The 111,477-nt window shown below is 61.5% G+C and carries 108 protein-coding genes, 1 tRNA gene and 1 pseudogene (2 of these 110 only partly in view); 59 read left to right on the top strand and 51 right to left on the bottom strand.

Annotation, left to right across the window (positions count from 1 at the left end):
• From leuD to Q7U49_RS12535, 18 genes and pseudogenes are all read left to right on the top strand, one after another.
• A protein-coding gene (gene leuD, locus Q7U49_RS12455) for a 3-isopropylmalate dehydratase small subunit (protein ID WP_304764584.1) crosses the window boundary here: on the top strand, positions 1–519 show its 3' portion. It extends 132 nt beyond the left edge of the window; only the last 519 of its 651 coding nucleotides appear in the window; its start codon lies off the left edge, out of view; its stop codon occupies positions 517–519.
• A 29-nt stretch (positions 520–548) separates the two neighbouring features.
• A complete protein-coding gene (leuB, locus tag Q7U49_RS12460; RefSeq protein WP_304764585.1) occupies positions 549–1,637 on the top strand; it encodes a 3-isopropylmalate dehydrogenase in 1,089 nt (362 codons plus the stop codon).
• Between the two features lie 29 nt (positions 1,638–1,666).
• On the top strand, positions 1,667–2,803 hold the full coding sequence (gene asd / locus Q7U49_RS12465) for an aspartate-semialdehyde dehydrogenase (protein WP_304764586.1): 1,137 nt from the start codon (positions 1,667–1,669) through the stop codon (positions 2,801–2,803).
• A 195-nt stretch (positions 2,804–2,998) separates the two neighbouring features.
• The gene (locus Q7U49_RS12470) at positions 2,999–5,362 is read left to right on the top strand and encodes a FimV family protein (protein ID WP_304764587.1); all 2,364 of its coding nucleotides are present in this window, start codon (positions 2,999–3,001) and stop codon (positions 5,360–5,362) included.
• Positions 5,363–5,374: 12 nt separating this feature from the next.
• Positions 5,375–6,181, top strand: coding sequence for a tRNA pseudouridine(38-40) synthase TruA (truA, locus tag Q7U49_RS12475; protein WP_304764588.1), 807 nt, complete (start codon positions 5,375–5,377; stop codon positions 6,179–6,181).
• Entirely contained in the window at positions 6,178–6,897 is a 720-nt protein-coding gene (locus tag Q7U49_RS12480) for a phosphoribosylanthranilate isomerase (protein ID WP_304764589.1), read from the top strand. Before truA ends, Q7U49_RS12480 begins: the two co-directional genes overlap by 4 nt.
• A 2-nt stretch (positions 6,898–6,899) precedes the next feature.
• Positions 6,900–8,195: a tryptophan synthase subunit beta gene (gene trpB / locus Q7U49_RS12485; RefSeq protein ID WP_304764590.1), complete on the top strand. Its 1,296-nt coding sequence runs from the start codon at positions 6,900–6,902 to the stop codon at positions 8,193–8,195.
• A complete protein-coding gene (trpA, locus tag Q7U49_RS12490; RefSeq protein ID WP_304764591.1) occupies positions 8,192–9,022 on the top strand; it encodes a tryptophan synthase subunit alpha in 831 nt (276 codons plus the stop codon). The genes trpB and trpA overlap by 4 nt, the downstream gene beginning before the upstream one ends.
• A 37-nt stretch (positions 9,023–9,059) precedes the next feature.
• The gene (gene accD, locus Q7U49_RS12495) at positions 9,060–9,932 is read left to right on the top strand and encodes an acetyl-CoA carboxylase, carboxyltransferase subunit beta (RefSeq protein ID WP_304764592.1); all 873 of its coding nucleotides are present in this window, start codon (positions 9,060–9,062) and stop codon (positions 9,930–9,932) included.
• Positions 9,933–10,065: 133 nt separating this feature from the next.
• The gene (locus Q7U49_RS12500) at positions 10,066–11,271 is read left to right on the top strand and encodes an integrase arm-type DNA-binding domain-containing protein (protein WP_304764593.1); all 1,206 of its coding nucleotides are present in this window, start codon (positions 10,066–10,068) and stop codon (positions 11,269–11,271) included.
• A gap of 578 nt (positions 11,272–11,849) precedes the next feature.
• A complete protein-coding gene (locus tag Q7U49_RS12505) occupies positions 11,850–12,089 on the top strand; it encodes a hypothetical protein (RefSeq protein WP_304764594.1) in 240 nt (79 codons plus the stop codon).
• A 309-nt stretch (positions 12,090–12,398) separates the two neighbouring features.
• Positions 12,399–12,761, top strand: a pseudogene (locus Q7U49_RS12510) (JAB domain-containing protein); the annotation flags it as partial.
• Positions 12,762–12,849: 88 nt separating this feature from the next.
• Positions 12,850–13,713: a hypothetical protein gene (locus tag Q7U49_RS12515; RefSeq protein ID WP_304764595.1), complete on the top strand. Its 864-nt coding sequence runs from the start codon at positions 12,850–12,852 to the stop codon at positions 13,711–13,713.
• A gap of 111 nt (positions 13,714–13,824) precedes the next feature.
• Entirely contained in the window at positions 13,825–14,058 is a 234-nt protein-coding gene (locus Q7U49_RS17455; RefSeq protein WP_370654005.1) for a helix-turn-helix transcriptional regulator, read from the top strand.
• 344 nt (positions 14,059–14,402) lie between these two features.
• Entirely contained in the window at positions 14,403–14,699 is a 297-nt protein-coding gene (locus tag Q7U49_RS12520) for a helix-turn-helix domain-containing protein (protein ID WP_304764596.1), read from the top strand.
• Positions 14,696–15,901, top strand: a complete 1,206-nt coding sequence (locus Q7U49_RS12525; protein ID WP_304764597.1) for a PriCT-2 domain-containing protein — start codon at positions 14,696–14,698, stop codon at positions 15,899–15,901. The genes Q7U49_RS12520 and Q7U49_RS12525 overlap by 4 nt, the downstream gene beginning before the upstream one ends.
• Positions 15,802–17,577, top strand: a complete 1,776-nt coding sequence (locus Q7U49_RS12530) for a DUF927 domain-containing protein (protein ID WP_304764598.1) — start codon at positions 15,802–15,804, stop codon at positions 17,575–17,577. The genes Q7U49_RS12525 and Q7U49_RS12530 overlap by 100 nt, the downstream gene beginning before the upstream one ends.
• Positions 17,578–18,087: 510 nt before the next feature.
• Positions 18,088–18,306, top strand: a complete 219-nt coding sequence (locus tag Q7U49_RS12535; protein WP_304764752.1) for an HNH endonuclease — start codon at positions 18,088–18,090, stop codon at positions 18,304–18,306.
• 106 nt (positions 18,307–18,412) lie between these two features.
• Here the strand turns inward: Q7U49_RS12535 and Q7U49_RS12540 are convergent, their stop codons facing one another.
• Positions 18,413–18,748, bottom strand: a complete 336-nt coding sequence (locus Q7U49_RS12540; protein ID WP_304764599.1) for a hypothetical protein — start codon at positions 18,746–18,748, stop codon at positions 18,413–18,415.
• A gap of 12 nt (positions 18,749–18,760) precedes the next feature.
• Here Q7U49_RS12540 and Q7U49_RS12545 point away from each other — a divergent pair, with 12 nt between their 5' ends.
• Positions 18,761–18,925, top strand: coding sequence for a hypothetical protein (locus Q7U49_RS12545; protein ID WP_304764600.1), 165 nt, complete (start codon positions 18,761–18,763; stop codon positions 18,923–18,925).
• 263 nt (positions 18,926–19,188) lie between these two features.
• On the opposite strand, the gene Q7U49_RS12550 is transcribed toward Q7U49_RS12545, so the two are convergent.
• From Q7U49_RS12550 to Q7U49_RS12590, 9 genes are all read right to left on the bottom strand, one after another.
• A tRNA-Arg gene (locus tag Q7U49_RS12550) sits at positions 19,189–19,263 on the bottom strand.
• 53 nt (positions 19,264–19,316) lie between these two features.
• Positions 19,317–19,754 (bottom strand): large conductance mechanosensitive channel protein MscL, encoded by a 438-nt coding sequence (gene mscL, locus Q7U49_RS12555; RefSeq protein WP_304764601.1) that lies wholly within the window; start codon positions 19,752–19,754, stop codon positions 19,317–19,319.
• A gap of 98 nt (positions 19,755–19,852) precedes the next feature.
• The gene (locus Q7U49_RS12560; RefSeq protein ID WP_304764602.1) at positions 19,853–23,713 is read right to left on the bottom strand and encodes a translocation/assembly module TamB domain-containing protein; all 3,861 of its coding nucleotides are present in this window, start codon (positions 23,711–23,713) and stop codon (positions 19,853–19,855) included.
• Positions 23,713–25,527, bottom strand: a complete 1,815-nt coding sequence (locus tag Q7U49_RS12565) for an autotransporter assembly complex family protein (RefSeq protein ID WP_304764603.1) — start codon at positions 25,525–25,527, stop codon at positions 23,713–23,715. The genes Q7U49_RS12560 and Q7U49_RS12565 overlap by 1 nt, the downstream gene beginning before the upstream one ends.
• Positions 25,524–26,738, bottom strand: coding sequence for a VWA domain-containing protein (locus Q7U49_RS12570; protein ID WP_304764604.1), 1,215 nt, complete (start codon positions 26,736–26,738; stop codon positions 25,524–25,526). The genes Q7U49_RS12565 and Q7U49_RS12570 overlap by 4 nt, the downstream gene beginning before the upstream one ends.
• Positions 26,739–26,756: 18 nt before the next feature.
• A complete protein-coding gene (locus Q7U49_RS12575) occupies positions 26,757–27,164 on the bottom strand; it encodes a type II toxin-antitoxin system VapC family toxin (RefSeq protein WP_304764605.1) in 408 nt (135 codons plus the stop codon).
• Positions 27,161–27,448 (bottom strand): antitoxin, encoded by a 288-nt coding sequence (locus tag Q7U49_RS12580; protein ID WP_304764606.1) that lies wholly within the window; start codon positions 27,446–27,448, stop codon positions 27,161–27,163. Before Q7U49_RS12580 ends, Q7U49_RS12575 begins: the two co-directional genes overlap by 4 nt.
• A gap of 73 nt (positions 27,449–27,521) precedes the next feature.
• Positions 27,522–28,115, bottom strand: coding sequence for a GNAT family N-acetyltransferase (locus Q7U49_RS12585; RefSeq protein ID WP_304764607.1), 594 nt, complete (start codon positions 28,113–28,115; stop codon positions 27,522–27,524).
• A gap of 183 nt (positions 28,116–28,298) precedes the next feature.
• Entirely contained in the window at positions 28,299–29,153 is an 855-nt protein-coding gene (locus tag Q7U49_RS12590; RefSeq protein WP_304764608.1) for a MoxR family ATPase, read from the bottom strand.
• A gap of 167 nt (positions 29,154–29,320) precedes the next feature.
• Between Q7U49_RS12590 and Q7U49_RS12595 the strand changes: the two genes are divergently transcribed.
• The gene (locus Q7U49_RS12595; protein ID WP_304764609.1) at positions 29,321–29,980 is read left to right on the top strand and encodes a cytochrome c; all 660 of its coding nucleotides are present in this window, start codon (positions 29,321–29,323) and stop codon (positions 29,978–29,980) included.
• A 22-nt stretch (positions 29,981–30,002) separates the two neighbouring features.
• Here the strand turns inward: Q7U49_RS12595 and Q7U49_RS12600 are convergent, their stop codons facing one another.
• The gene (locus Q7U49_RS12600; RefSeq protein ID WP_304764610.1) at positions 30,003–30,437 is read right to left on the bottom strand and encodes a DUF1841 family protein; all 435 of its coding nucleotides are present in this window, start codon (positions 30,435–30,437) and stop codon (positions 30,003–30,005) included.
• 188 nt (positions 30,438–30,625) lie between these two features.
• Here Q7U49_RS12600 and Q7U49_RS12605 point away from each other — a divergent pair, with 188 nt between their 5' ends.
• From Q7U49_RS12605 to Q7U49_RS12615, 3 genes are all read left to right on the top strand, one after another.
• Positions 30,626–30,925 carry a hypothetical protein gene (locus Q7U49_RS12605; protein ID WP_304764611.1) on the top strand — a complete coding sequence of 100 codons (300 nt, stop codon included), beginning with the start codon at positions 30,626–30,628 and terminating at the stop codon, positions 30,923–30,925.
• 117 nt (positions 30,926–31,042) lie between these two features.
• The gene (locus Q7U49_RS12610; RefSeq protein WP_304764612.1) at positions 31,043–31,705 is read left to right on the top strand and encodes a response regulator; all 663 of its coding nucleotides are present in this window, start codon (positions 31,043–31,045) and stop codon (positions 31,703–31,705) included.
• A gap of 2 nt (positions 31,706–31,707) precedes the next feature.
• A complete protein-coding gene (locus tag Q7U49_RS12615) occupies positions 31,708–33,051 on the top strand; it encodes a HAMP domain-containing sensor histidine kinase (RefSeq protein WP_304764613.1) in 1,344 nt (447 codons plus the stop codon).
• Between the two features lie 48 nt (positions 33,052–33,099).
• Here Q7U49_RS12615 and Q7U49_RS12620 read toward each other — a convergent pair whose 3' ends face one another.
• Positions 33,100–33,756: a trimeric intracellular cation channel family protein gene (locus tag Q7U49_RS12620; RefSeq protein ID WP_304764614.1), complete on the bottom strand. Its 657-nt coding sequence runs from the start codon at positions 33,754–33,756 to the stop codon at positions 33,100–33,102.
• Between the two features lie 17 nt (positions 33,757–33,773).
• Here Q7U49_RS12620 and Q7U49_RS12625 point away from each other — a divergent pair, with 17 nt between their 5' ends.
• Positions 33,774–34,541, top strand: a complete 768-nt coding sequence (locus Q7U49_RS12625) for a sulfite exporter TauE/SafE family protein (protein WP_304764615.1) — start codon at positions 33,774–33,776, stop codon at positions 34,539–34,541.
• A 23-nt stretch (positions 34,542–34,564) separates the two neighbouring features.
• Here the strand turns inward: Q7U49_RS12625 and panC are convergent, their stop codons facing one another.
• The 5 genes from panC to Q7U49_RS12650 form a co-directional block, all read right to left on the bottom strand.
• Entirely contained in the window at positions 34,565–35,413 is an 849-nt protein-coding gene (gene panC, locus Q7U49_RS12630; RefSeq protein WP_304764616.1) for a pantoate--beta-alanine ligase, read from the bottom strand.
• Positions 35,414–35,421: 8 nt separating this feature from the next.
• Positions 35,422–36,321, bottom strand: a complete 900-nt coding sequence (gene panB / locus Q7U49_RS12635; RefSeq protein ID WP_304764617.1) for a 3-methyl-2-oxobutanoate hydroxymethyltransferase — start codon at positions 36,319–36,321, stop codon at positions 35,422–35,424.
• Between the two features lie 57 nt (positions 36,322–36,378).
• A complete protein-coding gene (gene nadB, locus Q7U49_RS12640) occupies positions 36,379–37,980 on the bottom strand; it encodes an L-aspartate oxidase (protein WP_304764618.1) in 1,602 nt (533 codons plus the stop codon).
• 18 nt (positions 37,981–37,998) lie between these two features.
• Positions 37,999–38,847 carry a ScpA family protein gene (locus tag Q7U49_RS12645; RefSeq protein WP_304764619.1) on the bottom strand — a complete coding sequence of 283 codons (849 nt, stop codon included), beginning with the start codon at positions 38,845–38,847 and terminating at the stop codon, positions 37,999–38,001.
• A gap of 66 nt (positions 38,848–38,913) precedes the next feature.
• Positions 38,914–39,123, bottom strand: coding sequence for a DUF3460 family protein (locus tag Q7U49_RS12650; protein WP_304764620.1), 210 nt, complete (start codon positions 39,121–39,123; stop codon positions 38,914–38,916).
• Between the two features lie 113 nt (positions 39,124–39,236).
• Here Q7U49_RS12650 and hyfB point away from each other — a divergent pair, with 113 nt between their 5' ends.
• Genes hyfB through Q7U49_RS12680 form a run of 6 tightly spaced genes read left to right on the top strand, consistent with a single transcriptional unit; the run spans position 39,237 to position 46,406 of the window.
• Positions 39,237–41,261 carry a hydrogenase 4 subunit B gene (gene hyfB / locus Q7U49_RS12655; RefSeq protein WP_304764621.1) on the top strand — a complete coding sequence of 675 codons (2,025 nt, stop codon included), beginning with the start codon at positions 39,237–39,239 and terminating at the stop codon, positions 41,259–41,261.
• Positions 41,258–42,208 carry a respiratory chain complex I subunit 1 family protein gene (locus Q7U49_RS12660; protein WP_304764622.1) on the top strand — a complete coding sequence of 317 codons (951 nt, stop codon included), beginning with the start codon at positions 41,258–41,260 and terminating at the stop codon, positions 42,206–42,208. Before hyfB ends, Q7U49_RS12660 begins: the two co-directional genes overlap by 4 nt.
• Complete coding sequence (locus Q7U49_RS12665) at positions 42,205–42,864, top strand: formate hydrogenlyase (RefSeq protein WP_304764623.1); 660 nt, start codon at positions 42,205–42,207, stop codon at positions 42,862–42,864. Before Q7U49_RS12660 ends, Q7U49_RS12665 begins: the two co-directional genes overlap by 4 nt.
• Positions 42,865–42,866: 2 nt before the next feature.
• Positions 42,867–44,321: a hydrogenase 4 subunit F gene (locus tag Q7U49_RS12670; protein WP_304764624.1), complete on the top strand. Its 1,455-nt coding sequence runs from the start codon at positions 42,867–42,869 to the stop codon at positions 44,319–44,321.
• Positions 44,322–44,325: 4 nt separating this feature from the next.
• A complete protein-coding gene (locus tag Q7U49_RS12675) occupies positions 44,326–45,882 on the top strand; it encodes an NADH-quinone oxidoreductase subunit C (RefSeq protein ID WP_304764625.1) in 1,557 nt (518 codons plus the stop codon).
• Entirely contained in the window at positions 45,879–46,406 is a 528-nt protein-coding gene (locus tag Q7U49_RS12680; protein ID WP_370654003.1) for an NADH-quinone oxidoreductase subunit B family protein, read from the top strand. Before Q7U49_RS12675 ends, Q7U49_RS12680 begins: the two co-directional genes overlap by 4 nt.
• A 61-nt stretch (positions 46,407–46,467) precedes the next feature.
• On the opposite strand, the gene Q7U49_RS12685 is transcribed toward Q7U49_RS12680, so the two are convergent.
• Together Q7U49_RS12685 and Q7U49_RS12690 are read right to left on the bottom strand one after the other, a co-directional pair.
• Positions 46,468–47,139 (bottom strand): DUF599 domain-containing protein, encoded by a 672-nt coding sequence (locus Q7U49_RS12685; protein ID WP_304764626.1) that lies wholly within the window; start codon positions 47,137–47,139, stop codon positions 46,468–46,470.
• Positions 47,140–47,152: 13 nt separating this feature from the next.
• A complete protein-coding gene (locus Q7U49_RS12690) occupies positions 47,153–47,863 on the bottom strand; it encodes a phosphatase PAP2 family protein (protein ID WP_304764627.1) in 711 nt (236 codons plus the stop codon).
• A 180-nt stretch (positions 47,864–48,043) separates the two neighbouring features.
• Between Q7U49_RS12690 and Q7U49_RS12695 the strand changes: the two genes are divergently transcribed.
• Both Q7U49_RS12695 and Q7U49_RS12700 read left to right on the top strand, forming a co-directional pair.
• Positions 48,044–49,702 carry a phosphoethanolamine transferase gene (locus Q7U49_RS12695; RefSeq protein WP_304764628.1) on the top strand — a complete coding sequence of 553 codons (1,659 nt, stop codon included), beginning with the start codon at positions 48,044–48,046 and terminating at the stop codon, positions 49,700–49,702.
• Complete coding sequence (locus Q7U49_RS12700; protein ID WP_304764629.1) at positions 49,702–50,703, top strand: alpha/beta hydrolase; 1,002 nt, start codon at positions 49,702–49,704, stop codon at positions 50,701–50,703. Before Q7U49_RS12695 ends, Q7U49_RS12700 begins: the two co-directional genes overlap by 1 nt.
• 69 nt (positions 50,704–50,772) lie before the next feature.
• Here the strand turns inward: Q7U49_RS12700 and Q7U49_RS12705 are convergent, their stop codons facing one another.
• From Q7U49_RS12705 to Q7U49_RS12715, 3 genes are read right to left on the bottom strand one after another with little or no spacing between them, the layout of a single operon-like run.
• Positions 50,773–51,522 carry a YoaK family protein gene (locus Q7U49_RS12705; protein WP_304764630.1) on the bottom strand — a complete coding sequence of 250 codons (750 nt, stop codon included), beginning with the start codon at positions 51,520–51,522 and terminating at the stop codon, positions 50,773–50,775.
• A gap of 13 nt (positions 51,523–51,535) precedes the next feature.
• Positions 51,536–53,629 carry a methionine--tRNA ligase gene (gene metG / locus Q7U49_RS12710; protein ID WP_304764631.1) on the bottom strand — a complete coding sequence of 698 codons (2,094 nt, stop codon included), beginning with the start codon at positions 53,627–53,629 and terminating at the stop codon, positions 51,536–51,538.
• A gap of 34 nt (positions 53,630–53,663) precedes the next feature.
• A complete protein-coding gene (locus Q7U49_RS12715) occupies positions 53,664–54,971 on the bottom strand; it encodes a patatin-like phospholipase family protein (RefSeq protein ID WP_304764632.1) in 1,308 nt (435 codons plus the stop codon).
• A 141-nt stretch (positions 54,972–55,112) separates the two neighbouring features.
• Between Q7U49_RS12715 and apbC the strand changes: the two genes are divergently transcribed.
• Positions 55,113–56,204: an iron-sulfur cluster carrier protein ApbC gene (apbC, locus tag Q7U49_RS12720; RefSeq protein ID WP_304764633.1), complete on the top strand. Its 1,092-nt coding sequence runs from the start codon at positions 55,113–55,115 to the stop codon at positions 56,202–56,204.
• A 17-nt stretch (positions 56,205–56,221) separates the two neighbouring features.
• Here the strand turns inward: apbC and msrA are convergent, their stop codons facing one another.
• Positions 56,222–56,914, bottom strand: a complete 693-nt coding sequence (gene msrA, locus Q7U49_RS12725; RefSeq protein WP_304764634.1) for a peptide-methionine (S)-S-oxide reductase MsrA — start codon at positions 56,912–56,914, stop codon at positions 56,222–56,224.
• Positions 56,915–57,007: 93 nt separating this feature from the next.
• Between msrA and Q7U49_RS12730 the strand changes: the two genes are divergently transcribed.
• Positions 57,008–57,703, top strand: a complete 696-nt coding sequence (locus tag Q7U49_RS12730) for an SDR family NAD(P)-dependent oxidoreductase (RefSeq protein ID WP_304764635.1) — start codon at positions 57,008–57,010, stop codon at positions 57,701–57,703.
• A gap of 41 nt (positions 57,704–57,744) precedes the next feature.
• On the opposite strand, the gene Q7U49_RS12735 is transcribed toward Q7U49_RS12730, so the two are convergent.
• The 4 genes from Q7U49_RS12735 to pap form a co-directional block, all read right to left on the bottom strand.
• Positions 57,745–58,338, bottom strand: a complete 594-nt coding sequence (locus Q7U49_RS12735) for a hypothetical protein (protein ID WP_304764636.1) — start codon at positions 58,336–58,338, stop codon at positions 57,745–57,747.
• A 154-nt stretch (positions 58,339–58,492) separates the two neighbouring features.
• Positions 58,493–58,714 carry a 4Fe-4S binding protein gene (locus Q7U49_RS12740; RefSeq protein ID WP_304764637.1) on the bottom strand — a complete coding sequence of 74 codons (222 nt, stop codon included), beginning with the start codon at positions 58,712–58,714 and terminating at the stop codon, positions 58,493–58,495.
• Positions 58,715–58,767: 53 nt separating this feature from the next.
• Positions 58,768–59,049, bottom strand: coding sequence for a VF530 family protein (locus Q7U49_RS12745; RefSeq protein ID WP_304764638.1), 282 nt, complete (start codon positions 59,047–59,049; stop codon positions 58,768–58,770).
• Between the two features lie 23 nt (positions 59,050–59,072).
• A complete protein-coding gene (gene pap, locus Q7U49_RS12750; RefSeq protein ID WP_304764639.1) occupies positions 59,073–60,635 on the bottom strand; it encodes a polyphosphate:AMP phosphotransferase in 1,563 nt (520 codons plus the stop codon).
• Between the two features lie 201 nt (positions 60,636–60,836).
• Between pap and Q7U49_RS12755 the strand changes: the two genes are divergently transcribed.
• From Q7U49_RS12755 to Q7U49_RS12770, 4 genes are read left to right on the top strand one after another with little or no spacing between them, the layout of a single operon-like run.
• On the top strand, positions 60,837–61,406 hold the full coding sequence (locus Q7U49_RS12755) for a DUF3305 domain-containing protein (RefSeq protein WP_304764640.1): 570 nt from the start codon (positions 60,837–60,839) through the stop codon (positions 61,404–61,406).
• A complete protein-coding gene (locus tag Q7U49_RS12760; RefSeq protein ID WP_370654004.1) occupies positions 61,375–62,028 on the top strand; it encodes a DUF3306 domain-containing protein in 654 nt (217 codons plus the stop codon). The genes Q7U49_RS12755 and Q7U49_RS12760 overlap by 32 nt, the downstream gene beginning before the upstream one ends.
• Entirely contained in the window at positions 61,910–64,006 is a 2,097-nt protein-coding gene (locus Q7U49_RS12765; RefSeq protein WP_304764641.1) for a 4Fe-4S binding protein, read from the top strand. Before Q7U49_RS12760 ends, Q7U49_RS12765 begins: the two co-directional genes overlap by 119 nt.
• 2 nt (positions 64,007–64,008) lie before the next feature.
• Positions 64,009–64,632 (top strand): molecular chaperone, encoded by a 624-nt coding sequence (locus Q7U49_RS12770; protein WP_304764642.1) that lies wholly within the window; start codon positions 64,009–64,011, stop codon positions 64,630–64,632.
• 44 nt (positions 64,633–64,676) lie between these two features.
• On the opposite strand, the gene Q7U49_RS12775 is transcribed toward Q7U49_RS12770, so the two are convergent.
• Genes Q7U49_RS12775 through dctP form a run of 4 tightly spaced genes read right to left on the bottom strand, consistent with a single transcriptional unit; the run spans position 64,677 to position 68,047 of the window.
• Positions 64,677–65,141 (bottom strand): pyridoxamine 5'-phosphate oxidase family protein, encoded by a 465-nt coding sequence (locus Q7U49_RS12775; RefSeq protein WP_304764643.1) that lies wholly within the window; start codon positions 65,139–65,141, stop codon positions 64,677–64,679.
• A gap of 59 nt (positions 65,142–65,200) precedes the next feature.
• On the bottom strand, positions 65,201–66,502 hold the full coding sequence (locus Q7U49_RS12780) for a TRAP transporter large permease (RefSeq protein WP_304764644.1): 1,302 nt from the start codon (positions 66,500–66,502) through the stop codon (positions 65,201–65,203).
• Positions 66,502–67,008, bottom strand: coding sequence for a TRAP transporter small permease (locus tag Q7U49_RS12785; RefSeq protein WP_304764645.1), 507 nt, complete (start codon positions 67,006–67,008; stop codon positions 66,502–66,504). The genes Q7U49_RS12780 and Q7U49_RS12785 overlap by 1 nt, the downstream gene beginning before the upstream one ends.
• Before the next feature lie 49 nt (positions 67,009–67,057).
• On the bottom strand, positions 67,058–68,047 hold the full coding sequence (dctP, locus tag Q7U49_RS12790) for a TRAP transporter substrate-binding protein DctP (protein ID WP_304764646.1): 990 nt from the start codon (positions 68,045–68,047) through the stop codon (positions 67,058–67,060).
• A gap of 287 nt (positions 68,048–68,334) precedes the next feature.
• Between dctP and Q7U49_RS12795 the strand changes: the two genes are divergently transcribed.
• The 4 genes from Q7U49_RS12795 (at position 68,335) to aroD (ending at position 73,402) form a co-directional block, all read left to right on the top strand.
• Positions 68,335–70,125, top strand: coding sequence for a thiamine pyrophosphate-binding protein (locus Q7U49_RS12795; protein ID WP_304764647.1), 1,791 nt, complete (start codon positions 68,335–68,337; stop codon positions 70,123–70,125).
• Positions 70,122–70,925 (top strand): sugar phosphate isomerase/epimerase, encoded by an 804-nt coding sequence (locus Q7U49_RS12800; RefSeq protein ID WP_304764648.1) that lies wholly within the window; start codon positions 70,122–70,124, stop codon positions 70,923–70,925. The genes Q7U49_RS12795 and Q7U49_RS12800 overlap by 4 nt, the downstream gene beginning before the upstream one ends.
• Positions 70,926–70,950: 25 nt before the next feature.
• Positions 70,951–72,420 (top strand): aldehyde dehydrogenase family protein, encoded by a 1,470-nt coding sequence (locus Q7U49_RS12805; protein ID WP_304764649.1) that lies wholly within the window; start codon positions 70,951–70,953, stop codon positions 72,418–72,420.
• 199 nt (positions 72,421–72,619) lie between these two features.
• Positions 72,620–73,402 carry a type I 3-dehydroquinate dehydratase gene (gene aroD, locus Q7U49_RS12810; RefSeq protein ID WP_304764650.1) on the top strand — a complete coding sequence of 261 codons (783 nt, stop codon included), beginning with the start codon at positions 72,620–72,622 and terminating at the stop codon, positions 73,400–73,402.
• A gap of 28 nt (positions 73,403–73,430) precedes the next feature.
• On the opposite strand, the gene Q7U49_RS12815 is transcribed toward aroD, so the two are convergent.
• The 4 genes from Q7U49_RS12815 to Q7U49_RS12830 are packed head-to-tail and all read right to left on the bottom strand — an operon-like array spanning position 73,431 to position 77,066.
• On the bottom strand, positions 73,431–74,231 hold the full coding sequence (locus Q7U49_RS12815; protein WP_304764651.1) for an SDR family oxidoreductase: 801 nt from the start codon (positions 74,229–74,231) through the stop codon (positions 73,431–73,433).
• A gap of 16 nt (positions 74,232–74,247) precedes the next feature.
• Positions 74,248–76,461, bottom strand: a complete 2,214-nt coding sequence (locus tag Q7U49_RS12820) for an FUSC family membrane protein (protein ID WP_304764652.1) — start codon at positions 76,459–76,461, stop codon at positions 74,248–74,250.
• Positions 76,462–76,488: 27 nt separating this feature from the next.
• The gene (locus Q7U49_RS12825) at positions 76,489–76,818 is read right to left on the bottom strand and encodes a CcdB family protein (protein ID WP_304764653.1); all 330 of its coding nucleotides are present in this window, start codon (positions 76,816–76,818) and stop codon (positions 76,489–76,491) included.
• Positions 76,818–77,066: a type II toxin-antitoxin system CcdA family antitoxin gene (locus Q7U49_RS12830; protein WP_304764654.1), complete on the bottom strand. Its 249-nt coding sequence runs from the start codon at positions 77,064–77,066 to the stop codon at positions 76,818–76,820. The genes Q7U49_RS12825 and Q7U49_RS12830 overlap by 1 nt, the downstream gene beginning before the upstream one ends.
• Before the next feature lie 190 nt (positions 77,067–77,256).
• Between Q7U49_RS12830 and Q7U49_RS12835 the strand changes: the two genes are divergently transcribed.
• The gene (locus Q7U49_RS12835) at positions 77,257–78,180 is read left to right on the top strand and encodes a LysR substrate-binding domain-containing protein (protein ID WP_304764655.1); all 924 of its coding nucleotides are present in this window, start codon (positions 77,257–77,259) and stop codon (positions 78,178–78,180) included.
• 8 nt (positions 78,181–78,188) lie between these two features.
• Here the strand turns inward: Q7U49_RS12835 and aroE are convergent, their stop codons facing one another.
• The 5 genes from aroE to Q7U49_RS12860 form a co-directional block, all read right to left on the bottom strand.
• A complete protein-coding gene (aroE, locus tag Q7U49_RS12840) occupies positions 78,189–79,010 on the bottom strand; it encodes a shikimate dehydrogenase (protein WP_304764656.1) in 822 nt (273 codons plus the stop codon).
• Entirely contained in the window at positions 79,007–80,599 is a 1,593-nt protein-coding gene (locus Q7U49_RS12845) for an acyl CoA:acetate/3-ketoacid CoA transferase (protein WP_304764657.1), read from the bottom strand. Before Q7U49_RS12845 ends, aroE begins: the two co-directional genes overlap by 4 nt.
• An 18-nt stretch (positions 80,600–80,617) precedes the next feature.
• Positions 80,618–81,778: an acyl-CoA dehydrogenase family protein gene (locus Q7U49_RS12850; RefSeq protein WP_304764658.1), complete on the bottom strand. Its 1,161-nt coding sequence runs from the start codon at positions 81,776–81,778 to the stop codon at positions 80,618–80,620.
• A gap of 36 nt (positions 81,779–81,814) precedes the next feature.
• Positions 81,815–82,897, bottom strand: coding sequence for a Gfo/Idh/MocA family protein (locus tag Q7U49_RS12855; RefSeq protein ID WP_304764659.1), 1,083 nt, complete (start codon positions 82,895–82,897; stop codon positions 81,815–81,817).
• A gap of 163 nt (positions 82,898–83,060) precedes the next feature.
• Positions 83,061–83,858 (bottom strand): IclR family transcriptional regulator C-terminal domain-containing protein, encoded by a 798-nt coding sequence (locus tag Q7U49_RS12860; RefSeq protein WP_304764660.1) that lies wholly within the window; start codon positions 83,856–83,858, stop codon positions 83,061–83,063.
• A gap of 155 nt (positions 83,859–84,013) precedes the next feature.
• Between Q7U49_RS12860 and Q7U49_RS12865 the strand changes: the two genes are divergently transcribed.
• The 8 genes from Q7U49_RS12865 to Q7U49_RS12900 all read left to right on the top strand — a co-directional run bounded on the left by Q7U49_RS12865 (position 84,014) and on the right by Q7U49_RS12900 (position 92,039).
• Positions 84,014–84,973 (top strand): shikimate dehydrogenase, encoded by a 960-nt coding sequence (locus tag Q7U49_RS12865; RefSeq protein ID WP_304764661.1) that lies wholly within the window; start codon positions 84,014–84,016, stop codon positions 84,971–84,973.
• Positions 84,974–85,011: 38 nt separating this feature from the next.
• Positions 85,012–86,001 (top strand): tripartite tricarboxylate transporter substrate binding protein, encoded by a 990-nt coding sequence (locus tag Q7U49_RS12870; RefSeq protein WP_304764662.1) that lies wholly within the window; start codon positions 85,012–85,014, stop codon positions 85,999–86,001.
• 65 nt (positions 86,002–86,066) lie between these two features.
• Positions 86,067–86,567, top strand: coding sequence for a tripartite tricarboxylate transporter TctB family protein (locus tag Q7U49_RS12875; protein ID WP_304764663.1), 501 nt, complete (start codon positions 86,067–86,069; stop codon positions 86,565–86,567).
• On the top strand, positions 86,564–88,063 hold the full coding sequence (locus Q7U49_RS12880) for a tripartite tricarboxylate transporter permease (protein ID WP_304764664.1): 1,500 nt from the start codon (positions 86,564–86,566) through the stop codon (positions 88,061–88,063). Before Q7U49_RS12875 ends, Q7U49_RS12880 begins: the two co-directional genes overlap by 4 nt.
• Positions 88,064–88,093: 30 nt before the next feature.
• Positions 88,094–88,990, top strand: coding sequence for a 4-hydroxyphenylpyruvate dioxygenase (locus Q7U49_RS12885; protein ID WP_304764665.1), 897 nt, complete (start codon positions 88,094–88,096; stop codon positions 88,988–88,990).
• 20 nt (positions 88,991–89,010) lie between these two features.
• Positions 89,011–89,886 carry a sugar phosphate isomerase/epimerase gene (locus tag Q7U49_RS12890; RefSeq protein ID WP_304764666.1) on the top strand — a complete coding sequence of 292 codons (876 nt, stop codon included), beginning with the start codon at positions 89,011–89,013 and terminating at the stop codon, positions 89,884–89,886.
• A 15-nt stretch (positions 89,887–89,901) separates the two neighbouring features.
• Positions 89,902–91,101, top strand: coding sequence for a lyase family protein (locus tag Q7U49_RS12895; RefSeq protein ID WP_304764667.1), 1,200 nt, complete (start codon positions 89,902–89,904; stop codon positions 91,099–91,101).
• Complete coding sequence (locus Q7U49_RS12900) at positions 91,098–92,039, top strand: AEC family transporter (RefSeq protein WP_304764668.1); 942 nt, start codon at positions 91,098–91,100, stop codon at positions 92,037–92,039. The genes Q7U49_RS12895 and Q7U49_RS12900 overlap by 4 nt, the downstream gene beginning before the upstream one ends.
• Positions 92,040–92,123: 84 nt before the next feature.
• On the opposite strand, the gene Q7U49_RS12905 is transcribed toward Q7U49_RS12900, so the two are convergent.
• From Q7U49_RS12905 to Q7U49_RS12955, 11 genes are all read right to left on the bottom strand, one after another.
• Complete coding sequence (locus Q7U49_RS12905) at positions 92,124–92,933, bottom strand: amidohydrolase (protein ID WP_304764669.1); 810 nt, start codon at positions 92,931–92,933, stop codon at positions 92,124–92,126.
• Positions 92,930–93,412 (bottom strand): acyl-CoA thioesterase, encoded by a 483-nt coding sequence (locus tag Q7U49_RS12910; protein ID WP_304764670.1) that lies wholly within the window; start codon positions 93,410–93,412, stop codon positions 92,930–92,932. Before Q7U49_RS12910 ends, Q7U49_RS12905 begins: the two co-directional genes overlap by 4 nt.
• Positions 93,413–93,427: 15 nt before the next feature.
• Positions 93,428–94,300, bottom strand: a complete 873-nt coding sequence (locus Q7U49_RS12915) for an AEC family transporter (RefSeq protein WP_304764671.1) — start codon at positions 94,298–94,300, stop codon at positions 93,428–93,430.
• 131 nt (positions 94,301–94,431) lie between these two features.
• On the bottom strand, positions 94,432–95,349 hold the full coding sequence (locus Q7U49_RS12920) for a hydroxymethylglutaryl-CoA lyase (RefSeq protein WP_304764672.1): 918 nt from the start codon (positions 95,347–95,349) through the stop codon (positions 94,432–94,434).
• A 19-nt stretch (positions 95,350–95,368) separates the two neighbouring features.
• Positions 95,369–96,196 (bottom strand): shikimate dehydrogenase, encoded by an 828-nt coding sequence (locus tag Q7U49_RS12925; RefSeq protein ID WP_304764755.1) that lies wholly within the window; start codon positions 96,194–96,196, stop codon positions 95,369–95,371.
• Between the two features lie 90 nt (positions 96,197–96,286).
• On the bottom strand, positions 96,287–97,294 hold the full coding sequence (locus Q7U49_RS12930) for a TRAP transporter substrate-binding protein (RefSeq protein WP_304764673.1): 1,008 nt from the start codon (positions 97,292–97,294) through the stop codon (positions 96,287–96,289).
• Positions 97,295–97,378: 84 nt separating this feature from the next.
• A complete protein-coding gene (locus Q7U49_RS12935) occupies positions 97,379–98,659 on the bottom strand; it encodes a TRAP transporter large permease subunit (protein WP_304764674.1) in 1,281 nt (426 codons plus the stop codon).
• A gap of 13 nt (positions 98,660–98,672) precedes the next feature.
• On the bottom strand, positions 98,673–99,248 hold the full coding sequence (locus tag Q7U49_RS12940) for a TRAP transporter small permease (protein WP_304764675.1): 576 nt from the start codon (positions 99,246–99,248) through the stop codon (positions 98,673–98,675).
• A 115-nt stretch (positions 99,249–99,363) separates the two neighbouring features.
• Positions 99,364–100,062 carry a TetR/AcrR family transcriptional regulator gene (locus Q7U49_RS12945; protein WP_304764676.1) on the bottom strand — a complete coding sequence of 233 codons (699 nt, stop codon included), beginning with the start codon at positions 100,060–100,062 and terminating at the stop codon, positions 99,364–99,366.
• Between the two features lie 47 nt (positions 100,063–100,109).
• Positions 100,110–102,155 carry a cache domain-containing protein gene (locus Q7U49_RS12950; protein WP_304764677.1) on the bottom strand — a complete coding sequence of 682 codons (2,046 nt, stop codon included), beginning with the start codon at positions 102,153–102,155 and terminating at the stop codon, positions 100,110–100,112.
• The gene (locus Q7U49_RS12955) at positions 102,152–103,546 is read right to left on the bottom strand and encodes a sigma-54 dependent transcriptional regulator (RefSeq protein ID WP_304764678.1); all 1,395 of its coding nucleotides are present in this window, start codon (positions 103,544–103,546) and stop codon (positions 102,152–102,154) included. Before Q7U49_RS12955 ends, Q7U49_RS12950 begins: the two co-directional genes overlap by 4 nt.
• 442 nt (positions 103,547–103,988) lie before the next feature.
• On the opposite strand from Q7U49_RS12955, the gene Q7U49_RS12960 reads away from it, so the two are divergent.
• The 8 genes from Q7U49_RS12960 to Q7U49_RS12995 form a co-directional block, all read left to right on the top strand.
• Positions 103,989–104,198: a formate dehydrogenase gene (locus tag Q7U49_RS12960; RefSeq protein WP_304764679.1), complete on the top strand. Its 210-nt coding sequence runs from the start codon at positions 103,989–103,991 to the stop codon at positions 104,196–104,198.
• A 128-nt stretch (positions 104,199–104,326) separates the two neighbouring features.
• Positions 104,327–107,284 carry a formate dehydrogenase subunit alpha gene (locus tag Q7U49_RS12965; RefSeq protein WP_304764680.1) on the top strand — a complete coding sequence of 986 codons (2,958 nt, stop codon included), beginning with the start codon at positions 104,327–104,329 and terminating at the stop codon, positions 107,282–107,284.
• A 10-nt stretch (positions 107,285–107,294) separates the two neighbouring features.
• Positions 107,295–107,951, top strand: coding sequence for a formate dehydrogenase FDH3 subunit beta (gene fdh3B / locus Q7U49_RS12970; protein ID WP_304764681.1), 657 nt, complete (start codon positions 107,295–107,297; stop codon positions 107,949–107,951).
• Positions 107,948–108,169: a hypothetical protein gene (locus Q7U49_RS12975; protein ID WP_304764682.1), complete on the top strand. Its 222-nt coding sequence runs from the start codon at positions 107,948–107,950 to the stop codon at positions 108,167–108,169. The genes fdh3B and Q7U49_RS12975 overlap by 4 nt, the downstream gene beginning before the upstream one ends.
• Positions 108,170–108,182: 13 nt before the next feature.
• Positions 108,183–109,361 (top strand): formate dehydrogenase subunit gamma, encoded by a 1,179-nt coding sequence (locus Q7U49_RS12980; protein WP_304764683.1) that lies wholly within the window; start codon positions 108,183–108,185, stop codon positions 109,359–109,361.
• 20 nt (positions 109,362–109,381) lie between these two features.
• Positions 109,382–109,714: a hypothetical protein gene (locus tag Q7U49_RS12985; RefSeq protein WP_304764684.1), complete on the top strand. Its 333-nt coding sequence runs from the start codon at positions 109,382–109,384 to the stop codon at positions 109,712–109,714.
• A gap of 2 nt (positions 109,715–109,716) precedes the next feature.
• The gene (locus Q7U49_RS12990; protein ID WP_304764685.1) at positions 109,717–110,562 is read left to right on the top strand and encodes a formate dehydrogenase accessory sulfurtransferase FdhD; all 846 of its coding nucleotides are present in this window, start codon (positions 109,717–109,719) and stop codon (positions 110,560–110,562) included.
• An 80-nt stretch (positions 110,563–110,642) separates the two neighbouring features.
• Positions 110,643–111,477, top strand: the start of a protein-coding gene (locus Q7U49_RS12995) for an ABC transporter permease (protein WP_304764686.1). It continues 1,685 nt past the right edge of the window; the window shows 835 of its 2,520 coding nt (coding positions 1–835); its start codon is at positions 110,643–110,645; its stop codon lies off the right edge, out of view.

The raw sequence follows: 111,477 nt of genomic DNA on the forward strand, positions 1-111,477 counted from the left end.
GAATGGCGCTACCTGGACGCGGGCTACCCCGGTCAGGACCCGGCCAGTCGCAAGCCCAACCCCGACTTTGTGTTGAACCAGCCGCGTTATCAGGGCGCGTCCATCCTGCTGGCGCGCAAGAATTTCGGCTGCGGATCGTCGCGCGAACACGCGCCCTGGGCGCTGGACCAGTTCGGTTTTCGCGCCATCATCGCGCCCAGCTACGCCGACATCTTTTTCAACAACAGTTTCAAGAATGGCCTGTTGCCGATCGTGCTGACTGAAACCCAGGTGGCGCACTTGTTCGACGACGTGGCGGCCTTTCCAGGCTACGCCCTGACGATTGACCTGGAGCGTCAGTTGGTGATCAAGCCCGACGGTGAAGAGTTGCCGTTCGAGGTTCAGGCCTTTCGCAAATACTGTTTGCTCAATGGCCTTGATGACATCGGCCTGACCCTGCGCCATGCCGACAAGATCAAGGCCTTCGAGGCCGAACGCCTGGCGCAAAAGCCCTGGCTGGCTCACAGCATGCTGGCCTGAGTTAAATATCCAAACCATCCATCACATTTATGAAAATTGCAGTTTTACCCGGCGACGGCATTGGTACCGAAATTGTGGCCGAGGCAGTCAAGGTGCTTCAGGCCCTCGATTTACGCTTTGAAATGGAGACTGCCCTGGTCGGTGGTGCCGGTTATGAGGCCCACGGCCACCCGCTGCCTGAGTCCACCCTGAAGCTGGCCAAAGAAGCCGATGCCATTCTGTTCGGCGCCGTCGGTGACTGGAAGTACGACACGCTCGACCGACCCTTGCGCCCGGAGCAGGCCATTCTGGGTCTGCGCAAACACCTGGGGCTGTTTGCGAATTTCCGTCCGGCCATTTGTTACCAGGAGCTGGTGAATGCCTCCAGCCTGAAACCCGAGTTGATTTCGGGTCTCGACATCCTGATCATCCGTGAACTGACCGGTGACATCTACTTTGGCCAGCCGCGCGGTCGTCGTATCGCCACGGACGGGCATTTTCCCGGAGCTGAAGAGGCCTTCGATACCATGCGCTACAGCCGCCCCGAAGTGGAGCGCATTGCCCATGTGGCTTTCCAGGCGGCGCGCACGCGCAAGGCGGCGGGCTCCGAGGGCCGCGTCACCAGCGTCGACAAGGCCAATGTGCTGGAAACCTTCCAGTTCTGGAAAGACATCGTGACCGAGGTCGGCCTGCAGTACCCCGACATTGCGCTTGATCACATGTACGTCGACAACGCCGCCATGCAACTGGTGCGTGCACCCAAGAAGTTTGACGTGGTGGTCACCGGCAACATGTTTGGCGATATCCTGAGCGATGAAGCCTCCATGCTCACGGGTTCAATTGGCATGTTGCCCTCAGCCTCCATGAATGCCAACAAGCAGGGCCTGTTTGAGCCCAGCCACGGCAGCGCGCCCGACATTGCCGGCAAGGGCATTGCCAACCCGCTGGCGACCATTTTGAGTGCGGCCATGATGCTGCGTTTTAGCCTGAACCAGCCCGAGGCAGCTGCTCGCATTGAAGCGGCCGTCAAAGCGGTGCTGACCCAGGGTCTGCGCACGGCCGACATCTTCAGTGCGGGCGGCACGCGTGTCAGCACCCGCGAGATGGGCGATGCAGTGGTCAAGGCACTGCAGTCCTAAATACTTAATTGATCTGAAAAGGAAGTGTGATGAAAGTTGGTAACTTGGTGGGTTTGGTGGGGTGGCGTGGCATGGTGGGCTCGGTACTCATGGACCGGATGCAGGCAGAGGGCGACTTCGACCTGATCGAGCCCATGTTCTTCTCAACTTCCAACGCGGGTGGCAAGGCCCCAGCGCAGGCCAAAAACGAAACCACACTGCAGGATGCGTTCAATCTTGATGCGCTCAAGCGCTGCGACATCATCATCAGCGCGCAGGGCGGTGACTACACCACCCAGGTCTTCCCCAAGCTGCGCGCGGCCGGCTGGAATGGGCACTGGATCGATGCCGCGTCCACCCTGCGCATGGAAAAAGACGCCGTCATCATCCTGGATCCGGTCAACATGCCGGTGATCCAGAAGGCCCTGGCCGGCGGTGGCAAGAACTGGATCGGCGGCAATTGCACCGTGAGCTGCATGCTGATGGGCGTGGGCGCGCTGTACAAGGCCGGTCTGGTCGAGTGGATGAGTACCCAAACCTACCAGGCGGCTTCCGGTGGCGGTGCCCAGCACATGCGCGAACTGCTGACGCAGTACGGCACGCTGAATGCCGAGGTGAAGTCCATGCTGGACGATCCCAAGAGCGCGATTCTGGAAATCGACCGCAAGGTGATTGCCAAGCAGCGTTCCTTGAGCGCCGCCGAGACCGCCAACTTTGGCGTGCCCCTGGGCGGCTCGCTGATTCCCTGGATCGACAAGGATCTGGGCAATGGCATGTCCAAGGAAGAGTGGAAAGGCCAGGCCGAGACCAACAAGATACTGGGTCAGGGCGCGGACTTCGGTTCCATCGAAACACCGGTCGACGGCTTTTGTGTGCGCGTGGGTGCCATGCGTTGCCATAGCCAGGCACTGACCTTCAAGCTCAAAAAAGACGTGCCGGTGGCCGACATCGAAGCCATGATCGCGGCTGACAACCCGTGGGTCAAAGTGGTTCCCAACACGCGCGAAGCCACCATCCGGGACCTGACACCTGTGGCGGTCACCGGCACCATGACGATTCCCGTGGGCCGAATCCGGAAAATGGCCATGGGGCCGGAGTATGTGGGCGCGTTCACCATTGGCGACCAGCTGCTGTGGGGCGCTGCCGAGCCGCTGCGCCGCATGTTGCGCATCCTGCTGCAAGCCTGAACCTTTTGAGGCGCGCAAGCCTGCTGGGCAGCTGATCCATTTTGGGACACAGGGTGGGTTGCTTCACCCTATAGAATCGTTAGTTGATAGCGGCCTGGGTCCGCACCACCGATTGGCCATCGGAATTTGCCAGTTCAGAACATGGATGCTCGGGAAGTGGCCCTGCCTTTTGCTGGTTGAAAACTGGAGTAAAAATTGATTGCAAAGTCCTATCGATGGGAACTCAGTGCTGTGGCGCTGGCTGCGCTTTTGGCCTTAAGCGGATCCAACGCGATGGCCCTGTCGCTGGGGCGAATCACGGTTCAGTCGGCTCTTGGGGAGCCCTTGAGCGCAGAGATTGATATTGCGGACATCAATGTCGACGAGGCCGCTTCGCTGAAAGTTCAGCTCGCCTCGCCGGCCAATTTCAAGTCGGCGGGCCTTGACTACAGTCCGGTGCTCACCGGCCTCAGGATGGCGTTGCAAAAACGCGCCGATGGTCGCTCCTACTTGCGCCTCAGCAGTGACCGGCTGGTTCAGGAACCTTTTGTTGACCTGATCCTCGACGTGGGTTGGCAAAGCGGTCGCCTGGTGCGCAACTACACCCTGTTGTTTGATCCGCCAAACATGCGCCCCGCACCCGCACCTGCGGCGCGGCCACTCTCGGTTCCGTTGGCGGCGCCGCTGTCGTCGCCACCGCCTGCGGCAGAGCCACGCGTGGTCCAAGCGCCGCGTCCGGTCGCACCCACCAGCCCAACCGTTGCGCGTCAGCCTGCCGCGGCCGCTGAAGTCAAATCTGTGCCCCCGGCGCCTCCCGCGGCATCTTCGGTCCATGGCGAGCAGCGCCTGGTCCGGGTGCGACCCGGTGACAGCGCCAGCAAGATCGCCATGACGCACCGCTTGTCCAATGTGTCGCTGGACCAGATGCTGGTCGCCATGCAGCGCGGCAACCCCAATGCCTTTATCGAGGGCAATGTCAATCGCATCAAGGCCGGCGCCATCGTGGCCTTGCCCACTGAAAAACAGGCGATTGCCGTGTCGCCAGCGCAGGCAAATCAAATCATCACCGCGCAAAGCCAGGACTTCAATCGCTACCGTCAGGCGCTTGCCAGCGGCGCGGGTGTGACCCAGCAGGCACCTGCCGAACGCACGGTGAGCGGCGCTATTCAGGGCTCGGTCGAGGACAAAAAGCCTGCGTCACAAGCACCAGACAAGTTGACCCTGTCCAAGGGTTCGGTTCAGAGTGCCACCGATCTGGAGCAAATGGCTCTGGCCCGCAACGCCGAAGACAATGCCAAGCGGGCAGCCCAGATCAGTCAAAACACCAGTGAGCTCAATCAACTGGCACAAACGGCGGCGTCCATGGCCGCGGCGGCTGCGTCTGGCACTGCTGCAGGTGCTGCCGCTTCATCGGTTGCAGCGCCTGCTTTGGTGCCCGGTGTTCAACAGCCGGTGGCCCCGGCGCTGCCAGCGACTGCCCCGGTCACCGCACCCGCCTCAGGCTTTCTGGATGAGCTGCTTGACAACCCCTTGCTGCCGGCAAGTGCCGCCGCCCTGATCTTGTTATTGGCCGGTCTGGGCTTTTACAAGGTCCGCCAGCGCCAGAAAAAGGTGCCTGCTGACAGTTCCTTCATGGAAAGCAGTTTTCAGGCAGAGTCATTTTTTGGCGACAGTGGTGGCCAAAAAGTCGAGACGCAAGAGACCGCCGGAACCAGCTCGGCCATGATGTATTCGGCCAGCCAGCTGGATGGGGCGCAAGACTCTGACCCAGTCGCTGAGGCCGATGTCTACATGGCCTACGGTCGCGATGTTCAGGCGGAGGAAGTCCTGAAGGAGGCCTTGCTCAAGCAACCCGAGCGCGTCGCGATCCATCAGAAATTGCTGGCTATTTACGCCAAGCGCCAGGATGCACCAGCTTATGCGGCCATGGCGGCTTTGGCGCATCCGCTGCTCAAGAACAACGAGCCGCAATGGGCTGAGGTTTGCGCTGCAGGCATGGCCCTGGAGCCGGGTAACCCTCTGTACCTTGCAGGAGGTCAACCCGTTGCTGTCGTGCCCGCATCAGCTGCGCCAGACTCGCCATTGCCCTCTTTCCCAACGCTGCCCGTGTTGCCAACGGTGGCTGCTGCGGTGGCTGCAGTGGCTCCCATGGCGCCTGTGCAGCCAGCCGAGACCCGGGATGACAGTGCGCTGGATCTCGATTTCGATCTTGATTTTTCCCTGGACTCCGCACCTCCTGCAAAGGCGCCTGAGCCTGCCACGGTCGCGCCGCCGGCGGCGCCTGCCCCTGAGGCGCCCGCTGCTGCATCGCCGGCCGCCCCGGCGGCTGCCAGTGCGCCGCTGGACATGCTGGAGTTTGACTTTGACTCCCTGTCGCTCGATCTGGACGACAGTGACGTGGTTCCAACCAAGCAGCCGCCGCTGGCGGGCGCCGATGGCTTGGAATCAAAACTGGCACTGGCCGAGGAGTTCAGGGCCAATGGCGACGCTGACGGCGCCAAGGAACTGATTCAGCAGGTTCTGAATGAGGCGGACGGTGACCTCAAGGCCCGGGCGCAGCAGGCACTGAGCCAGCTTTGATGGTTTTCACGGATGGAAGGTGAGCCGTCCGCAGGGGTCCGTGTTGCCTTGGGCATCAGCTACCACGGCGGCCACTACCAGGGCTGGCAAAGTCAGCTGTCCGGGAAAACTGTGCAGGACCAGTTGGAGGCAGCCCTGTCCCGTTTTGCCAACCACCGGGTCTCCACCCTGTGTGCCGGCCGTACCGACGCCGGTGTCCATGGCCTGATGCAGGTGGTGCACTTTGACACCCCGCTGGATCGGCCCGAGGTCGCATGGGTGCGAGGCCCCAACGCCTTGTTGCCGCGCGACATCGCAGTGCAGTGGGCCCGGGTGGTGCCCAAAGCCTTCCATTGCCGGGCCAGTGCGGTGTCGCGGCGCTACGTTTATGTGGTGATGCAGTCGCCGGTGCGCCCCAGCCTGGATCGGGGCCGGGTGGGCTGGGTTTACCGCCCGCTGCAGCTTGAGGTGATGCAGCAAGCTGCGCAGCAACTCATCGGCGAGCATGATTTCACCTCGTTTCGCGCCAGTGCCTGTCAGGCCCTGTCGCCGGTCAAGCACATGCGGCGCATTGCCATTTCGCAGCGCGGTGCTTACTGGCGTTTCGAGTTTGAGGCCAATGCGTTTTTGCACCATATGATTCGCAACATCATGGGCTGCCTGCTTTATATTGGCGAGCAGCGCCAGCCGCCTGAATGGATCAACGCTGTGTTGGCTGCGCGCGACCGCGACGCCGCAGCACCCACCTTTTCGCCCGATGGCCTGTACTTTTTGGGGCCGCGTTATGACCCGCATTGGGGCTTGCCTGAAGACTCCCCCCTGCTGGATGGATTGCCATGAACCCACTGATTGAACCTGCCCTGCCTGGCCTGCACCGCACCCGCATCAAGGTCTGCGGCCTCACGCGCGAGGCTGATGTGGACGCGGCCGTGGTCGCCGGCGTCGATGCGCTGGGCTTTGTGCTGTATGCCAAAAGCCCGCGCGCGGTCTCGCCCCAGCGCGCGGCCGAACTGGCGCGCCGCTTGCCACCCTTTGTCACCCCGGTGCTGCTGTTTGTCAATGAAACCCTGGCCGACATCCGTGCTGCCTGCGCCCTGGTGCCCGGTGCCCTGTTGCAGTTCCATGGCGATGAAACACCGCAAGACTGCCGGGCTGCCAGCGCGGCATGCCAGCGCCCGTACCTGCGCGCCGCCCGTATTCCCCTCGGTGAAGCCGGCCGCAGCTTTGATCTCTTAAAATTCGCGCAAGATTATTCACAGGCCCAAGGCCTCCTGCTCGACGCGCAAGTGGACGGGTATGGCGGTGGCGGACACGCATTCAATTGGTCACTGCTTCCTCCAAACGTCAACGCTCACCTCGTCTTGAGTGGTGGGCTCAGCGCTGCCAACGTGACCGACGGCATCCTGCAACTGCGACCGCGCTGCAACACGCTGGCGGTTGACATCAGTTCCGGGGTCGAAGTGCCAGGTCAAAAAGGCATCAAGGACCCCATGCGAATCCGTGAATTTGTGGCCGCCGTGCGGCGTGCCGATCACCACATCAACCATTTGAGTTAACCATGTTCGATTACCAACAACCCGACTTGCGGGGTCACTTTGGCATCTACGGTGGCAGTTTTGCCTCCGAGACGCTGACCCACGCCCTCAACGAACTCAAGGCGGCCTACGCCAAGTACCAGTTCGATCCCGAGTTCGTGGCTGAATTCAACTACGAGCTGGCGCATTTTGTCGGCCGCCCAAGCCCCATTTACCACGCTGCGCGCATGAGCCGGGAGCAGGGTGGCGCGCAGATCTTTTTGAAGCGTGAAGACCTCAATCACACCGGTGCCCACAAGATCAACAACACCATCGGCCAGGCCATGTTGGCCAAGCGCATGGGCAAGCCGCGCATCATTGCCGAAACCGGTGCCGGCCAGCACGGTGTGGCCACCGCCACCATCTGTGCCCGTTATGGCCTGGAATGTGTGGTCTACATGGGCAGCGAAGACGTCAAGCGCCAGAGCCCCAACGTCTACCGCATGAAATTGCTCGGCGCCACCGTGGTGCCGGTCACCAGCGGCAGTTGTACCCTGAAAGACGCGCTCAATGAAGCCATGCGCGACTGGGTCGCCAACGTCGACAACACCTTCTACATCATCGGCACCGTGGCCGGCCCGCACCCCTACCCGATGATGGTGCGGGATTTCCAGAGTGTCATCGGCAAGGAATGCTTGGTGCAAATGCCCGAGATGCTCCAGGCCGCCGGTTGCGCCACTGGCCAGCCCGATGCGGTGTTGGCCTGCGTGGGTGGTGGCAGCAATGCCATGGGCATTTTTCACCCTTATATTGCGCATGAAGCCACCCAGCTGATCGGTGTGGAAGCGGCAGGCGAGGGCATGGACTCTGGCCGCCACTCGGCCTCCATCCAGCGCGGCAGCCCCGGCGTGTTGCACGGCAACCGCACCTATGTGCTGCAGGACGACAACGGCCAGGTGACCGAGACCCACAGCATCAGCGCCGGCCTGGATTACCCCGGTGTCGGCCCCGAGCACGCGTTCCTGAATGACATTGGCCGCGCGCAATACGTTGGCATCACCGACACCGAGGCGTTGGCCGCTTTCCATTACCTGTGCCGCACCGAGGGCATCATCCCGGCGCTCGAATCCAGCCACGCCGTGGCCTACGCCATGAAACTGGCGAAAACCATGCGCACCGACCAGTCGATCCTGGTCAACCTGTCGGGTCGGGGTGACAAGGACATCGGCACCGTGGCCGACCTCAGCCACGCCGATTTCTTTTGTCGACCGAGTTGTCAGGGCCAGTCGGTCAAGGGCGGCCTGGCCGCTGACGAAGCCATTGTGAAGGTTGTCAAATGAGCCGCATTGCCGCCACGTTCACCCAATTGCAAGCCCAGGGCCGCAAGGCGCTGATTCCGTTTGTCACCGCGGGTTTCCCGTACCCCGACGTCACTCCGGAGCTGATGCACGCCATGGTCGCGGGCGGTGCCGATGTGATTGAGCTCGGCGTACCGTTCTCCGACCCCAGCGCCGACGGCCCGGTCATTCAAAAAGCGGGTGACAAGGCGCTGGCCGCCGGCATCGGTCTGGTGCAGGTGCTGGTCATGGTGCGTGAATTCCGCCAGACCAACAACAGCACCCCGGTGGTGCTGATGGGCTACGCCAACCCGGTTGAGCGTTACAGCCAGAAACACCGGCGTGTCGATGCGAAAGCGGGAACCAGTGCCTTTGTGCAAGATGCCGCAGCGGCCGGGGTCGATGGTGTGCTCATTGTCGACTACCCGCCCGAAGAATGCGAAGAGTTTGCCGCTGAACTCAAGGCAAACCAGATGGACCTGATCTTTTTGCTGGCGCCCACGTCGACCGACGAACGCATGCAGCAGGTCGCGCGTATTGCCAGTGGTTACGTCTATTACGTGTCGCTCAAAGGTGTCACCGGTTCCGGGGCGCTCGACATCGATGCGGTCGAGGCCATGCTGCCGCGCATTCGCCAACACGTCAGTGTGCCCGTGGGTGTGGGCTTTGGCATTCGCGACGCCGCCACCGCCCGCGCCATCAGCCGGGTGGCTGACGCGGTGGTGATCGGCAGCCGTATCATTCAGTTGATTGACGCGCAGCCACGTGACCAGGTTGCCGCCACGGCCGAGGCGTTCTTGCGCGACATCCGCACCGCGCTCGATTCATAATTTGCCATCTTTCCAAGAAGACGAACAAGGACACATCATGAGTTGGCTCGAAAAATTGCTTCCCCCCAAAATCCAGCACACCAACCCCGAGGACCGGCGCAGCGTGCCCGAGGGCCTGTGGATCAAATGCCCCAGTTGCGACACGGTGCTCTACAAGACCGACCTGGAGCAAAACCAGAACGTCTGCCCAAGCTGCAGCCACCATCACCGCATCGGTGCGCGGGCCCGGCTGAACGCTTTTCTGGACAACGAAGGCCGCTATGAAATTGGCCAGGAAGTCCTGCCAGTGGATGCGCTCAAGTTCAAGGACAGCCGTAAGTACCCCGAGCGCCTGAAGGAAGCGCTGGAAAACACCGGTGAGACCGATGCCCTGGTGGTCATGGGTGGCTCGGTGCTGGGCATTGGCCTGGTGGCGGCCTGTTTTGAATTTGAATTCATGGGAGGCAGCATGGGCAGCGTGGTGGGCGAGCGCTTTGTGCGCGGCGTGCATACCGCCATCGAGCAAAAAGTGCCGTTTGTGTGCTTCACCGCCACCGGTGGTGCGCGCATGCAGGAAGGCTTGCTCTCGCTGATGCAGATGGCCAAGACCAACGCCTCACTGACCCATCTGGCCAAGAAAGGCCTGCCCTATATCAGCGTGCTGACCGACCCGACCATGGGCGGTGTCAGTGCCGGTTTTGCCTTTTTGGGGGATGTGGTGATTGCCGAGCCCAAGGCCCTGATCGGCTTTGCCGGCCCGCGCGTGATCGAATCCACCGTGCGCGTCACGCTGCCCGAAGGTTTTCAGCGCGCCGAGTTTTTGCAGACCAAGGGTGCGGTGGACCTGATTTGTGACCGCCGCGAGTTGCGCAAAACCATCGCCAACACGCTGGCCATGCTGACGCGCCAGAGTGCGGATGCGGTGGCTTAGGGCCGCTGTTTGAATGTGGTCGCCAACAGGAATCATAAACAAGGCTGTAGGCCGCATGAATCCTAGCTTTTCGTCGTGAGGTGGCAAAATGTACCCCTAAATGTACCCCCAACTCGCGAAGGATACCCCCATCATGGCCCTGACTGATGCCCAACTGCGCAACCTGACCGAACCCGGTAAACACTTCGACGGCGGGGGCCTTTATTTGGATTTGACCAAGGCGGGCGGCAAATACTGGCGTTTGAAGTACAGATTCGGCGGCCGTGAAAAACTATTAGCCTTTGGAACCTACCCGGCTGTTAGCCTGAAGGCCGCACGCGACAAAGCCAACCAAGCCCGAAAGACCTTGCAAGATGGCCGCGACCCCGGCGCCCAACGCAAGGCCGAAAAAGCCAAGATCGTTTACGAAACCGCAAACACCCTTGAGGCGGTTTCCCGTGCCTGGCTGTCACACCAGGCCGCCCGCTGGGCAACGATCACACACGACCGAATCGAGGCATCCCTCAAAGCGGACATTTTCCCGGCACTGGGTGCCCGACCTGTTGCCGGCATCAAGCCCGGCGAAATCATGGCGGCCGTCAAAAAGGTCGAAGCCCGTGGCGCTGCTGAACAGGCCGACCGGGTGCTGAAGCGGGTCAAAGCCATTTACCGCTGGGCAGTGACCCATGAACGCATCGAATCCAATCCGATGGTTGACCTGATGCCCGGCGAAATCTTGAAGCCCCGCAATGTCACGCACCGGGCCGCCCTGGCAGACAGCGACCTGCCCGCGTTCCTGGCCAAACTGGCAACCTACCAAGGCGACCCCAACACGGTGCACGCTTTGCGGCTGCTGATGCTGACAGCGACCCGCCCGGGCGAAACACGCGGCGCACGGTGGGCAGAATTCGACCTCGACGCGGCGCTGTGGATCATCCCGGCAGAGCGTATGAAAATGAAGATCGAACACCGGGTGCCACTGTCAACCCAAGCCGTTGCACTTCTGCGCACCATGCAAACCCTGAGCGGCGGCCGTGAGCTGGTATTCCCCAGCCCAACCTACCCCAGCAAGCCCCTGAGCGAAAACACCTTCAATTCAGCCCTGGCAAACATGGGTTTCAAAGGCACGGCAACCGCCCACGGTTTCCGGGCGCTGTTTTCCACGGTGGCCAATGAATGCAACTGGAACCCCGACGCGATAGAACGCCAGCTTGCCCACTTGGAAAAAAACGGCGTGCGGGCTGCCTACCATCGTTCGACCTACCTTGAAGACCGCGCCAAGCTGATGCAGTGGTGGGCGGACTACCTCGACGGCCGCAAGACAGGCAAGGTTTTGAAAATGAAAAAGCGGGCCGCCTGATGACCCCGCCCGGCATGTTTTGCCACGTTTCCAGGCTGCTAAAACCTGAAAACACTGGGACACTGAGGACAAAACGCCAGAACCTAGCAACCATGCGGGTTAGCGGCCAATTGGCGACTGAGGACAAAGTGGGGACAAAGTGCGGACAAAGTGAGGACACTTTTATATGATGAAAATGAATTCAATCATTCATACATACTCTTTGCCCCTTGCCCGGCCCCCATTCCGGGCCGCCCGGTGCTTTGCCGGGTTACTGCGAACGCTTGCAAATTTGAGCGCAAAGGGGCTTCCCCTTGGAACCAATCAACGGGCGGCCGTGTTGCTGACAGCGCCAGCAAATACCGTTTTTCTGTCAATCGGCCGCCTGTGGATAACTTTTGCAGCATCCGTTTTCTGCAAAGTGCCTAAAAAATGGGCACGGTGGATAACGTTTGCAAGTGCATGAATTCATTGAATATTCCCGATAATGTGCATAAAGTTATTCATTTTCTCTACTTCATACGACCGGTATTATGTTAACTAGTGTGCTGTTTTAAACGTATATTGCACACTTACGGGAATGTCGCTACACTCACAACATGCAAACTAAGGACAAACAAATGACTCTTGAAGAACTTGACGCTGCATTGCTGGCGCTGGGCTGGAAGGTAAGCGACTTTTGCCGGGCGACTGGCCTGCACCGCAACACCCCCAGCCGCTGGCGCAATGAGGGCGTGCCGATACCTGGCTGGGTGCCCAAACACTTGACCCTACTTCTTGAAATAAAGCGTCTGAGCGCTTCCTATTTGGTCCCACCAAAAGACAGCGCCAGCGAATGAAAAACGCGAAGCCCTGGCGCGTTTGACCAGGGCAAAAAGGCGGGGCCGGGCAGTGGTGACACACTACCCAGCCCCTGACCACCAACAATCGACAAAGGATTGAAAATGGCTGCTGTGGAATCTACACCAAAAACACCCCGCCGGGCACGGCGTGCAAGCCCCGAGGCCAGCGAATGCATTCCCGCCTATGGTGCTGGCGCTGGCGTGCTGTCATTCCGGCACGGGCTGCGAGTGCGTGAGCGCAACGCGATTGACAAGGCGATAGCCATTGTTGGGCGCTGCCTGGCCTTGGACCGGACAACATTCGCCACGCCTGACGCGGTGAAAACTTACCTTCAATTGCAGCTATCCGGGGAACAGGTAGAACGCTTTGCCGTGCTGTTTTTGGACGTGCAAAACCGCTTCATTGCATTTGAAGTGATGTTCACGGGCACACTGGCACAAACGAGTGTTTACCCCCGTGAAGTTGTTATGGCCGCCCTGGCGCATGGTGCGTCGGCCGTGATACTTTCCCACAATCACCCAAGTGGAAGCGTGCAACCCAGCCGGGCAGACGAGATGCTGACGCAAACCCTGAAACAAACGCTGGCGCTGATTGATGTGCGGGTGTTGGATCATGTGATCGTGGCACCCCGTGGCGCCCTGAGCATGGCAGAGCGGGGCCTGCTGTAACCCTGCAAAAGTTTTGCCACGTCTAGCCCACGGCTGATCCCCAAGGGCGAAAAGCGGGAAACCTTCACCCGCCTGGCGCTGGCACCCTATGAAGGCCGCACCTGAAGGGGTGGCGATGGCGAAACCAACGAAAAGCCCAAGCGAAAGGGCATCCGCCCGGCTTGTAGGGCTGATTCGCAAAACAGGCACCCAAGCTGGCGAGTCTGGCCAGTTTGACCCCTGGCAACATGCTGAAATTGAATTCAAATTTAGAGCATTGCAAAACACCCCTGCGCCAGCAAGTGAAGCCGACAAAGCTGTTGTACTTGAATATTCCCGCCGGGAAGATATTGAAAATGCCGCCGATAACGCATGGGCAGGGCCGCTACTGCACCGTCCAAAATTTCAGGTAATGGCGGCCAAAAAGTGTCTTGAAAAACAAAAAGACATTGAATCGGGCGATGGCTTTTCGGTCATGGAATCAGTAGCGCAATGTGCCGCCCACGGGCTTGTTTTGCCCGCTTGGCTAGCAGCCTCTTTTATCGAGCGTTATGAACGCGTGTTGTCTGGTGCATCAAAGGGCTGGGGTGAATCTGATGCATTCGGCTCTGTTGTGCCCAAAGGTCAAAATATTGCTAGGGTAGTTGCAAACGCTAAATTTAAACCTTGGGCGTATGAAGTTGCATTGGAGTTGCTTGCAGACCACCCGCAGCGACCAATCGACGCCGGTTTTTTTGAGGATGTCGGGGAGCAGATTGGACGCAAAAGCACAACGGTTCAAGCCCTCATAAAACACCACTGTAGCGACGGTCTTTTTGCACCATTGAAGTACGTCAAAGATGAACTTTTGACAGGCAAAACACTTGAAGAAGTCGTATCCAATTGGGGACATATCCAACACGAACTAAGCTTAAAAAAAATGGATTTTGAACACGACAGTTTAGGCAACCTAGTTGAAATCGATGTCAAATAATTTTGAACTTTTTGAGATTACAAAAACATAGCCATTAAATCTAATGGGCACCTTAACAACTTTCATAGGTGCCCCATGCGTTCAAACGAACATCCCCAGCCCGTGCAAACCATGCCCGGCGCAAACCCCAGCAACCAACGCGGCCGCGTGTCAGCAACACCCCCCCAGCCTGATCGACTGATCCGTCTGCATGAAGTTTGCGCCCTGACCTCAGTTGGAAAAACTTCCGTGTACTCTATCGAGGGTTTCCCGAAACGCGTGCAACTGTCCCGCCGGGCTGTTGGCTGGCGCTTGTCCGAAGTGCAGGCATGGATTGAAACCCGCGTTCAAGCTGGTGGCCAGTAAGGTGCACCCATGCCAGTGCAAACGCGTGAACAGGACGCAAGCCGAACCACGCTTGCAATCAGGCGTGAGTCCTTCGACTACGGCAACAAAAAGCCCAACCGCATTCCCCCGGCAGATTCACCAAACCGGCCGCAATTGGCCCGACTTTGGGTGGCTGCTTTTACGGCTGCCAACAAGCGCCGGCACCTGAAAACCTTCACTTATGGTGGGCGGCGGTATGGCGTGATTTATCTCGGGTTTTTGTTGTGTGTGGCGGACTGGCAAACCCGGCGCGTCTTAGTAAAACCGCCTGCATCCATGGCCGCCCTGGCTGCCATTGTGGGTTCTGAAAAGGTAGCGTACCAATGACACCAGGCACCATCACCAAGCCACACCACGACACCCGCCCGGCACAGATTGAACGGGTGGCTGATTTTCTTGAACAACACCCCCACAGCACGGCAAAAGAAATCGACGCGGCGTGTGATGTTGGCAGTGTGACCAAGGTCATTTCAGACATGCGCGGCCTGGGTTATGACATTGGCCGTGCCTGGCGCTGGCGCGATGTTTCATGCGCTGGCGATGGACGTTCGCGCATGGTGCGCACGTATGCACTGATCTACCGCCCCAACACCCAGCCCGACCTATTCACCCCCCTATGAAAACCATCATCACCCCCGACTTGATCCGGGCCGCCCTGCAACATGTCCCGGCAAATCTTGCCCGCGATGAATGGGCACGGGTGGGCATGGCGATTAAATCCGAATACCCCGATGACACGGGCCGCGAGCTGTTCACCGAATGGAGCGCCACGGCGGACGGTTTCGACCTTAAGGCCACGCGTTCTACCTGGCAGAGCATCAAGGCGGGCGGCGGTGTTGGCATTGGTACGCTGTTGCACCTGGCCAAATCAAACGGGTTCACTCTGCCCAAGCCTGATCAAGCGCCAGCAAAACCAGATCCCGCCACGGTGGCACGCCTGGCCAGTGAGCGGGCCGCCCGGCAACAAGCCGAACAAGCCAACGAACAAGCCCGCCACGACCACGCCAGCAACGAGGCCGCGCTACTGTGGCAGGCTGCCAGCGAATCAGGCGAAAGCCCCTACCTGACACGCAAGGGCGTTCAACCGTATGGCGTGCGGTTTGCGTCTGATGGCTGCGTGTTGGTGCCCATGGTTGACACGGTGGGCAAACTGTGGAACGTGCAACGCATATTTCCCCGCAAACCTGCGAATGTTGGCACCGACAAAATGGGTTTGAAGGGTGCCCGAAAATCAGGCTGTTTTCATTGGTGCGGTGATCCGGCGGGCGCTTCGGTGCTGCTGGTGGCTGAAGGTTACGCCACGGCTGCCAGCCTGCACCAGGCCACGGGCCGCCCGGTGGCGGTGGCGTTTGACGCTGGCAACCTGCCCCACGTGGCAAAGGCATTGCACCAGGCGCATCCGGCCGCGCTGATCGTGATTTGTGGCGATGATGACACCGACACCCACGCCAAAACAGGCAACAACCCCGGCCGCGACAAAGCCACGGCGGCCGCCCGTGCGGTGACTGGCCTGGCTGTTTTTCCTGAAGGATTGCCCGCTGGCGCCAGTGACTTCAACGACTGGCACGCGGCCGCCGGGCTTGACGCGGTGCGGGCATGTATCGAGGCCGCCATCGATGCGCACCAAGCAGCGAAAACGGCCGCACAGTCAACGCAAACCGCAAGGCAAGGCAACCCCCCAACGCGAAGCAAAACAAGGCCAGTGGGCCGAATGCTGGCCAGATGTTTGACCCGTTCACGGTTGACGATTCCGGCGTTTGGTTTTGCGGTGCTGACCAGGACGGCAAACGCAAGCCGCCCGAATGGATTTGCAGCCCCTTGACTGTGGAAGCCTTCACCCGTGACCAGGACGGCGGCGGCTGGGGTTACTACCTGGCCTTTGCTGATCCGCTGGGGATCCAAAAGAATTGGGCCATGCCCGCCCGCATGTTGTCCGCCGATGGCGGCGAATACCGCGCCACGCTGTTAAACATGGGCCTGCGCATTGCGACCACGCCCCGCGCCCGTAACCTGCTTACCCAATATTTGCAGAGCCGCACCCCTGAAGAATTTGCAAGCTGTACCGACCGCATAGGCTGGCACAACGGCCGCGCCTTTGTGCTGCCAAAAGAAACTATTGGTGACAGTGGTGAACGCATCGTTTTTCAGAGCGACAACGCGGTAGAAAACACATTCCGAAGCAAGGGCACCCCTGACCAATGGCGCGACCGTGTAGGCGTTATGTGTGTTGGCAATAGCCGCCTGGCCTTTGCGGTGGCGTGTGCGTTTGCCGGGCCGCTGCTGCGCCCTGCCAACATGGAAAGCGGCGGTTTTCATTACCGTGGCGACAGTTCCAGCGGCAAGACCACGGCGTTAAAGCTGGCTGCCAGTGTGTACGGTGGCACCAGTTATTTGCAGCGGTGGCGGGCAACAGATAACGCCCTCGAGGCCATAGCCGCCCAACATTCGGACTGTCTGCTGATCCTTGACGAGCTGGCACAGATTGACCCCAAGACGGCGGGCGAATGCGCCTACATGCTGGCCAACGAACAAGGCAAGGCACGCGCTACCCGCACGGGCACACCACGCACCCGGCAGGCATGGCGGCTGCTGTTTCTGAGTGCGGGTGAATTGGGCCTGGCTGATCACATGGCTGAAGGCATGAAGCGCACCCGCACCGGGCAGGAAGTGCGCATGGCAGACATTCCGGCCGATGCTGGAGCTGGCTTCGGTGCGTTCGAGGATCTGCACACGGCCGCGAATGGCGCTGTCTTTGCAAAGCACGTCACCACCCAAGCCCAAACGGTTTACGGTGCCACGGGCCGCGCCTGGCTGCAATGGTTGACAGAACACACAGACACCCTCAAGGCCAGCATTCGCACCAGGGCAGACACATTGGCCGCACGCCTGATCCCTGCCAACGCAAGCGGGCAGGTTGAACGCGTAGGGGCACGCTTTGCGCTGGTGGGTGCGGCGGGTGAGCTGGCCACGGCGGCGGGCCTGACAGGCTGGCCAGTGGGTGAAAGCGAACAGGCGGCCGCTGCCTGCTTTAATGCCTGGCTGTCTGCCCGTGGTGGCAGTGGCAATGGTGAGATCGTGGGCATGCTGCGACAGGTGCGGCGGTTTCTTGAATTGAACGCCGAAGGCCGCTTTGCCATGTGGCACCGGGGCAGTGATGACCACGCCCCCAAGACCCTGAACCGGGCAGGCGTGCGGCGCATGTTGGGCAGTGATGGCGCACCCATCAAATCCAATAGCCAATTCGGTGCAGAGTTTGGGGACAGGATCACCGCTACCCAAGGCGAAGAAGTGTCGTTCGAATATTTCATTCTTGCCGAAACGTTCCGGGTTGAAGTGTGTGCAGGGTTTGATTACCGGGCCGTGTGCCGTGTGTTGCTGGAACATGGCTGCCTTACCCCTGACAGCGGCCGCCCGTTCGACTGTAGGCAGCGCCTGCCCGGCATTGGCCCTGCAACCTGTTACCGGATACCGCCCGCTATCTTTGAGCTTGACCTATGAACGCCCGCCCGATGCTCGCAAGACCTGGCCAGCATGCAACCGAATGGAACGCGTGAGCATGTGCCGGGCCGCGTGTGGGCGGCGGTGCGGTAGAGACACACTCGCGCTAAAAAATGGCATGTGTGTGTGGCACCAGGCACCAAATCAAGCAACAACTGAACGCATGCGAACGGTAACAAAAATGAGTGTCGCAGTTGTCGCAGTCCTGAAGTCAATAGTGCGTACAAAAAAAACCAATGAAATCAACGGTGTCGCAGTTGTCGCAGTTGTCGCAGTCAAAAAACACACTACCCGAACCCAACACCCCGCCAGATACCCCGAAGAATCAACCATCATAAACCCACAAAAATGGCGCAAAACATGCCAAAAGCTGCCCCAAAACCATGCAATTACCCCGGCTGTGGGGTGCTGGTGCGTGACGGTTCTAGCCGATGCAGCAAACACCAACGCGAAGCCTGGGCAAAGCCCACGACAGCGACCAAGCGGGTCACGGGCAGGCGGCTGCAAACCATGCGGGCCGCCTTGTTTTCAAGCAATCCCCTTTGTGTCGAATGTGAACGACTGGGGCGGGTCACGCTGGCCACACAACGCGACCATATCAGACCACTGGCAGAGGGTGGCACCGATGACGATAGCAACGTGCAAGGGCTTTGCCATGCCTGCCATGAAGCAAAGAGCTTGGCTGAATCAAAGCGAGGCAGGCAGCGGGCGCAGTGGGGTGCACAGTGACCCCTAGCCCCCACTGGAAACCGACCGCTTCCTACAATTTTTACGCCCGCAAGTTTTAGATTTTTATTTTTTTGTAGGGGTGAGGGGGGGGTCAAAAGTCTGGCACTCACACACTGGAAACCGACCGCTTCCTACTTTTTTTGCGTGCGCAAGTTTTGGGGGGGTGGGGTACCCCGACCCGATCCGATGCGATGCCCGGCACCGTCACCACCTCGACCAAGTGCGAAGCCTCAAACCGTTGGAGCTGGTGAACCTGCCCGCCTGGCGTGCCGGTGGCCAGCGTCAGCACCACGACCGCCCGGCGTGAGCCGGTGCCAAGGCCCGGCACCTCGACCAAGTGCCAAGCCCTGAGCGTTGGAGCTGGTGCCTGGCTTGAGCCGGTGGCCAGCGTCAGCACCTCGACCACCTGGCGCGATCCAGTGCCAAGGCCCGGCACCATCATGACCTCGACCAGGTGCGAACCCTCAGACCGTTGGAGCTGGTGAACCTGCCCGCCTGGCGTGCCGGTGCCTGGCGTGAGCCGGTGGCCAGCGTCAGCACCATGACCACCCGGCGCGATCCGGTGACAGGCCCGGCACCGTCACCACGTCGACCAGGTGCGAAGCCTGGGCCGCCCTGATCTGGCCACTTGTACCCCCATTCACCCCGGTTCATACCCCCAAAAGTGGGGGTACATTGCCTGCTGATTTGAAGCCCTTGCCATTGGTGAAACGGGTATCTTAAAAAATATACCCCCAAATTCAAAAAATCTACCCCCAGATGTACCCCCCGATATTGCTGGCACGTGGCATACTTACGCGAACGCTACTGAACGACGAAACGCGGTTTCCCTAGGTAAAATGAAAAAAGCCGGACGGTAAAAAACCAATCCGGCTTCAAATGTGGTCTCGCCAACAGGAATCGAACCTGTATTTCACGCTTAGGAGGCATGCGCACTATCCGTTGTGCTATGGCGAGAAAGCGTGATTTTAGGTGCATCCCATCAAGCGATGGCGGCTGCGCTACTTTCGTTACTTTGACAGCGAATCGCGGATCTGCCGCAACAACACAATGTCCTCCGGCGTTGCGGCTGGTGGTGCGGGTGGCGCTGGAGGCTCTGCTTTCTTCATGCGGTTGATCTGGCGGATCATCATGAAAATGATGAATGCCAGGATCATGAAGTTCACCGCCACGGTGATGAAGTTGCCATACGCGAACAGCGGCACGCCGGCCTTCGTCAGCGCCTCATAAGTCATCGGCCCGGTGTAGGTGGCGGGCGGGGTGGACAGCAGCACAAAGTAGTTGGAGAAATCGAGACCGCCCACGGCTCTGCCGACCAGCGGCATGATGAGGTCCTTGACCATGGAGTCGACTATTTTGCCAAATGCGGCACCAATGATGACACCGACCGCAAGGTCAACTACATTGCCTTTCAAGGCAAACTCTTTGAACTCGGATGTGATGCTCATAGCAACCTTTCGCTAAGTGATGGGGCCACGAATTGCGGTATGACTTTTCTCAAATGAAAGCATACACCAGAACCCACGGGTGCAATCCTCGCTGCGACTCAGTCGTAACGCAGGGTCCAGATCAAATCGATGGCGCTTTGTTCACCGGTCCGGGCGCGCAGCGTCAACCGGCGTGACAGGTCGTAAAAAATGGTGAAGACCCCCATGGTGCCCGCCAGGCCGCTTTCATAGGCCACGTAAAAATCCTTGCTGAGGCGTTTGCCGATGGTGACCGTGGCCCCGCTGGCAGTGTTGCCGCCGTTGCTGCCGCTAAAGCTCAGTTCATCCAGTCCCAGCGCCTGCGTCAGGCTGGCGCTGGGCCCGCGGCCGCTGCCCCCCAGCAAAGCCAGCGCTGCTTGCTGCAGCAAGGCGGCTTCGCCTCCGCTGCCACTGGCCGAACGCCCCAGCACCAGCCAGGCCAGTTTTTCAGCCTCGGGCAAGTCGGGCTCGGCGTAGAGTCGCACGATGGGCGACAGCGCCGTGCCACTCACTTGCACGCCGACCCGCTGGCTGAGTTGGGGTCGAATCGCCAGAATATCGAGCATCGGGTTGTCGGCCGAACCGACAAAATGCACAAGGCCTTGTTCAATGTCCAGCCGCTGGCCGTAAGCCCGGTAGGTGCCACGCATGGTACGCACGGTGCCGGTCAGGTTGGGCCGCTCGCGGTCGACGGCGTGCAGCGACAACTTGCCCGCCAGGCGGGTGTCCAGGCCGCGGCCACGCACCTGAAAATCCCGTCCCAGGTCAATCTCGATCAACAGGTCCGTGACCAGCCGGGGCGCGCTTGCGTTGCGGGTGGCCAGGGTGTTTTTGGCCGGCGTGGTGGTTGCGCTTTGCGTAGCTGCAGGCCGACGTACCAGCACGTCATCGCCCAGTTGCGGCGCACTGTCGTCGGGCAGCGTGATCAGCGCCTGGTCGACGGCCAGATTGCCGCGCAGGCTCAGTCGGGCGTCCCTGAGTTGTGCGGCCACCTTGCCCGACACCACCACGCGCCGATCGGAGCGGTTGCTCAGTCGCAGGGCCTTGGCCTGGACGTCGAGCGACATCGACAAGCGCGATAAAAAATCGGTCTCGGAGCCTGCGGGCAGCCAGAATACCGACCCGGTCACAGCCACTTGGCCGCCGCTACCGGCGGACGTGGCGGCGCCTTGCAAGCTGAATTCCTTGATATCCATCTGCTGCCCATGCAGCCGGGCGTTGAGCCGGCCCTGGCTGAAGTCGATGCCGTCCACCACCGAGCGCACGGCCAGGTCACGCGCCTGAATCTGGCCGTCCCACAGCGGGGCTGCCAACGTGCCGGTCAGGGTGATGTCGGCATCCATGGTGCCACGCAGTCGCCAGCCCGGCGGCGCCAGCACCGACCACGCATCCACCGGCGGCAGCTGGATTTTCAGGCTGCCGCCAATCGGCACTTGCTGGTCCAGGTTCCAGCCATGACCCATTGGCTGAAGCTGGGTACTGAATGCCATCAGCGCCTTGCCAGCTCGCAAACTGTCCCAGCGCAGGCTGCTGGACAGGTAGCCGGCGTCCAGGTTGAGCTCGAGTCGGGCCTCGCGCATGTCGGCGGGCAAGGCTGTCTGGCGGCTGTCGTCGACGCGCAGGCGCAGGTCGCCGGAACTGCGCTCCAGCATGGCGCTCAGGTGCACGGCGTCGGTGTGTTTGGCGTCCCAACGGCCGGCCAGGATCAGGTCGCTGCTCAAGCCCAGGTCGGCCATGGTCTTGCCACTCAGGGCATCGAGCCAGGCCAGCGGCAACTGGCTTATCTGACCCTGACTGTGCCACTGGGCTTTCGGTTGGGTCTGCTTTGCGGTCCGGGCCAGCGCTTGCGACCAACGCGCCGCCTGCCAGTTCATGCGGGCCTCTCCGGCATAGGGGCCGGTAAGGCGGGCGCTGCCGGCGGACAGTGTCAGGGTGTTTTCCAGTCGGCTGGCCAGCCAATCAAGCACGACCGCCTGGCCCTTGTCGGTGTCGGCCTGCAGAGTCCAGGAGCCGGGTTGCTTGTTGTCTTGCGTCACGAGCTTGAGCTGACCCACGCTGCCTTGCCAGTGGCCGGCCGTCAGCCGGCCCGCCTTGGCCTGCGCTTGCCAGCTCAGCTGTTGCACGCCGATGTCGGCACGACCCTGGGTGCGCAAGTTCAGGGCGGGCAGGGTACCCGCCAGGTCAAGCTCCAACCCCTGCAGCTGCCCCGCGCCGGACGCAGCGCCCGGGGTGGAGGGGTTGCTGCGCCAAGACAATTGGGGTGCCCGCAGACGGGCATCGATTTGCAGGCCGCGGCCCTGCTGCTGCCAGCCACCCTGCCAGGAGCCGTCGAGCTGGGCCGCGCCGCGCAGGGTGAGGCCTTGCAACGCGTCGTCCACCACAGCCCAGCGCTTGAGCCATTGGCTGGTCAGGCTGACATCGGTGACCTTGACGGCCAAGGTGCCCTGGCCGGCCTGGCTCGCCAGATGGCCGTCCACGCTGCCCTGCAAGCCGGGCAGTTTGAAAGCCAGTTTGCCTTGCGCAGCCTGGGTGTTCAGGTGGTAGGCCAGATTGCCTTCCAGGTGCGCGTCCTGCGCGTCGATGCTCAGGGCGCCCAAGGTCAACTGCGGTGATGCCCAGAGGCCTTGAGCTTGCAGACCTTGCAGGCGCAGGGTGTCCAGGCTGGTCGGCGCTGGCCTGGCTTTGCCCTGCGCCGGCGCTGCCGCCAGCTGGGCCTCAAAGGCGATGCCTGCGGGGCTTTGCCTTGCTTGCAGCTTGCCGCTCAGGGCGCTGCTGGCCAGGCGGGTGTCGATGGCACCGGGGTTGATCTGGTGCAGGCGGGCGTCGCCCTGCCACAGCCCGTCTGTCAAGTCGCCTGAGCCGGTCACGTTGCCGCCAGCTGCTTTGGCTTGCAGTGATTGCAAGGTCCATTGCGCCTGGTCGTAGCGCAGATCGGCCTGCAAGCTGTTGAGCGGCAGGCGCTGCTGGTTCCACGGGCCGGGTCGGGCGTTGGCCAGCGTGAGCCGGCCCTGCCAGGCCTGGCCGTCCGGTGTCACGCTGGCGTCACCGCTGAGTTGGGTTCTCGGTGCTTGGGGCCACAGCGCGGCCAGATTCAGGCCTCGCCATTGGGCCTGGCCCCGGACGATGGGCTGGACATGCCAGGGGGCAAGCTGGGCCGACACCTCGGCTTGCATCACCTCGGACGGCTTGGGCTGCACTGTCGCGCCCGCCGTGGCGACCGGTTTCAGACTGGCGTGCAGGGCCAGCACGGCATCAGGTCCGACCAGTTGCCCCATGAGTTGGGCCGTGGCCGCCACCGTCAAGGGCTGTTGGCTGGAGGGCAGGGTGGTCTGCACCAGGCCCTGCGCTTGCAGTGCCAGCGCCATGGGCGCCATGGCCTGCAGCTGGCCGCTGAGCTGGTAAGACCCGGACGCGACCCGGCCGCGGCCCTGTTCCAGCGCGTGGGCCTGACCGTCATAGTGGTAGATGCCACTGAGCTCGGTGGCTTGCAGTGTGGTGGCGCCGGTCCAGCTGAGGCTGGCCACCTTGAACGGCACCTCCAGTGTGATCGGCAGGCGCAAGTCGGTCGGCGGCGTGAGCGGCGGGGTGTCGGCACGGTTGCGTTGGTCCACGATGCTGAGGGACGCCACGCTCAGCTCGCCCAATCGCACCTGTTTGTTGAACAGGGGGGCCAGCGTCCAGGCCACGCCAATGTCTTGCGCTTCCACCGTCAGGTCCCCCTGCTGCCAGCGCAACCAGCCAATGTGTCCGCCGGCACGCAGCGAGCCTCGCACGTCTTTGGCCTCCAGCGTTTGCCCGGCCGGTAAAAAACGCTGCAGCCGCGTCAGCAGGGTCGCCAGCGAGCTGTCACTGGCGCTCCACAGCCACAGCGCGGCGGTCAGCGCCAAGACACCGATCAGCGTGGCGGCCAGCAGTTTCAGGCCCAGGCGCATGGCACGCATCAGAAAGTAAAACCCAGGTTCATGTGCAAACGCAAGCGCCGCGCGTCAACACCGTAAGCCAGGTCAAGCTGCAGTGGTCCGACCGGGCTGTTCCAGCGCGCACCCACGCCCACGCCGACCTTGGCCTTGAGCTCGGAGGGCTTGTTGGCCACGGCGCCGGCATCGATGAACACCGTGCTTTCCCAGTCACTGGGTCGGCCATTGATGCGGACCGGGCGTTGCCACTCCACGCTGCCGGTGCTCAGGTAGCGTCCGGCCGTGGTGCTGCCGTCGGCCAGCGTGACGCCGATGTCGTTCAAGCCATAGCCGCGCACGCTGTTGTCGCCGCCGGCCAAAAACAACTGGGTGCTGGGCAGGCTGGCGCTGTCCTTGGCGATGACGGCGCCCGCCGAGGCGCGCATGGCCAGGCGGCTGGAGCCAGCCCGGCTGCCGTCACCCTGACCCAGCCCCAGAAAGCCCTGCCAGCGGGTCAGTAGCCGGGTGTAGGCCTGGCGCTCGGGGCCCAGTGTGGTGCCGCCACCCAGCTCGGCGCCCCAACCCCAGCCCGCAGAGGGGAAGGGCAGGCTGTCGTAATAGCGTACGGCAAAAGCGTAATTGGCGCTGATGGACTGGGCGATGACCGGCTGGGTGGTGTCGGTGTCGACCGATTCGGCACGGTCGTACTGCACATACAGGTTGCGGTCGATGCGCTCATGGCTTTGCTTGCGGCCAGCGCGCAATTGCTGGCTGCTGACATCCAGCGTGCCCAGTCGCTGGTTTTGCAGCAGCCCGGAGACTGCCCAGCGCCAGTTGGACGGATCAGGGGGCGAGGTCAGCTCGCTGCCAATGGCGTGGGTTTCACGGTCCAGCAGCAGCTTGCTCACGGCGCGCCAGCCGATGCCGGGCACCTTGTGATGGGTGTGCTCGGCCGACAAGCGCGGCCCGCTGTCGGTGCTGGCGCCAACGCCCAACACCAGTTTTTGCAGTCGGGCTTCGCGCAGTTTCAGTTGCACCGTGGCCGTCGTCGGGTCGGCCTGGGTGTCCAGCGTGATGAAGGCCGAGTCAAAGTAGCCGCTGTCGGTCAGGCGCTGCTGGGCCGCCACCAGGTCGGCCTGGCTGTAGGGGCTGCCCGGGTTCAGCCGCGCCAGGCGTTGCACCAGGGCCCGGTCGTAGCGCTGCAAGCCATCCACTTCCAGTTCGCCCAGGCGGTAGGCCGAGCCTGAGTCCAGGGTGAGCTGCAAGTGCGCCTCTGCGGTGTTCGGGTCAATGTCGGCCAGCGAAGCGCTGATGCGTCCGGTTGGAAAGCGCAGTGTGGTGAGCTGGCGCAGCGCCTGCTGTTTGGCGCCATCCCAGGCATTCTGGGTGAAGCGGTTGCCAGCGGGCAGCGACCAGCTGGCCTGAATCTGCGCGCGCTGGGCTGCAGCCAGCGCGTCGTCGGCGATGGCACCGGTGAATTGAATCGTCACCTGTTGGATGCGCGTCGCCTCGCCGGGTGTGACCGTGAGGGTCACCAGCGCCGGGCCGCCCAGCGCCGGCTGGTGCGCCAGGGTGATCACTGGCGAAAAATAGCCCAGCGTGCCCACCAGCTGGCGCGCGTCCTCCCCGGCCTGGCGCAGCAGTCGTTCCAGTTCGTCGTCGCTCAGGTCGGTGAGCTCACGGTAGCGCTGCAGTTCCAGGTGGCGTGTCAGCAGGTCCTTGACGTCATCGGGGGCCTGGATGTTGAGCTCAAAAGCGGCCCGCACCAACGGGCTGCCGGTGCCATGGGGTGTTGCCTCTTCAGCCGTCGCCCAAGGCAGGGCCAGAAGCAGCAGTACGGCCAGCAAAAAATGCTTCATTTGCTCAGCAGCCGCATGGTGTCTTCCAGGCCCTTGAGGGTGAGCGGGAACATGCGCTGGCTCATGAGTTGCTGCACCAGGCTGATGCTCTGGCGGTATTGCCAGACGCCTTGCGGTTCGGGGTTGATCCAGGCAAAGCGCGGGAAGGCACTGGTCAGGCGCCCCAGCCATTCGACGCCGGCTTCTTCGTTGTTGTATTCGACGCTGCCGCCGGGCTGCAAAATCTCGTAGGGGCTCATGGTGGCGTCGCCAATGAAGATCAGCTTGTAGTCCTTGTTGTACTTGCGGATGATGTCCCAGGTGGCAAATTTTTCGGCATAACGGCGCCGGTTGTTTTTCCACATGAAGTCGTAGACGCAATTGTGAAAATAATAAAACTCGAGGTGCTTGAACTCCGACTTGGCCGCGGAAAACATTTCTTCGACCCGGGCAATGTGCTCGTCCATGGTGCCGCCCACATCCATCAGCAGCAGCACCTTGACGTTGTTGTGGCGCTCGGGCACCATTTTGATGTCAAGGTAGCCGGCATTGGCCGCCGTGGCGCGGATGGTGTCGGGCAGGTCGAGCTCTTCGACATGGCCCTCGCGGGCAAACTTGCGCAGGCGGCGCAACGCCACCTTGATGTTGCGTGTACCCAGCTCTTGCGTATCGTCATAGTCCTTGTAGGCGCGCTGTTCCCACACCTTGACGGCACTTTTGTTTTTGCCAGGGCCGCCAATGCGGATGCCCTGTGGGTTGTAGCCACCATGGCCAAACGGGCTGGTGCCGCCGGTGCCGATCCATTTGGAGCCGCCCTCATGGCGCTCTTTTTGCTCTTCCAGGCGTTTCCTGAGTGTTTCCATGAGCTCGTCCCAGCCCATCTTTTCGATGGCCGCTTTTTCTTCGGGGCTCAGGTATTTTTCCAGGGTTTGGCGCAGCCAGTCCAGCGGAATATCCTGGGTGAAGTCGGTCACCACCTCGATCCCCTTGAAATAAGCGGCAAAGGCGCGATCGAACTTGTCGTAATGCTTTTCGTCCTTCACCAGCGTGGCGCGGCTCAGGTAATAGAAGTCGTCTAATTTGTAGCCATTGGACTCGCTGGATGCGTCGTCGGTTTGCGGGGTTTTGGGCCCGACCACGCCAAGTTTGAGCGCTTCGAGCAGGGTGAGGAACTCCTTGACCGAGACCGGCAGTTTGGCGGCGCGCAGTGTGTAAAAAAAGTCGATCAACATGACATCAGGGCATGGGGCTCAGAGCCAATTTTCGATCATCAGCTCCTGAACACGCTGAAATTCACCAACGTTGTTGGTGACCAGTGTCATGTTCTTGGCCAAGGCATGGGCGGCAATCCACAGGTCGTTGTTGCCAATGGGCGTCCCTGCGGCTTCCAGTTGCGCTCGGGTGCGGCCATAGTGCGGCGCGGCTTCGGCAGGCAGGGGCAAGACGGAGATGGCGGTGAACACGGCGCTGAGGCGCTGTGCCAATTCGGTGGCGCGTCGCGAAGGGGGGAGCTTGCTCAGGCCATAACGCAACTCACCCGCGCTGATGATGGAAATGGCCAAAGTGTCTGGGCTGCTGTCGAGTATGCGCTGGCTCAAGGTTGCGGACGCATCACGCAGAAAGTAACTGACGATGTTGGTGTCAAGCAGGTAGGTCATTTGGACGGAGCCGCGTCAGAGGCCAGAAGGGTAGTCCAGTCGCGCCCTTGCGGTGAGGCATCGGTTATTTGGGCTTCAACCCCGGCCCACGCTTGTGCCGCCTCAAGGCTCAAGGGTGGCAGGCCTCTCAGAATGTCCCGCACCGTGGCCTTTTTTTCCCGCAAGATGATTTCGTCGCCCCTGCGTTCAATGAAAACCCGTTTGGAATGCAATTGAAATTCCTTGGGCAAGCGCACGGCCTGGCTGTTGCCTGACATGAAGACGGCGGCTGTGGTGGTGGTCATGGTGCGCTCCTGGAATGGCAATATACAAATTGTATATTGTGATGAATTTTTGTGCACTATGCGATCGGCTTGTTCAACGGGGCATGTTCAGCCGGTACAGCAATTGCGCCCGGGCTTCGGGCCATTCACCGCTGCGCATGCTGTACATCACAGTGTCGCGAATGGTGCCGTCGCGTCGCAGCGCATGGCCGCGAATGACACCGTCCTTTTTGGCCCCCAAGCGCTCGATGGCAGTTTGCGACGCAAAGTTGAAGTTGTCGGTGCGCCAGCCCACCACATGGCAGCCCAGCACTTCAAACGCATGGGTCATCATGAGCAGTTTGCAGGTGCTGTTGACATGGCTGCGCTGCACGCTTTTGGCATACCAGGTGTAGCCAATTTCCACCCGCTTGACCGCCGGCAGGATGTCGTGAAAACTGCTGCTGCCCAGCACCTTGCCCGTCGAGGTGTCAAGCACGGCAAAGGCAAAACGGCTGCCGGCCTCACGCATGGCGAGTGCGTCTTCGATGTACTTGCGCGTGTTCTCGGGTTCCGGCACTGAAGTGACGCGAATGTTCCAGAGTTCACCATCGGCGGCGGCCTGGCGCAGGCCGTCTTCGTGCCCCAGCGTTAACGGGGTCAGCATGACGCCGTTTTTGTCAAGGGTGACTGGTTCGACAAAAGCCATCAGTTTCTCCAAAATTCACAAACCGAAAACCTGTACGCCGTGGTGAACAGAACCCGCGGGGCAGGCCCTCTGGGCAACTTCCTCATACTGGGGTACCAGAAATCGTCAGTCACCCAGAGGGCCCACCCCGCTGGACGTTTTGCCTGCGCCAATTTTGTGCCTCGAACGACATGGCCACAAGGATCAACGGTTTCGGCTCTGCATGAACACCAATTTTTCAAACAGGCTCACATCCTGCTCGTTCTTGAGCAGGGCACCGACCAGCGGTGGCACGGTCACCTTGTCATCCTGGGTTTGCAACGCCGACAGTGGAATGTCCTGCGCCAGCAGCAGCTTGAGCCAGTCGAGCAGTTCGCTGGTGGAAGGCTTCTTTTTGAGGCCCGGCAGGTTGCGCACGTCAAAAAACGTCTTCATGGCGGCACTCAGCAACTCGGCCTTGAGGCCGGGAAAGTGCACGTCCACGATCTGTTTCATGGTGGTGGCGTCGGGGAACTTGATGTAATGGAAAAAACAGCGCCGCAAAAACGCATCGGGCAGCTCTTTTTCGTTGTTGGAGGTGATGAAGACCAGCGGCCGGTGCTTGGCCCGGACCAGTTCCCGTGTTTCATAGCAATAGAACTCCATGCGGTCGATTTCGCGCAACAGGTCGTTGGGAAACTCGATGTCGGCCTTGTCGATCTCGTCGATCAGCAGCGCCACTGGTTGTTCGGCGGTAAAGGCTTGCCACAGCACGCCCTTGACGATGTAGTTGTGGATGTTCCTGACCCGCTCACCACCATCCACGTCGGCCAGTTGCGAGTCACGCAGGCGGCTCACCGCGTCGTACTCGTACAAGCCTTGCTGCGCCTTGGTGGTCGACTTGATGTGCCACTGCAGCAGCGGCAAATTGAGCGCCGTGGCCACCTCTTCGGCCAGCATGGTTTTGCCGGTGCCGGGCTCGCCCTTGACCAGCAGCGGGCGTTGCAGGGTGATGGCGGCGTTGACCGACAGCATCAGGTCCTCGGTGGCGATGTAGCTTTGGGTGCCTTGGAATTTCATGGTGTTTGGGCGGGAATGGGTGGCTGAACGGGCTTGGCAGGTGCCAAATGATGGTGTTTCAGGGAGAAATACCGGGTTTACGCCATATCTCGGTGCTTACCTGGCTTTCTATAATTCGTTTGATATTTATCAATTCAACAAATGCCTCTTACGGATTTTCTTAGCAAATGAAAAAATTTCTGTTGACAGCATCGGCCCTGGTTTTAAGCTGTGCCGGTACCTTGAGCGCGAACGCCCAGGACATCAAGGGCGACGCGACAGCGGGTGCTCAAAAAAACGCACTGTGTGTCGGCTGCCATGGCATTCAAGGCTACCACATCGGATTTCCCGAGGTGCACAAGGTCCCCAAAATTTCAGGTCAGGGCGCAGGCTACATTCGCGCCGCGCTGAACGCCTACAAGAGCGGGGAACGCAAGCATCCGTCCATGCGCACCCTTGCGGCCAGTCTGAACGACCAGGACATCGCCGACCTGGCCGCTTACTACGAGTCCAGCGGCAGCGGTGTCAACGTGCCGGCCACCGCGGCTGAAGGTTCTGTCAAGGCAGCTGAATTGATGGCCAAGGGCGGCTGCACCTCCTGCCATGGCGCCAACCTGAGCAAGCCGATTGACCCGTCCTACCCCAAAATTGCCGGTCAGCATGCCGATTACCTGTACGTGGCCCTGCGCTCTTACAAGATCAACGAGAAACCCATGATCGGCCGCAGTCATCCGGTCATGGCCGGCATTGCCAAGCAGTTCTCCGACAAGGAGATGAAGGTGCTGGCCGACTACGTGGCCGGCTTGCCCAGCGAAATCCAGACGCTGCAGCGCAGCCGCGTCAAGTAAACCTGACCGTTCCGCCCGGGCCTCAGTCCCGGGTGGCGTGGCGCTGCACACAAGCCACGTAAGCGTTGCTATCGGGCGCCTGGCCGTTGCGCTGGCTGTCCCAAATCATTTGCCCCAGACACTCCATGGCAGCATGGTGCGCGTCGTGCAGCGAGTCGCGTCGGTGTGTCAGCAATTCAACGGCTTGCCGGATGCCGCGCGGCTGGTCAATGCTGCACTGCTCGGTGATGGACAAGTGCATCGACAAGTGCAAAAAACAATCGCTGGACTTGTCGTCAGGCTGCTCCAGGGCAGCCATCGCCAACGCGACGCTGGCCAGTTCGGCGTGGTACTCGGGGTGCTCGTCAATCCACAGGCTGGCGATGGTCTCGATCGCTTCCATGGCCTGACCCGATTGGGCCTTGGCATAGACAGCACAAAAAAATTGACGAACGTCGGCTTTGGATGGATTGAACATGATGACTGTCGGGGTCAGGGAATAAAAAAACCGGATTGTCGCGCCAACCCAGGGACTGGCCGGGGCGACCCTAAGTTTGGCCTAAGTTTTCCCTAAGCCCGGGCTAAGTCTGCCCCGCTACAGTCACGGTCAGTTGGCTTCAGGCCAACACGATAAAGAAATTAACCGTTGTAACTTTAGGATTCACCATGAAATCAAGCATCACTGCTCTCTGCCTCGCTGCCGGTCTGTTCGCCACGGGCCTGACCTTTGCCGCAGCGCCTGCTGCCTCGGCAGCCGCACCGGCAACGCCCGCCGTCAAGGCCACCCCCGCGACACCTGCAACAGCTGCAACGCCAGCCGTCAAGGCAACACCTGCAACTCCAGCAGTCGCAGCGACCCCGGCAGCACCCGCAGCCAAGACAGACGCAGTGACCACACCTGCCAAGAAGGAAGTCAAAAAGCACGCTGACAAGAAGCCAGCCAAAAAAGCTTCTGCTGCCAAGTAAACCCTGAACGGGGCCGGAGCCGGCTCCTGTCAAGGAAAAGGGCTGCGCAATGGGCGTGGCCCTTTTTGCATTGGGGCCGTGATAAGCTGACCGGCATTTCAGAAACAGGTGTTGACGATGCGTGTGTTGCTGGTGGAAGACGATCCCCTGATCGGCGAGGCCGTCCGTGTGGGACTTGCCCGATTGGGCATGACCGTCGATTGGGTGCGTGACGGTGAACTCGGCTTGCAATGTGCCCGTACCGAACCCTTTGACGCCATGGTGCTTGATCTCGGCCTGCCCAAGCGTGATGGCATGCAGGTGCTGCGGGATTTGCGTGCAGAGGCTTACAAACAGCCGATTTTGGTGGTGACGGCGCGCGATGCGCTGGCTGACCGCGTGGCGGGCCTGGACGCGGGCGCCGATGATTACCTCCTCAAACCGTTCGAAATGGAAGAGCTTGCAGCACGCCTGCGCTCCACCGTGCGCAGTCGGTCTGGCGGCGCTGATCCGGTGCTGCGCAGCGGCACCATCGCCTTGCATCCGGATACCAAGATGGTGACCCGCGACGGTGTCGCGGTGGGGCTGTCGGCGCGGGAATTTGCCTTGCTGGAGTTGCTGATGCGCCGCCCGGGTGTCCCGATGTCACGGGCCCGACTGGAGGAGCGCCTGTTGGGCTGGGGTGAAGAGGTGGCCAGCAATGCGCTCGAGGTGAATATTTTCAACCTGCGACGCAAACTGGGTGCGGCGTGCATCCTCAACATTCGCGGTGTGGGCTATTTTGTGGCCAGGGACGACTAGCCATGGTTTCGCTGGAGTCGCGTCTCAAGAGTCGCCTGCTGCTGGGCGTGTTGCTGGTCGGTATCGTGCTGGCCATTGCGGTGCGCACCCAGGTCAACCGGCAACAACGCGAATTGCTCGACTACCAGCTTGAGCAGGTGGCGCGTGCCATGCTGTTGAGCGATTTGCAGGACCTGCAGGCCTGGGACGACGACCCGGCGCTGCACCTGGACATGCAGATCTGGGACCGCTTTGGCAACCGGCTTTACCGCTCCAGTACACAGATCGAACTCGGGTCCGACACCAGCCCGGGTTTCTCCGTGTTGCCCAGCGGTCCGCAGGCGGATGCAGTGACGCTCAGGGTGTTCACGCTGAGGGGCGACGAGCGCACCATCCAGGTCATGCATTCGCGGGAGTTGCGCCGGGCACTCACGCGCGATGCCGAGCTTCAGGTGCTGGTGCCCACGCTGATTGCCATGCTCATTGTGGCGGTGCTGGTGGGGACCGCCATCAGAAAGGGGCTCGAACCCATCCGTGAACTCGACGAGGAGCTCAGCCACCGCGATGCCGCCTCGCTCGAACCCATCAGCCTGGCGCATGCGCCCGCCGAACTGGCCCGGGTGGTGCGCACGCTGAACCGCTTGTTGCAGCAGCTCGATGCCAGCATGCAAGCCCACAAGCGTTTTATTGCCAACGCCGCGCACGAGTTGCGCACGCCCATCACGGCCTTGCGTCTGGAGGTGGACAACCTGGCCCACGGGCAGGACCCGGCCCAGGTCAGGGAGGCGGCCAGTCGACTGAAAATGGGTGTGCACCGGGCGCAGCAGCTGTTGCAGCAAATGCTGACGCTGGCGCGCCTGGAAGGCCACATTCACCCGCAAGCCTGGACTGCCGTGGACCTGGATCGCCTGGCGCAGGAGTCCATGATGAATTTGTCGACGCTGGGCAGTCAGCGCGGCATCGAGTTTGCTTTTGAGTCCAGCGGTTCGACCGTGGTTCAGGGCGATCCCAATGACTTGCGCTTGTTGCTTGACAACCTGCTGGGCAATGCACTGAAGTTTTCACCAGAGAATGCCCCGGTGGATCTGAGCATTCATCAGCATCAAGACGCGGTCGTCCTGCTGTTGCGTGACCGTGGTCCGGGTATTGCGCAGGCCTTGCGTGAGCGGGTATTCTTGCCATTCGTGCGGACCAACCCGGCCATCGAAGGCTCGGGCCTGGGCCTGACCATTGCGCAGGAGGTGGTGCTGAACCATGGCGCCAGCTTGCTGCTGGAGGATCCGCCCGAGGGCCCCGGCTTGCAAGTGCGGCTGAGTTTTCCACTCGCCCATGCGGCGCAGCCAGAGAAACCAACGAACCCGGTGTGAGCCGGCTGAGAGCCGACTCAAGGGCCCTTGACTGAGGCCGGCAGTCGCTCAGTCGACTTGCCAGGCGGGTAATTGCCAGTTGCGCCACATGGCCAAGCCGCGCAAGCCAGCCGTGACCGCGACACAGGCAACCAAGGCCAGCCACCCCGCAGCGCCCAGGGTCCACAAGCCCACGTAAACCCAGCCGCCGGCAAAGGCACAAACGGCATAGGGGCGGTGGTCGCTGAAAGCGGTTGGAATCTCGTTGCAGACGATGTCGCGCAGCACACCGCCAAAGACCCCGGTGATCAGGCCCATCAACACCGCCACCAGCGCCGGCAGGCCACTTTGCAAAGCCTGGTGCACACCCGTGGCGGTGAACAGGCCCAGCCCCAGCGCATCGGGCCACTCGATGGCCTTGCGCGTCAGCTCAAAATGGTGGCGGCGCATGAACAGCATGGCCAGGGCACACAGGGCCAGCACGCCCCACAGCATCTCGACGTGGCGCACCCAGAAAAACGGCCGCGCATCAAGCAGCAAGTCGCGCAGCGTGCCACCCCCGAAGGCGGCCAAAAAACCCACCACGCACACCCCCACGGCGTCCAGTCGCTTTTGGGCGGCTTCCAAAACCCCCGACAATGCAAACGCCGCCGTGCCAGCCAGTTCAATCAGAAGCCGCAGGGTTTCACCCCACTGTTGAATGTTGTTGATGTTGGCGCTGTTCATTCCCGAATTGTCCCATCATGTTCCTGCCTCAAAGTTTTCCGTTCATCACCGACCCGTTTTTTTATGCCGTCACCGTCCCCGCCGTGCTCCTGCTGGGGGTCAGCAAAAGCGGCTTTGGCGCGGGCTTTGGCTCGCTGGCAGTGCCGATGATGGCGCTGGCGGTGAGCGTACCGCAGGCGGCAGCCATTCTGATGCCGGTGCTGCTGTTGATGGACGTGCTGGGCATGGCCGCGTTTCGCAAAGACTTTGACCTGAAACTGCTCAAGTTTTTGATCCCGTGTGGCCTGGTCGGCATCGTGGTGGGCGCCTTGTTGTTCAAGCTGCTCGATGCCCGCTTGGTGGCCGGCATCGTCGGCGCCTTCACGCTGCTGTTTCTGGCGCAGCGCCTGCTGTTTCCGCCCAAGGCCGACAGCCCGCCGCCACCGCGCTGGCTGGGCGCCCTGTTGACGGCGGTGTCTGGTTTTACCAGCTTCATTGCACACGCGGGCGGCCCGCCGGTGAATGCCTACATGATCCCGCTGCGCCTGTCGCCGATCCGCTTCACCGCGACCATGGCCTTCTTCTTTTTTGTCATCAACCTGGCCAAGTGGATTCCCTACGCCTGGCTGGGCCTGCTGGACTGGCGCAATTTTGCGACCTCGGTGGTGCTGCTGCCGCTGGCACCCATCGGTGTCTGGGCAGGGGTGAAACTGGCGCGGCGCATCAGCCAGGTGCTGTTTTACCGATTCTTGTATGTCGGCATGTTCCTGACCGGCGTCAAGCTGCTGTTTGACGCGGTGCGCTAAAAACATCCCTGACCCGCAAGGTTTCAGACATCCAGGTTGTCGATCAGCCGGGTGCTGCCGATGCGAGCCGCGCCCAGCACCACCAGGCCATGCAGGTTTGCCAAAGCCGCTATTTCGGCCTCGCCGGGTACCTGCAAGTCAGCGCTGCGCCGCACCGCCAGATAGTCGGGCTGCCAGCCGTGCGCCGACAGGCTGTCCATGGCTTCCTGCTCCAGGGCCAGGAGGTCGGTGCGGCCAGCGCGCAGCGCCTGCGCCATGCTGTTGAGGGTTTTTGACAGGCGCACCGCTTCCAGCCGGTCCGCCGGCTTGAGGTAATTGTTGCGTGAGGACAGCGCCAGCCCGTCGGCGGCGCGCAGGGTGGTGCCGCCAATGACCTCGATCGGCAGGGCAAACTGGCGCACCATGCGGTTGATGACCATGAGTTGCTGGTAATCTTTTTTGCCGAACAGCGCCACCCTGGGTTGTACGCAGGCAAACAGCTTCATCACCACGGTGCAGACACCGACAAAAAACCCAGGCCTGAAATGGCCTTCAAGGATGTTGGCGATCTCGGAGGGCGGCTGGATGGTGAAGCCCTGCGGTTCCGGGTACAGCTCTTTTTCACTGGGCGCAAACACCACATCACAGCCGGCCGCTTCCAGCGCCTCGCAATCGGCCTCCCAGGTGCGCGGGTAGGTGTCAAAGTCTTCGTGCGGCAAAAACTGCAGGCGATTCACAAAAATGCTGACCACCACCAGGTCGCCCAGCGGCTTGGCCTGGCGCACCAGCGCCAGATGGCCGTCGTGCAGGTTGCCCATGGTGGGCACAAAAGCGGGGTGTTTGAAGTTGGCCAAATGCGTGCGCAGTTCGGCGATGGTGCGAAGAATGATCATTTTTAAATCTACCAGGCGTGCAGCGCGTTGTCTGGAAAGCTGCCGTTTTTGACGGCAGCCACATAGGCCTCCATGGCTTCCTTGATGCCGTGCTGGCCTTGCACACCAGGCAGGTCGGCCATGAAATTGCGGACAAACTTGGGCATCTTGCCCAGGTTCAGGCCCAGCATGTCGTGCAGCACCAGCACCTGCCCCGAGGTGCCGTTGCCAGCGCCAATGCCGATGGTGGGGCAGTGCGTCAGCTCGGCGGTGAGTTCGCTTGATAGTGCCGCCGGCACCATTTCGAGCACCAGCAGGGAGGCGCCCGCATCCTGCAGTTCGTGCGCGTGGCGCTTCAGGATGGCGGCTGATTCCACCGTTTTGCCCTGCACCCGGTAACCGCCCAGAGCATGCACGGTTTGCGGCGTCAGACCCAGATGGGCGCAGACCGGAATGCCGCGTTCCACCAGGAAACGCACGGTGTCTGCCGTCCAGCCACCACCCTCGAGCTTGACCATGTGGGCGCCGGCCTGCATCAGCACGGCGGCGCTGCGCAGCGCCTGCTCCTTGGACTCCAGATAAGTGCCAAAGGGCAGGTCGCCAATGATCCAGGCGGTGCCTTGCACCCGGCGCACCCCGCGCGTGACGCTTTCAACGTGGTAGCGCATGGTTTCCAGCGACACGCCCACGGTGCTGCTCAAGCCCTGGCACACCATGCCGAGCGAGTCACCGACCAGAATGCACTCGACGCCGGCAGCGTCGGCCACGGCGGCAAAGGTGGCGTCGTAGGCGGTGAGCATGGTGATCTTTTCACCGCGCGCGTGCATTTCCACCAGCCGCGGCAGGCTGACCGGTTTGCGCAGGGCCGGGTTGCTGGCGGGCGGCAGGGTGCCGTAAGGCGAGGCGTTTTGTGTGGCAGGTTGACTCATTTGGAGACCCCCAAAAAAAGGTGGCGCGAGTCTAACGCAGACCTGCACAGTTCACTATCAGGCTTGCGGGTTCAGGGTGGTGGGCAGGGCTTGTTCCAGCATTTGCGGATAGTCGCGGCTGAAGTGCAGGCCACGGCTCTCGTGGCGGGCCTGGGCGCTGCGCACGATCAAATCGGCCACCTGCACCAGGTTGCGCAGTTCCAGCAGGTCGCGGGTGACGTGAAAGTTGGAATAAAACTCGTGGATTTCGGACTGCAGCAGGGCAATGCGGTGGGCGGCCCGATCCAGCCTTTTGTTGGTGCGCACGATACCCACGTAGTCCCACATGAAGCGACGCAGCTCGTCCCAGTTGTGCGAGATCACCACCATTTCGTCAGGGTCACTGACCCGGCTCTCGTCCCAGGTTGGCAGACTGGCCGTGGGCTTGCGCGTGCAGCGTTCGATGTCCTGCGCCGCCGCCTGGGCAAATACCATGCATTCCACCAGCGAGTTGCTGGCCAGCCGGTTCGCCCCGTGCAGGCCGCTGCAGGCGGTTTCACCAATGGCATACAAGCCTTCGATGTCGGTGCGACCCTCCAGGTCGGCCAGCACGCCGCCGCAGGTGTAATGGGCGGCCGGCACCACCGGAATGGGTTGTTTGGAGATGTCAATGCCGAGCTCCAGGCAGCGCGCGTAAATGTTGGGGAAGTGCTCCTGCAGGAAGCTCAGGGGTTGGTGCGAGATGTCCAGATAAACGCAGTCAAAGCCGCCTTTTTTCATCTCGAAGTCGATGGCGCGCGCGACCACGTCGCGCGGGGCCAGCTCCAGGCGTGCATCGTGCGCGGGCATGAAGCGGGTGCCGTCGGGCAGCAGCAGGCGGCCGCCCTCGCCACGCACCGCTTCACTGATCAGGAAGGACTTGGCGTGCGGGTGGTACAGGCAGGTCGGGTGGAACTGGATGAATTCCATGTTCTGCACACGGCAGCCGGCACGCCAGGCCGCGGCAATGCCGTCGCCGGTGGCGGTGTCCGGGTTGGTGGTGAAAAGGTAGACCTTGCCGGCACCACCGGTGGCCAGAATGGTTTGCGGTGCCTCGAAGGTGAGCACCTGGTCGGTGGCTTCGTCGAGTGCGTACAGCCCCAGGCAGCGCTTGCCGGGCAGGCCCAGCTTGTCGGTGGTGATCAGGTCGACCAGTGTGTGCTGCTCGAACAGCGTGATGTTGGGCGTCTTTTGCACCTGCTCGATCAGCGTGCGCTGCACTGCGGCGCCGGTGGCGTCGGTCACATGCACGATGCGCCGGGCGCTGTGGCCGCCTTCGCGGGTCAGGTGCAGCTGGCCGTCTTCCTCGGAAAACGGCACGCCCAGGGTTTGCAGCCAGGCGATGGCCTTGGGCGCGTTTTCCACCACGCGTCGCGTGGCATCCAGGTCGCACAGACCGGCGCCGGCCACCAGTGTGTCGGCAATGTGGGCGTCAAAACTGTCGTCCTTGCTCCACACCGCCGCAATACCGCCTTGGGCCCACCCTGTGGAGCCCTCGGACACGGCGCGTTTGGTGATCACGGCCACGCGTTTGTTGGGGGCCAGCAGCAGGGCCGAGCTCAAGCCGGCCAGGCCACTGCCGACAATCAGGACATCAAAGTGAAGCGTGGCAGGAGGCAAAATGGTTTCGCGAGAAGGCATGAGGAATCCCGGTGGGGTTTAAGAGGGGGTGTAGGCCAGCCGCACATAAATGGGTGCAAAGGCTTCGGCCTGGGTGATGTCGATCAAGGTTTCCTTGGCCAGTTCGAGCAGTGCTATGAACGTGACCACCAGCACTGGAACACCTTTTTCCGGATTGAACAAAGATTCAAATTCGACAAAGCGCCGGCCTTGCAATTTTTTCAGCACCATGCTCATGTGCTCGCGCACCGAGAGTTCTTCGCGCGTGATGCGGTGGTGCTGCACCAGCGTGGCGCGTTTCAAAATAGCCTGCCAGGCCTCCTGCAGGTCGCTCAAGGCCACGTCAGGAAAGCGCGGTGTCAGGGACTGCTCGATATAAACCTGGGCGCGCAGAAAATCGCGTCCCAACTGGGGCAGGGCGTTGAGCCGGGCTGCCGCCAGTTTCATCTGCTCGTACTCCAGCAGGCGGCGCACCAGTTCGGCGCGCGGGTCTTCGGCGTCCGCGCCGTCGGCGACGTGCCTGGGCGGCAGCAACATGCGCGACTTGATCTCGATGAGCATGGCGGCCATCAGCAGATATTCGGCGGCCAGCTCCAGGTTGCGATGCCGGATTTCGTCCACATAGCTCAGGTACTGACGCGTCAGGCCCGCCATGGGAATGTCCAGAATGTTGAAGTTTTGTTTGCGAATCAGGTACAGCAGCAAGTCCAGCGGGCCTTCGAAAGCCTCAAGAAAGACTTCCAGCGCGTCGGGCGGGATGTACAAGTCCTGCGGCATGGCAAACAGTGGCTCGCCATAGAGCCGCGCCACGGCCACCTGATCCACCACCATGGGCACGTCGGCCAATGCCATGCTGTCGCCAGCAATCAGCTCGGCTGTATCAACCATGGAGACTCTGAAATGCTATTTGAGAGATAGCTGCCTGCCCTTGCTGAAAGGGCTGCGGGCAATAGCCTACGGCTTGCCTTCGGTCAGGTAGACGTAAGGTTTCTGCGCGACCTGCGCGGCACGGTACTCGGACCAAGCCTCGCGGTTCACCGGTTTGTCCCACAGCAACTCACGGCCTTCGCGCTGGCGCGCTTCAACCTCAGGGTCTTTGGCCTTGAGCTCGTCGATGAACTGGGTGGCATCGGATTGGTACAGGGGGCGGTAAAAAATGTGCATGGGAATAACCTCTTGACGGGATTCTAACGGTGCGCGCTGGCGTCATCAGCTTAATCAATTTAAGACCGGTGTAATATCCGACTCCATACTTCCACCGACACGCGACCCGGCCCATGACCTCATCACTCCATCCCGCGACCTGGGTCCATCTGGACTGGGTCTTGGTCGTGGTGCTGGCTTGGTTGTTGATCGGGGTGCTCGGCGTGCTGGCGCTGCGTCGCTTCAGGTTGGTGGCCATTGTGCTGTTTCCGCTGGGTGCGCTGTTTTCCCTGCTGCTGCTGGCCGTGGCTTTAAGCGCGGTGTTTGCCGACGCGGAAACCGCCATTTTGCCGCTCGGCCTGCCGCAACTGCCATTTCATTTGCGACTGGACAGCCTGTCCGCCTTCTTCCTGATGTTGATCGGCGGCGTCTCGGCCGGTGTGTCAGCCTTTGCGGCGGGCTACTTTCGCCAGGGCGAGGGCACGCCGCCGGGCTTGATCTGCCTCGAATACCACGTGTTTCTGGCCAGCATTGCCCTGGTGGTGCTGGCTGACGACGCTTACGTTTTCATGGTGGCTTGGGAAACCATGGCGTTCTCGTCGTTCTTTTTGGTGCTGGCCAACCACCGCCTGCCTGAAATCCGCAGTGCCGGCTACCTCTACATGCTGGTCGCACACATCGGCGCCTTGGGCATTTTGCTGTCCTTTGGTTTGCTGCAGGCCAACACCGGCGACTACACCTTTGCCAACATGCGCGCGCAGCACCTCACGCCTTTCTGGGGTTCGGTGGCCTTCTGTCTGGCGGTGTTTGGCTTTGGCGCCAAGGCGGGCCTGTTGCCGCTGCATGTCTGGCTGCCTGAAGCGCACCCGGCGGCGCCGTCGCCGTTCTCAGCCTTGATGAGTGGGGTCATGCTCAAGATCGCCCTGTACGGCATTCTTCGCGTGGCGTTTGATTTGCTGCAGGAGCAGATCTGGTGGTGGGGCGTGTTGCTGATGGGGCTGGGCCTGGTCACCGCGCTGTTTGGCGTGGTGTTCTCGACCGTACAGGTGGAGATGAAGCGTTTGCTGGCCTACTCAAGCATTGAAAACATCGGCCTGATGTGTGCTGGTTTGGGTTTGTCGCTGTTGTTCCTGGCCTATGACATGAAGGCCTTGTCGGCGCTGGCACTGACCGCTTCGCTGTACCACATGCTGGCCCACGCCTTCTTCAAGAGCCTGCTGTTTTGCAGCACTGGCGCGGTGATGCACGCCACCGGCGAGCGCAGCCTGGGCAAATTGGGCGGGCTGATGCGTTACATGCCCTGGGTCGCCTGGCCCACCCTGATCGGCGTGCTGGCCTGTGCCGGTTTGCCGCCGTTTGGCGGCTTTGTCGCCGAATGGCTGTTGCTGCAAAGTTTCCTGTTCACCACGGGCTTGCCCAGTTCTTTTCTCGACATGCTGGTGCCGGTGATGGCCGCGCTGATTGCCCTCATCGCGGCTTTGTCGGGTTACACCATGGTGAAGTACTTTGGCGTGATTTTCCTGGGCCAGCCGCGCGAGGAAAGCCTCTCAAAAGCGCACGATGCCGGCCGCTGGGAACGTCTGGGCATGCTGTGGCTGGTGCTGGGCTGTGTGGTGCTGGGCTTGTTCCCCAACCAGGTCATTGCCCTGATCGACCCGGCCACCCAGTTGCTGGTCGGTGCGGGCCTGGCGCACACCGTGGCCGACAGCGGCTGGTTGCTGGTACCGGTGGCGGTGGAACGCGCCAGCTACGCGCCGGCCATCTTTTTGCTCGGCGTGCTGGCCAGTTTTGGCCTGGCTTTTTTGCTGGTGCGCAAGCTCTACCATGGGCGCCTGCGCCGGGTGCCGCCCTGGGACTGCGGCTACCCGTGGCAAACCCCGCGCATGCAGGACACCGCCGAAGGTTTTGGGCAACCGATCCGGCAGATTTTCGAGCCCTTCTTTCGCATCAAGCGGCAACTCCCGAGCGCCTTCGATGCGCAACCGAGCTACAAAGTCACGCTGGAAGACCCGCTGTGGCATGGCTTGTATTTGCCCATTGCCAGGCTGGTTGAGCGGATTTCCAAACTGGTTGGCTTGTTGCAGCAGGGCCGCATTTCGGTCTACCTGATGTACAGCTTTGTCACGCTGATCGTGGTGCTGCTGGTGGTGAAGCGATGAGCTGGATCGGCGTTTTTTCGCAATTGCTGGCGCTCGTGACAGCGCTGCTGCTGGCGCCCCTGCTCACGGGCTGGGTCAACCAGTGCCGCGCGTGGTTGCAAAACAAGTCGGCCCCTGGCTTGCTGCAACCCTACCGCACCTTGCACAAGTTGTTCAACAAGGAATCGGTGATGGCCGAGCATGCATCGCCCCTGTACCGCACGGCGCCCTACCTGATTTTCAGCTGCATGGCGCTGGCCTGCGCCATTGTGCCCACGCTGTCCACCGACCTGCCGCTGTCGCCGGCGGCCGATGCGATTGCGCTGGTGGGTTTGTTTGCGCTGGCGCGGGTCTTCATTTCACTGGCGGCCATGGACGTCGGCACCGCCTTTGGCAGCTTGGGCGCGCGGCGTGAAATGCTGGTCGGGTTCCTGGCCGAGCCGGCCCTGCTGATGGTGCTGTTTTGTGCCTCCATGATCACGCGCTCTACCTCGCTCACCACCATGGTCGAAACGCTCGCGCACCGGGAACTGGCCATTTACCCCAGCCTGTTGCTGGCGGGGGTGGCCTTCACCCTGGTGTCGCTGGCCGAAAACGCGCGGGTGCCGGTGGACAACCCCGACACCCACCTGGAACTCACCATGATCCATGAGGCCATGATCCTGGAGTATTCCGCGCGTCACCTGGCCTTGCTGGAGTGGGCCGCCAGCCTGAAACTGTTTGCCTACTCCTGCATCGGGCTGGCGCTGTTTTTCCCGTGGGGAGTGGCCGACGCCAACTCGCCCATGGTGCTGTTGCTGGCCTTGCCCTTCCTGATGGTCAAGCTGGCGGTGGGTGGCGTGGTGCTGGCGCTGATTGAAACCCTGAGTGCCAAGATGCGCATCTTCCGCGTGCCCGAATTTCTGGGCACGGCTTTTCTGGTGGCGGTGATTGGGCTGCTGGTCAATGTCTTGCTGGGGGTCGGATGATCAAATTTGCCCCCCAGCTGATCAACCTGTTTGCCACCCTGATCCTGCTGTTGTCGTTTGCCATGATCTCGCAACGGCGCATCGTCTCGCTGATCAACCTGTTCATGATGCAGGGTGTGGCGCTGGTGATCACCTCGTTTTTACTGGGTTACGTCACCAAGCAACCCGACCTGTATGTGTCGGGCGGGATCACGCTGGTGCTCAAGGTGATTTTCATTCCCTGGATGCTGCACCGGATGATCCGCAAGCTCAACGTGCGCTGGGACATCGAGACCCTGCTCAACGTGCCCACCACCATGCTGGTGGGCATTGCGCTGGTGATTTTTTCCTTCAGCCTGGCGCTGCCGGTCTCGCGCTTGTCCAGTTCGCTCGCCGGCGGCTCGCTCGGCATCGCGCTGTCGTGCGTGATGTTGTCTTTTTTGATGCTGATCACCCGCTCCAAGGCGGTGCCCCAGGTGATCGGTTTTTTATCGATGGAAAACGGCCTGATTTTTGCGGCGACGGCGGTCACCAATGGCATGCCCATGATCGTTGAAATCGGCATTGCGCTCGACGTGCTGGTGGGCGTGCTGATTCTGGGGGTGTTCATGTTTCAGATTCGCGAGAAATTTGACACGCTGGACATTCAACACCTTGAAAAGCTCAAGGAAGACTGAGCATGCACGTTTTGTTTTTTGTTCTGGGACTTCCGCTGCTGGGGGGGCTGGTGCTGGCCCTGACCGGCCACCGCGCCTATGCGCGCGACCTTAACGTGGGCTTCAGCCTGCTGACGTTCCTGGCCGCCTGCGTGCTCACGGCGCAGGTGATGGACGACGGCCCGCAGTTTGTGCTGGGCCAGCAGTTCTACATTGACCCGCTCAATGTGTTCCTGGTCACGCTGACGGCCTTTGTCGGCCTGACTACCGCCATTTTTTCACGACCCTACATGCGCATCGAGCAGGACCACGGCAAGATGACGCCGCCGCGCATGCGCCTGTACCACAGCATGTACCAGCTGTTCAGCTTCACCATGCTGCTGGGCTTCACCACCAACAACCTTGGCATCATTTGGGTCGCCATGGAAGCCGCCACGTTGACCACTGTGCTGCTGGTCAGCGTGTACCGCACCACCGCCAGCCTGGAGGCCGCCTGGAAGTATTTCATTTTGTGCGGCGTTGGCATTGCGCAGGCGCTGTTCGGCACCATCCTGATGTACATGGCCGCTGAAAAGGTGCTCGGCCCCGAGCACGCCACGCTGCTCTGGACCGGTCTCAACGACATCAAGGGCCAGCTCGACCCGACCATCGTGTCACTGGCCTTTGTGTTCCTGCTGATTGGCTACGGTACCAAGATCGGCCTGGTGCCGCTGCACAGCTGGCTGCCCGACGCCCATGCCGAGGGCCCGACGCCGGTGTCGGCGGTGTTGTCGGGGCTGCTGCTCAATGTCGCCATGTACGCGGTGCTGCGCTGCAAGGTGCTCGCCGACGGCGCGCTTGATAGCAACATGGCGGGCCAGTTGATGATGGGTTTTGGCTTGTTGTCGGTGACAGTGGCGGCGTTCTTTTTGTCGCGGCAAAAAGACGTCAAGCGCATGTTTTCTTATTCGAGCATCGAGCACATGGGCCTGATCACTTTTGCCTTCGGCATGGGCGGGCCGGTGGCCAACTTTGCCGGGCTCTTGCACATGACGGTGCACTCGCTGGTCAAGTCTGCCATCTTCTTCACGGTGGGCCATGCCACACAGAAAGCCGGTACCCAGTTGATGAGCGAGATCCGCGGCCTGATCAAGGTCAACCCGACCGTGGGCTGGGGCCTGATGCTGGGTGTCATGGCGATTCTGGGCATGCCGCCGTTTGGCGTCTTTGCCAGTGAATTCCTGATTCTGACCACCGCCATGCGCGAGCAACCCTGGGCTGCACCGTTTTTGTTTCTGGCGCTTGGCGTGGCCTTTGCCTCGATGTTGATCCGCGTGCTGCCCATGGTGTTTGGCGACTCCACCCTGAAGCCACTGGCGCATCCGCCGGCGCTGATTCCGGTGTTTGTGCACCTGGCGCTGGCGCTGGTGCTGGGCTTGTACATTCCCCCTTATCTGAACGGCTGGTACGTGCAAGCGGCCAGCATGCTGGGAGGTTAGGCGCATGCAGATCCCCGGACTCGCGCTTGAGTTTGTCGCCCTGCCTGCGCCGGTGCCGGTCTGGCATGCGCGGGTGAGCTTTGCGCAGTGGCAAATGGCTGCCAGCGCCGTGCGCGACGCGGGCGGACGCTTGTTGGCGCTATGGGCTGGCCCCATGAGCCCGGAGGCCACCCTGTGTGCGGCTTACGCCACGCGCGAAGGTGCGTTCTGGCTGTCGCTGCCCTTGACGCAGCAGGACGGGCGCTGGGTCTACCCTGATCTGGCCACCGTGTTTCCCTGTGCGGCGCGCATGCAGCGGGCTGCGGCCGACCTGTCGGGCGTGGTTGCGCTGGGTGCCCAGGACACGCGCGCCTGGCTCAACCACGGTGCCTGGCCGGTTGACCATTTCCCCTTGCAACAGGACCCGGACACCTTGCCGCTGCTGGCGGCTGGTGAACTCGTCGACTACCCGTTTGTGCATGTAGACGGCGATGGCGTGCATGAAATCCCGGTGGGCCCGGTGCATGCCGGCATCATCGAGCCCGGCCATTTCCGCTTTTCGGTGGTCGGTGAAAAAGTGCTGCGCCTGGAGCAGCGCCTGGGCTACACCCACAAGGGCACCGAACTCCGCATGACCCAACTGGCGCCACTGGACGCCTACCGGCTGGCCGGCCGTGTCTCGGGTGACAGCACCGTGGCCTACGCCTGGGCCTATTGCATGGCGCTGGAATCGGCCACACAGACCACGGTACCCGAGCGCGCTGCCTGGCTGCGTGCGCTGATGCTGGAGCGCGAGCGTGTTGCCAACCATCTGTGTGACCTGGGTGCGCTGGGCAACGACGCTGCCTTTTCCTTTGGCCTGGCCCAGTTCTCGCGCCTGCGCGAAGACTGGCTGCGTGCCGCCAACACGGTGTTTGGCCATCGCCTGATGATGGACTGCATCGTGCCTGGCGGCGTGCGCAGCGACATTGACTTGGGCCCGCGCGAGCTGCTGTTGCAGCAATGCGATGCGGTGGAAAAAGAGGTGCGCACCCTGCACACCATTTACGAGGCCCACGCCGGTCTGCAAGACCGCTTCATGACCACCGGGCGCGTGCTGCCCGAGCTGGCCGCGCAGCTGGGCCTGACGGGGCTGGCCGGGCGCGCCAGCAGCCAAAGCTGGGACCTGCGCTGTGACCAGCCCTGGCTACCCTACGGTGACATGGCGGTGGTCATGGCCACCCAGCACAATGGCGATGTGGCGGCGCGGGTGGCGGTGCGTTTTGACGAGATTTTTGAATCCCTGCGCCTGATCCGGCGCCTTCTGGTCGAGATGCCCATTGGCGACCTGCGCTGCCCGGTGCTTCTGCCGCAGCAGCCCACGCGCGGCGCGGGCTGGGTGGAAGGCTGGCGCGGCGAGTTGTTTGTGGCGCTGGAACTCGGTGGTGCCGGGCAACAGCAGCGCATCCTGCGCTGCCATTTGCACGACCCCTCAACGCAGAACTGGCCGGTGCTGGAGCACGCCATCATGGGCAACATCGTGCCCGACTTTCCGCTCATCAACAAGTCGTTCAACCTCAGTTATTCAGGGCAGGATTTATGATCTGGAAAGTGGTCAGGCAGATCGCCAAAACCGGTATTTGCACCGAAGCCGCGCCCGACATTGGCGCCATTGATGCCGCGCAGGCGGCCCGCATCCAGCAGGAACTGCTCGACATTCTGGGCCAGGCGCTGACCATCCGCGAGGTCGATGCGGGCTCATGCAATGGCTGCGAACTTGAAATCAACGCGCTGGGCAATCCCTATTACAACCTGCAAGGCCTGGGCATCAAGTTTGTCGCCAGCCCGCGCCACGCCGACATGCTGCTGGTGACCGGCCCGGTGTCACGCAACATGGAAACTGCACTCAAACGAACGTATGACGCCACCCCCGAGCCGAAACTGGTGGTGGCGGTTGGCGACTGCGCCTGTGACGGCGGCATCTTTGGCGAGAGCTACGCCACCTGCGGCCGCGTGGCCAACGTGATCCCGGTCGACGAGGTCATTCCCGGCTGTCCGCCCGCGCCGCTCGAAATTCTGCGAGGCATTTTGAAGGCGGTGCGCCGGCGCGTGCCGGCAGGGGATTGAGTCGCAGCTTGAATCCAAGTCTGTTGGATCTCGGTCGCGCCTGATGAGCCATTGAAGACAACTATTCCGGCTCACTGCGATCAAGTTGCACCAGCGTCACGACCAGACCGAGCGTGGCGAGCACAAGGAAGACGGGCCCGAATAGCCAAAAAACAAGCGGTACCGCGAAGAAAAAAGCGCGTGTGCCAGTGGCAAACAGGTTGCCTGCCCTGTTCAAGCGGTTGGCTACCGCAGTCGGCGCCAGGTTGTGGTGGGCCGCCGCCCCGGGTGCATTGATCATGAACACCACCTGATTGACCAGGCGCACGGACATCACAAAAGCAAAGAACGCAACAATGAAGTCCACCAAGAGGAAAAGTACCTTGATGATCCAGAGTTCCGCCGCATGCGTGCCTCCGATATTCAGGATATGCCAGTTTTTTGAAATCGACTCGGCCTGTCCAGACAGCGTGAGTGTGCCAATGATCAACAGGGTTGCGGTCGAGGCCATCAAGCTCGCCCCCATGATGAAATTGCGCAAAGTCTGCACTGCCATGATGTCTTTTGAGGAATTGCCCATCACGTTGGCAACCCACAGTGACCGGGCTAGCTGATTGACACCATGAATCGTATAGGTGGGGTTTTCCTTCACCTTGCTGCGCAGCCACAGGTAATACAGCGCGACAACACTACAACTCAAGGTGAATGCGGCAGCGTCACTGCCAAATTGATGTACCCACTGTTCGAGGTTCATGTGCAGAGTCCTTTCAATGTTTGCCAAGCCAGTTGAACACAAGGTGGTTGACGAGTGCGACGATCCAGCAAATCCAGGCGGTCCACAAGCTGTGGCTGGGGTAGTGCGCACCACGCAGGGTTTGCGCCAATCCCAACACCAGCCCTGAAAAAAGCACCAGCAACAACAGCCACTGTCCTCTGCGGTGCAGTCTTGCGTTGCCTGAAAATAGCCACGGCAAGGCAAGTGCGATGAACGCCAGGGCCGAGGACGCGTGGCCCGCCGGAAAGCAATGCCCGGCACCGCCATCGCGCGTGACCCAAGTCCAATGCGACACATAGTTCGCCTTGCCGCCAAATGCCTGCAAGTCCCAGGGGCAACTGGTCTCACTGAAATGCTTCAGGCTGCTGATGGTCAGCAGGCACAGGGCGATGCCGACCACGATCTCGATGCGCTGCCAGCGGGGCAGCGTGCGAAACCAGCCGACGGGCCACCCGATCATGACCATCAGCGCCAGAAACACCACGCCAGCCAACTGCCGGCCGCCGGTGTGAAGCAGGTCCGCCAGCCACCAGTTGTCGCGCAAGGCAAAGCCCTGTTCATTGGCCAACCCATGCATCACCGCGAGGTCCAGCCCGGAGGCATCCCAGATCAACAGACCCGTCAGGCATGACCCGGTGATGAGGGCGGTGCGCCGGGAACAAGCCCAATCGGAAAGGGTGGGCGGGTCAACTGACTGGTACATGGGCGTGAAAGGTGGCTGGAGTGTGGGGGCGGCTTTGCCTTGATCTGGTGATTGGATTATGGGTAGCGGTGAGTTAACGCTGCGTTAACACTGGGTTTGAATAATCGCGTCTTCACCTTTTACCGGCACTTCCTGATGACCCTCTCGCTGACTTCTCGCCGTCCGCTCCACCCGCTTTTCATGTCACTGGTTTTGGCCCTATGGTTGAGCACGGTTGGCAATGCGCCGCTGTGGTTCACCATGCTTGACTTGCCCGAATCGAACCACCCCGGTGGCTGGCTTGGCATCGCTGGCTTGGGCTTGATGGTGTTGGTTGCGACGGTGGCATTCCTGAGTCTGGTGATCTGGCCCCGCTGGCGCAAACTGGCCGGTCTGGTGCTGCTGGCGGTCGCCGCAGGCAACAGCTACTTCATGGCCAGCTACGGCGTGGTCATCGATCCCAGCATGCTGGCCAATGCGGTGCAGACCGATGCACGGGAGGTGCGCGACCTGTTGTCGTGGTCCATGCTGCCGGTCTTCCTGCTGGGGGTGGTGCTACCGGGTTGGTGGTGGTGGCAGCAACCGGTTCAGCAGGTTCCGGCCCGGGCGCTGGTGCTCAAGCAAATCGGCCTGGCTGTGCTGGCCACCTTGCTCATGCTGGTGATGGTGTGGCTGTCGTTTGAGAACCTGGCCTCCACCATGCGCAACCACAAGTCCTTGCGCTACATGGTCAACCCGTTCAACACGGTCTACGCCACCACGCGTTTGGTGGTGGGCCAGACAGCGCACGCCAGCCAGGCCGTGCAGCCGATGGGTGAGGATGCCACCCTGCTGGGCCGCGTCATTGATGTGAACAGGTCGCCCTTGATCGTGCTGGTGGTGGGCGAAACGGCGCGGGCCGCCAACATGGGTCTCTCAGGCTATGCCCGTGACAGCACGCCGCGCCTGAAGCAATTGCAGAACCGTGGCGAGCTGGTGTACTTTTCCAATGTTTCGTCCTGCGGCACCAACACCCAGGTGTCGGTACCCTGCATGTTCTCGGGCCTGGGGCGCGAGGGCTATGGAAAAACCGACGCGCAGTTCGAGAATTTGCTGGATGTGGTGCAACGCGCCGGCCTGGCGGTGTTGTGGCTGGACAACCAGTCGGGCTGCAAGGGCGTGTGTGATCGGGTGCCCCACACCGAAACCCGTGAACTCAAGGACCCGGAACTCTGCCCCGATGGCGAATGCTTTGACGAAGAAATGTTGCGCGTGCTGCCCGATCGTCTGCGCCAGCTGGATACGGTTCGGCGTGCGCGCGGCACGGTGGTGGTGATGCACCAGATGGGCAGCCACGGACCCGCCTACTACAAACGCACCCCCACTGACTTCAAGGTGTTCATGCCGGAGTGCCGCAGCAATGTGCTGCAGGACTGTTCTGGTCAGGAGATTGTCAATGCCTATGACAACTCGTTGCGTTACACCGACCACTTTCTGGGCCAGACCGTGGCGTGGCTCAAAGCTCAAAAACGCCCGACGGCGCTGGTGTATGTCTCTGACCATGGCGAATCACTGGGCGAAAAAGGCTTGTACCTGCATGGCATGCCCTACGCCATGGCGCCCAGGGAGCAAACCAATGTGCCCATGGCCGCATGGTTTTCTCAATCCATGCTGACCCACCTGGGGTGGGACCGAACGTGCTGGCTTGGCCGGGCCACGCAGCCGATCACGCACGACAACCTGTTCAGCTCGATGTTGACCCTGACCCAGGTGAAAACCAACTTGTACAGCCCACAGCTGGACGTTTTTTCTGCTTGCCCATCCGGTCTGCGCCAGGCACAGGGCGCAGTCACGCCATGGCCCATCAGGGTTGAACTGTGATGTCCATTCTGCAAATGACGTCCTGGCAAGCGGATGTGCTCCCCGGTTTTGAGCAGATCACCCTGGCGGGACTGTCTGCGCCTGAGGGCGCGGTCGACGTGGTGCTGGTGCGCAGGCGCTGTGCGCAAGTTTCAAGCAAAGCGGTGCTCTATGTTCACGGCTATGTGGACTACTTTTTTCAGACCCACTTGGCAGATTTCTACAACGCTGCAGGACTGAACTTCTATGCCATTGATCTCCGGCGCCATGGCCGGTCGCTGCGTGAGCACCAACTGCCCAATTACACCCGTGACATGGATGAGTATCTGCAGGATGTCGATGCTGCAGTCAACTTGATGCAAAGGGAGGAACGCGTGGACTGGTTGCTGCTCAACGGTCATTCCACCGGAGGTCTGGTGGCTGCCCTGTATGCCCACCGTGGGCAACACCGCGCAGCAGTGAATGCCCTGTTCCTGAACAGCCCGTTCCTGGACATGAACCTGCTGGCCTGGCAGGAATCGCTACTGGAGCCCCTGGTGGCCGGGCTGGGTGCCCTGTTTCCGCGCTGGCAGATCCCGCACCAGGCGTGCCTTTACGGCGAAAGCTTGCATGCGGACCAGCATGGCGTCTGGCGCTTCAACACCCGGTGGAAACCAATTCAAGGCTTTCCGGTCTATGCCGGCTGGTTTCGCGCCATTCACCGCGCACAAGCAGAAGTGGCGCGCGGGCTGGCCATCGATTGCCCTGTGCTGGTGATGCATGCTGGGCGAAGTGCCTGGCTCAAGCGCTGGAGCGATGAGGCCATGGTGACGGACATCGTGTTGGATGTGACTGACATTCAACGCCTGTCACCGGGCTTGGGCCGTCAGGTTGAGCTGCGGGCCGTGGCCGACGGCGTGCACGACCTGATGCTGTCAAAACCGGAAACAAGGACGCTGGTGTTCGAGGAATTAAATGCGTGGCTGGCGCGTGTGGGGACTGCCCATGAAGTGAACGCCACGCCGGCACACACCGTAAGTTAGCTGAGCAACCAAGGGTTGGCGCCGATCAATGCAAGCGCAACCTGCGCTGCCTGATGGACTGCGTCCGGGCTAAGGCCGGTGCGGGTCGATCCAGTTTTTGGCGTCGTTCAACACCGGGTGCCAGACCAGCAACAGCAAGAGCACGGACAGGGGCACGGTGGCGATGTAGCCAATGTGCTTGAAGCCAATGGCGCCGACCAGGCCGCCAATGAAAAAGCTGCTGATCAGCTTGGCCAGCAGGCTCAATTTCTGGCGGTTGGCGCGCACCAGGGTGTCGCGGTTCAGGCGGTTGATGTAGAGCAATTTTCCCAGCTCAATGCCCAGGTCGGTGACCAGACCGGTGACGTGGGTGGTGCGGATCTCGGCGTGGGATATTTTGGTGATGACAGCGTTTTGCAAGCCCATGATGAAGCACAGCACCAGCACCGTCAGGGGCACAAAAAGCACGCCGAAAAAGCTGATGCCGGAACCAAACAGGCCGAACAACAGCAGCAGCGCCGATTCCAGCAGCAAGGGGCGGCCGTAAGCGCTTTGCAGATTACGGCGCAGTCCCCAGTTGACCATCCAGGCGCTGGTCATGGCGCCGCCCAGGAAGGCCAGCAGCGACACGAGCGCAGCCAGTGCCAGATAGGCCTGGCCGGTGACCAGGTTGTCGGCCACGGAGGACAACATGCCGGTCATGTGCGAGGTGTATTGCCCCACCGCCAGAAAGCCGCCGGCATTGGTGGCTCCCGCCACAAAACACAGCGTGACGCCCAGGTGCAGGTTGCTCTGGGCGGTGCGTTGCACCGCCGTCCAGCCGCGCAGCAGGGGGATCATGCTGTCCCTTGGCTCAATGCACCCGCATGCCCGGCTGGGCGCCCGGGAAGGGCTCCAGCACATAGATGCCGGGCTGGGCTTTTTCGTCGGCGTGGCTGGCGGCCAGCACCATGCCTTCACTGACGCCAAACTTCATCTTGCGCGGCGCCAGATTGGCCACCATCACAGTGAGTTTGCCGAGCAGTTGCGCCGGCTGGTAGTTGCTGGCAATGCCTGAAAAGACATTGCGCAGCCGGGGTTGGCCGGCCTCATCGAGCTCGCCGACATCCAGCGTGAGTTGCAGCAGTTTGGAGGAGCCCGCAACCGCCTGGCAGTCGACAATTTTGGCAATGCGAAGGTCGATCTTGGCAAAGTCGTCAATACCGATGGTGGGCGCCATGGCCTCACCACCCGGCAGTGCGACTTCAGGCGCAGCCACTGGTTCAGGCGCTTCGAACAAGGCTTCGAGCTGCTTGATGTCAACACGCTGCATCAGGTGCTGGTAAGTCCCAATCACATGGCCGGCTGGCATGGGTTGGACAATGTTGGCGTAGTTGAGCGGTTCGATGTTCAGGAACGCCTCTACTTGTTTGGCCAGTGCGGGCAGCACGGGTTTGAGGTAGCAGGTCAGGATGCGGAAGGCCTTGATGCAGACGGTGCAGACGTCCTGCAGACGGGCTTCCTGGTCGGGTTTTTTGGCCAGGTCCCAGGGCTTGTTGGCGTCCACATAGGCGTTGACCTTGTCGGCCAGCTGCATGGTTTCGCGCAGCGCCTTGGCGTACTCGCGGGCTTCGTACAACGCTTCAATGGTGCTCACTTCACTGCGCAGCTGGTGCAAAAGTGCCGCACCGTCTTCGGTGACCTCGCCCAGCTTGCCTTCAAAGCGCTTGGTGATGAAGCCGGCCGCACGCGACGCGATGTTGATGTACTTGCCGATCAGGTCGCTGTTGACACGGGCCATGAAGTCGTCGGCATTGAAGTCGATGTCTTCGTTGCGTGCGCTCAATTTGGCCGCCAGGTAGTAGCGCAGCCACTCGGGGTTCATGCCTAAGCTCAGGTACTTGAGCGGGTCCAGGCCGGTGCCGCGGCTCTTGCTCATTTTTTCGCCGTTGTTCACCGTCAGGAAACCGTGCACAAAAATGTTGTCGGGCGTCTTGCGGCCGCTGAAATGCAGACAGGCCGGGAAGAACAGGGTGTGAAAGGTGACGATGTCCTTGCCGATGAAGTGGTACTGCTCCAAACCCGGGTTGGCCATGTAGGCGTCATAGTCCTGGCCGCGCTGGCCCAGCAGGTTTTTCAGCGAGGCCAGGTAGCCGATGGGGGCGTCCAGCCAGACGTAAAAATACTTGCCCGGTGCGTCCGGGATCTCGATGCCGAAGTAGGGTGCATCACGGCTGATGTCCCAGTCGCCCAGACCTTCGCTGGTTGACCCGTCCGGGTTGGTGCGCACGGTGAACCATTCCTTGATCTTGTTGGCCACCTCGGGTTGCAGTTTGCCGTCCTGCGTCCAGCGTTGCAAAAATTCTACGCAGCGCGGGTCGGACAGCTTGAAGAAGAAGTGCACCGAGTTGCGCAGTTCGGGCTTGGCTCCTGACAGCGCCGAGTAGGGCTTGATCAGGTCGGTGGGCGCGTAAACCGCGCCGCAGTTTTCGCAGTTGTCGCCGTACTGGTCCTTGGCGTGGCACCTGGGGCACTCGCCCTTGATGAAGCGGTCCGGCAGGAACATGCCCTTGTCCGGGTCAAAAAACTGCTCGATGGTGCGGGATTCGATCAGCGAGCCGCCAGGGTTGTCGCGCAGGTCGCGGTAAATCTGCTGTGCCAGTTCGTGGTTTTCCGGGGCATCGGTGCTGTGCCAGTTGTCAAAGCCGATGTGAAAACCGTCCAGGTAGGGCTTGCGACCGGCGGCAATGTTGGCGACAAACTGCTGTGGTGTGAGGCCGGCTTTTTCGGCGGCAATCATGATCGGTGCGCCGTGGGTGTCGTCGGCACAGACAAAATCGACCGCATTGCCCAGCATGCGCTGGTGCCGCACCCAGATGTCGGCCTGGATGTACTCCATGATGTGGCCAATGTGGAAATTGCCATTGGCGTAGGGCAGGGCAGTGGTGACGAAGAGTTGGCGGGGCATGGAATGGGCTTTCAGGACAAGAGCGTGATTTTACTCAGGGCAGGCGCAGCGGGTCACTGCGGCGGTCCGGCTCGGTTGGCAGCCCCGCCGGCGCCGCCCCGGACGCTGAACCGGGGTCTGTCCAGTTGAAAAATTGGCAAATCTCGACCCGTTGGCGCTGGGCATCGGCGTAACCCAGCGCCATCAGTTCCCGGGTGTAGCCGGGCTCGAACAACAGGTAGCTGGCCAGCGCAGCGCCCTTGATGTCGGCCGCATGCGACGACACGCCCACGCCACCCAGCAGGCTGCGCACCGCCCTGGGTAGCTCATCCACATGGCGCGCGGCAATGTGGTCGAGCCGCTGGGACGGCGAAATCAGCAGCAGGTTCACCGGCCGCAGGGTGCTGGCGCTGCGCAGTTCGGGCGGCACCAGGCTCAGGGTCTGGTTGACGCGGCGAATGCGTTCCACATCGACGGCCAGGGCATCGAGAAAGATGTTGGACAGCGCATGACCGGCAATTTGTGCCAGCGTCGGGTACAACGCCTCGGCCACGACGGTGGGCTGCGTTCGCGGCTCGTGCATCAGGCCGGCACCAATCACGCAAATGCGCTCGGCGCCCAGATGGATGGCGGGTGCGATAGGTGCCGTCTGGCGCATGGAACCATCACCAAAAAAGGCGGTCTGCCCTTCAATGGGCAGCGCCATCGCGGGAAAGATGAACGGGATCGCGCTTGAGGCCAGCAGGTGCTGGTGGGTGATTTTGTCGCGCAGGCCGCGGCGGTGCGAGCGCGCCCAGGGGATGAGTTGGCGCTCACCCTGGAAAAAGGTGATGTGTTCGCCCGAGCTGTAGCTCGACGCCGTGACCGCCAGCGCCCGCAGGTGGCCTTTGCGGATGAGCCAGGGCAGGCGCTCCAGCGGCACCCATTGCTTGAGCAGTTCGGCCAGCGGCGTGTTGTCGAGCAGTGACTTGGGCTTGAGCCGGCGCCACTTGGCAATCAGCCAGCCCATGGACAGCAGCGTCATCCAGCTGGCACCGCTGCGCAGCATGCTGACCGAGTCGGCGCGGTACACATCCTGGGCATGAAAATCGCGCCAGATGGCCACCAGCTTGCGCACCGTGTTATCAAAATCATCACAACCGCAGGCCAATGCTGAGGCATTGAGCGCGCCGGACGAGGTGCCGCCGATGATGGGGAACGGGTTGCCATCGTTCATGGCACCGCAGTCACGCCGCAGGTCCGCGATGGCTTCGAGCACGCCCACCTGGTAGGCTGCGCGGGCGCCGCCGCCGGTGAGCATCAGGGCGGTGGTGGCAGGGGGGGCGAGGGGAGATTCCGAGGGAGCGAAGGGGTCATGGGGCATGGTTTGATTATCCGCAGGGGTCAAGGCCGACGTGTCAACCCGTGGCCTAGGGGGAACCCGGGGGTGGGTAAACCCCGATTTGCCGAGTTCAATAAGGTCAAGCTTATCTTCGCTAGACTAGAGCCTCAATAGGAGAACCAAATGGCAGTAGTTGAGCAGACCGTGCTGGAGGCCCTCAAGGGCGTGATCGATCCCAACACCGGACGTGATTTTGTGTCGAGCAAAGCCGTCAAGAATTTGACCGTGACCGACGGCGACGTGGCCTTTGATGTCACGCTGGGTTACCCCGCCAGGAGCCAGATTCCGGGCTTTCGCAAGGAACTGATTGCCGCCGCCAAAAGCGTGGCGGGCGTGGCCAATGTGTCGGTCAACATCGTCACCAACATCACGGCGCATGCCGTGCAGCGCGGCGTGGCCTTGCTGCCCAAGGTGAAAAACATCGTCGCTGTGGCCTCGGGCAAGGGCGGCGTGGGCAAGAGCACCACGGCGGTCAACCTGGCGCTGGCGCTGGCGGCCGAGGGCGCCAATGTGGGCATTCTGGACGCCGACATCTACGGCCCCAGCGTGCCGATGATGATGGGCATCGAGGGGCGACCCGAAAGTGACGACGGCCAGACCATGGAACCCATGGAAAACTATGGCGTGCAGGTCATGTCGATCGGTTTTTTGGTGGCGCAGGACGAGGCCATGATCTGGCGCGGCCCCATGGCCACCCAGGCGCTGGAGCAGTTGCTGCGCCAGACCAACTGGAAAGACCTGGATTACCTTATCGTCGACATGCCGCCAGGCACCGGTGACATCCAGCTCACCTTGAGCCAGCGTGTGCCCATGACCGGCTCGGTGATCGTCACCACGCCGCAGGACATCGCCTTGCTCGATGCCAAGAAGGGCATCAAGATGTTCGAGAAAGTGGGCGTGCCGATTCTGGGCATCGTGGAAAACATGGCGGTGCACGTGTGCAGCAACTGCGGCCATATTGAGCATATTTTTGGCGCCGACGGCGGCAAGAAAATGGCCACGGAATACGGCATGGACTACCTGGGCGCCTTGCCACTCGACATGCAGATTCGTCTGCAGGCCGACAGCGGCAAGCCCACCGTGGTGTCGGATCCCGACAGCGAGGTGGCCGGGCTTTACAAAGCCGTGGCGCGCAAGGTGGCCTTGGCCATTGCCGCCAAGAACAAGGACTTTTCCAGCAAGTTTCCCAGCATCAAGATTTCCAAGGAAACCTGAAGCGCCAGGGTGGGGGGTCAGGGCTTGGCCAGTGCCCCCCACAGTTGCACCAGGCGGGCGTCGCGGCCGCAACCCGCGCGGTAAAAGTCGTAGCGTTTCGGGTTGACCTGGTGGTAGTTCTGGTGCTCGGCTTCGGCCGGGTAAAAGTCATCGGCCATCCGCAATTGCGTGACGATGGGCTCGGGAAAGGGTTTGGTTTTTTCCAGCTCGGCCAAGGACGCCTGGGCTGTCTGGAGCTGCTCGGCACTGGTGGCAAAAATCACCGTCCGGTAGGGCGTGCCAATGTCGCAAAACTGGCGGTCCTTGACCGTCGGGTCAATGGTGCGCCAGAAGTAGTCCACCAGTTGCCGGTAGCTTACCTGGCTCGGGTCGAAAATCACCTGGACCGCCTCGGCATGGCCCGTGGTGTGGCTGGAAACCTCGGCATATGTCGGCTTGGCCGTCTTGCCGCCGGTGTAGCCCGAGGTGGTGGCCAGCACGCCCGGCACCTTGTCGAAGTCGGCCTCGGTGCACCAGAAGCAACCTCCGGCAAACACCGCCACCTCGCTACCCGCTGGCAAGGGGGCGGTAGCCGCCGCACCTGCAGGCTCTGGTGCCTGGCGCGGCGTGGCCAGCACCCACCAGCCGATCAGGATTACGATGAGTGCCATTGCCAGCCAGAAGGCGCGCTGGGTGGATTTGGATTTTGGTGTGGTGGGTGTCGTGTTCATGCCGCATGATAAGAAAGTGGCAAAGACCAGCGCAGCACACGGGATACGGCGGCGTGTCCATCAAACGCCGAAATCTGTGACAGACTTGAGCCCATGAATTCATTCCCTGAAGGTTTCCGCGCCTTGGTCATCGGCGCCAGTGGGGGCCTTGGCCAGGCCTTTGTGCAGCTGCTGCAAGCCAACCCGCGCTGCGCTGAGGTGCTTGGCGTGCACCGCCGCTCCAGGCCCCGCATTGACTTTGACGACGAGTCCAGCGTGGCGGACGCTGCACAAGCGCTGACGACCGGTGGCAAATTTCACCTGATCATCAACGCCGCCGGCCTGTTGCACAACGCCGACTTCATGCCCGAGAAAAAGCTGGCCGACCTGAGTTACGCGCAGCTCGAAGTCACCTTTCGCGCCAACACCTTCGGTCCGGCGCTGGTGCTGCGCCACTTCAGCCCGTTGCTCGATGGCGAGCGCGGGGTGCTGGCCGTTGTTTCGGCCAAGGTGGGCAGCATCGAAGACAACCGCCTGGGCGGCTGGTACAGCTACCGGGCGTCCAAGGCAGCACTCAACATGCTGCTGAAAACTGCCGCCATCGAACTCAAGCGCAGCAAGCCCAAGGCAGTGCTGGTCAGCCTGCACCCGGGTACGGTCTATACCGGGCTGTCCAAACCCTTCAAGGGTGAACAGATCGGCCGCCCGGCCTTGCTCGCCGCGCAAGAAATGCTGACGGTGCTGGACGGATTGACCGCTGCTGACACGGGTTCGTTTGTGACCTACAACGGCGAACGTCTGCCCTGGTAAGGGTGACCTGCGCCGTCGCGTGATCACTGTTGGCCAGTGCGCTAGTTGCGCATCATTCGCGCCAGATCGGCATTCAAGCGGGCCAGTTCATCGCGCAGTTGACGGCGTTCTTGCGGGGTCACGACACCGTCGCGCTTGTAGGCGGCTTCGTGGCGGGCAATGGCGCGCTCGCGGTTGTGCAGCCTGCGCGCTTCGCGCTGGTTGAGGCGACCAGACCGCACGCCTTCATCAATACGTGCGCTGATGTTGAGCTGACGGTTGTCAATGCCGGGGGTTGTGTTGGCGGAGTTGCCCGGTGGCTGAACATAGTCGTTGTTCATCATCAAACGTTCCACTTCGTTGCCAAGCCGATCCACGTCAACGCGCAACTGCTGGCGCTCTTGCGGTGTGGTCGTGCCATTGGCTTTGAAGCGGCTCTCGCGCAGGTCAATCTCGCGGTCACGGCGCAGCAACTCCCTGGCCTCGGAGGGCGTGATGTGACCGGATGCCATGCCTTGCTGAATGCGGGCGCTGATGGCCTGCTGCGCGCGGTCAATGGCCGGCGTACTGGTGCCTTGCGCCATGACCGGGGCCAGCCCCAGGCCCAAAAACAGGGCAGAGGCCAACAGCGATGTGGTAACGAATTTTGATTTCATGGTGTTCCTTCGATGGGGGAATGGTTGAACCGGCGATGGCCAGCTATGGGCTGGCATCGACCCCATGCTTTTCAACATGTGTCCGGATACTATTCAGGAGCCATGAAGATGTCTGTGCGCGCCCGTACAGTTCAGGCGCCACGCCAATGCCACCTCAGGGCTGGCAGCGGCTGCCAATCTCAGTCAGTCTGATGGCGTCGACCGGGCATCTGGCGGCGCAGTCGCCGCAGCCGGTGCAGCGCGCAGGTTCTTGCAGCACCGAACGCTTTTTCCAGTCCTTGGTCTCGAACGCGATCAGGTGCAGTTCACACGCCGAAATGCAGCGGCCGCAGCCGGTGCAACGGGCCGGATCGATGTGGGCGATCTGTGTTGCCATGGCCGAGAGTCAAGGGGGTGGACGAGACCGTCGTCGGCACGCTTGCTTGCCGTTCAGCCTTGCCGGCGCAGCTCGCGCAGCATGAACAGGTACAGCCCTTCCACCTTGTCGCGCGCCCAGGGTGTTTTGCGCAGGAACTTCAGGCTGGACGCCACGCTGGGCTCATGCGTGAAACAGCGCACCGGAATACGTTCGCCCAGGCCGGACCAGCCGTAGTGGGCGCTCAAGGCGGTCACCATGGCTTCCAGTGTGATGCCGTGCAAAGGGTTGCGGGCTTGCGGTGCGGCTGGCGTCCGGGATTTTTCGTCTGCGGGTTCGGCGGGTGAGGTGCTCATGCCCCGATTTTCGCACTGGTGACCTATTTCTTTCCGTCTGAGCTGCCCCGTTTGACTTTTTTGTCCTTGGCCGGTTTGTCGGTGCTGGCCTCGTCCGATGGCGTTGGCTGTTGCAAGGCCGCCTCCAGACGCTCGCACAGGGTGCGCAAAATCTTGACCCGGGCGTAATTCTTGTCATTGGCCTCGACCAGCGTCCAGGGGGCCTCGCCGGTGCTGGTGCGCTCCACCATGTCGCAAATGGCTTGCTGGTAGTCGTGCCATTTTTCGCGGTTGCGCCAGTCTTCCTGGGTGATCTTGAAACGCTTGAACTCAACCTGTTCCCGCTCCTTGAAGCGTTGGAGCTGCTCGGCCTGGCTGATCTGCAGCCAGAATTTGACCACGATGACGCCGGCCTCGATCAGCTCGTGCTCGAAGTCGTTGATTTCGCTGTAGCCGCGCAGCCAGTCAGCCTCGGTGCAAAAGCCTTCCACCCGTGCCACCAGCACCCGGCCATACCAGGTGCGGTCAAAAATGGCGACATGGCCGTGGCGCGGCAGGTGGCGCCAAAAGCGCCACAGGTGGGGTTGGGCCTTTTCTTCATCGCTGGGGGCTGCCACCGGCGTCACCTGGTACTGGCGCGCATCCAGCGCGGCTGTCACCCGCCGGATGGCGCCGCCTTTGCCCGCGGCATCGGCGCCTTCGAAAGCGCACACCAGCGAGCGGTGCTTGAAGCGCTCGTCACGCACCAGCTCCGACAGGCGTCCCTGCCATTTGGCCAGCTCGTCCTTGTAGGGCTTGTCAGCCAGCTTCAGCGCCAAGTCCAGCTCGGACAACACGTTGCGGCCGTCCAGGTCGACCCGCACCATGGGTGCCATGGGCGTGCGCGGCGCCACCGTGGCCGCGAGCTTGCTTTGCATCGCTTTGAGCAAGACCTGGCCCACCGTCAGGTCGCGGTAGCGGTCGTCAGACGCCTCCAGCACCACCCAGGGCGCCGCAGCAGTGTTGGTGATGCGCAATAAGTGGCGCGCGGCGTCCTGCAACTGGTCGTAGGTTTTCAAGCGGTCCCAGTTCCATTGCGTGACGCGCCAGGCGGTACGCGGGTCGCTGGAAAGGGCCTTGAGGCGTTGTTTTTGGCCGTCCTTGGTCAGGTGAAACCAGAACTTGAGCACCAGCGCGCCTTCGTTGACCAGCATCTCCTCAAAGCGGTTGATCTGCTGGGCACGGGCATCGAGCTCCTTGACTGAAATGGCACCTTCGATACGCTCGCGAATCGGGTCGGAGTACCAGGAGCCGGCAAACATGCCGACCCGGCCCTTGGGTGGCAAACTGCGCCAAAAACGCCACATCGGCGGGCGCTCGCGCTCTTCGTCGCTGGGCTGGGAAAACGCCATCGTCGAGATGAAACGCGGGTCCATCCACTCATAGAGCGCATTGATGGTCTCACCCTTGCCCGCGCCGTCCTGGCCGCTGATGAGCACCACCACCGGTGTCTTGTGCTGCTCGAACAAATCAACCTGTGCCGCCAGCAGGGCGGCGCGCAAAGCGGGGACGGCTTCACGGTAGGCGGCCTTGCCGAGCTTATGGCCAATTTCGGCAGATTGAAACATCGGGTGCTTTCAGGGAGTCGTTAAACAGCGGGTGGTGTTGACCTTGGCCACGATACAGGCACGGCAGCAAATTGCGCCACTTGTCGGCACTATATTTTTGACACAACGCAAAAAATCAGGGTTTTCCCTGTGTGAAGTGACCCATTTAGCCCGGCCTGGCGGCGTCAAGGGGCATTTGAATCCGTTACAGTTCCTTCTCTTATGACGACCCTGCGCCCATCCCTTGAAGTTGCCGTGATCATGCAACGCGTGGCCAACACCGGCCCGGCTGCCCGCTGGCAAGCCTGGCGTTGGCAGTTGGCCGACGTCGTGATGAACGAGGCTGGTTTTGGCACCGAGCCGCGCCTGTTGTACCAGAATGACACCGAGCAACGCTGGTTGCATGGTGGTTTCAAGGTGGAGTTGTTCAGCGACGATGGCGAAGGTTATTACCTGAATACCAGTACCGACGTGCCGAGCTGGTTTGTCTTGTGGCGCATGGAAGACGAGCCCAGTGTGGCCGCCGAGCCCATTCCGAGGCCGCTGGTGGTGAGCCTGAGCTACTACGACGCGGGCCGCTGGCTGGACGCACAGGAAACCGTGGAGCAGGTGCCTGCGCCCGCGCCGGTGGTGGCCTGGCTGCAGGCTTTTGTCGACGAGCACCATGTGGTCGAGCCCAAGCGGCGCAAGCGGCCCGAGAGTTTCAAGTCGCTCACCGATCGCTTTGGCAATCCGGCCTCGATCAGCACTGACAAAAGCTTTGGCAACGGCCGGGGCGGTGGCCGTGGCTGACGGTTTTCTGGGCCGCTGGTCGCAGCGCAAGCAGGCGCTGCGCGAGGGCAGGGTGGTGGACGAGCCCGTCGCGCCCAAGCCCGCCGGGCACACTGAACCCGCTGCGCCTGCCGTTCCTGCAAGCGCGCCGCCGGCCCCCGAAAGCAAGCCGCCCGAAGCCGTTGCAAAAGCACCGGCCCCGACCCTGGCCGACGTCCAGGCGCTGCAGGCCGACAGCAGCTTTGCCCCCTTTGTGGCACGCGATGTGGCCCCCGAAGTGCGCAACGCCGCCATGAAAAAGCTCTTCACCGATCCCCACTACAACGTGATGGACGGGCTTGACATCTACATTGACGACTACAGCTTGCCCAGCCCCTTGCCTGCTTCCATGCTGCGGCAGATGGCGAGCGCCAAGTTTCTCAAGCTGTTTGACGAAGAGGAGCAGGCGCCGGCAGATCAGGCGGCCACCCCCGTAATTTCTGAATCCGCTGTGGCGGTATCGGATTCCAACCCAGACCCACACCATGACCACACTGATTTGCGACTGCAACCAGACCCTGCCGCTCGACCCGCGGGCCCTGAGCGCGAGCCTGAACGAGCCCTTGACCCTGCATTCGAGCCTGTGCCGCCGCCAAGCCGCTGAGTTTTTGCAAGCGGCGGGCAGGGGTGACGCGCTGGTGGTGGCCTGCACCCAGGAAACAAAGCTGTTCAACGAGCTGGCCGATCAGGCCCACTTGAGCACCCCGATCAGGTTTGTCAACATCCGTGAAACCGGTGGCTGGAGCCGGGATGCGGCCAAGGCCAGCCCCAAGATAGCCGCCCTGCTGGCGCTTGCCCATTTGCCCGAACCTGACCCGGTGGCCACGGTCACTTACAAAAGTGCAGGCCGGGTGCTGGTCATTGGTGAATTGGGCGCGGCCGAGCAAGCAGCTACCTTGCTGGGTGACACACTTGATGTCACCCTGTTCACACAGGGTGCCGGCGACCTGGATGCGGCCCAGGAACGGCGTTACCCGGTGCTTGGCGGCCAAATACAAACATTGACGGGCTGGCTCGGCGCGTTCGAGCTGATCTGGCAACAAGACAACCCGATCGACCTCGACCTGTGCACGCGCTGCAATGCCTGCCTGGCCGCCTGCCCCGAAGACGCCATTGGTCTGGACTACCAGATTGACCTGCAGGCCTGTGATGCCAATCGCGCCTGTGTCAAGGCGTGCAAGGTGGCCGGTGCCATCGACTTCAACCGAACACCGCAAGAACACAGCGACAACTTTGACCTGGTGCTGGACCTGCGCGTCACTCCAGCGTTCAGCCAGCACGCCAAGCCGCAAGGCTACCTGCATTGGGACGGCCGCGACGTGCGCGCCCTGCTGGCCTGGCGAGAGCTGGTGGGCGAGTTTGAAAAGCCCAAGTTCTTCCACTACAAACAAAAACTCTGCGCCCACAGCCGCAATGACAAACTGGGCTGCACCGCCTGTATCGACGTCTGTTCGGCCAGCGCCATCAGCAGCGACTTCAAGCGCCAACAAATCAAGGTGAACCCCAACCTGTGCGTGGGCTGTGGCACCTGCAGCACGGTGTGCCCGACCGGCGCCATGGGTTTTTCCTACCCGCGTGCCAGCGACCAGGGCGTCAAGCTCAAAACGCTGCTGGCCACCTACCAGCGCGGCGGTGGCAAGGACGCGGCGCTGCTGCTGCACAGCCAGGGCAAGGGCGCTGCCTTGCTGGGCGACCTGGGCCGCGCCGCGCAACTCGAAAAGGGTCAAAAGGACGGCACCCATGGTGTGCCGGCGCGTGTGCTGCCGTTGGCGCTGTGGCACACCTCGTCGACCGGTCTGGACTTGTGGTTGACGGCCGTGGCCTATGGCGCCAGCCAGGTCTGGCTGCTTCTGACCGACGAGGAAGCGCCCCAGTATGCCGATGCGCTGCGCGAGCAGATGGCGGTGGCGCAAACCATTTTGACCGGGCTGGGTTATGCGGGCGAACACTTCAAGCTGTTGCAAGTGCGCGACGCGCGTGACCTCGCTGCGCTTGACCGCGACTTGCAGGCAGCGCCCGCGCAAGTCCCGGCGCGCCATGCCAGCTTTGCCGTGCAAGCCGACAAACGCGCCACGCTGGAACTGGCGCTGGATCACCTCATCAGCCACGCGCCCAAGCCCAGCCCCGTGCCCATTGCCTTGCCCGCCAGCGGCTCGCCCTTGGGCGGTCTGGCCATCAACAAGGACACTTGCACGATGTGCCTGAGCTGTGTCAACGCCTGTCCGGCCAGTGCCCTGGCCGACAATGCGCAGGCGCCGCAACTGCGCTTCATTGAGAAGAATTGCGTGCAGTGCGGCCTGTGTGTGGCCACCTGTCCTGAAAAAGCCTTGTCTCTGGTGCCGCAGCTTAATCTGGCTCCCCAACGCAAGGAACATGTGGTGCTCAACGAGATGCAGCCCTACGCCTGCGTGCGTTGCGGCAAGCCCTTCGGCACGCTCAAGGCGATCGAGGGCATGCTGGGCAAACTGGCTGGCCACAGCATGTTCCAGGGTGCGGCGCTGGAGCGCCTGAAAATGTGCGGCGACTGCCGCGTCATCGACATCTACTCTGCCGACAACGAAATCAAAATCACGGACCTCTAATCATGATGCCTTTGCCCGACACCGCCACGAGCAGCGCGCTCGACGAAGAAACCGCCCGTGCCGAGTTGTATGGCGTGCTGGCCCAGCTTTTTTATGCGCCGCCCACGGCTGAGCTGCTGGCCAAGCTGCGTGTGGCCGCCACCGAGGCGCCGGCTGCCGGTGGCTTTCTGGAGGAGCCCTGGCGCGCGCTGGTGGGCGCGGCGCGTGCGCTCAGCGACGACGCCATTGCCGATGAATACAACGCGCTGTTCGGCGGTGTTGGCAAGCCCGAGGTTTACCTTTACGGCTCGCACTACCTGAGTGGTTTCCTCAACGAAAAGCCGCTGGCGCGGCTGCGCAATGAACTTGCCAGCCTGGGCCTGGCGCGTGATGAGGCCATGTCCGACACCGAAGACCACATTGCTTACCTGTGCGAAGTGATGCGTTACCTGATTGCCGGTGATGACGTGGCGGTGGCCAACCTGGCGCGTCAGCAAAGCTTTTTTGCCGAGCACCTGCAGCCCTGGTCGGCAGCCCTGTGTGATGCCATTGCCCAACATCCCAAGGCGCGTTTTTATGCTGCGGTAGCCGAGCTGACCCGCGCTTTTGTGTCGGTGGAAGCGCAAGGCTTCGACATGCTGGACTGATCTTTGGCCCGGATGCCAATCCGGAATGGTTTTTCGGCGCGGCCTCAAGGCGTGTTCAAGTCGTCCACGGTCCACCAGGTCACATCGTCAATGCTGCGCACCACCTGGTAGGTGTCAACCGCTACAGCCACCAGCACACAGTCAGGCGAGTCCAAGAAAGAGGCCAGGTCGGGGTGCCGCTGCAGATGCGCCCGCAGCGCCGCAGGGTGCTGTTCAGTGGAGATGTCTCGCGCCTGCCCCACGGCGGTCACCACAAAGCCCTCCTGCGCGCCACCGCGGCTGGCCTTGCAGCCGTCCACCAGCACCGATACCCTGCAGTTTTGCATCAGGTTGCGGTATTTCTGCGTGTCGCGGTAGGTGGCAAACACCAGCTGACGCCAGCCCTGGAAGGGTGTTACCGCGACCAGGCTGGCATGCGGCTGGCCTGCGCTTTCGGTGGCCAGAATGGCAAAACCCATGCTGTCAAGGAGTTGCTGAATGGTGTGTTTGCTGGTGGCAGGGTCGTGCATGAATTCCCAAATAAAAATGAACTGCGCCACCAGTAAGGGCGCGCAATGAGCCGGCACGGCTATCCGGTGTAGCCCGCCAGTCTCGGCAGGAAAAGCACAAGGTCAGGCATCAGCGTGACCACGGCGAGCGCGCCCAGCATGACAGCGAGAAATGGCAGCACCTCGCGCACCAGTTCCATCAGCGACACGTCCGCAATTTTGGTCATCATGAACAACAGCAGGCCATAGGGCGGGGTCACGAGCCCGATCATGATGTTGAGAATCGCCACAACGCCGAAGTGCACCGGGTCAATGCCGAGCGCCGTTGCCGTGGGCAACAGCACCGGCAGGATCACCAGGATAATGGTGGACCCCTCCAGAAAGGCGCCCAAAACCAGCAGGATCAGGTTGACCAGCAGCAAGAAGCCCAGCGGCGACAGGTCGAAAGTCTTGAGCGCCACGCTGAGTGACGCGGGAATATTCTCGGCTGTGATGACATAGTTGAAGACTAGGGCACCGGCGATCAGCATGCCGATGGAGATGCTGGTGCGCGCACTGGTGATCAAGGCGTGGTAGATGTCGCCCCAGCCGATGCTGCGGTAAAGCACCACCGAAATCAGCAAGGCATAAGCCGCCGCCAGGCCTGCGGCTTCGGTCGGAGTGGTCACGCCGCTGTAGAGGCAACCGAGCAGGATGACCGGCAGCATCAGCGCCGGAAAGGCTTCGCGCGTGATGCGCGGCATCTCTCGTAGCGCAACCTTTTCCTCGACCGGATAGTGCCGGCGTTTGGCTAAAAAATAGATCAAGCCCATCTGCACGGCACCCAGCAGCAGGCCAGGCAGCACACCGGCAATGAACAGATAACCAATGGAGGCACCGGAAACCAGCGCATACAGCACCATTGGGATCGACGGCGGCAAAATGGGGCCGATCACTGCCGATACCGCGGTCAGGGCGGCGGCAAAACCCCTGGTGTACTTGCCGTCGCGGGTCATCATGGCCAGCATCATTTTGCCCGAGCCAGCGGCATCGGCCAGGGCGGAACCAGACATGCTGGCGAATACGATGCTCTGCAGCACGTTGACCTGTGCCAAACCGCCGGGAAAGCGCCCGACAATGGCATTGCAAAAGCGCAATAGCCGGTCCAGGATGCTGCCGCTGCTCATGATGGTGGCAGCCAGGATGAACAGCGGGATCGCCAGCAGTAAAAAACTGGAGTAGGTGCCGTTGAGTAGTTGCTCGGCCGCCGTGCCCATGTCCATGCCCTTGAGGTACAGGTACAGCACCGAACCACCGATCATGGCCTGGCCCACCGGCACGCCGAGCAGGCTGAGCGCGATGATGGTCGCCAGGGCCAACGAGAAGGGACTGGTGAAGCTCATCATGAGGGATTGGCTTGAGCTGCATCGATGCCAACGGGTTCCTTGCCGCGCAGCAGATAGCCGAGGTTCCAGAGATTGCGCACGATCACCGCCACCGAGAAGAGGATGTAGATTGAAAACAGCACGTCAAAGCGCGTGTTCAGGTAAGAGCTTTTTTCCACCTTCATGAAACTCACATAGTCGTAGGCCGCCGGCAGCGACATGCCGAACAGCGCCACGATGCTGGCGGAGCCGGCGATGCCCATGGCGATCCGCCCACGCTTGCCGGCATGGGCCGACAGGAAGTCGATGCGGATCTCTTCATGGTCCTTGAGCACGAAGGCCGCGCCCCACAGCACCAGCCAGAGCCAGGCGACCACGGACAGTTCTGCGGTCCAGCCCACGGGCCAGTTGAAGAGGTAGCGCAGTGCGATCTGGATGATGAAGGACACGAAAATGATCGCTAGTAGACCGGCGGCGACCACCTCGGCAAACCGGTGCAGAAAGGATGTGAGGGTTTTAAGCATCTGGCGTAAGTGGCGCTTCAGCTAATCATGGCCGGGTGCTCGCCTGCCGTCATTTCATGGCATTGATCTTGTCGAGCATGCCGGCCGGCCATTGTTTGGCCTCGTCCGAGGCCAGGTAGATCTTCTGCGCATGGTCGCGGAACGCGCCAATGTTCGGCGCGTACACATCAAGGCCCTGGCGGCGAAAGCCCTCGGCCAGTTCGGCCTCGCGTTTCAGGTGCTCGGCCGTGCTCCAGGCGATGGCCTTGTTGGCTGCTGCCTGGAAAGCCTGCTGTTTGGCTGGCGACATGCCTTGCCAGACCTTCATGCTGACCACCAGCAGGTCATAGCCCACCAGGTGCGAGGTCAGGACGATCTGCGACATCACCTCGTTGAACTTCATGTTCTGCACGTTGGGCAAGGGGTTGTCCTGGCCGTCGATGGCGCCGGTCTGCAGGCCAGTGTAGGTCTCCGCGTAAGCCATGGGGGTTGGGTTGGCTCCGAGCGAGCGCCCCAGCAGTTGCCAGGAATCACCGGGTGGCATGCGCAGCTTGATACCGGCCAAGTCAGCGGGCACGTTGATCTTCTTTTTGGTCTTGAGACCGACCTGGCGCGTGCCGAAGAACGTGGGACCCAGGATCTTCACCTTGAGCTGGTCCTCGACCATCTTCTTCATCTGCGCACCCAGGTCGCTGTTGAAGAAAGCGGTCAAGTGGTTGGCGTCACGAAACAGGTAGGCCGACGTGAGCAGTGACCAGGCCGGGATCTGCTTGGAGATGTCCTGCGGTCCAACGTTGCCCATCTCGAGGTTGTCGCGCTGCAGCGCCACCAGCTCAGTACCCTGCTTGAACATGGTCGAGTTGAGGAACATGTCGACCTTGAAATCGGCCTCCACTTCCTTGGCGAATAGCTTCATCATGTCGGCACGGATGTCCTTGTCCGAAAACACAGCGGCAAAACGCAGGGTGGGCTGGGCCTGGGCCCATGCGGGCATCACAGCTGCGGCCGCGAGGGATGCGCCTGTAGCCAAGGCAGAACGGCGATTGACGAGGAATTTCATGGTGGTGGTCTCCTGTTTATACGTGGTTGAAGGCGCGATTCGCCAGCGAAAACAAGGCGTGCTGGTGAAGCGCATCATAGCTATGAATGGTCGAATCTTGCCTGCCTTTCGTGGCACCCGGCGGACAGTAGGTCTCAGTGTTAACCCTCAATACGTGCGCTAATCGTCTATTTAAGTTCGATGAACGAACGATAATGAACAAAATAGTACAAAATAAATTGGGAGACTCGATAAAGTTACGCCACTTCCCGAAAAACAACCCAGCCCATTCACATCAGGAGACAAAAATGCAGGATCTGATTTCGCACCAACTCGTCAAGTACCTTGAAGACCGCGGCGTTGAATACATCTTTGGCCTGTGCGGCCACACCAACATTGCCGTGCTGACAGCGCTGGAAAAAAGCAGCATCAAATTCATCAACACGCGCCACGAGCAGGTCGCCGCCCACGCCGCCGACGGCTATGCCCGCGCCAAGAAAACCACCGCCGTGGTGCTGAGCCACCTCGGCCCCGGCCTGACCAACGCGTCCACCGGTGTGGCCAATGCCGCGCTGGATTCGGTGCCCATGGTGGTCATTGCCGGTGACGTGCCCAGCCACTACTACGGCAAACACCCGCACCAGGAAATCAACCTGCACTCGGATGCGGCCCAGTCGGAAATCTACCGCCCGTTCTGCAAGCGTGTCTGGCGCGTCGAGCGCCCCGACCTGTTCCCCGAAATCATCGAAAAAGCCTTCCAGCTGGCCGAGTCGGGTCGCCCCGGTCCGGTGCTGGTGTCGGTGCCGATGGACATTTTCTCCAAGGAAGTAGACGTTGAGCTGTTTGCCAAACTGAAGCGCCATACCAAGAAACTGCACACGCCGTCGATCGACGACGAAGTCGCCACGCAGATCATCGAAGCCTTGGTCGCCGCCAAGCGTCCCCAGCTACATGTCGGCGGCGGCGTGGTGCTGGCCAATGCCACGGCCGAGCTGGAAGAGTTTGTCAACCACATGAGCCTGCCGGTGTCGCACAGCCTGATGGGCAAGGGCGTGTTGCCTGACGACCACCCCTTCATCCTGGGCATGACCGGTTTCTGGGGTACCAAGTTCATCAACGACAAATGCCTGAACGCCGACCTGGTGCTGGGCCTGGGAACCCGTTTTGCCGAAGCCGATTGCAGCTCCTGGGAAAACGAGTACACATTCGACTTCACCAAGACCCAGCTGATCCACATCGACATCGACCCAAGCGAAATCGGCCGCAATTACCCGGTGCAAATCGGCGCCGTGGCCGACCTCAAGCAAGCGCTCAAGGTCTTGAACCGGGTTGCCAAAAAGCGCTACCCGCAAGGCTTCAAGAACGAGGTGCTCAAGGCCGAGATGGCTGCCAACCGCACCACTTTCAAGGCTGGCCTGGTGGCCGCCCAGCAAAGTAACGCCTTCCCGATGCGCCCAGAGCGCATCCTGGCCGATGCGCGTGCCGTGCTGCCGCGTGACGTCATCATCACCACCGACGTGGGCTGGAACAAGAATGGCGTCGGTCAGCAATTTGACATCTTCACCCCCGGCAGCATCCTGACCCCCGGCGGTTTTGCCACCATGGGTTTTGGCGCACCGGCCGCCATCGGCGCCAAGATCGCCTGCCCCGACCGCGTGGTGGTGTCGCTGGTCGGCGACGGTGGTTTTGGCCAGAACCCGGCGATGCTGGCCACGGCCGTGGAAAGCAATGTGCCTGTCATCTGGGTCATCATGAACAACTGCGCGTTTGGCACCATTGCCGGCTTGCAGTTGGCGCATTACGGCACCACGGTGGGCACGTTGTTCTTCAAGGACGGCGCACCGTTCCAGGCCGACTTTGCGGCCATCGCCCGTGCTTACGGTGCCGAGGGCGTTCGCGTCACTTCGGCCGAGGAATTCAAGCCGGCGCTGGAAAAAGCCATGGCCTCGAATCGTCCCTTCGTGATCGACGTGGCGATGCAAAACGCCCCGGTGGAAACCGCGGGTCACTGGAACATCATGGACATCTACTCGCCCGGCAAAAAGGTTCACCACGCTGATACCAGCGCCATAGCCGCAGCCGGTGGTACCGCATCATGAAACACGCATATTCATTGGCCCACCTGACCGCCATGGCGTTGCCACCGGTGGACCTGATCGAGGTGGCAGCCAGGACAGGTTACGACTACGTCAGCCTGCGCCTGAGTCGGGTCACCGACGCCGAGCCGCTGTACCCGCTCATCACCAGCAAGACGGCCATGGCCGCCACAAAGACCAAATTGGCGGCCACCGGCATCAAGGTCTGGGACGTGGAATTGGCCCGCATGGACCCCACGCACGACGCACACAGCTACCTGCCCATGCTTGAAGCTGCGGCTGAATTGGGTGCGCACCATGTGATTTGCCAGTTGCCCGACCCCGACCGTGAGCGTGCCCACGCGCGTTTTGCCACACTGTGCGACCTGGCCAAGCCCCTGGACATCAGCATCAGTCTGGAATTTCCGTGGTGGACCGAGACCGGTAACCTGGAAACCGCCACCACCGTGCTCAACACGGTCCAGCGCAGCAATGCCAGCATGTTGATCGACATGCTGCATTTCTACCGCTCCAACTCCAGCCTTGAGGCGCTGAAAAACCTGCCGCGCGAATGGTTCCCCTTCGCCCATGTGTGCGACGGCCCGGCCACCCTTGCCCCCGGCATGGAGAGCATCCTGCACGAGGCCCGCAGCCACCGTTACTTTCCCGGCGACGGCGACTTCGGCGTAAAAGACATTTTGGCCTGCTTGCCCGACCCCATCACCTACTGCCTGGAAATTCCGGGCGAGGCGCTGGCTGCCGAAATCGGCTTTGAAGAGTACGCCCGCCGCGCCCTGCAAACTGCCCAAAAACACCTCGATTGATCCACGTACCCACCGGAGACACACTATGAGCAATACCCCCCCCGAACTCACCAAGACCGAGATCAACGCCGAGCAACGCGAAGAGCTCGACAACGCCTTTGCCAGGGCCCGCGCGGCGCTGGCCATCATCGAGACCTACGACCAGGCCCGTGTGGACCGCCTGTGCCAGGCCGTGGCCTGGGCCGTGTCGAACAAGAAAACCTTCACCCGCCTGGTGGCAGAAGGCATTGCTGAAAGCCGCCTGGGCGACCCGGACAGCCGCATGGGCAAGCGCATGAAAATTCGCGGCATCCTGCGGGACGCGCTGCGCCAGAAGAGCGTTGGCATCATTGAGGAAATCCCCGAAAAAGGCATCGTCAAATACGGCAAGCCCGCCGGCATCGTGGCCTGTATCGTGCCCACCACCAACCCCGACCTGACCCCCGCCGGCAACGCCATTTACGCCATCAAGGCGCGCGACGCCGTGATCTTTTCGCCGCACCCGCGCGCCAAGAAGACCAGCTTCGAGACCGTGCGCCTGATGCGTGAAGCGCTCAAGCGCGAAGGTGCGCCCGAAGACCTGCTGCAATGCCTGACCAAGGTCAACATCCCGATGTCGCAAGCGCTGATGGCCGAGGCTGATCTGGTGATCGCCACCGGTGGCCAGCCGATGGTGCGTGCCGCCTACAGCTCGGGCACGCCCGCCTACGGTGTGGGCGCCGGTAACTCGACCATGGTGATCGACGAGACCGCCGACATCAAGGAAGCGGCCATGAACACCCGCTTGAGCAAGACCTCCGACTTCGGCTCGGGCTGCTCGGCGGACGGCAACCTGATCATCCAGGAATCGATCTTTGATGCGCTGCTGGCGCAACTGCAGGTTGAGGGCGGCTACCTGGCCAATGACGAGGAAAAGGCCAAGCTGCGCAAAGCCATGTGGGACGACGAAGGCCACCGCCTGGCCGACACTGTGGCGGTGTCGCCGCAGAAACTGGCCGAAGCTGCCGGCTTCAGCATTCCGGCGGATCGCAAGTTCATCATCGTGCGCGGCGACGGCATCGGCAAAGAGTATCCGTACTCGGGTGAGAAGCTCACCACGCTGCTGGCGGTGTACAAGTACGGCACGTTTGACGAAGCCCTGGACATGATGCGCGCCATTTACAACGTGGGCGGCAAGGGCCACTCCTGTGGCATCTACTCGTTCAACCCCGAGCACATTCACCAGCTGGCCATGGCCGCGCCAGTGAGTCGCATGATGGTGCGCCAGCCGCAAAGCAAGGCCAACGCTGGCGCCTTCAACAACGGCATGCCGATGACCAGCAGCCTGGGCTGCGGCACCTGGGGCGGCAACGTGATCAGCGAGAACGTCAGCCTCAAGCACTACATGAACACCACCTGGGTGTCGGTGCCAATTCCAGAAGACAAGCCGTCCGACCAGGAACTGTTTGGCGAGTTTTACGACCCCAGCATGGAAGAGGGTGAGTTCAAGGCCGAGGACATGGCCAGCGCCTGCTGAAACTCGCTGTCATTGCGAACGCAGTGAAGCAATCCATGACTCCTGAATTCATGGATCGCCACGCTTCGCTCGCGATGACGGTTCAAGGTCCGCGTTCTGTCACGGGCCGGATACTACGGCGGGCTCGCGATGACACAATAGCGCTAAGCGCCTGCCTGTGCCCGCGTGGCCCATGCAGGCTTTTTTATTGGAGTAAATGATGCTAAGCAACAAACCGATTGAATTGAATGGCCAGCCCATCGCGGGCGGCAAATTCCCGCTCGTCTGCACCCCGCTGGTGGGCCGCACGTTGACTGCGCTGCTGGCCGAGTTGGCCATGGTGCTGCCCAAGCAGCCCGACGTGCTGGAATGGCGCGTTGATTATTTTGACGCCATAGGTGACACCACCGCCGTCATTGCTGCAGCGCGTGCCATCAAGCAGGCTGCCGGCAACATCCCGGTGCTGTTCACCCGCCGCTCCACCCTCGAAGGCGGTGAAAAGATCGCGATCAACGAAGACCAGGTGATTGCCATGTACACGGCGGTGTGTGAGAGCAAAAGCATCGACCTGATTGACTACGAGATGGCCAACGACGCGGCCAACATCACTCGGGTGCGCACGGCGGCCAAGGCCAATAACATCAAGTTGGTGCTGTCGTTCCATAATTTCTCTTACACGCCAGCGCTGGAAACGCTGGCCGCGAAATTCCTGACGGCCGACCAGTTGGGCGCCGACGTGGCCAAGGTGGCCGTGATGCCGCGCGACCTCGACGACGTGCTGACGCTCTTGACCGCCACCCGCGAAGCCAGCAAAAAGCTGCGCATTCCGCTGATTTCCATGTCGATGGGGCCTTATGGCGCCATGACGCGCCTGTTCGGCTGGACTTTTGGCTCAGCCTTGACTTTTGCGGTGGGTGCCAGCAGTTCGGCGCCCGGGCAGGTGCCGATCGAAGACCTCAACACGGCGCTGGCGATTTTGCAGAAGTCGATGGGCGGCAAATAGAAATCAGGGGTGCGGCGGCAGGCGTTCTTCAGACGACCATCGGTGTCAAACCGCCGTCCATCGACAACACCGCACCATTGATGTAACTTGCCCTGTAAGAGGACAGAAAGACCACCGCATTGGCAATCTCATCCGGCTCGGCGATGCGTCCCAGTGGCAAGCGGTCGTTGGCCAGGGTCAGGGCCTCCGCTGTGCTGATGTGTTGAAGCTTGGCATCTGCGACCAGGCCTTCCTGCAGCCTCTCCGTCAGCGTCAGGCCAGGGTTGACGACATTGACCCGCACACCTTGGCGCGCGTAGGCGTTGGCCAAACCCACACTGGCCAGCATCAGCGCGGCGTTGGCTGAGCCTCCTGGCAAATGGATGGGGCTGGCAAGCTTGCCGCCCATCCCCACCACATTGACAATCACACCTTTGCCGCGCTGGGCCATCTGCTTGATCAGAGGGTCCATGACGTGGATATAGGTGAAGTATTTGGCCTGCATCGCCTCGTGCCAGGTCTGTGCATTGAGCTCGGCAGGCGGTGTCCGCCGTGCCGCACCAGCACAATTGACCAGGATGTCAATGGCACCACCATCGTTTTGGGCCTGGTCAACCATGGCATGGGCCTGGATCGGGTCTCTCAGGTCGGCGCTCAACACAAAAATACGGTTTGTGGTGTCGGGTGCATCGCGCGAAAGCAGCACTTTGGCCGCCTTCAGATGTGACAAGTCCCTTGAGACCAGAGTCACTTGCGCGCCTTCCTGAAGGAACAGCCGGGCACAGGCCAATCCGATGCCTTTGCTACCGCCCGTGATCAGTACATGCAGGTTTTGAAGCTTTAAATCCATGGTTTTTGCTCCTGGGTTAATTGTGGCGTGAGGTGTTTGCAGCGGCAAGCTCGCGTACCACCTGATCCGCGTTGGCCCGCAATTGCAGCGCGATGTGATCAGCCAGCTGCAGCCGGCGCAATAGCCAGGGGCTGAGGTCGCCATCAAACGGGTCGCCCAGCACCGACCATTCCAGCGCTGTCCCAGCCGGCGGCGCGCTTTGCGGGGGCCGGGCGGCTGCGCCCATGGCGGTTTCGATAGCCTGTGCCGTCTGCTGCAAGGGCAGCTCAATTTCATGCGGGGTCAGGCGGCCTCGTTGCTGCAGCAGCATGGTCTTGACCGTGGTCAACTGGGCCAGCAGTTGGTAGCTCAGGGCCAGCAAGCGGCCCAGCGGCTCCAGCGGTGGACGCACGGCGCGCGGCTCGGACAAGGAGCGTTGCGTGGCCTGCACCAGCGCAGACAAGCTGTCAAACGCCTCACGCCGTGCCAGCCGCCACTGGATTTCGGGCGCGTTGTCCACGGCCTGCAGTTGCCACAAGCCCAGCGCCACGCGCGCGTGCCGGGCTTGCGCCGCGAGCGTGCGCGCCACCAGCGCCGCAATCTGGCCGCGCTCCCAGGACGGCAGCACATAGCTGAAAGCCCAGGCAATGGTGACGCCCAGCAGGGTGTCGAACATACGCTCCAACACATCAAAGGCCGGGCTGGGCCCGGCGTTGAGCATCTGCACCTGCAACAGGCCAAGCACCGTGGCAGCCACCGCGGTCACCAGGTATTTTTTGAGCGCGAAGGCGTGGGCCAGGGCCTGTGCCAGGGTGGCCACCAGCAGCACCAGCAGCGGGCTGATGTGTGCGTACAGCAGCAAGCCGGCCACCACGCAGCCGATCAGCGTGCCGATGGCGCGGCTGTTGCGCCGCTCCAGGGTCTGGGCCAAGCTGCCGCGCAGCACCACCACGATGGTCAGCAAGATCCAATAATCATGGGTGCCCCAAGGCAGCGCCAGCGAGACGGCATAAGCCGTTCCCATGGCCAGTGCCGCCCGGATGGCATGGCGCAAGGGCGGCGCATTCCAGCGCCACAACGCATAAAAGGGCGCCCAGGACCACACCGTGGGGCTCACGAACAACTCCCAGTTGGCGCGCACCAGGCTCACGTTGGGGGCCACGTCACCGCGTGCCAGGGCGATCAGGCGCAGGCAGTCGTCATTCATCAGGCCGATGCGGCTGGACATGCCCATGGCCAGGATGGCGGCTGGCGCGCCATTGCCTGGCACGGCGCTGGCTTGGCCCCATGGCAGGTTTTCAAGTTGCGGCCGATGGCTGGCCAACGACGCTGGCGTGCGGCCCAGCAGCAGGGCGTCAGCGAGGGCATCGATCTCGTCGGCCAGCGCTTCCAGGACGCCGCGCAGGGAACTCAGCACAGGTTCATGGCCGGGATGGGTTTTGAGGGTGTCCAGATCAAGGTTGCAGACCAGCAGGTGGTCGCGCATGTCCAGTACCAGCATCAGCATGTCGGCCAACTGCTGGCGGCGCGTGCTGCTGGGCGACTCCAGCAAAATATCACGCGCCGCCTGCAACTGGTCGGCCAGTGCCGCCTGTTGTTGCAGCAGCGTGCCCACCAGCGGCGCCCGCACACCGCTTGCGGGCACGGTCTCAGGACTGAACTGTTGTGCCTGCGAGCGCATCAGCGTGGCCAGGGCCATCAGGGTGTCAGCCAGCAGTTGCACCCGGTAACGCGCGTTCAGCAGCGCGTTGGCCAGCGTCGCCCAGACCAGGTAGGCCACGGCCCCCAGCGTGAAGTAGAGGCTGGTGGTCAGGTTGGTGGCATGGTTGGCGTGGTCCGGCACCGCCATTGAAAAGACCATGGCAAACATCACCGAGATCGAGATCGGCAGCCCGCGCTTGCCCCAACCGCCGGCCAGGAAAGCCAGAAAGCTGGCTGGCACCAGCAGCAGGCCCAGCAGAATGGGCGCGGCGTGCAACACCTGCACCGCCCAAAAAAGCGGCAAACCGACCAGGAAGGCCGGCAACAGTTGCCAGAACTTGCCGCGTTTGGGCGCCGGTTGGTCCGGTGGAATGCACACCACCACGCCCACGGAGGCGGCGGCCGCCGCAAATTCGCCCAGCAGCAGATGAATGCTGCCGGTGATCAGCAGCAAACCCAGCGCCGCTGCCAGCCCATTGCTGACGTAATAGCTCAGCGCGATGCGCAAGGCTTCGCGTTGGTAACGTTCATATGGGCTCGGTGGCTGCATGGAGAACGGACGCAATGAAGTTGATTTTTATCCCCAGGACCGGGTGAGCAGCTCATCGAGGGCATCTGAAATGCTTTGACCCTGGTCCGCCAGCGAGCCAATGTGACGCCCCAACTGGTCCACCGACACCGAGACCATGTCCAGCGGGTGCAGCACCACATCGATGCCCTCAATCTGAAAAATCGGGTTCATGCGCCGACCGATTGTCGGGGTGCTGGCGGGCAGCAAGCTGCGCCGCACCAGAGGCACCACAACGCGTCGGCGATAACCATCAAACTGTGCGGACTGCACCAGCACCACAAAGGGAATGGATTCACGCAACGCCCCCTTGTTGCGATGAACATCAAATTGAGCCATTACAGGCGAACATGGTCGTCGGCAAACGAGCCCACTGATGCGTGCACTGCGTTCCAGTCGGCAACGCAGGCCTCGGCCATTTTTTGACGGCTGTGCTGCGCTTGCTGCTGTTGTGACACAAACTCGGTCAACAAAGCCTCCATGGTCGCGGACAGGTTGCTGGTGTAGGTCTTGGCTTGCATCACCAGGCTTTCGTTGAGCGTCAGGTTGACGGGGCGTTTGCGAAGGTTTGAGGCGACTGTGGACATGGTGAATTCCTGAGTGTCAATGGTTGCGCGTCGAGTGCGCATGATATGCGCATATGGCCGCTGAATCAAATCCGCTTGCGCAAGGCGCGCGCGTCAACCCATTTCCAAGTTTGGCACTGTCAATTAGCCCCATTCGGTATTTACCGAACAAATACAATTTGTAGATACATTCCATAACAATTTACTAAAAATGAACAATGAGTGGAGTCTGACCGATTTGCGCGTGTTTTGCCAAGTGGCCAAGCGCTCCAGCTTTGTCGGCGCTGCCACTGACCTGGACATCTCGCCCGCCTACGTCACCAAGCGCGTGGCTAACCTGGAAAAGGCACTGGGCAGCACGCTGTTTCACCGCACCACGCGCCGCGTCATCATCAGCGACGCGGGCGAGGCCACCTATGCCTGGGCACGCAAGGTGCTCGATGCCGCCGACGAACTGAACGAGGGTGTGGTCGGGGCCAAAACCTTGCCCGCCGGACCGCTGCGCATCGCCACCAGCCTGCATCTGGGACGCAACCATCTGGCCCCGATCCTGGCGGAAATGGGTCGCCAATACCCGGCGCTGGAGATCTGGGTGGACATCGTGGACCGCCGGGTGGATCTGTTGGGTGAGGGCTTCGACATTGACGTGCGTATGGGCGAGGTGACCGAGCCCAACCTGATCGCGCATCTGGTGGCCAAAAATGCCCGCGTCTTGTGCGCCGCGCCGTCTTACCTGGCGCGACGTGGTCACCCCAAAACCCTGGCCGACCTGGCCGGACACGACTGTCTGATGTACCGCGAGCGCCACCAGACTTTTGGTGTCTGGCGGCTTGAAGGCCCCAACGGGTCGGAGTCGGTCAAGGTGACCGGGGCGATGGGTTCCAACCAGAGCGACATCGTGCACCAGTGGGCGTTGGACGGCCTGGGCATTATTCCGCTGGCCAGTTGGGACGTGGCAGCGCTGTTGCGCGCCGGTGCGCTGGTGCGTGTGCTGCCGCAGTACCACCAGAACGCCGATGTCTGGGCTGTCACCGCCACCCGACTCGACCAGTCGGCCAAGCTGCGCGTCTGTACCCAACGGATCATCAGCCAACTGCAGCAGGGGCCGTATGCGCTCGATACCTCGGTGCGCTAGCCCCAGGCTCAGACCAAGGGCACCGTCAGCTGCGCAATGATGGCTTGGGTGTCGGGCCGGGTACCGCGCCACCATGCAAAAGCTTCTGCCGCTTGCTCGGCCAACATGCCGACACCATCGGCCAGGTGGCCTGCACCCGAAGCCTGTGCCAGATGCAGAAAAGGTGTCAGTCCTTTGCCATAGGCCAGCTCGTAGGCCAGGCAACCTGGTGCAAAGGCCGTGGCGGGCACGGGCGGCAACTCGCCTCGCAAACTGGCTGAAGTGGCATTGAACACCAGGTCGAACTGCTGACCGGCCAGCGCCTCATAACTGCAGGACTTCACCTTGGCGTGCGCGGCCACCTCGGCCGCCAGGGTCACGGCTTTGGACAGGGTGCGGTTGGCCAGGGTCAGGCTGGCCGGTTGTTCATGGATGAATGGCAGCAAGGCACCACGGACGGCACCCCCTGCGCCCAGCAGCAGAACGCGTTTGCCACGCAGCGCAAAGCCCAGGTTGTGCGTGACATCGCGCACCAGACCCATGCCGTCAAAGTTGTCGCCCAGGACCTCATCACCCTCAAACTTCAGCGCATTGACGGCACCCGCCAAACGCGCGCGCGCCGACAGCGTGGTGGCATAGGCGCAGGCGTCCATTTTGAAGGGCGCCGTCACATTGAGACCACGTCCGCCCGCAGCGCGAAATGCATCAACTGTTTCAGCAAAGCGGCCCAGCGGCCCTTCCAGCGCGGTGTAGTGCATGGCTTGCCCGCACGACCTAGCGTACCAAGCATGGATCAACGGGGATTTGGTTTGACTGATGGGGTTGCCGATCACGGCATAGTGGTCGTTCATGATGCAGTGGCAGTGGCGGTAAATAAATCGGACGGCATGGCAAGCAGATTTTGGATGATCAAAGGCACAAAGTCCATCTGCTCCAGCACGTCGCGTTGCAGGTCGATGCCGGGGGCAATTTCGAACAACTCGATACCCTGATCCGTGAGCCGGAAGCTGGCGCGCTCGGTCAGGAACAGCACGCTCTGGCCGCGCCTGAGCGCTTCCACACCGCTGAAGGTGATTTGATCCACCTGGGACAGCAGCTTTTTGATGGCGCCTTGTTGCAGCACGCGTATCTGGCCGTCACCGGTCAGCAGCTTGACGCCCTTGGCGGCGAAAGTGCCGCAAAACACCACCTTGCGGGCATTTTGGGCAATGTCGATGAAGCCGCCCGGCCCCACGGTCAGGCCACCGAGTTTGCTGACATTGACGTTGCCCTGCGCATCAAATTCGCCAAAACCCAAAAAGGCAATGTCCAGGCCACCGCCGGCATAAAAGTCGAATTGCGTGGCGGCGTCAAGCATGGCGGTGGCATTGCGGGCGTAGCCAAACAGCACGCCGTCCATCAGCGTGCCGCCATAGGTGCCGTGTTCGATGGTCTGGTAAATGCGGTGCTGCTCGCCGCGTGCGGCGATCAGTTTGGCTACGGCGTCGGGCACACCGACACCATAGTTGACGACCGGGCGCGCCTTGCCGGTGTTGAACAACTCCAGGGCAGCACGGCGTGCCACGGCCTGGCGTTCACTGAAAGCGACATGGGCCGCCGCTTTTTCAACCTCATGGTCGGCAGCCTCACTCATGTAACGCGCCTCCCCCGTCAATTCGCCGCTCAAGGCGGGATCAAAGGCGATGTCATAGCTGCATTTCTGCTCCGGGTCCACCACGATGGCATCGACCCAGGCCGACGGAATGCGGACCTCGCGCGCCTTCAGCGCCCCATTTGGCAGGCGTTCCTTGACCTGCACAATCACCTTGCCACCGCTGTTGCGTGCGGCGAGGGCCAGCGACTGGGCATCCACGTTGGCAACCTCATGCTCAAAGCTGATGTTGCCGTCTTCATCCGCCGCACTGGCACGCACCAGCGCCACATGCACTGGAAACGGTTTGTAGCGCAGGTACTCGCGCCCATCCATTTGCACGACTTCAGCCAGATCATCCTTGGCCGAGGCATTCATGCGGCCACCGCCCTGGCGCGGGTCGCACACCGTGCCCAAGCCTACATGGGTGAATAGGCCCGGCCTGCCCGCGCCGATTTCGCGCAGCAGTTGGCTGGAAACGCCCCCCGGCAGGATATAGGCCTCGATCTTTTCATCCAGCGCGAGTTGCTGCAGGGTGGGCGACCAGACCCAATGGCCACCAATGACCTTCTTCACCAGGCCTTCGTGGGCAAAACAGTTCATGCCCTTGGTCTTCTTGTCGCCAATGCCCAGGGCATGTACCAGGGTCAGGTTGCGTGGCGTTTGTGTGTCTAGATACCGCGCCTGCACGGCCTCGAACAGGCAGGTGGCTTCCATCAGGCCGCCGCCGCCGCCCATCAGGCCCACGGTGTCGTTGTCGTTGATGAGGTCTGCAGCTTGTGCCGCCGTCATGAATTTGCTGTGGCTCATGGTGTTTTGCGCCACTTGTTAGCGGTGCACATCAAACAACACAGCACCTTTTTTCAGGGCCATCCTAGCCACCACCGTGCGGTGAATTTCGCTGGTGCCATCAAAAATGCGGTAGACGCGGGCATCGCGGTAATAACGCTCAATCGGCAATTCCTTGCAGAAACCCATGCCGCCAAAGACCTGCACCGCGCGGTCCACCACCTTGCCCAGCATCTCGGCGGCAAACACCTTGACCATGGCGATTTGTTCACGGGCATCGACGCCCTGGTCCAGCAGCCAGGCGGCCTGGTACACCAGCCAGCGCGCGGCGTTGATCTCGATCACGCTGTCGGCCAGTTGCTGCTGCACCATTTGAAAGTCGCCAATTTTTTGACCAAACTGTTTGCGCTGGTTGGCATAGTCCAGCATCAGTTCCAGCACATGGCTGGCCTTGCCCACGGCGCGTGCGCCCACTTGCGCCAGCCGGACCACGTTGAGCGCGCCCATGGCCAGCTTGAAACCCTGACCCTGCTCACCCAGCAGGCAAACAGGCTCCAGCACCACATCGTCAAAATACAGTTCCAGGTGCGGTGTGCCGCGCAAGCCCATCATCTTCTGGTCCTTGCCAAGGGTGAAGCCGGGCAGGCCTTTGTCGACCATGAACATCGAGATTTCCTTGTCGCCGGTCTTGGCCGACACCAGATAGAAATCGCTCCACTCGCCGTCGCTGATAAAGCACTTGCTGCCATTGAGCACCCAGCCCGCATCGGTCTTGCGGGCGGTCGTCTTGATACCCGCCGCATCGGAACCCGCCCCGGCTTCGGTGATGGCAATCGAGCAGGTGCGCGCACCTTGCACGGTGGGTTTGAGCCAGCGATCCACTTGCGCCCCCTTGCATTCCAGCAGGGGCTCATAGACATTGCCAAAGGCGCGGCGGATCAGATAGTCGGAGGTATGGCCAAACTGTTCCTCGCAAATGATGCGGTCCAGCGCAGTCAAACCGCCACCGCCGAGTTCTGCCGGCATGTTCAAGGCGTACAAGCCCAGTTCTTTCGACTTGTTGAAAACAGCCAGCGCTTTTTCTTTGGCCAGAAAGCCTTGCTCCTCCAACGCATCTTCCAGGGGATGCAGTTCTTCGGCGATGAAGCGACGCAGGGTGTCGATCATCATTTTTTGTTCGTCGTTGAGTGAAAAGTCCATGGCGGTGTTTCCTGTTGGTTTCTGATACTTTGCGGGTCAGACCACTCGCGTAGCGACGTGCTCTGACCCCAACTGACTAAGATGAATGGTCTGACCGGACTTGGCCGCGTCGGCAATGGCTTCGGTGACGCGCAGGTTCTGCAGGCCGTCAAAGGCGCTGACCAGGGGCTCGGCCTCACCCCGAATGACCGCACCAAAGTGTTCCAGTTGATGTTTCAAAGGGTCGTCACGCACCATGCCGACCACACCGACCTCAAAGGCTTTCCACCAGGAGCGGTCTTCCAGGCGGGGGTAGGTCTTGAGGCGCATGGTGGGCACCGACAGGCTGCCGTTGGTGCCGGTGATGACGTAGCAGTCTTCATCGTCATAGCTGGCATAAGCCTTGTTCTCTTGCGATGTCTGCTCCCAACTGCGCGCGCAGGCCGCGGTATCGGACAGCATGAACGTGCCCAGCACGCCGCTGGCAAAACGCAGGTTGATCGCCACCGTGTCTTCCACCGCAAAGCCGCGCGTGGCGTGGCTGGCAAAGGCCTGTACCGCCACAATGTCGCCGCACAGCATGCGCAGGTTGTGCACCTCATGAATCATGTTGATCAGGATCGGGCCCGCGCCCGGTTCACGCCGCCAGGGGGCGCCCTCAAAATAGGTATCCGGCTTGAAAAACGTGGCGCTGCCCATGACGGCGACCAGTTGACCCAGTTGGCCGGAATCCACCACCTCTTGGGCTTTGCGCATGATGGGGCTATGGGCGCGGTGGTGTCCGATCAGCACCCTGGCACCCGTGGCATTCACCGCATTCAATAGCTGTTCGCCTTGCGCGACGGTGGTGGCCATCGGCTTTTCCAGCAGGATCGGCAGCCCGGCCTCCATACACAGCAGCGCTTGTGGCACATGCAGGTGGTTGGGGGTGGCCAGCAGCACGCCATCAGGGCGGTCCGCCGCCAGCAAGTCTTCCAGCGAGGCAAACAGCGGAACGTTCGCCGCCCTGGCAACCGCGACCGCGGCCGGGGACGGGTCAACAATCGCGCTCAGCGTGCAGCTGGGGCTGCGTTGTGCCACGGCCATGTGGACCTGGCCGATGGTTCCAGCGCCAGCAATGGCAATACGGGTTGGGGTCATGCGTGTGCCTCTCGTTTTGAAGGCTGCAATGTACTGTGAGCATTAATAAATACAATGCATCCAAGTTGACATTGACAATTTACCAATGATGAACAATTGGTGAGAAATAATCCGCCAATGCCCCGGTGGGGTCCGGCATGGCCCACGTGCCAAAAAGGCGCGATCAGATCAGGTTGCGCATGGCCCGCGAGGTTTCCATCAGTACCGGCAGCACGCGCGACACCGCGTCTTCACTGCTTTCATGCCCCATCGGCATCGTCACGTTGAGTGCGCCCACCAAGTCACCTTTGCGGTCAATCAGGGGCACGGCCACCCCGCGATAGGTCAATTCGAGCTGCTGCTCAGAGATCGCCCAGCCGCGCTGGCGGATGCGCGCCAACTCAAGGCGCAGGCGGTCCTTGTTGTTGATGGTGTAGCTGGTGTAGGCCTTGAGTTCATGGTGGGCCAGCCAGTTTTCCAGCCATTCGGGGTCGCGCATGGCCAGCATCAGCATGCCGGCGGCGGTGACCTGCGCCTGCACGCGCGAGCCCAACACCACACCGGTGTTCATGCTGCGGGTGGAGCCGTTGCGGGCGATGTACACCACGTCATCGCCGTCCATCACACTCACGTAGGCGATCTCCTGCGTGCCGGACGTGACCCGTTGCAAAAAAGGCTGCACAATGCGCGGCAGTCGGGCCGATTCCAGGTACGACTGGCCCAGCCGCAACACTCGGGGCGTGAGCCAGAACATCTTGCCGTCGGTGGCCACGTAACCCAGGTAGGCCAGCGTCAGCAGGTAGCGCCGCGCCGCGGTGCGCGTCATGTCGCAGCGAACGCCAGCCTGGCTGGCCGTCATGCGCGGGTTGGCGTCGTCGAAGGCTTCGATGATGGACAGGCCTTTTTCCAGGCCAGCGATCCAGTCACGTTTGTCCAGTGTGGCGCCAGGGCTCACTTTGGTGGATGAAACAAGGCTTGTCATGCGGTTGACTCCATTGAATGGCGACAAAATGAGCTAAGTACTTACCCGTGTTGCGTTCGTTTATCGTTTATAAAAGTTCATTTATCGCACAAATGGCAAAAAATTTACCTTTTAAAGTGCTTCTTAATGGCTAAAGTCCGGTCAGAAACAAGATTATGAACGATCAACGCATCAATTCTCTCGTCAAAGCGGCATCCATGCCGCCAGTCCATGGCGACACCGATGTCTATCTGATTTTGGGTGATCCCATCGAGCAGGTATTGGCGCCCGAGATATTTAATCCGCTCTTCGCCCGCTTTGGCAACGACGCCTTGCTGGTGCCGGTTCAAGTGGCCCCGCAGCATCTGCTCGCTTTTGTCAAGGCGGCTTTTCTGGCGAAAAACATCAAGGGCATGTGGGTGACGATTCCGCACAAGGTGTCGGTCATGGACGTGCTTGACCGCAGCAGCGATCTGGCCCATTTGGCGGGTGCCGTCAATGCCATCCGACGCCATGTCGACGGCACACTCGAAGGTGGTTTGTTTGATGGCGAGGGCTTTATCCGTTCACTGGATTACTTTGGCATCCCTTACGCTGGCAAAAAAATATTAATTTTGGGTGCCGGTGGCGCCGCCGCCGCCATTGGGGCCTCTTTGGTGCAGCCTCGCGCCACGGGGTGCGCCACTGAAGTGGCCTTGTTTGACCCCACCCCCGGCAAAGCGGCCGAAGTGGCTGCCCGGCTGCAGCTTGCCAACACCGCGCGGGTTGCGGCGCTCAGCAGCAGCGCGCCAGAGGGTTTTGATCTCGTGGTCAATGCCTCGCCCCTGGGTCTGAAGATGACCGACCCGCTGCCCTGCGATGTGGACCGTTTGGACCCCGGCGCGGCGCTGGTGGACATTGTGATGAAAAACTACCCCACGCCCGTGCTGCGTGCGGCACGCGCACGCGGCCTGCACGCCGAGCCGGGCTTTGAGATGCTGATTCAGCAAGCGCATCTGTACATGGATTTTTTTGGCTTCCATGACATCGCCGCTGCCCTGCGCCAGGATACCTGTACGATTCGCCAGCAAATTTGCCCGCAAGCGCTGCTAAACGAGAGCGCAGAGACTGGTCAAGAATTTTTCGTAACCCCGTGAGCACCCGCCCACATTTTTTTAACTGAAGGAGACTCCCCATGAATGTTCGCCGTCAATTGCTGGGTGCTGCTGCCCTGGCCTTCATCTCAACCCTGGGCAACGCCCAAACTTTCCCCGACCGTGAACTCTCCGGCATCATCCAGTGGGGCGCAGGCGGTGCCACGGACGTGGTGGCGCGCTCGCTGGTGCCGCTGGCTGAAGAAGCCCTGGGCAAGAAAATCGTGCTGCAAAACAAGGCCGGTGGTGTCGGTGCCATTGCCACCAACTTTGTCAACCAGCAAGCCTCGGATGGCTACACGCTGCTGATTGGCGCCGAGAATCCACAGATTCACCCCATCCTGGGCATCAGCGACCTGGACTATTCCAAGTTTTACCCGGTCAACATCATTGGCCGCGGCAACGTGTATGTGGTGACCACGGTTGATAAACCTTGGAAGACGTTCAAGGACTTGTTGAATGACGTGCAGGCCAACCCCGGCAAGATCAAACAGGGCGCCACCGGAACCGGCGGCCTGCCGTTCACAGTGAGCTCCATGATCTCGACCGTGGCCAAGTTCCCGACCACTTCCGTGCCCTTTGCCGGTGACGGCCCTGGTGTGACTGCACTGCTGGGTGGCCACGTGGACTTCATGTTTGTCGGTGTCGGCGCCGCAGCCGAGCACATCAAGGCCGGTCGTCTCAAGGCCCTGGCTGCCATCAGTGCCGAGCCCTTCGAAGGCGTGCCGCCCATTACCAACGACCTGCCCGGCATCGCCAAATACCTGCCCTGGGGCCCGTTCTACGGCGTCTTTGTGAAAAAAGACGTGCCTGATGCGGCAAAAGCCAAACTGGTCAGCGCCTTCAAGACCGCCGCCAACGACCCCAAGTTCGCTGCTTTCATGAAAGACCGAGGCAACGTGATGATGAACATCTCCGGTGCCGAGGCCGACGCCTTCCTGAAGAAATGGCAGTCGGTGACCTCCTGGACCTATCAGGAAGTTGGCGTCGCCAAGGTTGATCCGGCGAGCCTGGGCATTGCCAAGCCTTGAGTCTGTGACACCGGGCAGGCAGCGCGCCTGCCCGGCCGGGCCAGATAACGACAACAGGAGACACCATGCACACAAGCCGTCGCCGACTCCCGGGTGAGTTGGTTTTTTCCATGCTGCTGATCGTCTTCAGCTTGTTCATGCTGTGGCAGGCCTACAGTATCTCGAAGTTCGAATCGTTCACTTCGGCCGGGGCGTTTCCCATGTTTGCGGCGGTGGTGATGTTGCTTTCAGGTTTGAAGGCAGCAACTGAAACCGTCAGGTTGACACCGCTGCCGGGTGCCGATGGCGAATCGGCCTGGCGCCAGTTTGTGCGCCAGTTGACACCGGGCATGCTGGTGCAGTTTGTGCTGGCCATTGCGGCTTACATGTTCATGCTGGAACGTCTGGGTTTTGTCATCTCGTCCTACTTGTTTCTGGTGATTTCCATGCGGCTGCTGGGCAGCCGCAAATGGGTGCTCAATATCTGGGTAAGCGCCTTGAGCCTGGCGCTGGTCTATCTGGTGTTCAAGACGATTTTTTCAGTGGTGCTGCCCGCGGGCACGCTGCTTGCGGGGCTGGTCAAATGAATGAAGCGCTGGGTTATTTTTTCATGTCCTGGGTCGACCCCAGCTTGCTGGGCCTGATTGCGGCCGGCACCTTTGCCGGTATTTACATTGGCGCCATTCCCGGTTTGTCGGTCACCATGGCGGTGTCGATCCTGATCTCGTTCACTTTCAAATGGGACATCAATTCGGCGCTGGCGGTGATTGCCGGTATTTATCTGGGTGGCGTTTATGGTGGATCACGCAGTGCCATTTTGCTCAACATTCCCGGTGCACCTTCGGCCATTGCCTCCGGGCTGGACGGTTATCCGCTGGCCAAACGGGGTGAGGCTGGAACGGCCATTGGTTTAACCACTATTGTTTCGGTCTTCGGCGGCTTTGTAGGCATTTTGGTTCTTGCCATTGCAGCGCCCGCGGTAGCGACATTGGCGCTCAAATTTGCGCCCCGTGATTATTTAATGCTGGCCATCTGGGGCATTTTGCTGGTGGGTAGCTTGTCCGGTGGTTCACTCGCCAAAGGCATCTTTGCGGGTGCGTTTGGGGTGTTGATTGGATCGGTCGGCCTGGACCCGATGACGGCCGAGCCCCGCTTTACTTTTGGCAGCTTGCAGTTGACGGCTGGCATTTCGTATGTCGCCGCCATGATCGGCTTCTTCGGCGTGGCCGAAGTGCTGGTGCAGTTGCACGAAATGCACCTTAAAGCCGTCAAACAGAATGTTTCCAAAATATTGCCGTCATGGAGCTTGCTTAAAAAATATTTGCCACTGGCGACCCGCACCTCGGGCATTGGCGTGGTGGTGGGTGCCCTGCCTGGTGCGGGTGGCGACATTGCCGCGCTGATGGCTTATGACCATGCCAAGCGCACCGTCAAGAATCCTTCACGCCCCTTTGGTGAAGGCGCTTATGAAGGCCTGGTGGCGCCTGAGTCGGCCAACAATGCGGCGGTGCCCGGCGCATACATTCCGATGATGACGCTGGGCATTCCGGGCGATGCGGTCACCGCCGTGATCATTGGGGCCATGTACATCCACGGCCTCAAGCCTGGCCCCATGCTGATGATGGAAACCCCGCACTTGTTCTGGTTCCAGGTGGGCGCCCTGACGCTGGCCAATTGTTTCCTGTTGGTGTTTGGCCTGACCGGCATCAAGATTTTTGCCAAGATCGTGGAAACGCCCAAGCCGCTGTTGTTGCCACTCATTCTGATGTTGTCGGCAGTGGGCGCTTATGCCATCAACAACAACCCCGCTGACGTGTACTGGATGCTGGGCTTTGGTGTGGTGGGTTACGTTTTCAAGATGTATGGCTTTCAGGTCGGCCCCATCATTCTGGGCATGATTCTGGGCCCGCTGATGGACTCGTCCTACCGCCAGGCCATGATCTCGGCCGAGGGCAACGTGGGCCAGTTTGCCGGTGAGTTTTTCAGCTCGCCTTTGTCGGCCATCATCCTGGCCGCGCTGACATTCACGATCGTGAGTCAAACCGCCTGGTGGCAGCGTTTGAGGGGCCGCACATCGGCATAATGGCTGTGATTCATTTTTGAGGAGCACCACATGACGGCAGCCACCCTGATCACACCCGGCAGCGACCGCGAGCACATCGTCGAAGGCGACAACCCGCTGGGTCTGGAAGGCATCGAGTTCATCGAGTTCGCCACCGCCAAGCCACAAGCGCTGGGCCAGGTGCTGGAAACCATGGGTTTCAAACCGGTCGCCCGGCACCGCTCGCGCGAGGTGCTGCTGTACCGCCAGGGTGGCCTCAACATCATCGTCAACGCCCACGCCAAGGGTTCGCCGCTGAGCGACAAGCCGCTCATATCGGCCATGGCCCTGCGCGTGCGCGATGCCGCCGCGGCCTACCACCGCGCGCTGGAGCGGGGCGCCTGGGGCGTGCCGACCCATGTGGAGGTGATGGAGCTCAACATTCCGGCCATTCACGGGGTGGGCACCAGCCGCATTTATTTTGTCGACCGGCACCAGCAGTTCTCGATCTACGACGTCGATTTCACACCCATTCCGGGCGTTGACCAGCATCCGCCGGCCACCGCCGGGCTGCATTTTTTTGGCATCGTGCAATACATCGGCAATGACCGCTCGGAGGACTGGACCGAGTTTTACCGTGAGCTGTTGGGTTTCAGCGCGCTGGCACCTGAACAACGCTTTGGCATCCTGCCCAAAGGTCGCATTTTGCGCAGTCCCTGCCCGCCGGAGTCGCGTTTTTACATTCAGTTGATTGAGCCCGAAGCCGGCGTGCTGGATGTGGAGGACGATGAAGGCCTGCACCGCATGGGACTGGGCAGCGCCGACGTGCTGGCCACGGTGTCCGAGCTGAGCCGGCGCGGCGTCGAGTTTGTCTCCTCGCCCAGTGTGCAAACCAGTGCGCGCGGCGCCCTCAGCAAAACCTGGCTGGGCAGTGTCAGCTTTGAGATTGTTCATGATGTGCGCGGCTGACTGACATGAACAGCGCCAACATGAACGATTTCAGCATGGACAGCCGCTCGCTGGCGGGAACATTGAGCGCCAAACTGAGCGCCGTGCGCGAGGCCGGTTTTTCACAGATCACACTCTGTGCCGAAGACCTGGTGGGTCACCCTGACGGCGTGGAGGCCGCCGTGGCCAGCGTGCAAGCCAGCGGCCTGGCCGTCATCGGCTTTCAGGCCGTCTGTGATTTTGAGGGCCAGACCGGCTCTCTACACGCTTTTAAACTGGACTTGGCCCAAGCCACGCTGCGCTTGTGCCAGGCGCTGCGTTGCCCGCTGTTGGTGTTGCCAGCCTCGCGTTTGACAGCCGCCACCGACGACACCAAAACCCTGGTGCGCGGCCTGCGCCAATTGGCCATGTTGGCGATTCCCCTGAACATCAAGATTGCCTACCAGGGCTGGGCTGGAGCGGCGCTGGTGCAAACCTATCTGCAGGCCTGGGACCTGGTGTGCGAGGCCGATATGCCCAACCTGGGACTGAGTCTGGACACTCAGGATGTATTGGCTGGTAACACGGCGCAAGACGACCTGCTGGCTGATCTGGAAATGCTCGATGTCGACAGCTTGTTTTTGGTGCAATTGACGGATTTGTTGATGCACGAAGGCCCTTCTGGTCAGCCCTTGCGCGTGCTCCCCGGCGACGGCACGTACCGCGAGGCACTGGCCGCACTGGTCACCAGTTTGCACAGCCTGGGTTATCGGGGCAACTACAACCTGGCCGCTTTCAATGGTGACTACGCGGCCATGCCCCCCCACCATGTGGCGCAGAGGGCGAGGGGTTCTGCCTTGTGGCTGGGTCAGGATGTGTTGCAGCGCTCGGTACCTCTGCCCAACCAGATACGCTTGCGCAGGTCGCTGGCCGTTTAACTCTCTTAGGGTTTCATGAGCAGCCTGTTCGAGAGCTTTGTAACCACACCGGAGGTTTCCGAGGCCTTGGCTGACCGCGCCGTGATCGAGGCTATGTTGCGCGTTGAAGCTGCGCTGGCGCGTGCACAATCCGGTGCTGGCTTGCTGCCGCAAGGCACGGCCATGTCAATCATGGGTACCTGCAAGGTTGAACTGTTTGATGTGCCCAAACTGGTGCGCGAAAGCGCCAGTGCCCGTTGTCTTGCCACGCCGCTGGTGGCCAGCCTGCGCGAAACAGTAGCACTGTTCAACCCTGAGGCGGTGACCTGGGTGCACTTTGGCTGTAGCGACCAGGAACTGGTGGACACCGCCCTGGTGCTGCTCATACGTGATGTGCTCAAACTGATTCAGGCGGACCTTGATAAAACCATCGACCTGCTGTTGACGCTGGCACTGCGCCACAAAAGTGACGCCATGGTGGCACGCAGCCCTTTGCATGCCGCCAGCATCACCAGCTTCGGGCTCACCTGCAGCCAATGGGCGGCACCCTTGGTGCGCAGTCAACAGCAACTGCAAGCGGCGGCAGACCAGGCCTTGCGTCTGCACTTGGGGAGTTCTGTGACAACGCTGGCCGACATGCAGGGCAAAGGACCTCAAGTGATGTCCCTGATGGCCACCGATTTGCAGCTTAACGCCCCCGCCTTTGCTGGCAATGACGCGAACGATGACACTGTGGCACTGGCGTGCGCTTTGGGGCTGTTGACGGGAAACCTGGGAAAAATTGCTTTGGAGATCGCCTACATGGCACAGTTTGAGCTGGGCGAATTAACGCAAGTCAACACCACCATTGCAGCCGTACCCGGTGCCAAACCGGTACCGCCCGTCGCGACCAGCCTGCTGTGTATGGTGGCGCAAGTGGCCGCGCAGCGGGTGCCGCAACAGGTGGCCGTGTTGCTGGCCAGCTTGTCGCAACAACATGCCAACGCGCCGGGCAATTGGCAAACCCAGCTGGTGCAATGGCCTGCGCTGCTGGCCGCAAGCCAGAGCATCACCTGTGCCGTGGCCCAATTGGTGGCCGGCCTGCAAGCCGACACCCAACGCATGCGAACCAACCTGGAGGCCGTGCGCACCAGTCTCCATGCCAAAGAGGATAAAGCGCGTTTTTCCAATGACCTGTTGAAACTTGCTGCCGAGTGGACCCGCAGTCAGATCAAGGCCTTGCGTCGGCCACAGTGATCCAGATCCTGGCCATCACCGGCCCCATCTACATGGCCATTGCGCTTGGGTATGCGACTACCCGCGGCGGCCTGTTCACACGGCCCGACATGCGCGTGTTTGGCCAGTTTGTCATCAAACTGGCCTTGCCCGCCATGTTGTTCAACGCCTTGTCACAACGCCAGATCGGCGAGATTCTGAACTTCAGCTACGCGCTGGCCTATTTGGCCGGCACGCTGGCACTGCTGGGACTGTGCTTGCTCTGGGGCAAGCGCAGCGGCCTCAGCGCCACCGACAGCGTGGTGGCTGCGATGGGCATGACCTGCTCCAACAGCAGCTTTGTCGGTTACCCGATTTTGCTGCTCATAGTGGCCCCGGTGGCTGCGGTGGCGCTGGCGCTCAACATGCTGGTTGAAAACGTGCTGGTGATCCCCTTGCTGCTGGCACTCGCCGAACGCAGCCGCGGCGAAGCCGGCCATTGGACGGTGGTGGTCGGGCAATCCTTCAAGCGGCTGGCCGTCAACCCGATCATCATCGCGCTGGCGGCCGGCTTGCTGGTGTCGGTCATGCGCTGGCAACTGCCCGAACCGGTTCTGCGCGCGGTCAACCTGTTTGCGTTGTCGAGTGCCGGCTTGTCCCTGTTTGTGATTGGCGGCACGCTGGTGGGCTTGCCGCTGGGCGGCATGGGGCGGCAGAGCATGCCGATTGCGTTTGGCAAGCTGATACTGCACCCGCTGGCGGTGTTGGCTGCGGCCCTGGCCTTGCCATGGCTTGGCTTGGCCGCATTGGAGCCCCAACTGCGTCTGGCCGCTGTGCTGCTGGCCGCGGTGCCGATGATGAGCATCTACCCGATCCTGGCGCAAAACTACGGCAAGGAAGACTTTGGTGCAGCTGCGCTGCTGGTGACCACGGTGGCGTCGTTTTTCAGCTTGAGCGGCTTGATCTGGCTGATCAGTTGATACGAGAAGCCATTACAGTCTTTCAAAGTGCGCCCAGCACCGGATTCGAGATGAGTTTCAGCGACACAGCGAACAACCACGGCACTACGCACCAAACCCAAACAAGCGCTGGGGGGTGTCGTCCCCAATGGCCTGGCGATCTGCCCCACTGGGAACCAGCTGTGCAAACAGCGCCAGCAGCGGGCCGTAGTCGATGCGTGCCGGTGCCCGCAGAAACGGCCAGTCCGAGGCCCACACCAGTGCCTGTGGTGTGTAGGCCTGCAGCAGCGCCTGCACATAGGGCCACGCATCCGGGTAAGGATAGGGCAGGGCAGAACATTTCACCAAGCTGGATAGCTTGACGCAGGCTCTTCCCGTGTCTGCCAGGGACAGCAAGGCCGCAAAGCCGGCCTGACCCCTACCCGCCTGAGGCGTGGGGCGGCCACAGTGGTCGAACAGTAATTTGACGCCGCTGTCCTGCAACATCGGTTTCAAGGCCACCAGGTCGTCGGCCTGCACCTGCACCTGCGCCCACAGGCCCAGTTCGCGCAGGCGCTGCAGCAGTGGTTCGGTGTCGCGGTAGAAATCCACACCGAGCAAGGCCACATTCATGGCCACGCCCACCACACCGGCGGCCTGCAGGTCCTGCAGCTCGGCACGGCTGGCATCGTTGCGCACCACGGCCACGCCCTTGTAACGGCCCATGCCCCGGGCCAGCGCATCCAGCAGACAGCGGTTGTCCAGGCCGTAGCCCGAGTTGGGGCCGACGAGCAAGGCATGGTGCACCCCGTGGGCATCGAGCACATGCCCCAGTTGGGCCGCCGTGCCGGTCTCGCCACCCGCAGGGCGATACCAGGTGTCGGCGGCGTAGGGGAAGCGGTCCGGGTCAAAGACGTGGACGTGGCAGTCGATCATGGGTTGGTTCGGGTGGCGGCAAAACGTTGCTCCATCTCGCGGCGCATTTGCTTGCGCAGTTCAGCGGCGGCATGGCGGCGCAGCTCGTCAGGCGTGGTGGGTTGCAGCGGCGTCACCTGGGCCGGCTTTTTGTCGTTGTCGACCGCCACCATGGTGAAGAAGCAACTGTTGACGTGGCGCACCACACGGTTCTGGATGTTTTCGGCGATCACCTTGATGCCGATCTCCATCGACGACGAACCGGTGTGGTTCACCGACGACAAAAACGTGACCAGCTCACCGACATGGATCGGCTGGCGAAACATCACCTGATCGACACTGAGCGTGACCACATAGCGCCCGGCGTAGCGGCTGGCGCAGGCAAAAGCCACCTGGTCCAGCAATTTCAGGATGGTGCCGCCATGCACGTTGCCTGAGAAATTGGCGGTGTCGGGGGTCATCAGCACCGTCATCGACAGCTGGTGAACTGGTAAATCCATGGAGAGAGGCTCCGGTTACAGGCGCAGCGCGAGCGCCAGGGGGATGAAAAAAAGCGCCAGCGCATTGCCCATGATGACAATGCTGGCCACCTTGTCGGGTTCCTGCCGGTAGCGTTCGGCAAAGATAAAACTGGACACGGCTGGCGGTAGCGCGCCAAACACAAACAGCATATCCTGCTCCAGCAGGCTCAAGTTCGCCATCAGGCCAAAGGCCCAAGCCACCAGCATGCCCGTGAGCGGGGTGACACAGGCGCCCACCATGCCAATGCGCCAGGCACCCAAGTGGGCGCTGGACAGGCGTACGCCAAGAGAAAAAATCATCAGACCCAGGGCAATGTCGCCCAGCAGCTTGGTTGCCACCATCAGCGGTGGCCACACCGTCAAGCCACTTAGGCTGACAAAAATCCCGACCCCTGCTGCGGCCAGCAAAGGTTTGCGCCAGAGCATCGACGCATTGAAACGCCCGCTCAGCAGCCAGATGCCCACGGTGAACTGCAACACGGTCACCACCAGCATCAGCATCACCGCTGCACCCAGCGTTTGTTCACCAAAGGTCAGCAGCAGCAAGGGCAGGCCCATGTTGCCGACATTGTTGAACATGGACGGTGGCACCAGGGTTTTGGGGTCGATGCCAAGCAGCCGGGCCACGACCCAGGTCAGCACGCCTGACCCCATCACCACCACGGCACAGCCCAGGGCGAGGGGCAGGTTGTCGGCCAGATTGAAGGACTTGCCCGCCAGCGCCGAGAAGAACAGCGCGGGCAAAAAAACCGAGATATTGAGGCTGTTGGCGACCTGCATGTCAGGCCGGTGCTTGCGCCCATAGGCGAAGCCGATCATCACGATGATGAAGATCGGGAAGACGATGCTGATGATGCGCAGGAACATGGGGCTATTTCACCTTAATCCATCGCGGCGAGGGCGCCGGTGCAACTACGCGTCATTGCGAGGAGCGTTAGCGACGCGGCAATCCATGACTTCTGAATACATGGATCGCCACGCTTTGCTCGCGATGACGATCACTTCCAGTTCTTCGGCAGTCCGGCCAGCGGCGTCATGCCATAGACCGGCTCACCCGGCAGGCCGGCCATCAGGGGCTCGCGTGCGGCGATGAGTTTCTCGATGTCGACGCCGGTGTGGACGCCCATGGCCTCGAACATGAAGACCAGGTCTTCGGTGACCACGTTGCCCGACGCCCCTGGCGCATAGGGGCAGCCACCCAGGCCGCCCAGCGACGCATCAAACGTGCGCACGCCCACGTCATAGGCCGCCAGGCAATTGGCCAGGCCCAGGCCGCGCGTGTTGTGCATGTGGGCAGCACCGGTCTTGTCACCGATGGCGGCACGCACCTTGTTAAAGAGGCGGCGCACCTGGGCCGGGTTGGCCATGCCGGTGGTGTCGGACAAGCCGGCCTCGTCGATGCCGGCTGCCACGACTTGTTCAGCCATCCAGACCACGTCGTCATCGGTCACTTCGCCCTGGATGGTGCAGCCAAAGGCGGTCGACAAACCGGCTTCGATCTTCACGCCCGGGGCGATGGCGTCGCGCAGGCGCACGATGGCGCGCACTTCTTCGACCATGTCCTTGCGGCTTTTGCGTACATTGGCCAGGGAATGGGCTTCGCTGGCCGAGCATGGAATGGTGAGCTTGTGCACGCCCGACCGCAAAGCCGCTTCGGCACCTCGCAAATTCGGCACCAGCGCCATCACCGTCACGCCGGGGTATTGCAGGGCGTGTTGGACCACTTCAGCGGCATCGGCCATTTGCGGCAGCAGTTTGGCGGGCACGAAGGAGCAGACCTCGATCTCGCGCAGTCCGGCCGCCACCAGCGCGTCGATCCATTTGAATTTGTCGGCGGTGGGCATGGTCGCCTTGACCGACTGCAAGCCGTCGCGCGGACCGACTTCAGAAATCAGGACATCTGGGGTGCTTGTCATGTTTATTCTTTCAATTCGTTTAGCCATGTGCCACGGCACGCAGTTCTTCGGGCGTGGTGCTGGGGTAGCCAAAAAATTCGAGGTAAGCCGGAATCTGCTCGAACAGCATGTCTGAGCCGATCTGGATGCGGCAACCGCGCGCTTGCGCGGCTTTCAAAAAGGCCGTCATGTCGGTTTTCATGACCACTTCGCCGACAAAGGTGGACGGGTCGACCCGCGTCATGTCGACCGGCAGTGGGTCGCCGTCGTTCATGCCCATCGGTGTGGCGTTGACCAGCAACTCACAGCCAGCGGCGTCTTTGCTGCCGGTGCGCACCGTCATGTTGGGGTAGTGCTGCAGCAGGCGCTGGGCCAGGCCGGCAGCGGCTTCAAGGTTCACATCGAACAAATCCATCTCCAGCACGCCAGCCGCAGCCAGTGAGGCGGCAATGGCGCAACCGACACCACCGGCACCCACCACCAGAGCGCGGCGGCCTTTGGGGTCGAAACCCTTGCGTTTGAGGCCGCGCACAAAGCCTTCGCCGTCAAACATGTCGCCCTGCAAGCGGCCATCGGGCAGGCGCCGCACCGCGTTGCAGGAGCCGGCAATGGCCGCCGTGGGCAACACCTCGTCGAGCAGGCCCACGGTGGTCACCTTGTGCGGCATGGTGATCAGGGCGCCGCGGATGTTGCTCAGTTTGAAGAGCGCACGCAAAAACTCCGGGTAGTCGGCTGCCTGACAACCCATGGGCACGACGATGGCGTTGATGCCTACCGAGTCGAACCAGGGGTTGTAAATTTTGGGTGCCTTGAACGCGAAGGTCGGAAATCCGATGTGCGCGATGAGTTCGGTGTTGCCGTCAATGATCATTTTTTGCAGCCTTTGCAGTCATTACGCCTGCTCCTGGTTCGGGAACTCGCATGACCAGCGCCCGACGGGACGCTGGTCACAACACGCTTACTTGCGCATTTTGGCCAATTCGGCCTGCACTTCTGCCACGGTTTCGTCACCCACGTTGGCGCTGAACTGGGCAATCACCGGCTTCATCTTGTCGCGCAGCTTGGTCACTTCAGCCGGGGGAAATTCCGACACGGTCATGCCGCCTTTCTTCAGCAGCTCCAGGTTGACGGCCACGGCGGCACGCGCCTGCTCACGCTGGTGTTTGGTGGCTTCGTCGGCCGAGTCGTCCAGGATCTTGCGCTCGGCGGGGCTCAGACTGTCCCAGATTTTTTTGCTGAAGATCACCGACTGCGGGTTGTACTGGTGGTTGGTCATGGTCATGAACTTCTGCACTTCCCAGAACTTGCTGGTGGCAATCACCGACACCGGGTTTTCCTGACCGTCAATGGCTTTTTGCTCTAGCGCGCTGTACACCTCGGGGAAGGGAAGGGGTGTCGGGTTGGCGCCCAGCGCCTTGACCCAGGCTACGTTGATGGGGTTCGGGATCACGCGTAGCTTCAGGCCTTCAATGTCTTCCACCTTGACCAGGGGGCGCTTGCTGTTGCTGATCTGACGGTAACCGAGTTCCCAGTAGGACAAGCCGACCAAGCCCTTGGCTTCCAGTTTTTGATGCAGCTTCTTGCCGACCGGGCCGTCCACCAGCGCGTCAGATTCCTTGTTGTTGGCGAACAGGAACGGAAAGTCAAAAATGGCCAGTTCCTTGGCCACGCTGGCCAGGATGCCGGTGTTCATGACGGCCATTTCCAGCGTGCCGCCCTGGATGGCCGAAATATTGGCCTGGTCACTGCCCAGAATGCCGCCGACGAACATCTTGACTTGCATCTTGCCCCCCGACTTGGCCGCCACCAGTTCCGAGAACTTTTTCATGCCGGCCACCGAGGGGTGCTCGCCCGCGCCGTTGGTGGCGAATTTGAAGGTGCGCTCCTTGATGTCCTGCGCGGAGGCCATGCCAAAAGCGGCCAGGGCCACGGCGGCGACGAGGGATTTGAGTACGAGTCGTTTCATGTGTGTCTCCATCTACAGTGCAATCGGGACGCCGTTGAAAGGGTTGCAGCGGCGGCGTGCCCAGCACCGCAACAACCCGAAAAATCATTTGTAAAAGAAGTCCAGTGGTGCCAGCACCAGAGCCGGGAACATCACCAGCAGGAACAGCACAATCACGTCGGCGATCAGGAACGGCATCACGCCGCGCGCCACCTGGTCCATCTTCATCTTGCCGACACCGGCCACCACATTCAGCACGGTGCCGACCGGTGGCGTCACCAGGCCAATGACACCCACCATCACAAACAGCACACCAAAGTACACCGGGTCAATGCCTGCAGCCTTGACCACCGGCACCATCACCGGCGCCAGAATCAAAATGGTCGGGGTCAAGTCCATCACCATGCCGACCAGCAGCAGCACCAGCATCAGGATGCACAGCAAGGTGGTCGGGCTTTGCATGAAGGGCTCCAGGATGCTGATGAGTTGGCTTGGCAGGTCGGCCACGGCAATCAACCAGGCACTGACTGCGGCAGCCGCCACCATGAACATGATGATTGAGGTGGTTTTGGCCGAGGCCGCGAACACCTCGTACAACTGCTTCAAGCTCAGCTCGCGGTACACCACGGTGGCCACAAAGAAGGCATAGACCGCCGCCACCACAGCGGCTTCGGTCGGTGTGAAGACACCAAACTTCAGGCCCACCAATACGATGAGCGGTAACACCAGCGCCCAGGTGGAGTCCCGAAAGGCTTTCATCAGGGTGGCACCGGTCGCCTTGGGTGGCGTCACCACGGCCTCGGTGCGTGCGGTCATCCACCAGGCAATGGCGCAGGCAATCCCCATCATGAGACCGGGAACAATGCCCGCCAGAAACAGCTTGCCGATGGACACGTTGGCGGTCACACCGAAAATCACGAACGGGATTGACGGCGGGATGATGGGGGCAATGATGCCAGCCGAGGCAATCAGGCCGCCCGAGCGGGCCTTCTGGTGGCCGGCTCGCACCATCATGGGCAGCAACAAGGCGGTCAGCGCAGCCGTGTCCGCCACCGCCGAGCCCGACAGCGAGGCCATCAGGCAGGCCGCGATGATGGTCACATAACCGAGGCCGCCGCGCACATGGCCGACCAGCGCGATGGCCAGGTCGACAATGCGCCGCGACAAACCGCCCGCGTTCATGATTTCACCGGCCAGCATGAAGAACGGCACGGCCAGCAGCGGGAAGCTGTTGGCGCCCTCCAACACGTTTTGCGCCAGAATTTGCGCGTCAAAATTGCCCAGGTGCACCATCAGGGCCACCCCGGCCAGCAGCAACGAATAAGCAATCGGGATACCGAGCGCCACCGCGCCAATCAAGGCGGCCAGAAAAATCGCAATGGTCATGAAGGGCTCCGGATCAAAGGGGGGTGGACGACTTGCCGTTTTGCTGTTCAACAGCACGCGCATCGGCTTCAAACTGCGCCTGCTCGGCGGCGTGTTGCGCTTTGCGGATCTGTACCGGGGTGAGCTGACCGCGCAGCGTGAACCACAGGTCGCTGAGCAACATGAGCCCGGTGGAGACGGCAAACACCACGCCGGTGCTGTAGACCCAGGCCATGGAGTATTCGGTCACCGGCGCCAGCACCTCCCAATTGATCCTGGTTTGTGCCAGGCTACCCGTGAAAATCAGCCAGGTGACCCAGAGCATCAACAACTGACCCACCACCACGGCCACTTTTTGGAGCTTGGGCGGCAGCAGCTCAACCACCATGTCGCTGCCCATGTGGGCCTGCTCATGCACCGCCACGCTGGCGCCCAGGAAGATCAGCCAAAGGAACAACCAGCGGGACAACTCCTCGGACACCGCAATGCCCGAGTTGAAGGCGTAGCGCATCACCACATTGCCAAACACCATCAACACCATCAGCCCCAGACAGATGACGATGATCACCGTCAGCAATTGGCAGTAGCGACCGATCAATTTTTGAACCATTGTTGTCTCCATGAAATCCCGATACTCTAATGTACTAACCAGTTAGTTTTTGAAAATCGGGGTTTACCCTAGGATGTGAAAAAAATACTCGGAGGAGGGAATTAACGCAAAGACATCAGGCGCGCAGGTAGCGCAGCACCATGTCAATGACGTTGTTGCGCCGGGTCATGACGGCGTCGGTCGCCGCTGGATCCTGCTTGAAGATCAGGCCAAAAGTGTGCTTGTTGGACACATTGAAAAACGTCAGTGCGGAAATCGACGCGTGAATATCGACCGGGTCGAGACCGGGGCGAAACACGCCGGACGCCACACCCCGTTCGTACAACTCCCGGATCGCCGCAATGGCCGGCACATTGAGGTCCTGGATACTTTTGCTTTGCGACAGATAGGCACCGCGCTGCATGTTTTCAGACATGACCAGACGAATGAAGTTCTCGTTACTGTGGTGATGGTCAAAGGTAAAACCAACCAGCTTTTGCAGCGCTTCCACGGGTGGCAAGTCGGCCAGGTGCAAGCCTGACTCGATGGCGCGCATGCGTCGGTACATGTCCTCCAGCACGGCACGGTACAAGCCTTCCTTGCTGCTGAAGTAGTAATAAATCATGCGCTTGCTGGTTTTGGTGGCCGCCGCAATTTCATCGATGCGCGCGCCGTCCAGGCCTTTTTCGGCAAATTCGACGGTGGCCACTTCCAGGATACCCGCCATGGTGCGCTCGGGGTCATTGGTGCGAGTGGGTGTCCGCGCCGCGACTTTGGCTTTGACCGGGTTGTTGTTCTGCGTCTCTTTCAAGGGCAAATGTACGATTTGGTTCATCCGCAAAGTATAGGGCAGTGCTTGCCGGGCGTTTTGTTTTTCGAAGCCTAGAGCAAGTCCACCGTAAAGACGGCTCCCGGCAAATCCTCGCCCTGGTCGCGGCGGTTGCCGGCGCGGATGCTGCCGCCGTAGCGCTCCACCAGCCCCACGCTGATCCACAGACCCAGGCCGTTGCCGTCGTTTTTGGTGGTGTAGAAGGGGCTGAAAAGCTGCTCCAGGTTGGCCGGGCTCAGGCCTGCGCCGGTGTCGCACACTTCAATTCGCACACCCGCCAAGCCTTGGGCGTCGGTTTGGTCGCTGGTGCGCAGCAGCAACTCGCCGCCCTCGGGCATGGCCTGGATGGCGTTGATCAGCAGGTTGATCAGCACCTGCTGCAACTCCTGGCGGTTGATGTGAACCGGCCGGCTGGCCTGCCACTGGCGCTGCACCTTGATGTGGGTGCGGTTCAGCAAGTGCTCCACCAGCACCAGCGAACTCGCCAGGGCATCGTTGACGTCCACGGCCTCGACGTAACCGGCGTAATCGTTGGGGCGGGCGTATTGCAGCAATTGGGTCACGATCAGGCGCATGCGCTCGATTTGCTGGTCCATCAGCTTGAGTTCGGGGCCAATCGGCAGTGCCTGCGAACCCAGTGTTTCGCGCACCAAGTCCAGGTTGCCCTGCATCACCGCAATGGGGTTGTTGATTTCGTGCGCCACACTGGCGGTCAGTTGGCCGATGGCCGCCAGCTTTTCCGATTTCACCAGCTGCGCTTGTGTCAATTTCAGCGACTCGTGGCTTGCTGCCAGGTCGCGGGTGCGCTCGGTCACCTTGGCATCCAACTCCTGCGCCCAATGCTGCAGGGTTCGGGTTTTGTCATCCACGGCCGTCAGCAATTGGTCCAGATGGCTGGCCAGTGCACCGAGTTCGTCCTGCTGTGGCAAGGGCCCCACACGCGCCGCAACGTCGCCGTCCTGCACCTGTTGCATGGTGTGACTCATGCGCTCCAGCGGCTGAAAAATGCTGCGTGCCCAGCGCAGCGACAGCCAGGCGGCCAGCACCATGGCGACCGCAAAGATCCCGACAATGATGGCCAATATGCCGTATTTGGTCTGGCGAAACGGCGTTTCCAGGTAACCCACGTAGAGCATGCCGACACGTGCGCCCTGACCATTCAGCAGCGGTTCGTAGGCCGAGACATACCAGTCATTGACCACAAAGGCCCGGTCCAGCCAGGTCTCGCCCCGCACCAGCACCGCCTCGCGCACGGCCTGTGACACGCGGGTGCCGATGGCGCGCTGGTCCTGAAACAGGCGCACATTGGTGGTGATGCGCACGTCGTCCAGGAACAGCGTGGCGGTGCCGACGCTGCCCAGCGGCAGGGAGCCCTCGGGGTAGACGATGTGGTTGATGTGGTCGATCAGGGCCAGGTTCTGGTTCAGCAGCACGCCAGCACGCAACCAAGCCAGAGGCTGACCTTGTGCGTCAGTGACCGCATGGCTGGCCAGCATCACCAGTGCCTGGTCTTCCTGGCTGCGGTTGCTGGGCACCGCGCCCTGCGTCGGGATCAGCGTGATGCTCAGGCGGGGTGCCAGATGCGGCGCCAATGCCAGTACCTTGGCCTGGCTGAGCAACTGCAGTTGGGCGTTGACGCTGGCGGGCTGGCCGGCATCGGTCAGGTCGAGCTGCGCCATGGCTGGCGCCGCATTGAGCGTCGCGCTGGCCGGATCTTGCCAACTGGCACTGTGCAGTTGCCCGTCGAGCGTGTACAAATTCACGAAATCAAAACCCAGTCGCTGCCGGGCTTGTGCCAGTTCCCGTTGCAATGCCTCGGGCTGCTGCGCCGCCAGTGCCAAGTGCAGCGTGTGCGCGTTGGCCAGTGCCTGGGTGCCGGTACCCACTTCCGCCAGTACCCGGCCGAAGTAGCCGTGCGCCACCGCCAGGTCGCTGCGCACCTTGGTGATCAGCAGGCGGTCATAGGCCGAGCTGCCCCATAACACCAACGCCGCCACAAGCAAGGGAAGCACCACCAAAAGCGGCAGCAAGGACAAAACCATCAGCTTGTGGCGCACCGGCAGGTGCTGCCAGCGCAGCCGCAACCCCTGTGCGCTCAAGCGCTGGCCCATTCGGCGCAGCGGCGCTCCAGCGTACGCTTTGAAATGCCGAGCAATTCTGCCGCGCGGGTCTTGTCTCCCTGCACGCTGTCGAGCACTGAATGGATGTGCTGTTTTTCGAGGCTTTGCAGGTTGGTTGTGGCGCTCTGGCTGGCCAGCGGATGGCGCACGGTGGCGTCATAAAGAGCCGACACATTGAGCTCGCCCAGAATCAGCGAGCGCTCAATCAGGTTGCGCAACTCGCGGGCATTGCCCGGCCAGTCATATTGCATCAAATAGTCCATTTGCGCCGGGCTGATGTTCAGCGGCGCGACAGCCATGCGCTGCGCCAGTTGGGCATTGAAGTGGGCGACCAACTCGGCCACATCCCGCCTGCGCTCGCGCAGCGGTGCCATGGTGATGTCGACCACCTGCAGCCGGTAATACAGGTCCTTGCGAAAACGCCCGGCGGCGACTTCATCTTTGAGGTTGCGGTTGCTGGCGGCCATGATGCGCACGTTCACCGGCACCAGTTGGCTGCTGCCGACCGGACGAATGTGCAGGTCTTCCAACGCACGCAACAACGCCGCCTGGACAGCCAGCGGCAGTTCGGCCACTTCATCCAGAAACAAAGTGCCACCTTGGGCGTAATAAAACAGGCCGTCACGCGCGTGCTTGGCCCCTTTGACGGCGCTTTTGGCGTAACCAAACAGGCTGCCCTCCATGAGTTCGGGCGACATGCTGGCGCAGTTGACCGGCACAAACGAACCGCGCTGGCGCGGGCTCATCTGGTGCAGGGCGCGCGCCACCATTTCCTGGCCGGTGCCCGATTCGCCTTGCAGCAGCACCGTGCTGTCGACCATGGCCACCCGTGCCAGTGACTCGCGCAGTGCCTGCATGAAACTTGACTGCCCGATCAGCCCGGTGCTGGTGTCGATCTGCCGGGACAGCGTGTGCCGGAGTACAAAGTTTTCCCGCGCCAATCGGGCGCATTCAAAGCAGTGCTTGATGGCGTTCAGCATCTGCGGTACCCGAAAGGGCTTGAGGATGAAATCGGAGGCGCCGGCGCGCAGCGCTTCAATGGCGGTTTCCAGGTCGGCAAAGGCGGTAATGAGAATCACATAGCCCCGAAAACCCTGTTCGCGCAGGGATTGCAGCCAGGCCACACCACTCTGCCCGGGTAGCGAAATGTCCAGAATGATCAGGTCCACATGCTGTTGCTGCAGGTATTGCGCGCCTTCTTCGGCGCTGCCAGCCACCTGTACGCGGTGGCAACGTGGCGCCAGGCTTTTGAGCAAAAAATTGCGCATGCCGGGCTCATCGTCAACGACCAGAATAGACCAGTCCGGCCAGCCATCGGGGTGACTTGCAGGCGCGGCGTCAGGCGGTGTGAGCGGGGAAATCGTGGTCATGAGGTGACAGAATTTTAGCCATAGGCCTGAGTAAATTAGTCGGGTATAAATATTTATCGAGCTGTTTGCAGGTCATTGTCGTGGTGAAAGCGATGGCTGCATAGCTGGACACCAGCCCTGGTATTTTGACAATTTGTCGCAAAAGCTGTGACAGCTTGACGTCATGCATGGGCGCCGATCAAACAGACTCGACATCTGTCCCTGAAAAATATCACTTAATGTGTTTCATCAAGTTCTTGCGCAGAAGTGGCATGCAATCTGCTAAGGTGCGGGCGAGTTTTTCAAGCAACGCGACCGGCCGATGTCTGTAAAGCGCGTGTTCCCTGACGCGCAGGGCCAGCGTGTGGGTTTACCCGCTTGAATGAAAGTGCGCTTGTTGTTAAATTTGGCGCTGTCAAAGCCAGTCGTTGCGATCACACGTATTTCAATCAGGAGACTTTTCATGCCTTCATCCCCCTCCAAGCTGTCGCGTCGCACCCTGTTTGCCGGTGCCGGCACGGCCGGCGCGCTGGTTGCGGCCGTGAGTGTTTTGCCGTCGCTCAAGGCGGTGCCTGAAGCGGCTGCCACGCTGCCCCGGCCCAAGCCTGAAAAGGGCGGTGGCTACGCGTTGAGCGAGCACAACAAGCACTACTACCAGACGGCGCGGGTTTAAATGGCTGGGGTCAGAGCACGTCGCTTTGCGAGTGGTCTGACCCACAAGGTTTCAGTAGTTGGGGTCAGAGCACATTGCTTCGCAAGTGGTCTGACCCGCAAAGAATCAAGTTTTTTTCGGAGACTCCCATGTTGCTAACCAAAAAATCTGGTGCCCCCGGCACGGCGCGTTCAACGTTTGTGCACAGTTTGCGCCGTGGCCTGAGTCAGGCGTTACCGACCATGGACCGGCGCGCTTTCTTGCGCCGCTCTGGTTTGGGTGTGGGCGTTGGCTTGGCTGCTTCCCAGCTGACACTGGTCAAGAAGGCCGGTGCGGCGACCGGTAATGTGGCCGTGGGCGACGGCAAGATTGAAATCAAGCGCACCATCTGCACCCACTGCTCGGTCGGTTGCGCCGTGGATGCGGTGGTGGAAAACGGTGTCTGGGTGCGCCAGGAGCCGGTGTTTGACTCGCCCATCAACCTCGGTGCGCATTGCGCCAAGGGCGCGGCCTTGCGTGAGCATGGTCATGGCGAGTTCCGCCTGCGCTACCCCATGAAACTGGTCAACGGCAAGTACCAGCGCATCAGCTGGGACACCGCGCTGACCGAGATCACGGCCCGGATGCAAGAGCTGAAAAAAGCCAGCGGCCCGGACAGTGTTTACTTTGTGGGATCAAGCAAACACAATAACGAGCAGGCCTACCTGTTGCGCAAGTTTGTCAGCTTCTGGGGCACCAACAACTGCGACCACCAAGCGCGCATTTGCCACAGCACCACGGTGGCCGGCGTGGCCAACACCTGGGGTTATGGCGCCATGACCAATTCGTACAACGACATGCAAAACGCCAAGTGCGCCTTGTACATCGGCTCGAACGCCGCCGAGGCGCACCCGGTCAGCATGCTGCACATGCTGCACGCCAAGGAAAATGGCTGCAAGATGATTGTGGTGGACCCGCGCTTTACCCGCACCGCCGCCAAGGCTGACGAGTTTGTGCGCATCCGCTCTGGCTCCGACATTGCGTTCCTGTTTGGTGTGCTCTACCACGTGTTTCAAAACGGCTGGGAAGACAAGCAGTACATCAATGACCGTGTCTATGGCATGGAAAAGGTCAAGGACGAGGTCATGGCCCAGTGGACGCCCGACAAGGTCGAAGAGGTCTGTGGTGTCAAGGAAGACCAAGTGCTGCGCGTGGCCCGCATGATGGCCGAGAACCGCCCCAGCACACTGGTGTGGTGCATGGGCCAGACCCAGCACACCATCGGCAACGCCATGGTGCGCGCCTCGTGCATTTTGCAGCTTGCCCTGGGCAACGTGGGCAAGAGCGGTGGCGGCACCAACATTTTCCGCGGTCACGACAACGTGCAGGGCGCCACCGACGTGGGCCCCAACCCCGATTCACTGCCGGGTTACTACGGCATCGCCGAAGGCTCCTGGAAACACTTCGCCAAGGTTTGGGGTGTTGACTTCGAGTGGATCAAAAAGCAGTTCGCCTCACCTGCCATGATGACCAAGCCCGGCATCACGGTGTCGCGCTGGATTGATGGCGTGCTCGAGAACAACGAGCTCATCGATCAGGACAGCAACCTGCGCGGTGTTTTTTACTGGGGCCATGCGCCCAACTCGCAAACCCGTGGCCTGGAAATGAAGCGCGCCATGGACAAGCTGGACTTGCTGGTGGTGGTAGACCCCTATCCGTCCGCCACCGCGGCCATGGCCGCCATGCCGGGCAAGCCCGAAGACCTCAACCCCAACCGCGCCGTCTACCTGCTGCCGGCGGCCACACAGTTCGAGACCAGCGGTTCGTGTACCGCGTCCAACCGCTCCATCCAATGGCGCGAAAAAGTGATCGAGCCGCTGTGGGAAAGCCGCTCCGACCACATGATCATGCAGCAGTTTGCCGACAAGCTGGGCTTTGGCAAGGAGCTCTCAGTCAACTACAAAATGCAGAAAGTCAACGGCATGGACGAGCCGGTGCCGGAAGACATCCTGCGCGAAATCAACAAGGGCACCTGGACCATTGGCTACACCGGCCAGAGCCCGGAGCGCCTGAAAGCGCACATGCGCAACATGCACGTGTTTGACATCAAAACCCTGCGCGCCAAAGGTGGCAAGGACAAGGAAACCGGTTACGACTTTACGGGTGACTATTTTGGCTTGCCATGGCCGTGCTACGGCACGCCCGAGCTCAAGCATCCGGGTTCGCCCAACCTGTACGACACCTCCAAACACGTGATGGACGGCGGCGGTAACTTCCGCGCCAACTTCGGCGTGGAAAAAGACGGCGTCAACCTGCTCGCAGAAGACGGCTCGCATTCTTTGGGCGCCGACATCACCACCGGGTACCCCGAGTTCGACCACGTGCTGCTCAAGAAACTCGGCTGGTGGGACGACTTGACCGACGCTGAAAAAGTCGCCGCCGAAGGCAAGAACTGGAAGACCGACCTCTCCGGCGGTATCCAGCGTGTGGTGCTCAAGGTGCATGGTTGCCATGTGTTCGGCAACGCCAAGGCGCGTGCCGTGGTGTGGAACTTCCCTGACGCCATCCCGAAACACCGCGAGCCTTTGTATGGTATTCGGCCCGACCTGGTCGCCAAGTACCCGACGCACGACGACAAGAAAGCGTTCTGGCGTCTGCCCACGCTGTACAAGACGGTGCAGGACAAGGCGGTGACCGACAAGGTGCACGAGAAGTTCCCGTTCATCATGACTTCCGGCCGCCTGACCGAGTACGAGGGTGGTGGCGAGGAAACCCGCTCCAACCCGTGGCTGGCCGAGTTGCAACAGGAAATGTTCATTGAGATCAACCCCAAGGTCGCGGCTGACAAGGGCATTCGCAACGGCGAGCGTGCCTGGGTGTCCACACCCACTGGCGCACGCCTGAATGTGCAGGCACTGGTGACCGAGCGCGTCGGCCCCGACACGGTGTTCTTGCCCTTCCACTTCTCCGGTCGCTGGCAGGGTGCCGACATGTTGTCTCATTACCCGGCCGGGGCGGCGCCCATTGTGCGCGGCGAGGCCGTCAACACGGCCACCACCTATGGTTACGACAGCGTGACCATGATGCAGGAAACCAAGACCACGGTCTGTAACGTCGAGAAAGCATAAGGAGAACAACATGGCCCGTATGAAATTTGTCTGCGATGCAGAGCGCTGTATTGAATGCAACGGTTGTGTCACCGCGTGCAAAAACGAGCACGAAGTGCCCTGGGGCGTCAACCGCCGCCGCGTGGTCACCCTGAACGACGGTGTGCCCGGTGAAAAATCGATCTCGGTGGCCTGCATGCACTGCAGCGACGCGCCCTGCATGGCGGTGTGCCCGGTCAACTGCTTCTACCGCACCGACGAAGGTGTGGTGCTGCATGACAAGGACGTGTGCATTGGTTGCGGTTACTGCTCTTATGCCTGCCCCTTTGGCGCACCCCAGTTTCCTTCGCAAGGCACCTTTGGTGTGCGCGGCAAGATGGACAAGTGCACTTTTTGCGCCGGCGGCCCCGAGGCCAATGGCAGCCAGGCCGAGTTCGAAAAATATGGTCGCAACCGCTTGGCCGAGGGCAAGCTGCCGGCCTGCGCCGAAATGTGCTCGACCAAGGCCTTGATTGGCGGCGACGGTGACGTGGTGGCCGACATCTTCCGCAACCGCGTGCTGCGCCGTGGCAAGGGCGCCGAGGTCTGGGGCTGGGGAACAGCGTATGGCAGCGGCGGCAAGGAGCGCGAGCGCACGCGCGAACAGCAGCGCCAAGGCCAAGGTCAAACCGAGGGAGCGAAATCATGAAAAAAGTCATTTTTGCCGTCGTTTGTGCAGCCGGCTTGAGTGCCTGCGGCGACCAGCCCCAGGAGCTGACCGCCAGCAAGCAAGACGGCGCCGCCTATACCGGAACCGGCAAGCCCTATGTCAACCCCGACTGGAAGCCGGGTGACAAGGCGAGCTGGGAGGCGCAGCTGAAGGCGCGCAACCAGTACGGTCAAAACGATTACACCCGCATGAACTGAGCAGGAGGTCACCATGATCAAAGCCTTTTCAGTCCTTGCTGCGCTGGCCTTGTGCTGGAGCAGTGCCGTGGCGCAAACAACACCTGCAACCGCCCCAGCACCTGACGCAGCACCCGCTGCGGTCATGCCCGGTATCCAGGGTCAGAACATCTTGGATGTCAAGCCTGATGCCAGTGAGGAACCTGGTTATGCCAATCAGACCAATGGTGAGCGCGTCCGTGTGCAGCCTGGCAACAACGCGCCCATGTGGCGCCAGGTGAATTCGGGCGTGGCGGGCTATAGCAGCTTGCCCAAATCCGAGGCGCCCGAAGCCGGGGTGTTGATCCAGCCTTTTGTCCAGTACCCGGGCTCGCGCCTGACCAATGCCGGCGAAGCCTGGCGCCAGGTACGCAACAACTGGCTGATCCCCTACGGCGGCTCGCTGCTGCTGATCGTGCTGGGGGCCATTGCGCTGTTTCACTTCAAGATCGGTCCCATCAAGGTCAAGGAGGAACTGACCGGGCGTGTGATCGAGCGTTTCTCGGCCTTCGAGCGCTCAGCGCACTGGGCCAATGTGGCTGCCTTCCTGGTGCTGGCGGTCTCGGGCGTCGTGATGGCCTTCGGCAAATTCTTCCTGTTGCCCATCATGGGCACGACACTGTTCGGCTGGCTGAGTTATGTGCTCAAGAATGCGCACAATTTTGCCGGCCCGCTGTTTGCGGTGTCCTTGCTGGTGGTGATCGTGACCTTCATGCGTGACAACCTGCCGGCCAAGGGCGACCTGGCCTGGCTGCTCAAGGGTGGGGGCATTTTTTCCGGCCATGAAATTGACTCGGGCCGTTACAACGCTGGCGAGAAGGTGGTGTTCTGGGGCGGTGTCTTTTTCCTGGGGATCACGGTGGTGGTGTCGGGCCTGGCCATGGACAAACTGTTGCCGGGGCTGAGCTACGACCGCAGCACCATGCAGATCGCCCACATGATCCATTCAGTGTCCAACTTGCTCATGCTCGTCATGATGATGGGCCACATCTACCTTGGCACACTCGGAACCAAGGGCGCTTACCAGGGCATGAGAACCGGCTACGTGGATGAAACCTGGGCTGAGCAACACCACAAGCTCTGGTTTGATGACATCAAGGCTGGCCGGATTCCGGCGCAGCGTACCCCCTCGGCCACGCCTGCAGCCCAGTCGGGCAAAGTGGTTCAAGTTTGAGACGGATGGAGAACAACCCCATGAAGAAAAAGATGATGAAATCCTTGTGTGTGGCAGGCGTGCTGGCCGTGCTGGGCTCCGTGGCGTCCGCCAAGTTGCCAGCGCCGTCCGATGAAGCCAAGGCCAAGGCGGCCGAGGCTGCAGCCAAGGCGGCCTGGGCTGGCAAGGTGGATGCCTTCAAGCTGTGCCAATCGCAAGACAGGGTGGTAGCCCATTACAAGAAAGCAGCCGTGGCCAAAGGAGCTGCTCCGGCCAGCGCTTGTGTTGACCCCGGGCCGTTTGTCGCTGCCCCAGCAGGTGCCGCATCTGCTGCACCTGCTGCCGCTGCGGCAGTCCCAGCCAAAAAATCCTGATCTTGCTGCCACGTCTTACCCAGGCGCGCGCGCCACTGACGCGCGAGGTGTTGGTCGTCAACGAGTTGGGCGACACCGACACTGTGTCTATTCCCGCTGAGCGCGCGCTCACGGTGTACGTCGACAAGCGTGAGTTGGTTACGCTCATGACCCTCGGTGCGCACCCTGAACTGCTGGTGCTGGGCTTTCTGCGCAACCAGCGTCTGGTCGCCAGCGTGGCCGAGGTCGAGTCCATCACGGTGGATTGGGAGGTGGGTGCCGCGGCTGTCAAAACCCGCCAGGGTATTTCGGACATCGAGGCGCGCACCGCCAAGCGCGTGGTCACCACCGGCTGCGGCCAGGGCAGTGTCTTTGGCGACCTGATGGCCGAGGTGGACAACATTACGCTGCCCGCGGCCACGCTGTCGCAAGCCGAGTTGTACGGCATCGTCAACGCCATTCGTCTGCAGGAAACCACCTACAAATCGTCGGGCTCGGTGCATGGCTGCGCGCTGTTTCAAGGCGCAGAGATGCTGGTCTTTGTCGAAGACGTGGGCCGCCACAATGCCATCGACACCATTGCTGGCTGGATGTGGATGGACCCGGAAGAAAGGATGTCTGGCGCCGACAAGGTGTTCTACACCACGGGTCGCCTGACCAGCGAAATGGTCATCAAGTCCGCACAAATGGGTGTGCCCATTGTGGTGTCGCGCAGCGGCATCACCCAAATGGGGCTGGACGTGGCCCAGCGCCTGGGCCTGTGCGCCATCGGCCGCGCCACCAACAAGCGCTTCCTGTGCTACAGCGGGGCCAGCCGCCTGGTGTTGCTGCCAGAACTGGCAGGCGCGCGCGCTACTGCGTTGGTCTGATCGACCCAAACACACCCGCCGCGTCGGGTTGCTGAACCCGTCGGGCGCCGGTTTCGGCCCGAGTGCGCTATCGTCGCAGCATGAAAATTTCATTTTTGCAATTGGGTTGGCGCTCGCTGACGCGTGATCTGCGTGCCGGTGAATTGCGCTTGCTGATGGTGGCTGTGACGCTGGCGGTGGCCGCACTCACTGCCGTAGGTTTTTTTGCCGACCGGCTCAAGGGTGGTTTGCAGCGCGATGCGCGCCAGTTGCTGGGGGGCGATGCCGTGGTGGTCAGTGACAACCCGATTCCGGCCGCCTTCCTGGCGCAGGTCAAGGCACTGGGTTTGCAGCAGACCATCAACCTGACTTTCCCGACCATGGCGCGTGCGCCCGACGAGACTGGTGGCAGCATCAAGCTGGTTTCCCTGAAGGTCGTGACCGACGGCTATCCCTTGCGTGGACGTTTGCGCGTGGCCGAGAAAGCCGATGCCACTGGCGACTTGACCCGTGACATTCCCCAGCCCGGTCAGGCCTGGGTTGACGCAGCGCTGCTGGATGCGCTCGGGCTGCCTGTGGGCGGCGACTTGCTGCTGGGTGACAACAGTTTCAAGGTGGGCCGCATCATCGTCAATGAGCCCGACCGGGGCGCGGGCTTCATGAATTTTGCGCCGCGCGTCATGATCAACCAGGCCGATGTGCAGGCCACAGGGCTGATCCAGCCCGCCAGTCGCCTGCGTTACCGGCTGGCGGTGGCAGGCGAGGACCGCGCCGTCAAAAGCTTTGTCGATTGGGCGCAAGCGCAAGTCGACGCCAATGCCGTGCGCGGTGCCCGCGTCGAGGCGCTGGAAGGCGGCCGCCCCGAGCTCAGCACCACGCTGGCCCGGGCTGAAAAGTTTTTGAACCTGGTGGCGCTGCTGGCGGCGCTGCTGAGCG

Source organism: Rhodoferax sp. (genome assembly GCF_030653815.1).
Lineage (GTDB): Bacteria > Pseudomonadota > Gammaproteobacteria > Burkholderiales > Burkholderiaceae_C > Rhodoferax.

Bases quoted from the DNA above. Each gene is read 5' to 3' on its own strand.
- Q7U49_RS12605 (WP_304764611.1), top strand. From the start codon at position 30,626: ATGAAATCAAGCATCACTGCTCTCTGCCTCGCTGCCGGTCTGTTCGCC.
- Q7U49_RS12695 (WP_304764628.1), top strand. From the start codon at position 48,044: ATGTCACTGGTTTTGGCCCTATGGTTGAGCACGGTTGGCAATGCGCCG.
- Q7U49_RS12730 (WP_304764635.1), top strand. From the start codon at position 57,008: ATGAATTCATTCCCTGAAGGTTTCCGCGCCTTGGTCATCGGCGCCAGT.
- Q7U49_RS12515 (WP_304764595.1), top strand. From the start codon at position 12,850: ATGAAGGCCGCACCTGAAGGGGTGGCGATGGCGAAACCAACGAAAAGC.
- Q7U49_RS12825 (WP_304764653.1), bottom strand. From the start codon at position 76,818: ATGGCTCAATTTGATGTTCATCGCAACAAGGGGGCGTTGCGTGAATCC.
- Q7U49_RS12715 (WP_304764632.1), bottom strand. From the start codon at position 54,971: ATGCCCCATGACCCCTTCGCTCCCTCGGAATCTCCCCTCGCCCCCCCT.
- Q7U49_RS12575 (WP_304764605.1), bottom strand. From the start codon at position 27,164: ATGACCTACCTGCTTGACACCAACATCGTCAGTTACTTTCTGCGTGAT.
- Q7U49_RS12660 (WP_304764622.1), top strand. From the start codon at position 41,258: ATGAGCTGGATCGGCGTTTTTTCGCAATTGCTGGCGCTCGTGACAGCG.
- Q7U49_RS12580 (WP_304764606.1), bottom strand. From the start codon at position 27,448: ATGACCACCACCACAGCCGCCGTCTTCATGTCAGGCAACAGCCAGGCC.
- Q7U49_RS12910 (WP_304764670.1), bottom strand. From the start codon at position 93,412: ATGGATTTACCAGTTCACCAGCTGTCGATGACGGTGCTGATGACCCCC.
- hyfB (WP_304764621.1), top strand. From the start codon at position 39,237: ATGACCTCATCACTCCATCCCGCGACCTGGGTCCATCTGGACTGGGTC.
- Q7U49_RS12625 (WP_304764615.1), top strand. From the start codon at position 33,774: ATGTTCCTGCCTCAAAGTTTTCCGTTCATCACCGACCCGTTTTTTTAT.
- dctP (WP_304764646.1), bottom strand. From the start codon at position 68,047: ATGAAATTCCTCGTCAATCGCCGTTCTGCCTTGGCTACAGGCGCATCC.
- Q7U49_RS12860 (WP_304764660.1), bottom strand. From the start codon at position 83,858: ATGACAAGCCTTGTTTCATCCACCAAAGTGAGCCCTGGCGCCACACTG.
- Q7U49_RS12870 (WP_304764662.1), top strand. From the start codon at position 85,012: ATGAATGTTCGCCGTCAATTGCTGGGTGCTGCTGCCCTGGCCTTCATC.
- Q7U49_RS12755 (WP_304764640.1), top strand. From the start codon at position 60,837: ATGACGACCCTGCGCCCATCCCTTGAAGTTGCCGTGATCATGCAACGC.
- Q7U49_RS12835 (WP_304764655.1), top strand. From the start codon at position 77,257: ATGAACAATGAGTGGAGTCTGACCGATTTGCGCGTGTTTTGCCAAGTG.
- Q7U49_RS12520 (WP_304764596.1), top strand. From the start codon at position 14,403: ATGACACCAGGCACCATCACCAAGCCACACCACGACACCCGCCCGGCA.
- Q7U49_RS12980 (WP_304764683.1), top strand. From the start codon at position 108,183: ATGATCAAAGCCTTTTCAGTCCTTGCTGCGCTGGCCTTGTGCTGGAGC.
- Q7U49_RS12565 (WP_304764603.1), bottom strand. From the start codon at position 25,527: ATGAAGCATTTTTTGCTGGCCGTACTGCTGCTTCTGGCCCTGCCTTGG.
- Q7U49_RS12805 (WP_304764649.1), top strand. From the start codon at position 70,951: ATGAGCAATACCCCCCCCGAACTCACCAAGACCGAGATCAACGCCGAG.
- Q7U49_RS12535 (WP_304764752.1), top strand. From the start codon at position 18,088: ATGCGGGCCGCCTTGTTTTCAAGCAATCCCCTTTGTGTCGAATGTGAA.
- Q7U49_RS12955 (WP_304764678.1), bottom strand. From the start codon at position 103,546: ATGACCACGATTTCCCCGCTCACACCGCCTGACGCCGCGCCTGCAAGT.
- Q7U49_RS12960 (WP_304764679.1), top strand. From the start codon at position 103,989: ATGCCTTCATCCCCCTCCAAGCTGTCGCGTCGCACCCTGTTTGCCGGT.
- asd (WP_304764586.1), top strand. From the start codon at position 1,667: ATGAAAGTTGGTAACTTGGTGGGTTTGGTGGGGTGGCGTGGCATGGTG.
- leuB (WP_304764585.1), top strand. From the start codon at position 549: ATGAAAATTGCAGTTTTACCCGGCGACGGCATTGGTACCGAAATTGTG.
- Q7U49_RS12595 (WP_304764609.1), top strand. From the start codon at position 29,321: ATGAAAAAATTTCTGTTGACAGCATCGGCCCTGGTTTTAAGCTGTGCC.
- Q7U49_RS12685 (WP_304764626.1), bottom strand. From the start codon at position 47,139: ATGAACCTCGAACAGTGGGTACATCAATTTGGCAGTGACGCTGCCGCA.
- Q7U49_RS12845 (WP_304764657.1), bottom strand. From the start codon at position 80,599: ATGAGCCACAGCAAATTCATGACGGCGGCACAAGCTGCAGACCTCATC.
- Q7U49_RS12665 (WP_304764623.1), top strand. From the start codon at position 42,205: ATGATCAAATTTGCCCCCCAGCTGATCAACCTGTTTGCCACCCTGATC.
- trpA (WP_304764591.1), top strand. From the start codon at position 8,192: ATGAGCCGCATTGCCGCCACGTTCACCCAATTGCAAGCCCAGGGCCGC.
- Q7U49_RS12945 (WP_304764676.1), bottom strand. From the start codon at position 100,062: ATGAACCAAATCGTACATTTGCCCTTGAAAGAGACGCAGAACAACAAC.
- Q7U49_RS12675 (WP_304764625.1), top strand. From the start codon at position 44,326: ATGCAGATCCCCGGACTCGCGCTTGAGTTTGTCGCCCTGCCTGCGCCG.
- Q7U49_RS12815 (WP_304764651.1), bottom strand. From the start codon at position 74,231: ATGGATTTAAAGCTTCAAAACCTGCATGTACTGATCACGGGCGGTAGC.
- Q7U49_RS12965 (WP_304764680.1), top strand. From the start codon at position 104,327: ATGTTGCTAACCAAAAAATCTGGTGCCCCCGGCACGGCGCGTTCAACG.
- Q7U49_RS12740 (WP_304764637.1), bottom strand. From the start codon at position 58,714: ATGGCAACACAGATCGCCCACATCGATCCGGCCCGTTGCACCGGCTGC.
- Q7U49_RS12610 (WP_304764612.1), top strand. From the start codon at position 31,043: ATGCGTGTGTTGCTGGTGGAAGACGATCCCCTGATCGGCGAGGCCGTC.
- Q7U49_RS12975 (WP_304764682.1), top strand. From the start codon at position 107,948: ATGAAAAAAGTCATTTTTGCCGTCGTTTGTGCAGCCGGCTTGAGTGCC.
- panC (WP_304764616.1), bottom strand. From the start codon at position 35,413: ATGATCATTCTTCGCACCATCGCCGAACTGCGCACGCATTTGGCCAAC.
- aroE (WP_304764656.1), bottom strand. From the start codon at position 79,010: ATGAACGACCACTATGCCGTGATCGGCAACCCCATCAGTCAAACCAAA.
- Q7U49_RS12700 (WP_304764629.1), top strand. From the start codon at position 49,702: ATGTCCATTCTGCAAATGACGTCCTGGCAAGCGGATGTGCTCCCCGGT.
- Q7U49_RS12505 (WP_304764594.1), top strand. From the start codon at position 11,850: ATGCAAACTAAGGACAAACAAATGACTCTTGAAGAACTTGACGCTGCA.
- mscL (WP_304764601.1), bottom strand. From the start codon at position 19,754: ATGAGCATCACATCCGAGTTCAAAGAGTTTGCCTTGAAAGGCAATGTA.
- Q7U49_RS12500 (WP_304764593.1), top strand. From the start codon at position 10,066: ATGGCCCTGACTGATGCCCAACTGCGCAACCTGACCGAACCCGGTAAA.
- Q7U49_RS12775 (WP_304764643.1), bottom strand. From the start codon at position 65,141: ATGCACGACCCTGCCACCAGCAAACACACCATTCAGCAACTCCTTGAC.
- Q7U49_RS12850 (WP_304764658.1), bottom strand. From the start codon at position 81,778: ATGGACTTTTCACTCAACGACGAACAAAAAATGATGATCGACACCCTG.
- Q7U49_RS12690 (WP_304764627.1), bottom strand. From the start codon at position 47,863: ATGTACCAGTCAGTTGACCCGCCCACCCTTTCCGATTGGGCTTGTTCC.
- fdh3B (WP_304764681.1), top strand. From the start codon at position 107,295: ATGGCCCGTATGAAATTTGTCTGCGATGCAGAGCGCTGTATTGAATGC.
- Q7U49_RS12765 (WP_304764641.1), top strand. From the start codon at position 61,910: ATGACCACACTGATTTGCGACTGCAACCAGACCCTGCCGCTCGACCCG.
- Q7U49_RS12875 (WP_304764663.1), top strand. From the start codon at position 86,067: ATGCACACAAGCCGTCGCCGACTCCCGGGTGAGTTGGTTTTTTCCATG.
- Q7U49_RS12525 (WP_304764597.1), top strand. From the start codon at position 14,696: ATGAAAACCATCATCACCCCCGACTTGATCCGGGCCGCCCTGCAACAT.
- Q7U49_RS12800 (WP_304764648.1), top strand. From the start codon at position 70,122: ATGAAACACGCATATTCATTGGCCCACCTGACCGCCATGGCGTTGCCA.
- nadB (WP_304764618.1), bottom strand. From the start codon at position 37,980: ATGCCTTCTCGCGAAACCATTTTGCCTCCTGCCACGCTTCACTTTGAT.
- Q7U49_RS12855 (WP_304764659.1), bottom strand. From the start codon at position 82,897: ATGACCCCAACCCGTATTGCCATTGCTGGCGCTGGAACCATCGGCCAG.
- Q7U49_RS12930 (WP_304764673.1), bottom strand. From the start codon at position 97,294: ATGAAACGACTCGTACTCAAATCCCTCGTCGCCGCCGTGGCCCTGGCC.
- Q7U49_RS12670 (WP_304764624.1), top strand. From the start codon at position 42,867: ATGCACGTTTTGTTTTTTGTTCTGGGACTTCCGCTGCTGGGGGGGCTG.
- Q7U49_RS12895 (WP_304764667.1), top strand. From the start codon at position 89,902: ATGAGCAGCCTGTTCGAGAGCTTTGTAACCACACCGGAGGTTTCCGAG.
- apbC (WP_304764633.1), top strand. From the start codon at position 55,113: ATGGCAGTAGTTGAGCAGACCGTGCTGGAGGCCCTCAAGGGCGTGATC.
- Q7U49_RS12920 (WP_304764672.1), bottom strand. From the start codon at position 95,349: ATGACAAGCACCCCAGATGTCCTGATTTCTGAAGTCGGTCCGCGCGAC.
- Q7U49_RS12795 (WP_304764647.1), top strand. From the start codon at position 68,335: ATGCAGGATCTGATTTCGCACCAACTCGTCAAGTACCTTGAAGACCGC.
- Q7U49_RS12890 (WP_304764666.1), top strand. From the start codon at position 89,011: ATGAACGATTTCAGCATGGACAGCCGCTCGCTGGCGGGAACATTGAGC.
- aroD (WP_304764650.1), top strand. From the start codon at position 72,620: ATGCTAAGCAACAAACCGATTGAATTGAATGGCCAGCCCATCGCGGGC.
- truA (WP_304764588.1), top strand. From the start codon at position 5,375: ATGGAAGGTGAGCCGTCCGCAGGGGTCCGTGTTGCCTTGGGCATCAGC.
- Q7U49_RS12590 (WP_304764608.1), bottom strand. From the start codon at position 29,153: ATGAAATTCCAAGGCACCCAAAGCTACATCGCCACCGAGGACCTGATG.
- Q7U49_RS12650 (WP_304764620.1), bottom strand. From the start codon at position 39,123: ATGCACATTTTTTACCGCCCCCTGTACCAATCCGATGCCACCCAGTTC.
- Q7U49_RS12830 (WP_304764654.1), bottom strand. From the start codon at position 77,066: ATGTCCACAGTCGCCTCAAACCTTCGCAAACGCCCCGTCAACCTGACG.
- panB (WP_304764617.1), bottom strand. From the start codon at position 36,321: ATGAGTCAACCTGCCACACAAAACGCCTCGCCTTACGGCACCCTGCCG.
- trpB (WP_304764590.1), top strand. From the start codon at position 6,900: ATGTTCGATTACCAACAACCCGACTTGCGGGGTCACTTTGGCATCTAC.
- Q7U49_RS12865 (WP_304764661.1), top strand. From the start codon at position 84,014: ATGAACGATCAACGCATCAATTCTCTCGTCAAAGCGGCATCCATGCCG.
- Q7U49_RS12735 (WP_304764636.1), bottom strand. From the start codon at position 58,338: ATGAAATCAAAATTCGTTACCACATCGCTGTTGGCCTCTGCCCTGTTT.
- msrA (WP_304764634.1), bottom strand. From the start codon at position 56,914: ATGAACACGACACCCACCACACCAAAATCCAAATCCACCCAGCGCGCC.
- Q7U49_RS12935 (WP_304764674.1), bottom strand. From the start codon at position 98,659: ATGACCATTGCGATTTTTCTGGCCGCCTTGATTGGCGCGGTGGCGCTC.
- Q7U49_RS12585 (WP_304764607.1), bottom strand. From the start codon at position 28,115: ATGGCTTTTGTCGAACCAGTCACCCTTGACAAAAACGGCGTCATGCTG.
- Q7U49_RS12820 (WP_304764652.1), bottom strand. From the start codon at position 76,461: ATGCAGCCACCGAGCCCATATGAACGTTACCAACGCGAAGCCTTGCGC.
- Q7U49_RS12940 (WP_304764675.1), bottom strand. From the start codon at position 99,248: ATGGTTCAAAAATTGATCGGTCGCTACTGCCAATTGCTGACGGTGATC.
- Q7U49_RS12880 (WP_304764664.1), top strand. From the start codon at position 86,564: ATGAATGAAGCGCTGGGTTATTTTTTCATGTCCTGGGTCGACCCCAGC.
- Q7U49_RS12620 (WP_304764614.1), bottom strand. From the start codon at position 33,756: ATGAACAGCGCCAACATCAACAACATTCAACAGTGGGGTGAAACCCTG.
- Q7U49_RS12780 (WP_304764644.1), bottom strand. From the start codon at position 66,502: ATGAGCTTCACCAGTCCCTTCTCGTTGGCCCTGGCGACCATCATCGCG.
- Q7U49_RS12745 (WP_304764638.1), bottom strand. From the start codon at position 59,049: ATGAGCACCTCACCCGCCGAACCCGCAGACGAAAAATCCCGGACGCCA.
- Q7U49_RS12985 (WP_304764684.1), top strand. From the start codon at position 109,382: ATGAAGAAAAAGATGATGAAATCCTTGTGTGTGGCAGGCGTGCTGGCC.
- Q7U49_RS12570 (WP_304764604.1), bottom strand. From the start codon at position 26,738: ATGTTGATCGACTTTTTTTACACACTGCGCGCCGCCAAACTGCCGGTC.
- Q7U49_RS12480 (WP_304764589.1), top strand. From the start codon at position 6,178: ATGAACCCACTGATTGAACCTGCCCTGCCTGGCCTGCACCGCACCCGC.
- metG (WP_304764631.1), bottom strand. From the start codon at position 53,629: ATGCCCCGCCAACTCTTCGTCACCACTGCCCTGCCCTACGCCAATGGC.
- Q7U49_RS12770 (WP_304764642.1), top strand. From the start codon at position 64,009: ATGATGCCTTTGCCCGACACCGCCACGAGCAGCGCGCTCGACGAAGAA.
- Q7U49_RS12540 (WP_304764599.1), bottom strand. From the start codon at position 18,748: ATGATGGTGCCGGGCCTTGGCACTGGATCGCGCCAGGTGGTCGAGGTG.
- Q7U49_RS12915 (WP_304764671.1), bottom strand. From the start codon at position 94,300: ATGTTCCTGCGCATCATCAGCATCGTCTTCCCGATCTTCATCATCGTG.
- Q7U49_RS12885 (WP_304764665.1), top strand. From the start codon at position 88,094: ATGACGGCAGCCACCCTGATCACACCCGGCAGCGACCGCGAGCACATC.
- Q7U49_RS17455 (WP_370654005.1), top strand. From the start codon at position 13,825: ATGCCCGGCGCAAACCCCAGCAACCAACGCGGCCGCGTGTCAGCAACA.
- Q7U49_RS12645 (WP_304764619.1), bottom strand. From the start codon at position 38,847: ATGGTTGATACAGCCGAGCTGATTGCTGGCGACAGCATGGCATTGGCC.
- Q7U49_RS12705 (WP_304764630.1), bottom strand. From the start codon at position 51,522: ATGATCCCCCTGCTGCGCGGCTGGACGGCGGTGCAACGCACCGCCCAG.
- pap (WP_304764639.1), bottom strand. From the start codon at position 60,635: ATGTTTCAATCTGCCGAAATTGGCCATAAGCTCGGCAAGGCCGCCTAC.
- Q7U49_RS12600 (WP_304764610.1), bottom strand. From the start codon at position 30,437: ATGTTCAATCCATCCAAAGCCGACGTTCGTCAATTTTTTTGTGCTGTC.
- Q7U49_RS12680 (WP_370654003.1), top strand. From the start codon at position 45,879: ATGATCTGGAAAGTGGTCAGGCAGATCGCCAAAACCGGTATTTGCACC.
- Q7U49_RS12905 (WP_304764669.1), bottom strand. From the start codon at position 92,933: ATGATCGACTGCCACGTCCACGTCTTTGACCCGGACCGCTTCCCCTAC.
- Q7U49_RS12615 (WP_304764613.1), top strand. From the start codon at position 31,708: ATGGTTTCGCTGGAGTCGCGTCTCAAGAGTCGCCTGCTGCTGGGCGTG.
- Q7U49_RS12560 (WP_304764602.1), bottom strand. From the start codon at position 23,713: ATGCGTGCCATGCGCCTGGGCCTGAAACTGCTGGCCGCCACGCTGATC.
- Q7U49_RS12530 (WP_304764598.1), top strand. From the start codon at position 15,802: ATGTTTGACCCGTTCACGGTTGACGATTCCGGCGTTTGGTTTTGCGGT.
- Q7U49_RS12785 (WP_304764645.1), bottom strand. From the start codon at position 67,008: ATGCTTAAAACCCTCACATCCTTTCTGCACCGGTTTGCCGAGGTGGTC.
- accD (WP_304764592.1), top strand. From the start codon at position 9,060: ATGAGTTGGCTCGAAAAATTGCTTCCCCCCAAAATCCAGCACACCAAC.